The 111,659-nt window shown below is 66.1% G+C and carries 105 protein-coding genes, 4 tRNA genes and 1 pseudogene (2 of these 110 running past the window's edge); 63 read left to right on the forward strand and 47 right to left on the reverse strand.

Features of this window, described 5'->3' with window-relative positions:
• Positions 1-256 carry the 5' portion of a DUF2000 family protein gene (locus tag AB4Z16_RS11055; protein WP_441511394.1) on the reverse strand. It extends 155 nt beyond the left edge of the window, so only the first 256 of its 411 coding nucleotides appear in the window; the start codon lies at positions 254-256; its stop codon lies beyond the left edge, outside the window.
• Positions 257-326: 70 nt separating this feature from the next.
• Here AB4Z16_RS11055 and AB4Z16_RS11060 point away from each other — a divergent pair, with 70 nt between their 5' ends.
• From AB4Z16_RS11060 to AB4Z16_RS11070, 3 genes are all read left to right on the forward strand, one after another.
• On the forward strand, positions 327-1,127 hold the full coding sequence (locus AB4Z16_RS11060; RefSeq protein WP_441511395.1) for an AraC family transcriptional regulator: 801 nt from the start codon (positions 327-329) through the stop codon (positions 1,125-1,127).
• Between the two features lie 82 nt (positions 1,128-1,209).
• Positions 1,210-2,196, forward strand: coding sequence for a phosphogluconate dehydrogenase (NAD(+)-dependent, decarboxylating) (gene gnd, locus AB4Z16_RS11065; RefSeq protein ID WP_441511396.1), 987 nt, complete (start codon positions 1,210-1,212; stop codon positions 2,194-2,196).
• A 31-nt stretch (positions 2,197-2,227) separates the two neighbouring features.
• Positions 2,228-2,848, forward strand: coding sequence for a gluconokinase (locus AB4Z16_RS11070; RefSeq protein ID WP_441511397.1), 621 nt, complete (start codon positions 2,228-2,230; stop codon positions 2,846-2,848).
• A gap of 9 nt (positions 2,849-2,857) precedes the next feature.
• Here the strand turns inward: AB4Z16_RS11070 and AB4Z16_RS11075 are convergent, their stop codons facing one another.
• Positions 2,858-4,294, reverse strand: a complete 1,437-nt coding sequence (locus tag AB4Z16_RS11075) for a multicopper oxidase family protein (protein ID WP_441511398.1) — start codon at positions 4,292-4,294, stop codon at positions 2,858-2,860.
• A 189-nt stretch (positions 4,295-4,483) separates the two neighbouring features.
• Here AB4Z16_RS11075 and AB4Z16_RS11080 point away from each other — a divergent pair.
• From AB4Z16_RS11080 to lon, 5 genes are all read left to right on the forward strand, one after another.
• Positions 4,484-4,568: transfer RNA gene (locus AB4Z16_RS11080), tRNA-Leu, on the forward strand.
• Positions 4,569-4,759: 191 nt separating this feature from the next.
• Entirely contained in the window at positions 4,760-6,196 is a 1,437-nt protein-coding gene (tig, locus tag AB4Z16_RS11085) for a trigger factor (RefSeq protein WP_441511399.1), read from the forward strand.
• A 161-nt stretch (positions 6,197-6,357) separates the two neighbouring features.
• The gene (locus AB4Z16_RS11090; RefSeq protein ID WP_441511400.1) at positions 6,358-6,981 is read left to right on the forward strand and encodes an ATP-dependent Clp protease proteolytic subunit; all 624 of its coding nucleotides are present in this window, start codon (positions 6,358-6,360) and stop codon (positions 6,979-6,981) included.
• Positions 6,982-7,254: 273 nt separating this feature from the next.
• Positions 7,255-8,523, forward strand: coding sequence for an ATP-dependent Clp protease ATP-binding subunit ClpX (gene clpX, locus AB4Z16_RS11095; protein WP_441511401.1), 1,269 nt, complete (start codon positions 7,255-7,257; stop codon positions 8,521-8,523).
• Positions 8,524-8,871: 348 nt separating this feature from the next.
• Positions 8,872-11,298, forward strand: a complete 2,427-nt coding sequence (gene lon / locus AB4Z16_RS11100) for an endopeptidase La (protein ID WP_441511402.1) — start codon at positions 8,872-8,874, stop codon at positions 11,296-11,298.
• Positions 11,299-11,408: 110 nt separating this feature from the next.
• On the opposite strand, the gene AB4Z16_RS11105 is transcribed toward lon, so the two are convergent.
• Together AB4Z16_RS11105 and AB4Z16_RS11110 are read right to left on the reverse strand one after the other, a co-directional pair.
• A tRNA-Asp gene (locus AB4Z16_RS11105) sits at positions 11,409-11,485 on the reverse strand.
• A 68-nt stretch (positions 11,486-11,553) separates the two neighbouring features.
• Positions 11,554-11,629: transfer RNA gene (locus AB4Z16_RS11110), tRNA-Val, on the reverse strand.
• 97 nt (positions 11,630-11,726) lie between these two features.
• On the opposite strand from AB4Z16_RS11110, the gene AB4Z16_RS11115 reads away from it, so the two are divergent.
• A complete protein-coding gene (locus tag AB4Z16_RS11115) occupies positions 11,727-12,215 on the forward strand; it encodes a hypothetical protein (RefSeq protein ID WP_441511403.1) in 489 nt (162 codons plus the stop codon).
• A gap of 116 nt (positions 12,216-12,331) precedes the next feature.
• Positions 12,332-12,408 (forward strand) — tRNA-Asp (locus AB4Z16_RS11120).
• 14 nt (positions 12,409-12,422) lie between these two features.
• On the opposite strand, the gene AB4Z16_RS11125 is transcribed toward AB4Z16_RS11120, so the two are convergent.
• Entirely contained in the window at positions 12,423-12,797 is a 375-nt protein-coding gene (locus AB4Z16_RS11125) for a hypothetical protein (protein ID WP_441511404.1), read from the reverse strand.
• Positions 12,798-13,088: 291 nt separating this feature from the next.
• Here AB4Z16_RS11125 and AB4Z16_RS11130 point away from each other — a divergent pair, with 291 nt between their 5' ends.
• Together AB4Z16_RS11130 and lhpI are read left to right on the forward strand one after the other, a co-directional pair.
• Positions 13,089-13,370 carry a DUF1488 family protein gene (locus AB4Z16_RS11130; RefSeq protein ID WP_441511405.1) on the forward strand — a complete coding sequence of 94 codons (282 nt, stop codon included), beginning with the start codon at positions 13,089-13,091 and terminating at the stop codon, positions 13,368-13,370.
• A 450-nt stretch (positions 13,371-13,820) separates the two neighbouring features.
• The gene (gene lhpI / locus AB4Z16_RS11135) at positions 13,821-15,539 is read left to right on the forward strand and encodes a cis-3-hydroxy-L-proline dehydratase (RefSeq protein ID WP_441511406.1); all 1,719 of its coding nucleotides are present in this window, start codon (positions 13,821-13,823) and stop codon (positions 15,537-15,539) included.
• 89 nt (positions 15,540-15,628) lie between these two features.
• Here lhpI and AB4Z16_RS11140 read toward each other — a convergent pair whose 3' ends face one another.
• The 3 genes from AB4Z16_RS11140 to AB4Z16_RS11150 are packed head-to-tail and all read right to left on the reverse strand — an operon-like array spanning position 15,629 to position 18,357.
• Complete coding sequence (locus AB4Z16_RS11140) at positions 15,629-16,645, reverse strand: ABC transporter substrate-binding protein (protein ID WP_441511407.1); 1,017 nt, start codon at positions 16,643-16,645, stop codon at positions 15,629-15,631.
• Between the two features lie 49 nt (positions 16,646-16,694).
• Positions 16,695-17,561 (reverse strand): ABC transporter permease, encoded by an 867-nt coding sequence (locus tag AB4Z16_RS11145; protein WP_441511408.1) that lies wholly within the window; start codon positions 17,559-17,561, stop codon positions 16,695-16,697.
• A gap of 16 nt (positions 17,562-17,577) precedes the next feature.
• The gene (locus tag AB4Z16_RS11150; protein ID WP_441511409.1) at positions 17,578-18,357 is read right to left on the reverse strand and encodes an ABC transporter ATP-binding protein; all 780 of its coding nucleotides are present in this window, start codon (positions 18,355-18,357) and stop codon (positions 17,578-17,580) included.
• A 128-nt stretch (positions 18,358-18,485) separates the two neighbouring features.
• Here AB4Z16_RS11150 and AB4Z16_RS11155 point away from each other — a divergent pair, with 128 nt between their 5' ends.
• Both AB4Z16_RS11155 and AB4Z16_RS11160 read left to right on the forward strand, forming a co-directional pair.
• Positions 18,486-19,151 (forward strand): response regulator, encoded by a 666-nt coding sequence (locus AB4Z16_RS11155; RefSeq protein WP_441511410.1) that lies wholly within the window; start codon positions 18,486-18,488, stop codon positions 19,149-19,151.
• Positions 19,138-20,502: a sensor histidine kinase gene (locus AB4Z16_RS11160; protein ID WP_441511411.1), complete on the forward strand. Its 1,365-nt coding sequence runs from the start codon at positions 19,138-19,140 to the stop codon at positions 20,500-20,502. The genes AB4Z16_RS11155 and AB4Z16_RS11160 overlap by 14 nt, the downstream gene beginning before the upstream one ends.
• A 35-nt stretch (positions 20,503-20,537) precedes the next feature.
• Here the strand turns inward: AB4Z16_RS11160 and AB4Z16_RS11165 are convergent, their stop codons facing one another.
• From AB4Z16_RS11165 to AB4Z16_RS11180, 4 genes are all read right to left on the reverse strand, one after another.
• Positions 20,538-21,692: an NAD(P)/FAD-dependent oxidoreductase gene (locus AB4Z16_RS11165; RefSeq protein WP_441511412.1), complete on the reverse strand. Its 1,155-nt coding sequence runs from the start codon at positions 21,690-21,692 to the stop codon at positions 20,538-20,540.
• Positions 21,689-23,053, reverse strand: a complete 1,365-nt coding sequence (locus tag AB4Z16_RS11170; RefSeq protein ID WP_441511413.1) for an FAD/NAD(P)-dependent oxidoreductase — start codon at positions 23,051-23,053, stop codon at positions 21,689-21,691. Before AB4Z16_RS11170 ends, AB4Z16_RS11165 begins: the two co-directional genes overlap by 4 nt.
• Positions 23,046-23,360 carry a (2Fe-2S)-binding protein gene (locus AB4Z16_RS11175; RefSeq protein ID WP_441511414.1) on the reverse strand — a complete coding sequence of 105 codons (315 nt, stop codon included), beginning with the start codon at positions 23,358-23,360 and terminating at the stop codon, positions 23,046-23,048. The genes AB4Z16_RS11170 and AB4Z16_RS11175 overlap by 8 nt, the downstream gene beginning before the upstream one ends.
• A gap of 90 nt (positions 23,361-23,450) precedes the next feature.
• On the reverse strand, positions 23,451-24,275 hold the full coding sequence (locus tag AB4Z16_RS11180) for an IclR family transcriptional regulator (RefSeq protein WP_441511415.1): 825 nt from the start codon (positions 24,273-24,275) through the stop codon (positions 23,451-23,453).
• A gap of 121 nt (positions 24,276-24,396) precedes the next feature.
• On the opposite strand from AB4Z16_RS11180, the gene AB4Z16_RS11185 reads away from it, so the two are divergent.
• The 6 genes from AB4Z16_RS11185 (at position 24,397) to AB4Z16_RS11210 (ending at position 31,775) form a co-directional block, all read left to right on the forward strand.
• Complete coding sequence (locus AB4Z16_RS11185; protein WP_441511416.1) at positions 24,397-25,170, forward strand: enoyl-CoA hydratase/isomerase family protein; 774 nt, start codon at positions 24,397-24,399, stop codon at positions 25,168-25,170.
• Positions 25,171-25,239: 69 nt separating this feature from the next.
• The gene (locus AB4Z16_RS11190) at positions 25,240-26,304 is read left to right on the forward strand and encodes an ABC transporter substrate-binding protein (RefSeq protein ID WP_441511417.1); all 1,065 of its coding nucleotides are present in this window, start codon (positions 25,240-25,242) and stop codon (positions 26,302-26,304) included.
• A 23-nt stretch (positions 26,305-26,327) separates the two neighbouring features.
• The gene (locus AB4Z16_RS11195; RefSeq protein WP_441511418.1) at positions 26,328-27,386 is read left to right on the forward strand and encodes an ABC transporter ATP-binding protein; all 1,059 of its coding nucleotides are present in this window, start codon (positions 26,328-26,330) and stop codon (positions 27,384-27,386) included.
• A complete protein-coding gene (locus AB4Z16_RS11200) occupies positions 27,383-29,146 on the forward strand; it encodes an ABC transporter permease subunit (RefSeq protein WP_441511419.1) in 1,764 nt (587 codons plus the stop codon). The genes AB4Z16_RS11195 and AB4Z16_RS11200 overlap by 4 nt, the downstream gene beginning before the upstream one ends.
• A gap of 36 nt (positions 29,147-29,182) precedes the next feature.
• On the forward strand, positions 29,183-30,691 hold the full coding sequence (locus tag AB4Z16_RS11205) for a class I adenylate-forming enzyme family protein (RefSeq protein WP_441511420.1): 1,509 nt from the start codon (positions 29,183-29,185) through the stop codon (positions 30,689-30,691).
• 1 nt (position 30,692) lies between these two features.
• Positions 30,693-31,775 (forward strand): hypothetical protein, encoded by a 1,083-nt coding sequence (locus AB4Z16_RS11210; RefSeq protein ID WP_441511421.1) that lies wholly within the window; start codon positions 30,693-30,695, stop codon positions 31,773-31,775.
• A gap of 6 nt (positions 31,776-31,781) precedes the next feature.
• On the opposite strand, the gene AB4Z16_RS11215 is transcribed toward AB4Z16_RS11210, so the two are convergent.
• The gene (locus AB4Z16_RS11215) at positions 31,782-32,408 is read right to left on the reverse strand and encodes a LysE/ArgO family amino acid transporter (RefSeq protein ID WP_441511422.1); all 627 of its coding nucleotides are present in this window, start codon (positions 32,406-32,408) and stop codon (positions 31,782-31,784) included.
• A 68-nt stretch (positions 32,409-32,476) separates the two neighbouring features.
• On the opposite strand from AB4Z16_RS11215, the gene AB4Z16_RS11220 reads away from it, so the two are divergent.
• Positions 32,477-33,421: a LysR family transcriptional regulator ArgP gene (locus AB4Z16_RS11220; protein WP_441511423.1), complete on the forward strand. Its 945-nt coding sequence runs from the start codon at positions 32,477-32,479 to the stop codon at positions 33,419-33,421.
• A gap of 243 nt (positions 33,422-33,664) precedes the next feature.
• Positions 33,665-35,008: an oxygen-independent coproporphyrinogen III oxidase gene (gene hemN, locus AB4Z16_RS11225; protein ID WP_441511424.1), complete on the forward strand. Its 1,344-nt coding sequence runs from the start codon at positions 33,665-33,667 to the stop codon at positions 35,006-35,008.
• Positions 35,009-35,122: 114 nt separating this feature from the next.
• Here the strand turns inward: hemN and AB4Z16_RS11230 are convergent, their stop codons facing one another.
• Complete coding sequence (locus AB4Z16_RS11230; protein WP_441511425.1) at positions 35,123-36,382, reverse strand: ROK family transcriptional regulator; 1,260 nt, start codon at positions 36,380-36,382, stop codon at positions 35,123-35,125.
• A 163-nt stretch (positions 36,383-36,545) separates the two neighbouring features.
• Here AB4Z16_RS11230 and AB4Z16_RS11235 point away from each other — a divergent pair, with 163 nt between their 5' ends.
• The 11 genes from AB4Z16_RS11235 (at position 36,546) to AB4Z16_RS11285 (ending at position 48,751) form a co-directional block, all read left to right on the forward strand.
• Positions 36,546-37,805: an extracellular solute-binding protein gene (locus tag AB4Z16_RS11235; protein WP_441511426.1), complete on the forward strand. Its 1,260-nt coding sequence runs from the start codon at positions 36,546-36,548 to the stop codon at positions 37,803-37,805.
• A gap of 38 nt (positions 37,806-37,843) precedes the next feature.
• Entirely contained in the window at positions 37,844-38,779 is a 936-nt protein-coding gene (locus AB4Z16_RS11240; protein ID WP_441511427.1) for a carbohydrate ABC transporter permease, read from the forward strand.
• On the forward strand, positions 38,779-39,621 hold the full coding sequence (locus AB4Z16_RS11245; RefSeq protein WP_441511428.1) for a carbohydrate ABC transporter permease: 843 nt from the start codon (positions 38,779-38,781) through the stop codon (positions 39,619-39,621). The genes AB4Z16_RS11240 and AB4Z16_RS11245 overlap by 1 nt, the downstream gene beginning before the upstream one ends.
• A gap of 6 nt (positions 39,622-39,627) precedes the next feature.
• Positions 39,628-41,145 carry an argininosuccinate lyase gene (argH, locus tag AB4Z16_RS11250; RefSeq protein WP_441511429.1) on the forward strand — a complete coding sequence of 506 codons (1,518 nt, stop codon included), beginning with the start codon at positions 39,628-39,630 and terminating at the stop codon, positions 41,143-41,145.
• Positions 41,145-42,212, forward strand: a complete 1,068-nt coding sequence (locus AB4Z16_RS11255; RefSeq protein ID WP_441511430.1) for an ABC transporter ATP-binding protein — start codon at positions 41,145-41,147, stop codon at positions 42,210-42,212. The genes argH and AB4Z16_RS11255 overlap by 1 nt, the downstream gene beginning before the upstream one ends.
• Complete coding sequence (locus tag AB4Z16_RS11260) at positions 42,212-43,168, forward strand: carbohydrate kinase family protein (RefSeq protein WP_441511431.1); 957 nt, start codon at positions 42,212-42,214, stop codon at positions 43,166-43,168. Before AB4Z16_RS11255 ends, AB4Z16_RS11260 begins: the two co-directional genes overlap by 1 nt.
• The gene (locus AB4Z16_RS11265) at positions 43,161-44,195 is read left to right on the forward strand and encodes an SIS domain-containing protein (RefSeq protein WP_441511432.1); all 1,035 of its coding nucleotides are present in this window, start codon (positions 43,161-43,163) and stop codon (positions 44,193-44,195) included. The genes AB4Z16_RS11260 and AB4Z16_RS11265 overlap by 8 nt, the downstream gene beginning before the upstream one ends.
• 274 nt (positions 44,196-44,469) lie before the next feature.
• A complete protein-coding gene (locus tag AB4Z16_RS11270; RefSeq protein ID WP_441511433.1) occupies positions 44,470-45,477 on the forward strand; it encodes an iron ABC transporter substrate-binding protein in 1,008 nt (335 codons plus the stop codon).
• A gap of 55 nt (positions 45,478-45,532) precedes the next feature.
• Complete coding sequence (locus AB4Z16_RS11275) at positions 45,533-47,113, forward strand: ABC transporter permease (protein ID WP_441511434.1); 1,581 nt, start codon at positions 45,533-45,535, stop codon at positions 47,111-47,113.
• Positions 47,110-48,153, forward strand: coding sequence for an ABC transporter ATP-binding protein (locus tag AB4Z16_RS11280; protein ID WP_441511435.1), 1,044 nt, complete (start codon positions 47,110-47,112; stop codon positions 48,151-48,153). Before AB4Z16_RS11275 ends, AB4Z16_RS11280 begins: the two co-directional genes overlap by 4 nt.
• Before the next feature lie 292 nt (positions 48,154-48,445).
• Positions 48,446-48,751 (forward strand): hypothetical protein, encoded by a 306-nt coding sequence (locus AB4Z16_RS11285; RefSeq protein ID WP_441511436.1) that lies wholly within the window; start codon positions 48,446-48,448, stop codon positions 48,749-48,751.
• A gap of 227 nt (positions 48,752-48,978) precedes the next feature.
• Here the strand turns inward: AB4Z16_RS11285 and AB4Z16_RS11290 are convergent, their stop codons facing one another.
• The 3 genes from AB4Z16_RS11290 to AB4Z16_RS11300 are packed head-to-tail and all read right to left on the reverse strand — an operon-like array spanning position 48,979 to position 53,814.
• On the reverse strand, positions 48,979-50,526 hold the full coding sequence (locus tag AB4Z16_RS11290) for a SpoVR family protein (RefSeq protein ID WP_441511437.1): 1,548 nt from the start codon (positions 50,524-50,526) through the stop codon (positions 48,979-48,981).
• 11 nt (positions 50,527-50,537) lie between these two features.
• Positions 50,538-51,845, reverse strand: coding sequence for a YeaH/YhbH family protein (locus AB4Z16_RS11295; protein ID WP_441511438.1), 1,308 nt, complete (start codon positions 51,843-51,845; stop codon positions 50,538-50,540).
• Between the two features lie 19 nt (positions 51,846-51,864).
• A complete protein-coding gene (locus AB4Z16_RS11300) occupies positions 51,865-53,814 on the reverse strand; it encodes a PrkA family serine protein kinase (protein WP_441511439.1) in 1,950 nt (649 codons plus the stop codon).
• 495 nt (positions 53,815-54,309) lie between these two features.
• On the opposite strand from AB4Z16_RS11300, the gene AB4Z16_RS11305 reads away from it, so the two are divergent.
• From AB4Z16_RS11305 to sorB, 6 genes are all read left to right on the forward strand, one after another.
• Positions 54,310-55,212, forward strand: coding sequence for a GNAT family N-acetyltransferase (locus AB4Z16_RS11305; RefSeq protein ID WP_441511440.1), 903 nt, complete (start codon positions 54,310-54,312; stop codon positions 55,210-55,212).
• 228 nt (positions 55,213-55,440) lie between these two features.
• Positions 55,441-56,478, forward strand: a complete 1,038-nt coding sequence (locus tag AB4Z16_RS11310) for a YeiH family protein (protein ID WP_441511536.1) — start codon at positions 55,441-55,443, stop codon at positions 56,476-56,478.
• A gap of 81 nt (positions 56,479-56,559) precedes the next feature.
• The gene (locus AB4Z16_RS11315) at positions 56,560-57,081 is read left to right on the forward strand and encodes an RNA polymerase sigma factor (protein WP_441511441.1); all 522 of its coding nucleotides are present in this window, start codon (positions 56,560-56,562) and stop codon (positions 57,079-57,081) included.
• The gene (locus tag AB4Z16_RS11320; RefSeq protein ID WP_441511442.1) at positions 57,071-57,868 is read left to right on the forward strand and encodes an anti-sigma factor family protein; all 798 of its coding nucleotides are present in this window, start codon (positions 57,071-57,073) and stop codon (positions 57,866-57,868) included. The genes AB4Z16_RS11315 and AB4Z16_RS11320 overlap by 11 nt, the downstream gene beginning before the upstream one ends.
• A gap of 83 nt (positions 57,869-57,951) precedes the next feature.
• Positions 57,952-59,169 (forward strand): SorA family sulfite dehydrogenase catalytic subunit, encoded by a 1,218-nt coding sequence (gene sorA / locus AB4Z16_RS11325; protein WP_441511443.1) that lies wholly within the window; start codon positions 57,952-57,954, stop codon positions 59,167-59,169.
• Between the two features lie 11 nt (positions 59,170-59,180).
• A complete protein-coding gene (gene sorB, locus AB4Z16_RS11330) occupies positions 59,181-59,504 on the forward strand; it encodes a SorB family sulfite dehydrogenase c-type cytochrome subunit (protein WP_441511444.1) in 324 nt (107 codons plus the stop codon).
• Between the two features lie 98 nt (positions 59,505-59,602).
• Here sorB and AB4Z16_RS11335 read toward each other — a convergent pair whose 3' ends face one another.
• Positions 59,603-59,983: a methylglyoxal synthase gene (locus tag AB4Z16_RS11335; RefSeq protein ID WP_441511445.1), complete on the reverse strand. Its 381-nt coding sequence runs from the start codon at positions 59,981-59,983 to the stop codon at positions 59,603-59,605.
• An 86-nt stretch (positions 59,984-60,069) separates the two neighbouring features.
• Here AB4Z16_RS11335 and AB4Z16_RS11340 point away from each other — a divergent pair.
• A pseudogene (locus AB4Z16_RS11340) lies at positions 60,070-60,277 on the forward strand (ATP-binding cassette domain-containing protein); the annotation flags it as partial.
• A gap of 18 nt (positions 60,278-60,295) precedes the next feature.
• Here AB4Z16_RS11340 and AB4Z16_RS11345 read toward each other — a convergent pair.
• The 6 genes from AB4Z16_RS11345 to AB4Z16_RS11370 all read right to left on the reverse strand — a co-directional run bounded on the left by AB4Z16_RS11345 (position 60,296) and on the right by AB4Z16_RS11370 (position 65,732).
• Entirely contained in the window at positions 60,296-60,937 is a 642-nt protein-coding gene (locus tag AB4Z16_RS11345) for a CDP-alcohol phosphatidyltransferase family protein (RefSeq protein ID WP_441511446.1), read from the reverse strand.
• A gap of 3 nt (positions 60,938-60,940) precedes the next feature.
• Positions 60,941-61,342, reverse strand: a complete 402-nt coding sequence (locus AB4Z16_RS11350; RefSeq protein ID WP_441511447.1) for a hypothetical protein — start codon at positions 61,340-61,342, stop codon at positions 60,941-60,943.
• Positions 61,327-62,277: a phosphatidate cytidylyltransferase gene (locus AB4Z16_RS11355; protein ID WP_441511448.1), complete on the reverse strand. Its 951-nt coding sequence runs from the start codon at positions 62,275-62,277 to the stop codon at positions 61,327-61,329. The genes AB4Z16_RS11350 and AB4Z16_RS11355 overlap by 16 nt, the downstream gene beginning before the upstream one ends.
• Positions 62,274-62,912, reverse strand: coding sequence for a lysophospholipid acyltransferase family protein (locus tag AB4Z16_RS11360; RefSeq protein ID WP_441511449.1), 639 nt, complete (start codon positions 62,910-62,912; stop codon positions 62,274-62,276). The genes AB4Z16_RS11355 and AB4Z16_RS11360 overlap by 4 nt, the downstream gene beginning before the upstream one ends.
• Before the next feature lie 136 nt (positions 62,913-63,048).
• Entirely contained in the window at positions 63,049-64,224 is a 1,176-nt protein-coding gene (locus AB4Z16_RS11365; protein ID WP_441511450.1) for an OmpA family protein, read from the reverse strand.
• 53 nt (positions 64,225-64,277) lie between these two features.
• Entirely contained in the window at positions 64,278-65,732 is a 1,455-nt protein-coding gene (locus AB4Z16_RS11370) for a caspase family protein (protein ID WP_441511451.1), read from the reverse strand.
• 209 nt (positions 65,733-65,941) lie between these two features.
• Here AB4Z16_RS11370 and AB4Z16_RS11375 point away from each other — a divergent pair, with 209 nt between their 5' ends.
• Genes AB4Z16_RS11375 through AB4Z16_RS11385 form a run of 3 tightly spaced genes read left to right on the forward strand, consistent with a single transcriptional unit; the run spans position 65,942 to position 69,377 of the window.
• On the forward strand, positions 65,942-67,162 hold the full coding sequence (locus AB4Z16_RS11375; RefSeq protein WP_441511452.1) for a DUF4399 domain-containing protein: 1,221 nt from the start codon (positions 65,942-65,944) through the stop codon (positions 67,160-67,162).
• Positions 67,159-67,614, forward strand: coding sequence for a DUF4399 domain-containing protein (locus AB4Z16_RS11380; RefSeq protein WP_441511453.1), 456 nt, complete (start codon positions 67,159-67,161; stop codon positions 67,612-67,614). The genes AB4Z16_RS11375 and AB4Z16_RS11380 overlap by 4 nt, the downstream gene beginning before the upstream one ends.
• A 47-nt stretch (positions 67,615-67,661) precedes the next feature.
• Positions 67,662-69,377, forward strand: coding sequence for an SUMF1/EgtB/PvdO family nonheme iron enzyme (locus AB4Z16_RS11385; protein ID WP_441511454.1), 1,716 nt, complete (start codon positions 67,662-67,664; stop codon positions 69,375-69,377).
• Between the two features lie 75 nt (positions 69,378-69,452).
• On the opposite strand, the gene AB4Z16_RS11390 is transcribed toward AB4Z16_RS11385, so the two are convergent.
• Genes AB4Z16_RS11390 through AB4Z16_RS11415 form a run of 6 tightly spaced genes read right to left on the reverse strand, consistent with a single transcriptional unit; the run spans position 69,453 to position 75,269 of the window.
• Entirely contained in the window at positions 69,453-70,277 is an 825-nt protein-coding gene (locus tag AB4Z16_RS11390) for an inositol monophosphatase family protein (RefSeq protein ID WP_441511455.1), read from the reverse strand.
• On the reverse strand, positions 70,274-71,116 hold the full coding sequence (locus AB4Z16_RS11395; RefSeq protein WP_441511456.1) for an endonuclease/exonuclease/phosphatase family protein: 843 nt from the start codon (positions 71,114-71,116) through the stop codon (positions 70,274-70,276). Before AB4Z16_RS11395 ends, AB4Z16_RS11390 begins: the two co-directional genes overlap by 4 nt.
• 16 nt (positions 71,117-71,132) lie before the next feature.
• Complete coding sequence (locus tag AB4Z16_RS11400; RefSeq protein ID WP_441511457.1) at positions 71,133-71,975, reverse strand: carbohydrate ABC transporter permease; 843 nt, start codon at positions 71,973-71,975, stop codon at positions 71,133-71,135.
• The gene (locus tag AB4Z16_RS11405; protein ID WP_441511458.1) at positions 71,972-72,850 is read right to left on the reverse strand and encodes a carbohydrate ABC transporter permease; all 879 of its coding nucleotides are present in this window, start codon (positions 72,848-72,850) and stop codon (positions 71,972-71,974) included. The genes AB4Z16_RS11400 and AB4Z16_RS11405 overlap by 4 nt, the downstream gene beginning before the upstream one ends.
• 19 nt (positions 72,851-72,869) lie before the next feature.
• Positions 72,870-74,177: an ABC transporter substrate-binding protein gene (locus tag AB4Z16_RS11410; protein WP_441511459.1), complete on the reverse strand. Its 1,308-nt coding sequence runs from the start codon at positions 74,175-74,177 to the stop codon at positions 72,870-72,872.
• A 54-nt stretch (positions 74,178-74,231) separates the two neighbouring features.
• A complete protein-coding gene (locus AB4Z16_RS11415) occupies positions 74,232-75,269 on the reverse strand; it encodes an ABC transporter ATP-binding protein (protein WP_441511460.1) in 1,038 nt (345 codons plus the stop codon).
• Positions 75,270-75,611: 342 nt separating this feature from the next.
• Between AB4Z16_RS11415 and AB4Z16_RS11420 the strand changes: the two genes are divergently transcribed.
• Positions 75,612-76,835, forward strand: a complete 1,224-nt coding sequence (locus AB4Z16_RS11420; protein ID WP_441511461.1) for an MFS transporter — start codon at positions 75,612-75,614, stop codon at positions 76,833-76,835.
• Between the two features lie 76 nt (positions 76,836-76,911).
• Here AB4Z16_RS11420 and AB4Z16_RS11425 read toward each other — a convergent pair whose 3' ends face one another.
• The 9 genes from AB4Z16_RS11425 to AB4Z16_RS11465 form a co-directional block, all read right to left on the reverse strand.
• Positions 76,912-77,880, reverse strand: a complete 969-nt coding sequence (locus AB4Z16_RS11425; RefSeq protein WP_441511462.1) for an ABC transporter ATP-binding protein — start codon at positions 77,878-77,880, stop codon at positions 76,912-76,914.
• On the reverse strand, positions 77,877-78,512 hold the full coding sequence (locus tag AB4Z16_RS11430) for an ABC transporter permease (protein WP_441511463.1): 636 nt from the start codon (positions 78,510-78,512) through the stop codon (positions 77,877-77,879). Before AB4Z16_RS11430 ends, AB4Z16_RS11425 begins: the two co-directional genes overlap by 4 nt.
• Positions 78,512-79,141: an ABC transporter permease gene (locus tag AB4Z16_RS11435; protein ID WP_441511464.1), complete on the reverse strand. Its 630-nt coding sequence runs from the start codon at positions 79,139-79,141 to the stop codon at positions 78,512-78,514. The genes AB4Z16_RS11430 and AB4Z16_RS11435 overlap by 1 nt, the downstream gene beginning before the upstream one ends.
• A 24-nt stretch (positions 79,142-79,165) precedes the next feature.
• Complete coding sequence (locus AB4Z16_RS11440; RefSeq protein WP_441511465.1) at positions 79,166-80,041, reverse strand: glycine betaine ABC transporter substrate-binding protein; 876 nt, start codon at positions 80,039-80,041, stop codon at positions 79,166-79,168.
• Positions 80,042-80,160: 119 nt separating this feature from the next.
• Complete coding sequence (locus AB4Z16_RS11445) at positions 80,161-80,826, reverse strand: DUF1684 domain-containing protein (RefSeq protein WP_441511466.1); 666 nt, start codon at positions 80,824-80,826, stop codon at positions 80,161-80,163.
• Between the two features lie 126 nt (positions 80,827-80,952).
• On the reverse strand, positions 80,953-82,332 hold the full coding sequence (locus AB4Z16_RS11450) for an FAD-containing oxidoreductase (protein WP_441511467.1): 1,380 nt from the start codon (positions 82,330-82,332) through the stop codon (positions 80,953-80,955).
• A gap of 81 nt (positions 82,333-82,413) precedes the next feature.
• Positions 82,414-83,070 (reverse strand): VOC family protein, encoded by a 657-nt coding sequence (locus AB4Z16_RS11455; protein ID WP_441511468.1) that lies wholly within the window; start codon positions 83,068-83,070, stop codon positions 82,414-82,416.
• A gap of 107 nt (positions 83,071-83,177) precedes the next feature.
• Positions 83,178-83,345, reverse strand: a complete 168-nt coding sequence (locus AB4Z16_RS11460; RefSeq protein WP_441511469.1) for a hypothetical protein — start codon at positions 83,343-83,345, stop codon at positions 83,178-83,180.
• A 129-nt stretch (positions 83,346-83,474) separates the two neighbouring features.
• Positions 83,475-84,530 (reverse strand): NAD(P)H-dependent flavin oxidoreductase, encoded by a 1,056-nt coding sequence (locus tag AB4Z16_RS11465; RefSeq protein ID WP_441511470.1) that lies wholly within the window; start codon positions 84,528-84,530, stop codon positions 83,475-83,477.
• A 336-nt stretch (positions 84,531-84,866) separates the two neighbouring features.
• Here AB4Z16_RS11465 and AB4Z16_RS11470 point away from each other — a divergent pair, with 336 nt between their 5' ends.
• The 4 genes from AB4Z16_RS11470 to AB4Z16_RS11485 all read left to right on the forward strand — a co-directional run bounded on the left by AB4Z16_RS11470 (position 84,867) and on the right by AB4Z16_RS11485 (position 87,975).
• Entirely contained in the window at positions 84,867-85,802 is a 936-nt protein-coding gene (locus tag AB4Z16_RS11470) for a LysR family transcriptional regulator (protein ID WP_441511471.1), read from the forward strand.
• A 146-nt stretch (positions 85,803-85,948) separates the two neighbouring features.
• Positions 85,949-86,659 (forward strand): SDR family NAD(P)-dependent oxidoreductase, encoded by a 711-nt coding sequence (locus tag AB4Z16_RS11475; RefSeq protein ID WP_441511472.1) that lies wholly within the window; start codon positions 85,949-85,951, stop codon positions 86,657-86,659.
• A 29-nt stretch (positions 86,660-86,688) separates the two neighbouring features.
• Positions 86,689-86,919 carry a tautomerase family protein gene (locus AB4Z16_RS11480; RefSeq protein WP_441511473.1) on the forward strand — a complete coding sequence of 77 codons (231 nt, stop codon included), beginning with the start codon at positions 86,689-86,691 and terminating at the stop codon, positions 86,917-86,919.
• Between the two features lie 306 nt (positions 86,920-87,225).
• Complete coding sequence (locus tag AB4Z16_RS11485) at positions 87,226-87,975, forward strand: SDR family NAD(P)-dependent oxidoreductase (RefSeq protein WP_441511474.1); 750 nt, start codon at positions 87,226-87,228, stop codon at positions 87,973-87,975.
• 109 nt (positions 87,976-88,084) lie between these two features.
• Here AB4Z16_RS11485 and AB4Z16_RS11490 read toward each other — a convergent pair whose 3' ends face one another.
• The 7 genes from AB4Z16_RS11490 to AB4Z16_RS11520 form a co-directional block, all read right to left on the reverse strand.
• Positions 88,085-88,927 carry an amino acid ABC transporter substrate-binding protein gene (locus tag AB4Z16_RS11490; protein ID WP_441511475.1) on the reverse strand — a complete coding sequence of 281 codons (843 nt, stop codon included), beginning with the start codon at positions 88,925-88,927 and terminating at the stop codon, positions 88,085-88,087.
• Between the two features lie 334 nt (positions 88,928-89,261).
• Positions 89,262-90,701, reverse strand: a complete 1,440-nt coding sequence (locus AB4Z16_RS11495) for an FAD-binding oxidoreductase (RefSeq protein WP_441511476.1) — start codon at positions 90,699-90,701, stop codon at positions 89,262-89,264.
• Positions 90,702-90,876: 175 nt separating this feature from the next.
• Positions 90,877-91,923 carry a low-specificity L-threonine aldolase gene (gene ltaE, locus AB4Z16_RS11500; protein WP_441511477.1) on the reverse strand — a complete coding sequence of 349 codons (1,047 nt, stop codon included), beginning with the start codon at positions 91,921-91,923 and terminating at the stop codon, positions 90,877-90,879.
• Positions 91,924-92,259: 336 nt separating this feature from the next.
• Positions 92,260-93,963, reverse strand: coding sequence for an urease subunit alpha (gene ureC / locus AB4Z16_RS11505; protein WP_441511478.1), 1,704 nt, complete (start codon positions 93,961-93,963; stop codon positions 92,260-92,262).
• Position 93,964: 1 nt separating this feature from the next.
• The gene (locus AB4Z16_RS11510) at positions 93,965-94,276 is read right to left on the reverse strand and encodes an urease subunit beta (protein ID WP_441511479.1); all 312 of its coding nucleotides are present in this window, start codon (positions 94,274-94,276) and stop codon (positions 93,965-93,967) included.
• A 9-nt stretch (positions 94,277-94,285) separates the two neighbouring features.
• Complete coding sequence (gene ureA / locus AB4Z16_RS11515) at positions 94,286-94,588, reverse strand: urease subunit gamma (RefSeq protein ID WP_441511480.1); 303 nt, start codon at positions 94,586-94,588, stop codon at positions 94,286-94,288.
• 62 nt (positions 94,589-94,650) lie between these two features.
• Positions 94,651-95,556 carry an urease accessory protein UreD gene (locus tag AB4Z16_RS11520; RefSeq protein ID WP_441511481.1) on the reverse strand — a complete coding sequence of 302 codons (906 nt, stop codon included), beginning with the start codon at positions 95,554-95,556 and terminating at the stop codon, positions 94,651-94,653.
• Between the two features lie 326 nt (positions 95,557-95,882).
• Here AB4Z16_RS11520 and AB4Z16_RS11525 point away from each other — a divergent pair, with 326 nt between their 5' ends.
• The 14 genes from AB4Z16_RS11525 (at position 95,883) to AB4Z16_RS11590 (ending at position 109,362) form a co-directional block, all read left to right on the forward strand.
• Positions 95,883-96,380, forward strand: coding sequence for an urease accessory protein UreE (locus AB4Z16_RS11525; RefSeq protein WP_441511482.1), 498 nt, complete (start codon positions 95,883-95,885; stop codon positions 96,378-96,380).
• A gap of 63 nt (positions 96,381-96,443) precedes the next feature.
• Complete coding sequence (gene ureG, locus AB4Z16_RS11530; protein ID WP_441511483.1) at positions 96,444-97,094, forward strand: urease accessory protein UreG; 651 nt, start codon at positions 96,444-96,446, stop codon at positions 97,092-97,094.
• Between the two features lie 42 nt (positions 97,095-97,136).
• On the forward strand, positions 97,137-97,793 hold the full coding sequence (locus AB4Z16_RS11535) for an urease accessory protein UreF (protein WP_441511484.1): 657 nt from the start codon (positions 97,137-97,139) through the stop codon (positions 97,791-97,793).
• Positions 97,794-97,895: 102 nt separating this feature from the next.
• Positions 97,896-98,333 (forward strand): nickel-responsive transcriptional regulator NikR, encoded by a 438-nt coding sequence (gene nikR / locus AB4Z16_RS11540; RefSeq protein ID WP_441511485.1) that lies wholly within the window; start codon positions 97,896-97,898, stop codon positions 98,331-98,333.
• 95 nt (positions 98,334-98,428) lie between these two features.
• Positions 98,429-99,955 carry an ABC transporter substrate-binding protein gene (locus tag AB4Z16_RS11545; protein ID WP_441511486.1) on the forward strand — a complete coding sequence of 509 codons (1,527 nt, stop codon included), beginning with the start codon at positions 98,429-98,431 and terminating at the stop codon, positions 99,953-99,955.
• On the forward strand, positions 99,956-100,909 hold the full coding sequence (locus tag AB4Z16_RS11550) for an ABC transporter permease (RefSeq protein WP_441511487.1): 954 nt from the start codon (positions 99,956-99,958) through the stop codon (positions 100,907-100,909).
• A gap of 56 nt (positions 100,910-100,965) precedes the next feature.
• Entirely contained in the window at positions 100,966-101,733 is a 768-nt protein-coding gene (locus AB4Z16_RS11555) for an ABC transporter permease (RefSeq protein ID WP_441511488.1), read from the forward strand.
• Between the two features lie 348 nt (positions 101,734-102,081).
• Positions 102,082-103,716, forward strand: a complete 1,635-nt coding sequence (locus AB4Z16_RS11560) for an ABC transporter substrate-binding protein (protein WP_441511489.1) — start codon at positions 102,082-102,084, stop codon at positions 103,714-103,716.
• 82 nt (positions 103,717-103,798) lie between these two features.
• Positions 103,799-104,809 (forward strand): ABC transporter ATP-binding protein, encoded by a 1,011-nt coding sequence (locus tag AB4Z16_RS11565; protein WP_441511490.1) that lies wholly within the window; start codon positions 103,799-103,801, stop codon positions 104,807-104,809.
• Positions 104,806-105,789, forward strand: a complete 984-nt coding sequence (locus tag AB4Z16_RS11570; protein ID WP_441511491.1) for an ABC transporter ATP-binding protein — start codon at positions 104,806-104,808, stop codon at positions 105,787-105,789. The genes AB4Z16_RS11565 and AB4Z16_RS11570 overlap by 4 nt, the downstream gene beginning before the upstream one ends.
• Positions 105,790-105,800: 11 nt before the next feature.
• A complete protein-coding gene (locus tag AB4Z16_RS11575) occupies positions 105,801-106,730 on the forward strand; it encodes an ABC transporter permease (protein ID WP_441511492.1) in 930 nt (309 codons plus the stop codon).
• An 11-nt stretch (positions 106,731-106,741) separates the two neighbouring features.
• On the forward strand, positions 106,742-107,620 hold the full coding sequence (locus tag AB4Z16_RS11580) for an ABC transporter permease (protein ID WP_441511493.1): 879 nt from the start codon (positions 106,742-106,744) through the stop codon (positions 107,618-107,620).
• A 26-nt stretch (positions 107,621-107,646) separates the two neighbouring features.
• Positions 107,647-108,390 carry a glycerophosphodiester phosphodiesterase family protein gene (locus AB4Z16_RS11585; RefSeq protein WP_441511494.1) on the forward strand — a complete coding sequence of 248 codons (744 nt, stop codon included), beginning with the start codon at positions 107,647-107,649 and terminating at the stop codon, positions 108,388-108,390.
• Between the two features lie 30 nt (positions 108,391-108,420).
• A complete protein-coding gene (locus tag AB4Z16_RS11590; RefSeq protein WP_441511495.1) occupies positions 108,421-109,362 on the forward strand; it encodes a TIM barrel protein in 942 nt (313 codons plus the stop codon).
• Here the strand turns inward: AB4Z16_RS11590 and AB4Z16_RS11595 are convergent.
• Positions 109,359-111,092 (reverse strand): SulP family inorganic anion transporter, encoded by a 1,734-nt coding sequence (locus AB4Z16_RS11595; RefSeq protein WP_441511496.1) that lies wholly within the window; start codon positions 111,090-111,092, stop codon positions 109,359-109,361. The genes AB4Z16_RS11590 and AB4Z16_RS11595 overlap by 4 nt on opposite strands.
• 179 nt (positions 111,093-111,271) lie before the next feature.
• On the opposite strand from AB4Z16_RS11595, the gene AB4Z16_RS11600 reads away from it, so the two are divergent.
• Positions 111,272-111,659: the start of an MdtA/MuxA family multidrug efflux RND transporter periplasmic adaptor subunit gene (locus AB4Z16_RS11600; protein ID WP_441511497.1), read on the forward strand. The gene runs 869 nt beyond the window's last position; the window shows 388 of its 1,257 coding nt (coding positions 1-388); its start codon is at positions 111,272-111,274; its stop codon lies off the right edge, out of view.

Consider the following 111,659-nt stretch of genomic DNA (forward strand, 5'->3'; position numbering starts at 1 on the left):
AGAGATGAGCCCGCACGCCGCGGCCCTGCGCGCGCTGCATCACCTGTTTCAGATCCTCAGCCGTGGCGGCGAAGATCAGCACGGGCTGGCGGATCAGCGGGCCATAGAAGCGGCCCGAACCGTCCTGATACGGTTCTCCCGCAATTTCGGGGGCAGCGCCGACAAGCCCTCCCGACAGGAAGCTGGCGACGTTGAGTTTCTGCCAGGTCGCGAGATTCTCGCGCACCACGATGGCGATCTTGGTATCGTAACGCATGGATCGAGCGATAGCCGAAGCGGGAAGGGCGCGTCTTGAACGATCGTGCAGATCGGGGGGCGAGGATTGGGTGCGGCTCGGCAGCGGGACTGATGGCATCGAGCGGATCGAGGCCTTCTTTCGCGGCTACGCCTATGACCCGCACCGCCACGACACCTACGCTTTCGGCCTGACGCTCTCGGGCGTGCAATCCTTCGATTATCGCGGCGCACGCTGTGACAGCCTCAGCGGCCAAGCCATCGTCATCCATCCGGACGAAGTCCATAACGGGCGTTCCGGCATCGCTGAGGGCTTCCGCTACCGCATGCTCTATGTCGAGCCGCGGTTGATCCGCGACGCGATGGGCGAGCATGGCAAGGCCTTGCCCTTCGTTTCCTCCGCTGTCTCGCAGGACCGGCGCCTGGTCGCCGCCATCGCACGCGCGTTGCGAGATTTCGATGCGCCGCTCGACTCGATGGCCGTCGACGATCTGATGCAGCGGCTTGCGGATGCCTTGCTCGCCCTCGATCCCTCGGCAGCCAGCCCCAGACCAATGCGCTCCGATGTCGCGGCACTGGAGAAGGCGCGCGACTATCTCGACGCCCATACCGCCGAGGGGGTCGATTCGGTGCGGCTCGAGGCCGTCTCCGGTCTCGATCGCTTCGCGCTGGCGCGTCAGTTTCGCGCGGCCTTCGGCACCAGCCCCTATAATTATCTGATAATGCGCCGCCTTGACCGCGCCCGGCGCCTGCTGGCGCAGGACCTGTCGCTGGCGGATGCCGCCTTGGCCTGCGGCTTCGCCGATCAGAGCCATCTGACCCGCCAGTTCCGCCGCGCCTATGGCGTCACACCGGGGCGTTGGCGAGCCTTGCAGAGCCGGGCCCGGACATGACGCCGGAACTGCGCCGGCTTGCCCCGCCCGCCGCCTCCATGCTTGAAGCAGCGACAAAGGCGGGCTTCGCGGAGTGTCGGATATGCAGCTTGGAGTGATTGGCCTCGGCCGCATGGGGGCCAACATCGTGCGCCGCCTGATGCGCGCCGGCCATGAATGCGTGGTTTATGACCGCGATCCGAAGCCGGGCCAGGCGCTGGCCGCCGACGGCGCGACCCTTGCGGCCGATCTCACGGACATGGTCGCCAAGCTCAAGGCGCCGCGCGCCATCTGGGTGATGCTGCCGGCCGGCAAGATCACCGAGGCGACATTGGCCGAGCTGGCCGGCCTTGTTGCCGGCGGCGATACGCTGATCGACGGAGGCAACGCTTTCTGGAAGGACGATGTCCGCCGCGGCAAGGAGCTCGCGGCCAAGGGCATCCACTACATGGATATCGGCACCTCCGGCGGCGTCCACGGCCTCGACCGCGGCTACTGCCTGATGATCGGCGGCGACAAACCGGCTTTCGACCGGCTGGAGCCGATCTTCGAGGCGCTGGCGCCGGGCAAGGGCGATATCGAACCCACCAGGCATCGCGAGGGCCGCAATCCGACGAGCGAACAGGGCTATCTGCATTGCGGCCCGACCGGCGCCGGCCATTTCGTCAAAATGATCCATAACGGCATCGAATACGGCATGATGCAGGCCTTCGCGGAGGGCTTCGACCTGCTGCGCAATGCCTCCGCCAAGGAAGGCCTTCCGGCCGAATACGGCTTCGATTTCGACGTGGCGGAGATCGCCGAGGTCTGGCGCCGCGGCTCGGTCGTCACTTCCTGGCTGCTCGACCTCACGGCAGAGGCGCTGGCGGCTGACGAGGAGCTGTCCTCCTACACCGGCAACGTCTCGGATTCCGGCGAGGGCCGGTGGACGGTCGATGCCGCCGTCGAGACCGCGACGCCCGCGGAGGTGCTGACCTCGGCGCTGTTCGCGCGCTTCCGCTCGAGGGTGGATCACACCTTCGGCGAAAAGATCCTCTCCGCCATGCGCGCCGGCTTCGGTGGCCATGTCGAGCCGAAGAAGCAGGGGTGAGGCCGTGAGCTCACAAAAGCTGGCAGGTTCCTTGAGCCTTCATCCTGAGGAGGCCGCGGCAGCGGCCGTCTCGAAGGATGCTCCAGAGCGCTCTGAAACATCCTTCGAGGCGCAGCCTGCGGCTGCTCCTCAAGATGAGGGCTCGCCCATCAGGCCCGCCGTCATCGTCGTCATGGGCGTCGCCAGCTCCGGCAAGACCTCGCTGGGCGAGCGGCTGGCCGCGCGGCTCGGCTGGCCTTTCCGGGACGCCGATTCCTTCCATCCGCCCGAGAACGTCGCCAAGATGGCCGGCGGCACGCCGCTGACCGACGAGGATCGCAAGCCCTGGCTCGCCGCGATCGCCGCCTGGATCGACGATCTGCGGACGAAGGGCGAGCACGGCATCGTCACCTGCTCGGCGCTGAAGAGGGCCTATCGCGAGGTGATCGTCGGCGATCGGCCGGACGTCGCGCTGGTCTATCTCAAGGGCTCGCGCGAGCTGATCGGCCGGCGCATGGCCGCCCGGCAGCATCATTTCATGCCGCCGGCGCTGCTCGACAGCCAGTTCGCGACGCTGGAAGAGCCCGGGCCGGACGAGCGGCCGCTCGTCGTCTCCGTGGAGGACAGCAAGGACGCGATCGTGCAGGACGTGGTTGACCGGCTGGGGCTGTGAGGCTCAGCCTCACGTCACCTCGAACCACGCCCACACGCCGAGGTCGAAGCGTTCCAGCACGGTCGATGAGATCAGCCAGCGGCCGGGATTGTCGGCGATGAAGGCGATGTGCAGCCTCTTGCGCTCCGGGATCTGCACCGTGTCGAGGAAGTAGTTCTCCCAGCCATCGTCGAGCGGGTGCAACAGCCGGAAGCTGTGGCCATGGACGTGCAGCGGCTGGATGAAGGCGGTGCGGTTGTCGATGGCGATCACCATCGGCGTGCCGCGCTTCACGCTGAACAGCGGCTTGGCGTCGAGGCTGCCGACGCCGCCATTGACCAGCCAGGGCCGGGCGAGATCGAGGCCGGAGAAGTCGAGCTTCTGGTCGTCGCCGAGCTTCGCGCCCCCCTCGATCACGATCTCCGGACGCGTCGCATCCTGCATGCGGACGGCGGCGGGCAGCGACGGGTTGAGCTTGAGCGCGGGAACCGCCGCGGGCGGGACCTTCGGCTCGCCCGCGGTCACGATTCGCACCAGCGGCAGGCCCGGCCCGATCAGGGCGGTGACGTTGACCGAGGCGCCGACTTCTATCGGCAGATCGAGGACCACATCGTAGCGCGTCCCGGGCGCGAAGGGCAGTTGCGAGCGAACCGGCTCGAAGCTCTCCGTCGGCTGGCTGTCGACCGCGATCACGGTCGGTTTGCCGCCATCGAAGCGCAGCCGCATGATCCGGGCGTTGCAGGCATTGGCGAGGCGCAAGCGGATCCGCGCGCCCGGCCTTGCGGTCACCGGCAGCGGCGGGGAGCGGCCGCTCACGGTGAGCCAGCTGCCAAGCCGGCCGGCGGAGGCTGCGGGGTTGCCTTGCAGGACGAAGGGCTGGAGCGATTGGTCGTCGCCCAGGAGCCAGTCCGTCACCAGCACGGGCAGGTCGAGCTCGACCGCAGGCGGCTCCGGCTCCTCGACGATCAGCAGGCCGCTCAGACCGCGGCCACAGGGCTCCGAGGAGCCGCCGAGGACCAGGGGCCGGTAGAGCAGGGTGCCGCTGTCCGGCGGGGTCAGGCGGATTTCGCCGGTCTCGCCCGGAGGGATCGGCGGCTGGCTGAAGCCGCCGACGCCGTCGCGTGCTGCTTGGCCGCGCAGACCGTAGCAATGCAGCCCGAGCGGGGTCGTCGTCCGGTTCTCCAGCTTCAGGCTCAGCGTTTCCCCCTGCTTGATTCGCAGCGTCGGGCCCGGCGTCACCCCGTCGAAGGCCCAGATCTCCGTCTCGGCGGCGGGCGTGGGGCGCAGCCGGGCCTTGGCCGGGGCAGCCGTGAGCATGCGGGGCTGCGCGACATCCGGCGCTTTCGCTGGCGCGGCCTGCGCCTGCGCGAAGCCCGTCGACGGCGCCAGCAATCCGGCGCTGCCGAACCCGGCGAGCAGATGCCGGCGGGACAACAGGGCGGGGCGGGCAAGGCGTGGTTTCGTCATGACATATCGCATAATCCGCGTGGGCTGCTCTGGCGAGAGGCGCCACGCGGCGCGCCGTGGAAACACGCGCCGGAAGGGTTCTTTGCAGAACCGTCATTTTTTTGCTGCAAGCGCCGGCCGAAATGCGTATAGCACCGCGGCTTAACGATGGCCGCGCTGCGTTTGCTCGCACGCAGCGCTATCGGGCCGGCGGGCGTGGCGGAACTGGTAGACGCACTGGATTTAGGTTCCAGCGGCGAAAGTCGTGGGGGTTCGAGTCCCTCCGCCCGCACCATCGGCCTAGATCGCCGCGCGCCCTTGCGGGTGCGGAACGGCGGTCTATGTGTTTGTTGCCGCATCGGATTTTCCGAGGAGTGGGTTCCACTTTTTGGTCCGATGCGAGAGTTTTTCGCGAGCGCGGCGGCGGTCGGAACCGGCGTCGCGCTTTGGACATTGAGACGTAAACGAGCTGTTGGCGGTAAAAAAATGAACGTGACCGAAACCCTGTCCCAGGGCCTCAAGCGCGAATTCCAGGTGGTGCTGAACGCCGCCGACCTGAAGACGAGGCTCGACGACAGCCTGCAGGACCTTCAGGGCAAGGCCAAGATCAACGGCTTCCGTCCGGGCAAGGTGCCGGTCGCCCATCTGCGCCGCCTCTATGGCCGTTCGGTGATGTCCGACGTGCTGCAGAACGCCGTCAACGAAGCCAACCAGAAGATCGTCGCCGACAACAACCTGAAGCTCGCCTTCGAGCCGCAGATCCGCTTCCCCGAGAACAAGGACGAGATCGAGGCCGCGATGGAGGCCAAGGGCGATCTCGCCTTCACCGTCGCGCTCGAGGTTCTGCCGAAGATCGAGCTGGCCGACATCTCCGACGTTTCGCTGACCAAGCCCGTCGCCGAGGTTCCAGACGCCGATGTCGACGCCGCCCTGCTGCGCATGGCGTCCGGCAACCGCACCTATTCGCCGAAGGGCGAGAAGGCCAAGGCCGAGAGCGGCGACCGCCTGATCATCTCCTATGTCGGCACCATCGACGGCAACGCCTTCGAGGGCGGCACCGGCGAGGGCATCCCGCTCGATCTCGGCTCCGGCCAGTTCATCCCCGGCTTCGAGGAGCAGCTCGAAGGCGCCAAGCAGGGCGAGACCCGCACGATCAAGGTCACCTTCCCGGAGAACTACGGCGCGGCCCATCTCGCCGGCCAGGCGGCCGAGTTCGTGGTCACCGTCACCGAAGTCCAGGGCCCGGATGCCGTCAAGATCGACGATGAGCTCGCCAAGGCCTTCGGCATGGAGTCGCTGGATGCCCTGCGGGCCGCCGTGAGCGAGCAGATCGGCCGTGATTTCCAGGCCCAGTCCCGCCGTAAGCTGAAGAAGGGCCTGCTCGACGCGCTCGACGGCAAGTACACCTTCGAGCTGCCGCCGACGCTGGTCGAGCAGGAGTTCAACAGCGTCTGGAGTCAGGTCGAGGCCGACATGAAGGCCGCCAACAAGACCTTCGCCGACGAGGACACCACCGAGGACGCAGCCCGCGCCGACTACCGCAAGATCGCCGAGCGCCGCGTGCGCCTCGGCCTCGTGCTGGCCGAGATCGGCGAGCAGGCCAAGGTCCAGATCTCGGATGACGAGGTCACCCAGGCCCTGATCGAGCGCGCCCGCCAGTTCCCGGGCCAGGAGAAGCAGGTCTGGGAGTTCTATCGCAAGAACCCGCAGGCGCTGGCCGAGATCCGTGCCCCCATCTTCGAGGAGAAGGTCGTCGACCACCTCCTCGGCCAGGTGAAGGTCGAGGATCAGACCGTCTCTCGCGAGACGCTCTATGCCGACGACGAGGCCGAGGAGACTGCCGAGGCCAAGCCGAAGAAGGCCGCCGCCAAGAAGGCCAAGAAGGCCGAGGCCAGCGAGAAGGCTGACGACGCCTCCGCCTGAGGCCGCCGGCAACCTTAATGCCAACATTCGCGCCGCCGGCCTTCAAGACCGGCGGCGCTTCCCTTTTCAGCCGCGTTCGCCGTGCTTATGTGGTTGTCTTCCTAGCAGCCGTTGATTCGATAAACCGCCGCAATCCGGCGCTATCACCCGAGGACTGAGCCATGCTTCGCGATCCGATCGAGACCTACAACAATCTCGTCCCGATGGTGGTCGAGCAGTCGAGCCGTGGCGAGCGCGCCTTCGACATCTATTCGCGCCTGCTGCGCGAGCGCATCATCTTCCTGACCGGCCCGGTCGAGGATTTCTCCGCGTCGCTGATCGTGGCGCAGCTTCTCTTCCTCGAGGCCGAGAACCCCAAGAAGGAAATCTCCTTCTACATCAATTCGCCCGGCGGCGTGGTCACCTCCGGCCTGTCGATCTACGACACGATGCAGTTCATCCGCTGCCCGGTCACGACGCTCTGCGTGGGCCAGGCCGCCTCGATGGGCTCGCTGCTGCTGACGGCCGGCGCCAAGGACATGCGCTTCGCCCTGCCGAACGCCCGCATCATGGTCCACCAGCCTTCCGGCGGCTTTCAGGGCCAGGTCACCGACATCCTGATCCACGCCAAGGAAGTCGAAAGCCTGAAGAAGCGGCTCAATGAAATCTACGTGAAGCACACCGGCCGCAGCTACGAGGAAGTCCACGCCGCGCTGGAGCGCGACAACTTCATGACCGCCGAGCAGGCCAAGGAGTTCGGCCTGATCGATCAGGTCATCGAGAAGCGGCCGGAAGAGGCGGCCTGAGCCCCGCGACGCGGGGTGTCGAACCTGTGGGTTGGCGTGCCGGCTCACAGGGGCCATATTGAAAGAAGATCGGCCCCGTGTTTGCATGGGGTCGGGGGTGAGCGGACGAGCGCTCCACTATGATCCGGTTTGGATTGGCCCTGCGTTTCCGGATGTATCGGAACGGGTCGTTAACCTAATCATCGTGATCTGAGCGCTTATTTATGACGGAGAGACGACGGTTGCATCCGCCTCGGCTGATGTGGTCCCGGTCTCCGGAACTGGAGATGGACAATGGCTAATAAGCCCGGCGGCGACTCTAAGAGCACGCTGTACTGCTCTTTCTGCGGCAAGAGCCAACACGAGGTCCGCAAGCTCATCGCGGGCCCGACCGTGTTCATCTGCGATGAATGCGTCGAGCTCTGCATGGACATCATCCGCGAGGAATCGAAATCCGCGCTGGTGAAGTCGAAGGACGGCGTGCCGACTCCCAAGGAGATCCGCAAGGTTCTGGACGACTACGTCATCGGCCAGGATCATGCCAAGAAGGTGCTCTCGGTGGCGGTCCACAACCACTACAAGCGCCTCAGCCACGCGACGAAGCACAACGACGTCGAGCTGGCGAAATCCAACATTCTGCTGATCGGGCCGACCGGCTCGGGCAAGACCCTGCTTGCGCAGACGCTCGCCCGCATCCTCGACGTGCCCTTCACCATGGCGGATGCGACGACGCTGACCGAGGCCGGCTATGTCGGCGAAGACGTCGAGAACATCATCCTCAAGCTGCTCCAGGCCTCCGACTACAATGTCGAGCGGGCGCAGCGCGGCATCGTCTATATCGACGAGATCGACAAGATCAGCCGCAAGTCGGACAATCCCTCGATCACCCGCGACGTCTCGGGCGAGGGCGTCCAGCAGGCGCTGCTGAAGATCATGGAGGGCACGGTCGCTTCGGTTCCGCCGCAGGGCGGGCGCAAGCATCCGCAGCAGGAATTCCTGCAGGTCGATACCACCAACATCCTCTTCATCTGCGGCGGTGCCTTCGCCGGTCTCGACAAGATCATATCGAGCCGCGGCAAGGGCACCTCGATCGGCTTCGGCGCGACCGTCAAGGCGCCCGACGAGCGCCGCACCGGCGCGATCTTCCGCGAGGTCGAGCCCGAGGATCTGTTGAAGTTCGGCCTGATCCCGGAGTTCGTCGGCCGCCTTCCGGTTCTGGCGACGCTGGAGGATCTCGACGAGGCCGCGCTGAAGACGATTTTGACCGAGCCGAAGAACGCGCTGGTCAAGCAGTATCAGCGCCTCTTCGAGATGGAAGACACGCAGCTGACCTTCACCGACGAGGCCGTCAGCCTGATCGCCCGCAAGGCGATCGAGCGGAAGACCGGCGCGCGCGGCCTGCGTTCGATCATGGAGGGCATTTTGCTCGAAACCATGTACGAGCTGCCCGGCCTCGAGGGCGTCGAGCAGATCGTGATCGGCCCGGAAGCGGTGGAGAACAAGGCGCGGCCGCTGTTCATCTACGCGGAGCGCGAGGACGAGACCAAAACCGCCTCGGCCTGAGATTTTTCAAGCCTTGTGACAACGCGACGCGCGCCATTGGCGCGCGTTTTGCGTTGTGATGGGCATTGGCTCGTCGCAGTGCCGTACTGCGACAGCTTCGTGGGAGATTGAACCGTCGCAGGTCTTGGTTTCCGTCCTTCGCCTGCTGCAGGACAGCGGTGCATGGCCCGGATACCTCGCTTGAAAGCCGGCGAGGAAGTCTCCACCTTAGGTGCACTTGCGAGAGTCGCATGCCTAGCTAGGGTGCGATGCGCGGGGGCGGAGGAGCGAATGGTCGCTCTGGCCGCATACGTCCGATCGCTCAGCCCATCTTGGGGGGGTGCCGGGCGCAACTGCAAAGGAACTGCCATGACTGGCTCGACGCCACGCGCTCCCTTCGTCCCAGGCGAGACCGGCACCTACCCGGTTCTGCCTTTGCGCGACATCGTCGTCTTCCCGCATATGATCGTCCCGCTCTTCGTCGGGCGCGAGAAGTCGATCCGCGCGCTCGAGGAAGTGGTGAAGACGGACGGGCTCATCCTGCTGGCGACCCAGAAGAACGCCGGCGATGACGACCCGCAGACCAAGGATATCTATGAAATCGGCACGCTCGCCCGCGTGCTGCAGCTTCTCAAGCTGCCCGACTCCACCGTGAAGGTGCTGGTCGAGGGCGTCGGCCGCGCCAAGGCGCTGTCCTATTCCGCGACCGAGTCCTACTACGAGGCGGAGGCCACCGGCCAGGCCGAGGAGGAAGGCAAGAAGGTCGAGGTCGAGGCGCTGGCCCGTTCGGTCGTCAGCGAGTTCGAGAGCTATGTGAAGCTCAACAAGAAGATCTCGGGTGAGATCGTCGCTGCGGTCTCGCAGATCGACGAGCCCGCCAAGCTCGCCGACACGGTCGCCTCGCATCTGGCGGTGAAGATCGCCGATCGCCAGGGCGTGCTGGAGATCACCAACGTTGCCCATCGTCTGGAGAAGGTGCTCTCGCTCATGGAAAGCGAGATGTCCGTGCTCCAGGTCGAGAAGCGCATCCGCTCGCGCGTCAAGCGCCAGATGGAGAAGACCCAGCGCGAGTACTACCTCAACGAGCAGATGAAGGCGATCCAGAAGGAGCTGGGCGACGGCGAGGAAGGCCGTGACGAGCTGGCCGAGCTGGAGGAGCGCATCGCCCAGACGAAGCTGACCAAGGAAGCCCGCGACAAGGCGACGGCCGAGCTGAAGAAGCTGCGCCAGATGTCGCCGATGTCGGCGGAGGCGACCGTCGTGCGCAACTACCTCGACTGGATGCTCGGCATCCCGTGGGGCAAGCGCTCGAAGATCAAGAAGGACCTCAACGCCGCCCAGCTGGTGCTGGACGACGATCACTTCGGCCTGGACAAGGTCAAGGACCGCATCGTCGAGTACCTCGCCGTGCAGCAGCGCGCCAACAAGCTCGCTGGCCCGATCCTGTGCCTTGTCGGCCCTCCCGGCGTCGGCAAGACCTCGCTCGGCAAGTCGATCGCCAAGGCGACGGGGCGCGAGTTCGTCCGCATGTCGCTCGGCGGTGTGCGTGACGAGGCCGAGATCCGCGGTCACCGGCGCACATATATCGGCTCGATGCCCGGCAAGATCATCCAGTCGATGAAGAAGGCCAAGACCTCCAACCCGCTCATCCTGCTCGACGAGATCGACAAGATGGGCCAGGACTTTCGTGGCGATCCCTCGGCGGCCCTGCTAGAGGTGCTCGACCCCGAGCAGAACTCGACCTTCAACGACCATTACCTCGAGGTCGACTACGACCTGTCGAATGTGATGTTCGTGACGACGGCGAACACGCTGAACATCCCGCCGGCCCTGCTGGACCGGATGGAGGTGATCCGCATCGCCGGCTACACCGAGGAAGAGAAGACCGAGATTGCGCGCAAGCACCTGATCGCGAACGCGATCAAGAAGCACGGGCTGACCGGCAAGGAGTGGTCGATCACCGACGAGGCTCTGCAGACCCTGGTGCGGCGTTACACCCGCGAGGCCGGCGTCCGTAACCTCGAGCGCGAGATCTCCAACACCGTCCGCAAGGGCGTGAAGGACATCGTGCTCGGCAAGAAGGACAAGGTCGTCGTCGACGAGAAGCTGCTCGAGGAATATCTCGGCCCGCCGCGCTATCGCTACGGCATGGCGGAGACGGAGAATCAGGTCGGTGTCGTCACCGGCCTGGCCTGGACCGAGGTCGGCGGCGAATTGCTGACGATCGAGGGCGTCATGGTGCCCGGCAAGGGCCGCATGACCGTCACCGGCAACCTGCGCGACGTGATGAAGGAATCGATCTCGGCGGCGGCGTCCTATGTCCGCTCGCGGGCCGTCGATTTCGGCATCGAGCCGCCGCTCTTCGACCGGCGCGACATCCACGTGCACGTCCCGGAAGGGGCGACCCCGAAGGACGGGCCTTCGGCAGGCATCGCGATGGCGACCGCCATCGTCTCGATCCTGACCGGCATCCCGACCAACCGTGACGTCGCCATGACCGGCGAGATCACGCTGCGGGGCAGGGTGCTGCCGATCGGCGGGTTAAAGGAGAAGCTCCTGGCGGCGCTTCGCGGCGGCATCAAGAAGGTGCTGATCCCGGAGGAGAACGCCAAGGATCTGATCGATCTTCCCAAGTCGGTGAAGGACGGCATGGAGATCGTCCCGGTCTCGCGCATGGAGCAGGTGCTGCAGCATGCGCTGACCCGCCAGCCGGTTCCTATCGTCTGGGAAGAGGATCTGAAGGCCGTGCCCGCTCCGGGGGCGGACGACGAGGCGGCGGGCGTCGTCGCCCACTGACTTTCGGCCTGAGGAATGAGAGCCGCCGGTGCGCAAGCGCCGGCGGTTTTCTTTTGGGTGCCGGCAGGATGATCCATCCGGGTAGGACTGGCCGGCATGTCCGGGGAAACTGGCGCGGGCGACGGGGCTCGAACCCGCGACCTCCGGCGTGACAGGCCGGCACTCTAACCGACTGAGCTACGCCCGCGTTTTGCTGCGACGCGCGGTCGTCAGCAGGGTCTGGACCATGGCTAGGCCACGATGTCCGGGAAGGGCTGGTGGGCAGTGACGGGCTCGAACCGCCGACATCCTCGGTGTAAACGAGGCGCTCTACCAACTGAGCTAACCGCCCCCGGTGCTTGCCGTTTAAGGCCTGAAGCGTCGCATCGCAAGCGCCCCCCGTCGCTCGTGTGTGGACGAATCGCGGCTTCCGGCCGAATTCCGCCATCTTGATCGGCAGGCTGGCCGGGGTGAACGCATCTTTGCAGAATCGCTTCCGCTCGCGCTGCCGGCGGCCCCTTGCCGTCGCGGCTCTCGCAGCCGCTCTGGGGCTGGAGCCGGCATTGGCGCAAACGCTGCTCCCGGATTCCTTTTTTGCTGGCCGCCCGGCCTTCTCGCAACCCGAGCAACCGGGCCAACCGGCAAGTTGCGAAGACGTCGCCGGACAATTGCCCGGTTCGATCCCGCCAGATTCGCGTGTGGATATGGCGATCACCGGCACCGTGTCCTTGATTCAGACCGATGGGACGCTCTGGTATGTCGCTGTCTGCGCTGAACCCGGCATCCGCGTGCTGTGCGTGACCTACAGCGCCAACGATCTCAAATTGGGCGACAAAGCCCTCCTGCGAGGCGGATATAACCGTCAGGACCGCCGACACGTGCTGCTCGATCCCTGCCTCGCATCGCCTGACATGGGAGGGGGCACGCCTGAACCGTGAATGCCGGCGAAGGGATTTTTCCCCAGATGTGAATTTGCCGGCATCACGCGCTTGACACTTCCAGCCGGGGGCAATACTCACCACGTCGCTGACGGCGAATGCCTCAGCCGCCCAGCGCGGGCGTAGCTCAGTTGGTTAGAGTGCCGGCCTGTCACGCCGGAGGTCGCGGGTTCGAGCCCCGTCGCCCGCGCCATATAAATCAAGAGGTTAGTCGCTAATCTCTTGCTTCCGGTAGAAATTCCGGCCGACTCGGTTATAATTTTCGTCGCGTTTTGTTCTCGCGACGTTTGGCTCGGCCCCTCTCCTTATCGCATCCACTTCCCGCACTGTCGCCAGGTCGACCGGATTCTTCCGCAGTCGGGTGGAGGCAGCAAGGGTACTGGCGATCTTGGCCGACACCGCCTGAGGGTCGGCACCGCCCGCCGTCCCTCCGACAGGGCCCGACTGTCGCATGTCAGAAAACGCCCGATCGAGCGCCGCCGAACGCTCACGGGTCCGCGCCTGAACGCGCCCCGGTTGTTCGATCTCCGCCAGCTCCTCCGAGCAGACCATCTTGAAGCCCTCCTCGAACTCGAGCCCCACGGAATTCCCATGGTGCCGCGCGCGAAGACGCGGCACCACCGGCCTTTCCGGCTGCAACGGGCCCAGCTGTAGATGTCGTTGGAAAGTGCTCGTCCGCGCCTGCTGGACAAGTCTCCGTGAGCGGGGCTGACAGCCAGCGCCAGCGTCACGTTTGGGTCAGCTTTCGACAATAGCGCTGCCGGGTGGAACTCGCCCATTCTGGCGATGTTGGGCTTGGGGCGCCGGCCCGAGAAACTCCTGCTCCGGCGCATTTTTGAGGAATATCCCGCATTCGAGTTGATGAGGCAGACCATGGCTTTCGTTTTCGACGAGAAAACCGCACCCGATCTTGCGAACTGGCGGCAGAGCGTCAGGTTCTGGATGGTGGATGGGCCCAGGCGAGCGCCTTGCCAGATCGGGTTTTCCACGCTGCGCGAGCTCGGGCCTGAGAACCTCGAAAACGACAGGCAATGCCTCGCTCAATTTTATCTGCACTGTGCAATGATCGCGGCAGCGGCTGCGCGCCTGCTTTCCGCGGGGGCATCCGACGGCAGCTCGATCGTCCAGGTCATGCTCGCGAACTTGATCACCTGATCTCAGGGGCTAGGGCGACGGGCATTCGCCAGCAATTGCCGCTTGCGGCTTGCTCCTCCAGCGTTTGGTGGATTTCCGGCGGCCGGTCGTAGGGTTCGGTGCCGATGAACCTCGCCACGAGGCGGGGGCGGAAATCCCCGTCCATGCGGCTGCGACTACGCGCGTGCCTCAGCAAAAACGCGAGGGGCTAACCGCGCCATTCTTATAGCATTCCCAGAATTTTACGGTCCTTTCCTCGACAAGGGTTTGGGCTCGTCGGAACGGAACCCTCGGCAAATTCTGGAGGGATGCGCCGCTCTCGTTCGGCACCAGCTCGTCCGGCGCGGCTGCGAGACGATGAATGGTCCGCGGCGAAGGGGGCTTCAATAAGTCCCGCTGATCAGGTGAGATGGCTTCGTGCCGGCGAGGGTGCTGCTACGCGCCTTCGCGGTACCTTTTCCGCTCCACCCGATGACCAGCGAGAGGGATTTATCTTTGCGCCGCGACGTTGGAATCTCGCTCCTTCCCGGCACGGCCTCCGGGCCGGTCGTCGTGATGGGGGAGCCGTTGAGTTTCTGGGGCGGGGTCGATGCGGCCACGGGAACGGTGATCGACGTGCACCACCCGTCGCACGGCGTCTCGCTCGCCGGAGCCGTGGTGCTGATGCCGACCAGCCGCGGCTCCTGCTCGGGCTCGGGCGTGCTGCTGGAACTCGCGCTTTCCGGGCGCAGCCCCGCGGCTCTGGTCTTTGCCGGCCCCGAGGATACGCTGACGCTGGGCGCCATCGTCGCCGCGGAAATGTTCGGACATCCCATTCCGGTTATTCGCCTGCCGACAGAAGCGTTCGACGCGCTCTCTTCCGCGTCCGAGGCGCAGGTTATGTCGGACGCGGTCCTGGCCGATGGCGGGCGGCTCCATATCCCGCTTTCCGCCGCTGCGCATGGCGACCTGGAGCTGTCAGCCAGCGATCGCCGCTTGCTCACGGGCGGCGAAGGAGTGGCCGCACAGCAGGCCATGCGTATCGTCTGCGCCATGGCCCAACAGCAGGGCGCGACCGCGCTCGTCGATGTCACGCGGGCTCATGTCGATGGCTGCATCTATGCCGGACCGGCCAATCTGATCTTCGCCGAGAAGATGGAGGAGTTGGCAGCCCGCGTTCGCGTCCCGACGACCATGAACGCGATTTCGGTGGATCACGCCAACTGGCGCCGACAGGGCGTGGCGCCGGCGTTCGGCGAGCCTGCCGCGCACTTGGCCGATGCCTATGTCCGCATGGGCTGCCGGCCGAGCTTCACCTGCGCTCCCTATTCCCTGCCGGAGCCGCCCGGGCTGGGCGAGGCGATCGGCTGGTCGGAATCGAATGCGGTGATCTTCGCCAATTCGGTCTTGGGAGCCCGGACGGCGAAGCACCCCGATTTCCTGGACTTCTGCATCGCGGTCACCGGCCGCGCGCCACTTGCCGGGGCGTTCCTCGACGAAGGCCGGCGCGCCCGCCGTGCGGTTCGGGTGGATTTGCCGGAGGGGGCGGACAGCGCGGCCTGGCCGTTGATCGGCTATCTCGCCGGACTGGCCGCGCCGGATCGGGTCCCGTTGATCAAAGGGCTCGCGCAGGCGCGCCCGACGCGGGACGATCTCAAGGCGCTCTGCGCCGCGTTCGGTACGACCTCGGCGGCGGCCATGCTGCATATCGAGGGTATCACGCCGGAAGCGGACAGCCTCGGCAGCAGCCCCGAAGACGAGGTCGTCATCACGCGTGCTGCGCTGGCAGCCGGCTGGCGCCAGCTGAACGACGGGCCGGCAGGCATCGATCTCGTCGCGATCGGCAGCCCTCACGCCTCACCGGAAGAGTGCAGGGCCGTCGCCGAGCGGCTTGGCGGACACCGCCTTGCAGGCAATCTCTCCGTCATCATCACGACGGGCCGGGACGTCCTCGCCGCTGCCAAGGCCGAGGGGACCCTGGCAAGTCTTCGAGAGAGCGGCGTCGAGGTCATCCCCGATCTCTGCTGGTGCTCGATCACGCGCCCGGTCTTTCCGGAGAGGGCGAAGGTGGTCCTCACCAACTCCGGAAAATATGCGCATTACGGACCCGGGCTCTCGGGCTGCACCGTCAGGCTCGGAACATTCGAGGACTGCATCGAAGCGGCTCTCTCCGGCGCCGCGCCAGCGCGTTTGCCGCGCTGGCTGTCCTGAGCCGGTCCGCGTGCCGCTGCTCGCCAGTCCTGCGCCGCGGGACGCGTGGTCGCGTCCCGCCACATAGCTAGGTTCGATCCGCGTTCCGCTCAGCTGCCCTGGCGGCCGGCGATCTGCGGCACGAACATGTCGCTCCACTTGGCGGGCTTCACCTTGATCGAGCCGGCCTTGTGCATGAACTCGGCGAATTTCATCACGCCCTCGGGCGTCGCGGTGAAGCGCGAATCCTTGTCTTCGATCATCTGCTGCACCTCGGCGGCGTCGACCTTGACCTTCGAGCTCTTGGCGAAGATCTCGGCGGCAAGCTTCTTGTCCTTGGCGATGAGGTCGTTGGCGTCGTCCATCGCGTCGATGAAGGCCTGGGTCATCTTAGGGTTGGCATCGACGAACTTCTTCGGCGCGAACGTGACGTCGAGCGTCAGATTGCCGAGATAATCGACCGAGTTGAGTACGCGGTGGATGCCGGGGCTCTTGGCCTCGATGTACTGGAAGGGCGGCGAGGTGAAATGCGCCTTGATCTCGGTCTTGCCGCCGATCAGGGCCGCGAGCGCCTCCGGATGCGGCAGGCTCACCGTCATCGGGTCCATCTTGGCGTAGTTGGCGTCGCCGAATTCCTTGGCCGCGATCATCTGCAGCACGACGGCGGCGAGCGAGGTCTTGATGCCGGGCAGGGCGATCTTGTCAGTCCCGGTGAAGTCCTTGAGCGACTTCAGCTCAGGCTTGTTCGACATCAGCCAGAGCGAGGTCGAACTCATGCCGGAGACGCCGACAACCTCGACGCCCGGGATGCCCTTGGCCTTGGCCCAGAGCGTGACGAAGCCCGGTGCGCCGGTGCCGGCGAAATCGAGCGTGCCGGCCATCATCGCGTCGTTGATGACGTTGCCGCCGTCGAGCATCAGCCAGGTCACCTTGACGTCGCCGAGGCCCGCGGCCTTGGCGCGCTTCTCCAGGAACTGCTGGTCCTGCATCACGATGAGCGGCAGGTAGAGGATGCCGAAGCCCTTGGAGACGCGGACCTCGCTCACCTCGGCGCGGGCCGGGGCGGTGAGTGCCGCGCCGAGCGCTGCGACGGTGAAGGCGCTGCGCAGGAATGTCTTGAATGCCATAGGTGTTTCCCTCCGAGTGACGGCCGTTCGGCCTTGTGGATATGAACAGTCAGTGCTGCATGCCCCAGCGCCGGATCGTCTTGCGCTCGATGGTGGCGAAAATGACGTTCTCGACGAAGAGGCCGATCAGGATCACCGTGAACAGGCCGGCGAAGACATTCGCCGTCTCCAGCTGGTTGCGGTTCTCGAAGATGAACCAGCCGAGGCCGCCGGAGCCCGACGAGACGCCGAAGACCAGCTCGGCTGCGATCAGCGTGCGCCAGGCGAAGGCCCAGCCAACCTTGAGGCCGGTCAGGATCGCCGGGAAGGCGGCCGGGATCAGGATGAGCCGCACCAGCTTCAGGCCCCGCAATCCGTAATTCTGCCCGACCATGCGCAGCGTGTTCGAGACCGAGCGGAAGCCGGCATGGGTATTGAGCGCGATCGCCCAGAGCACGGAATGGACGAGCACGAAGATCACGCTGCCGGTGCCCAGCCCGAACCAGATCAGCGCCAGCGGCAAAAGCGCGATCGCCGGCAGCGGGTTGAACATCGATGTCAGGGTTTCCAGCAGGTCCGCGCCGATGCGCGATCCGATGGCCAGCGTCGTCAGCAGGGCGGCGAGTACGATGCCGATGCTGTAGCCGATGATCAGCGTCTGCAGCGACACCAGCATGCGCTGCGGGATGACGCCGTTGACGATGTTCTCGACGAAGGCCGTGACGGTCTGGCCGAAGGTCGGGAACAGCAGGGGATTGCCGAGCCAGCGGCCATAGGCCTCCCAGGCGATGGCGAGGACGGCGAGGATAAGGCCCTTGCGGACGAAGCCGAGGCGGTAGATCCGCTCGGCCCAGCCGATGGTCTTGGCGACGACGGGGGCGTCGCTGGAATTGACGTCGCGGATGATTTCCGGGCGGAAGCTGACGAGGTCGGTCATGTCGGTCTCCTCCGGTTCAATGATGCGCGAAGAGCATGTCGTTGATGCGGGTTTCGAGCGCGGCCTGCTTGCCGGTGCCCATCTCCTCGGGCGGCACGCTGTTGAGCTCGGCCTTGACCTCGCCGGGATGTGGCGAGAGCAGCAGGATGCGGGTGCCGATCTTGATCGCCTCCTCGATCGAGTGGGTGACGAAGAGCACGGTGAACTTGGTGTCGTCCCAGAGCCGCAGGAGTTCGTCCTGCATCTTGCGGCGGGTGAGGGCGTCGAGCGCTGCGAAGGGCTCGTCCATCAGCAGGACGTCGGGCTCCATCGCCATGCCGCGCGCGATGGCGACGCGCTGCTTCATGCCCCCGGACAGCATATGCGGATAGCTGTCGATGAACTTGGAGAGGCCGACCTTGTCGATATAGGAGCGGGCGCGCTCCTCGGCCTCGGCCTGGGTGGCGCGGCCGGAAGCCGTCAGCGCGAAGACGACGTTCTCGCGTACCGTCTTCCAGGGCAGGAGCTGGTCGAATTCCTGGAAGACCATCATGCGGTCGGGACCGGGGCCGGAAACCTTGCGGCCCTTCAGGCTGATCTCGCCCTCGACCGGCGTGAGATAGCCGCCGATCGCCTTGAGCAGGGTCGACTTGCCGCAACCGGACGGGCCGAGCAGGACGAAACGGTCGGACGGATAGACGTCGAAGGAGACGCGGCGCGTCGCGGTCACCACCACGTCGGGCGTCTTGTATTGCAGCGTCACGCCCTCGACCGAGAGGAGCGGAGTCGCAGAAGCGGCGTCGAACGGGGCTAGCATGCACCCTCCCATGTCTCGTTTCCATGCGCACTTATGGGCGCTTGCGAGATGGGATAGCCTAGTAAGCTGACGTGAACCTGACTGGCGCCGCCCGGCGGGTCGGAGCGCGTCCAGGGAGGTCAATCCGCTTGCGCGTGCTCGTCGTCGAAGACACCGCCGATATCGCCGAGGCCGTGGTGATGCGGCTCGAGAAGATTGGCCACGCCGTCGATTGGGAGCAGGACGGCGTTACGGCGGCCGAACTGCTGGCGGTGCAGGCCTATGACCTCGTCATCCTCGACCTCAGCCTGCCCGGACAGGATGGGCTCGCGGTTCTCCGTCAGATGCGGGCGCGGCGGCTGGCAACGCCGGTGCTGGTGCTCACAGCGCGCTCGGCTGTGGACGAGCGCATCGGGGCGCTCGATCTCGGCGCCGACGACTATCTGGTCAAGCCCTTCGATTATGGCGAGCTCGAAGCGCGGGCGCGAGCACTGCTGCGGCGCAGCGCCGGGCAACCCGACAATCTGCTGCGAGTCGGGCCGCTCGCGATCGACCGGGCGGGGCGGGTCGCGACCATCGCCGACCGGCCGCTCAACCTGACGCGCCGCGAGCTGACCGTGCTCGAAATCCTCGCCGCCCGGCCCGAACGGATCGTGCCGAAAGAGGAGCTCGTCGAGCAGCTCTTCAATTTCGACCAGGAGCCGAGCCCCAACGCGGTCGAGCAATTCGTCGCGCGGCTGCGCCGCAAGCTTGCCGACACGCCGGTCGAGATCCGGACCCTGCGCGGATTGGGCTACCAGCTTGCGGTGGTCTGAGCTTCGCCTTTCGCTGCGCTTCCGCATCATCGCCGTCCTCACGGCGGTGCTGGCGGCGGGAGCGGTCGTGCTCGGCCTTGCGGCCTGGCATTCGGCCTCTCTGGCGGCGCGTCAGGCCTATGACCGGCTGCTCGCCGGCGGGGCAGTGCAGATCGCCGAGAACGTCTACGTCCAGGGCGGGGTAGTGACGCTCGATCCGCCCGTTTCCGCGATCGCGACGCTCGCGGCCTATGACCTCGTCTTCTACAAGATCGTCGATCCCCGTGGCGTCGTGGTCGCGGGCTACGACGATCTCGCTTCGGAGGCCGATCCCGCGGATATCCGCGCCGGTGTGGTCCTTGAGGACGGCCTCTATCAGGGCCAGCCGGTACGCATCGCCACCCTGGCCCGGCAGATCGATCTTCCCGGAACCAACAACTGGGCGACCATCGTCGTCGCGCAGACGACCGAGGCGCGGCGCGCGCTTGCCCGCGACCTGACGCTCAAGGCGCTCGGCGTCATCACCGTTATGAGCCTGCTCGCCCTTCTCGCGACGGGCTATGCCGTGACACTGGCGCTGAAGCCGCTGACGCGCATCGAGCGCGAGATCGCAAACCGCCGGCCCGACGATCTCAGGCCGATCGCGGCCGAGCCTCCGGCGGAAATCCGGAATCTCGTCGAGGCGATAGACGACTTCATGCGCCGCCTGTCCGAGCGCATGGCGATCATGCAGCGCTTCATCGCCGACGCCGCCCATCAGATCCGCACGCCGCTGGCGGCGCTCGATGCCCAGGTCGAAATCCTGCTCGCGACGCCCGCATCACGGCGCAAGGCCGACACCGTCAAGCGAATCCATGAACGCACGGCAGAGCTCGGCCGCCTCACCGGGCAGTTGCTCGACCATGCGATGGTGATTCACCGCAAGGATGCCGCCGCCGCGGCAGCGGTCGATCTCAACCAGCTGGCCAAAGCCGTTTTGGCCAAGACGGTGCCGCTCTCGCTGCCCCGCGAGGTCGACATCGCCTTCATCCCGGCCGAGCCGCCGCCAATCGTGAATGGCGATGCGGTGAGCCTGCGCGAAGCTCTGGGGAACCTGATCGACAATGCATTGAAGCACGGTGCCGACAGCCGGCTTGTCGTGACCGTGGGCGAAGACGCAGAGCACCTCTGGGTCGACGTCGCCGATGATGGCGACGGATTTCCGGAGCCGTCCGCGGAGCTGTTCCGCCCTTTCGCGAAGGGCGCTGCCTCCAGCGGTTCGGGGCTGGGGCTGTCCATCGCGCTGGAGGTCGCGAAGGCTCATGGCGGAGAACTTGCGGTGCGACGCGAGGGCGGGATGACGCGGGCGCGCCTCATCCTTGCGCGGACATGACCGGCGCTCGAACGGCCGCGCGTTGATCGGCCGGTTCAGTCGAATTCTTTGCGGAACTTCTCGCTCACTGTTGTTGCCGAGCGGAAGCGCCCGATCGAGAACGGCTCCAGAGGGGTCGGCGTCCCACCGTCGAGGATCATCTCGCTCAGGCAGAGCCCCACGCCGGGGCCGATCTGGAAGCCATGGCCGCAGAAGCCGAAGGCGTGGAACAGCCCAGGCGTCGTCTCGCTCGGGCCGATCACCGGGATCATGTCGGGCAGATAGGCCTCGATCCCCGACCAGACGCGGATGACATGGCATTGCGCGAGCATGGGCGCGACGCGCGCCAGCGCCTTCATCGCGGCGAGCGTCTTGAGCGGCGGCACGGGCGCGCGGTTCGCCAGCGGGTCGGCGGCCGTGCGCGGATAGCCGGCGAGAATGATGTTGCCGCGCGGAATCTGGCGGAAGATGACCGAGCCGTCGATCGCCTGGACGGAAGGCTCGATCAGATAGGGGAAGGGTTCCGTCACGAACTGAGGCGGGCCGGCGGGAAACAGCGGCGCCGTTTCGCCGAAGCGCTCCGCGATCTCCAGCGCCCAGGCACCGGCGCTGTTGACGAGCGCGCCGCAGCTCAGAGTCCCGCCATCCGCGAGCGCCAGCACGAAGCCATCGCCCGAACGATCGATCGAGGCGACGCGCGTGTTCTCGCGAATGACGGCCCCATGCCGCGCTGCGGCGCGCACGACGGCGGGCGTGGCAAGGCGCGGATTGGCGGTGGCGTCACGGGCCGAGTAGGTGGCGGCGACGGCACGCTCGGTCAGCCAGGGCCAGCGCCTCCTCAGATCGGCGGGGCCGACGCGCTCGATGGCGAGGCCATAGGATTCGGAGATTTTGGCGTAGCCTTCGAGCCTGGCGTGCTCCTCCTCGTCATAGGCGAGGTAGAGGTGCCCGGTCTGCTCGAACTCGCAGTCTTCGCCGATCAACGCTTCAAAATCCTCCCACAGCGCCTGGGAGCGGAGCGAGAGGGGGTACTGGCCGGGAAATCGTCCCTGGAGGCGCAGATTGCCGAAGTTGACGCCGCTCGACTGGGCGCCGACGACGCCCTTCTCGATCAGGGTCACGCGCTGGCCGCACCGTGCCAGGAAGTAGGCGGTCCAGGCGCCGATGAGCCCGCCGCCGACGATGGCGACATCCGTCGTGGGCCCGTTCATGCCGCATCTCCGGCTGCCGCGAGCGCGATCGGCTTGACCGGCGCCTGGCCACGCAGCCGCCCGGCTGCGACGCCGTCGCCACCGGCACCGGCCGCGACGATCTCCTGCAGGGCCGGGCCGCAGACGCGGCCTTGGCAGCGCCCCATTCCGCAACGTGTCATCGCCTTCACCCGGTTGACCTCGATCGGGCCGAGCTCCTTCGCCATAGCCGAGCGGACCTCGCCGATGGTCACGTTCTCGCAGCGGCAGAGGGTCACGGAATCGGGCAGGCCTGCGATTTGTGCCTTCGGCCAGGCGAAGGCGCGCGCAAGCCCGCGCTGGAAGTCGCGCAGGCGCTCGACCCGTCGTGCCAGTGCGCGTGCGGCGTCGATTTCTTGGGCCTGCCCGAGATCGGACAGGATCGCATGGGCGGCCAGAGCCCCGCTTGCCTCAGCGGCATCGGCGCCGCCGATCCGCACGCCGTCGCCGGCCAGATAAAGGCCCGGCCGCGACCGGCCCATTCCGTCGATCACCGGCAGGAACAGCCTAAAATCGGCGTCGTAAGCGAATTGCGCCCCGGCCAGGTCGGCAAGCTGCGTTTCGGGCTTCAGGCCATAGCCAAGCGCCACCGCGTCGCAGGCGAAGCGGCGCTCGCGTCCGCCGGTGTCGCGCAGCACGAGCGCCTCGACACGGTTCCGGCCCTCGATTGCGATCGGCGTCACCCCATGCAGCATGGCGGTTCCTGCTTGCAGCGACGCTGCCATATACCAAAGCCCGCGGAGCAGGGTGCGCGGCGCTCTCAGCAATGCCGGAAAGGCGGCGAGCTTGGCCGCAAACGGGGTGGTGTCCGCGATGACGGCGATCTCAGCGCCCATGTCGCGATACTGCTTGGCCGCCAGCGCCAGCAGCGGCGAGGCGCCGAGGAAAGCGACGCGGCTCCCGATCAGACAACCCTGATCCTTGAGCGCCACCTGTGCGCCGCCGAGGGTGAAGACACCCGGCAGCGTCCAGCCGGGCAGGGGAGCGATACGGTCCATCGCGCCGCTCGCGATCAGAAGCTTGTCGAAGGACAGCGCCTCGGCCTTGCCCTCGTGCAGGAGATGCAGCTGGTTGCCGTCGATGGCCCATACCAGCGTGCGCGGGCGATAGTCGATTGCGGGGAGGAGCGCTTCGAAACGGCTGTGCAGCGCGGTGTAGCGCTGCGCTTCCGAGCCCATCAGGCGGTTCATGTCCAAGGCGAGGTCTTCGGACGGGCGGCGATAGCCTTGCCCACCCGCCCTGGCCCCCTCATCGATCAGAATGGGCCTCAGCCCTTTCGCGCACAGCACCTCGGCAGCGCCGATGCCGGCCGGGCCGGCGCCGATGATGACGATCTCAGCCATGAATGGCGGCCATCGGCTGCGGCTCGGCGAACAGGATCATGCCGTCGGAGACCGGCGTGGTGCAGGCCCTGATCCGTCCGCCTTCCGCGCTCCAGACCCAGCAGTCCTGGCAGGCGCCCATGAGGCAGAAGCCGGCGCGCGGCTCGCCGCCGAACTCGAGCCGGCGGATCAGTGCGCCGCTTTCGAGCAGCGCTGCAAGAACGCTGTCGCCCGCCGTCGCCGTTATGGTCGTGCCTTCGAAGCTGAGCGTCGCCTGCTGTCCGGCGCGCACCGCCACGCGGCGGAACTGGGGCTTCGGAGCGTCCATGCGAATCCTGATAGATTATTTCAATGCAATAAATTCTCTTGAATAATGATAAGTCGGCAGTCGGGCTGTCAAGCGCTTCCTCGGCGCTGCTCAGACGCGGGAAATGGCGTGGGCGGTTGCGATGACGAGCGAGGAGAAGCGCGCAACGACCTCGGCATGGCTGTAACGCGACGTCGAAGTGGCGATATTGACGGCGGCCTCCGGGTGACCGTAATGATCGACGATCACGGCCGCTATCGAGGCATCACCGAGATAGACCTCTTCAAAGGCGGTGGCGTAGCCCTGGGCCGCCGACTGGCGCAGCTTCTCGCGCAGCGCCTCGCGCTGCCAGGTGGTCGAAGGGGTGTGTTGCTTGAGGTCGGACGCATCGATGATCGCCATCGCCTCCTCCTCGGGCAGGCGCGACAGCATGGCGATGCCCGGCGCCGTCGCATAGGCCGGCATCCGTGTGCCGATGATGACGTCGGTATTCAGCACGTGCCGGCTGAGGAAGCGTGAGACGAAGATGATCTCGGTCCCGTCCCGCACGGTCAGGTTGATGGTCTCCTCCGTCTCCTTGCTGAGATGCATGAGATAGGGCATCGCCCGGTCGAGCAGGCGGCTGCTGCGCACGAAATGGTAGCCGAGATCGAGCGTCTTGGCGGTCAGTTCGAAGCGCTTGGTCTGCGCATCCTTCCTGAGATAGCCGAGCTTGGTCAGCGTATGCGTAAAGCGCTGCGCGGCGCTGAGGTCCATGCCGGTTTCGGACGCGACCTGCGACAGGTTCAGTGTCTGGTGCTGGCGTCCGAAGGCGGAGAGCACCCGGAACGCCTTCTCGACCGAATTGACCATCAGCACGTCGTCCTTGCGGCCGGCTCCTTCGCCTGCCGCGGCTGCGCGCTTGCGGCCGTTCTGTCTCGCTTCGGGCATCGTCATCGGGGCCAGCTCTCCTGAATCGATCAATGGCTGTGACCGACGGCCTTGACAAGGTGGCGCAACTTCGTCGACTATTCAATAGAAGTTATCGTATAGAAATAAACATTCATCGGAGAGCGTCATGAAGGATTCCGTTCTGGTCGAGGTGCGCGGCGCGGTCGGCATCCTGACCCTCAACCGCCCGCAGGTCCTCAACGCCTGGAATGCGCCGATGCGCGCCCGCCTCGTCGAGGGGCTGGAGGAGCTGGAGGCGAACCAGGCGGTGCGCGCCATCATCCTCACCGGTGCGGGCGATCGCGCCTTCGGCGCCGGCCAGGACCTGAACGAGACCAAGACTTTCGATGCCGACCGGGCCGAAGTCTGGATGGGCGAATGGGAGCGCCTCTACGACCGGATTCGTTCGCTCTCGAAGCCGATCATTGCGGCGCTGAACGGCGTTGCAGCCGGCTCTGCCTTCCAGGTCGCGCTGCTCTGCGACCTGCGTATCGGCCATGACGGCGTCACCATGGGCCAGCCCGAGATCAATTCCGGCATCGCCTCGGTCACCGGTCCCTGGATCATGAAGGAGATGATCGGGCTTGCCCGGACGATCGACCTGACCCTGACCGGCCGCATGATGGATGCCGACGAGTGCTTCCGCATCGGCCTGATCAACCGGATCGTGCCGAAGGAGAAGGTCATGGAGGCAACGCTTGCCCTGGCCGATGAACTCGCGGCGAAGGCGCCGGTCGCCATGCGGCTCAACAAGGCCCGCTTCCGCGAGGTGACCGAGGAGAGCTTCCGCGAGTGTCTCGCCGCCGGCATCCGCACGCAGCGCGAGGCCTACGCCTCCGGCGAACCGGCGCGGATGATGGAAGAGTTCCTCGCCAAGCGCGCTGCGCGCAAGAGCGCCTGAAGGCCAGAGCGCCTGCTGATCTGACCACCCATGGGGAAATGCGGAAAACCGCTTGAAGGGGAGAAGACGATGAACAAAACCACGAATCCGACGAGGCGTACCCTGCTGCAGCTCGCTGGCGGCGCTGCCGCCGGCGCGCTCGCGGCGCCCTATCTCATCGGCACGGCCAGGGCGGCGACCCAGATCACCGTCGCCGATCCCGGCGGCCCGTTCGGCCTGGCCTTCCGCAAGGCTTTCTACGATCCCTTCGAGAAGGCGACCGGCAACAAGGTGGTCAACGTCGCCCGCGAAGCCGAGCCGACCGCCCAGTTCAAGGCGATGGTCGAAACCAAATCCTATACCTGGGACGTCTGCACGCTGACGCTCTCGGCCCGCGATATCCTGAAGGCGCAAGGGTTGCTCGATCCGATCGGCTTCGCCCATGCCGACGTGCCGAAGCTGATGCCGCAGGCGATCTCGCCCGAATTCATGGGCACCGACGTCTATTCGACGATCTTCGCCTACCGGACCGACAAGGTGAAGAACGCGCCGGCGAGCTGGACCGACTTCTTCAATGTCGAGAAGTTCCCGGGCCGGCGCTCGATGCGCAAGAACCCGATCGACAGCCTCGAGCAGGCCCTGCTCGCCGACGGCGTGCCGCTCGACAAGCTCTACCCGCTCGATGTCGAACGCGCCTTCAAGGTGCTCGACAAGATCAAGCCGCATATCGCGGTCTGGTGGACCGGCGGCGCCCAGTCGACGCAGCTCCTGCAGAGTGGCGAGGTCGACATGACCACGGGCTGGAACGCCCGCCTTCAGGCGGCGATTGATGGCGGCGCTCCGGCCAAGATCATCTGGAACCAGGGCCTCTATTCGATCGAGGGCTGGGGTCTGCCGAAGGGGGGGCCGAAGGCGGATGTCGCCCGCCAGTTCGTCCGCTTCTGCTCGGACCCGAAGGCGCAGGCGGTCTTCACCGACGCCCTGGCCTATGGCCCGACCAACCTCGACGCCTATCAGACGATCCCCGCCGAGCGCGCCAAGGTCCTGCCGACCTCGCCGGAGAACCTGAAACTGATGGCCATCGCCAATGAGGATTGGTGGAGCGCCAACCGCGCCAAGGTGAGCGAGCGGTTCAACTCCTGGCTCCTGACCTGATGGCGATGGCGACGAGCGCCGCGATGACCATGACCCAAACAAGAACCGCCAAGCTCGTCGTCGAGGGCCTGTGCAAGCGCTACGGCGCGACCACGGCCCTCGAGCCCAGCTCGCTCAGTGTCGCCGAGGGCGAGTTCCTGACTTTGCTGGGGCCTTCGGGCTCCGGCAAGACGACGCTGCTGCAGCTCATCTGCGGGCTGGTCGAGGCGAGCGAGGGCAGGGTCGTCATCGATGGCCGGGACCAGTCGGCCATGCCGGTGCATCAGCGCGATATCGGCCTCGTCTTCCAGCATTATGCGCTGTTTCCGCATCTGACGGTGGCGGAGAACATCGCCTTTCCGCTCAAGATGCGTGGGCGCCCGGGCGCGGAGATCGCGAAGCGTGTCTCGGAAACCTTGGAGATGGTGCATCTCGGGCATCTCGCGGGGCGCTTCCCGCGCGAATTGTCCGGTGGCCAGCAGCAGCGCGTCGCGCTGGCACGCTGCTTCGTCTACCAGCCCTCGATCATCCTGATGGACGAGCCGCTCGGCGCACTCGACAAGAAGCTGCGCGAGCACATGCAGATCGAGATCAAGCGCCTGCACCGCGAGAGCGGCGCCACCATTGTCTATGTCACGCATGATCAGGAGGAGGCGCTCGCGATGTCTGACCGCATTTGCCTGATGAACCATGCCAAGATCGAGCAGCTCGGCACACCGCGCGAGATCTACGAGCGACCGCGCACCGCTTTCGCCGCCGATTTTATCGGCATTTCCAACATCTTCCGCGGCCGCTGGGACGGCAACGGCTCGCTTGAAACGGCGCATGGCCGCTTCGCCTTGCCGCGCGGGGCGCATTGCGAGAGCCAGGATGCGGCGCTGGTGATCCGGCCCGAGAACCTGCGCCTCGGCGCGCTGGACGAAAACGCTGTGAACGGGCGGGTCTGCGAGATCGTCTATGCCGGCTCCGAGACGCGCGTCATCGCCACGCTCAAGGATGGCGGTCAGCTCGTGTTGCGCCTCGGCCCCGACGATGCGGTGCCGACGATCGACGAGGTCATTGTCGCCGGCTGGCCACGCGACAAGGCGGTGCTGGTCGCATGAGCGCCGTGAGCATCAGCAGCGCGCCGGCGCGCACGAGCAGGCTGCGCCCCAATGCCCTCTGGCTGGCGGTGCCCGGCATCCTGTTCCTCGCGGTCTTCTTCGTCTGGCCGGTCGCGCAGCTCCTCGGCCTGAGCATCGTCGACCCGGAGAGCGGAGCTTTCTCGGCGGGCTCCTATCAGCGCATCGCCGCGACCGACGTCTATCTGCGCGTGCTCGGCATCACCTTCCGCATCGCCGGCTGGACGGCGCTGTGGTCGCTGCTGATCAGCTATCCGCTCGCTTACTGGCTGGCGCGCCTGCCCGATATGTTCCGGGGGCGGATGCTGCTTTTCGTCATGGTGCCGTTCTGGACGAGCTATCTCGTCAAGACCTTCGCCTGGATGCTGATCCTGGGCCGCAGCGGCGTGATCAACTCCCTGCTGACCGGCTCGCATGTGGTCGACCAGCCGCTGTCGCTGATCAACAACCAGTTCGGCGTCATGGTCGGCATGGTCCACGCCATGGTTCCGTTGGCGGTGCTGACCATGCTGCCGGTGATGGCCGGCATCGACCGGCGCCTCGTTCAGGCGGCGCAGACGCTGGGGGCCGCCCCGGTGCGCGCCTTCTGGCTGGTCTATTTCAAGCTCTCGCTGCCCGGCGTGGCGGCGGCGGGGCTGCTCGTCTTCATCTCCTCGCTCGGTTTCTTCATCGTCCCGGCCTTCCTCGGCGGGCGCCAGGAGACGATGCTCGCGCAGCTCATCATTACGCAGGTGCAGGAGCTGCTGAACTGGTCCTTCGCCGGGGCGCTCTCCGCGATGATGCTGGCGGCGGCTCTGATTTCCTGCGTTGTCTACGACCGGATCTTCGGGCTCTCGACCATCGCCGGCGGCTCGGCTCAGGTCGGCACCGGCCGTATTCGCGACCTCGGCCTGGCGATTCTCTCCGCCATCGCGGCGGTGGTGGGGCGGCTCGCGGAGTTCGCACGCTCGCTGCTCGGCAAACGCGTCTGCGCGATGCTGCTGCCCGGCTTCTGCTGGCTCGTCATCGCCTTCCTGGTGTTGCCTACGCTGCTCGTCATCCCGCTGGCCTTCACCTCCTCGCAGTTCCTGGAGTTCCCGCCGCCCGGCTATGGGTTGAGCTGGTTCCAGACCTATTTCAGCTCGCCTTTGTGGATTCAGGCGACGATCCGCTCTTTCGCGGTTGCCTTCGTCACGGCCCTCGCGGCGACAGCGATCGGCGGCTTCACGGCGCTGGCTCTGGCGAACAGCCGCACCCGCTGGGCCGGGCTGATCTTCGCCTTCTTCCTCGCGCCGATGATCGTGCCGCGCATCGTCATCGCCGTCGGGTTGTTCTACCTTTTCGCGCGGCTGGGGCTGATCGCGACCGATCTCGGCCTCGTCATCGGTCACACGGTGCTGGCGATTCCCTTCACGCTCGTCACCACCGCCGCCGTGCTGAAGACCTATGACCAGCGCCTCGATCAGGCGGCGGCGACGCTCGGCGCCAACCGGGTGCGGACGCTGACGGGCGTCACCATCCCGTTGGTCAAGGGCGGCCTCGTCGCCGCCTTCCTCTTCGCCTTCATCACCTCCTTCGACGAACTGACCATCGCGATCTTCGTCTCGGGCGGCATCAAGACGACGCTGCCCAAGCAGATGTGGGACGACATGATCCTGCAGCTCAACCCGACGCTCGCGGCGGTGTCCGTCGTGGTCTTCGTCGTGGTGACGGCGATGCTGCTCATCGCGGAACGCTTCCGCTCCTCTTCCCGACACGACTGACCGACGAACATGACGCCCCCCGACGAAAACGGCTTCGTGAGCCTTCTGACAGCGCATGCCAAGGCGCAGCCGGAGCGCGTCTATGCGCGCTTCTGCGGCGAGCCCGTGACTTATGCCGAGATCGAGCGGCGCTCGGCCGCCTTCGCCGGACATCTGCGAGCGCGCGGCATCGTGGCCGGCGATCGGGTCGCCGTGATGATGCGCAATTCGATCGCGGCCATCGCAGTGGTCTTCGGCCTCGCCCGGGCCGGCGTCGCCTGGGTGCCGGTCAACGCCCAGCAGCGCGGCGAGGGGCTGCGCTATCTTCTGACCCATTCGCAACCACGCCTCGTCGTCGCCGATGCCGAGCTCGTGCCGGAGATCGCCGAGGCGATGGCGTCGGAAGCGGAGCTGCCGCGGCTCGCGCATGCGCCGGGCGGCGAGCTCGATGCGGTTCTGACCGGCACCGACGTCTTCGAGGATCCCGCGCCGCCGGCCGATGCGGTTTTCGCGATCATGTACACCTCCGGGACGACCGGGCGGCCGAAGGGCGTGATCGTCTCGCACCGCATGCTGCGGCTCGCGGCGGAGAGCGTCGCGCTGCTGTCCGACGCGAAGCAGGATGACGTCTTCTTCGTCTGGGAGCCGCTCTACCATATCGGCGGCGCGCAGCTCCTGCCCCTGCCGATGATCCGAGGCATCACGCTCGCCATGGTCGAGCGATTCAGCGCCAGCCGCTTCTGGGATCAGGTCAGGGCGGAGGGTGCGAGCCATATCCACTACCTCGGCGGCATCCTGCAAATCCTGCTCAAGCAGCCGGCTTCGCCGCGCGATCGCGAACATGGCGTGCGCATCGCCTGGGGCGGCGGCTGTCCCGCCGACATCTGGCCTGCGTTCCGCGATCGCTTCGGCATCGATATCCGCGAATGCTACGGCATGACCGAAGCTTCCAGCCTCACGACCTGCAATGTGACCGGTGCCGTGGGATCGGTCGGAACGCCGATGCCGTGGTTCACGGTGAAGCTGCAGGATGCCGAGGGCAGGGCGGTCACCACCGGCGAGCGCGGTGAGATCGTGATCGAGACCAGCATCCCCGGCGCGATCTTCCCCGGCTATCTCGACAATCCGGAGGCGACGGCGAAGGCCCTGCGCGCGGACGGCTTCCACACCGGCGATCTCGGCTCCTTCGATGCCGACGGCAATCTCTATTTCCATGGCCGGATGACCGACAGCGTGCGCTGCAGGGGCGAGAACGTCTCGGCCTGGGAGGTCGAGCATGTCGCGGCCGAGCATGAGGCGGTCGAGGATTGCGCGATGATCGGCGTCGCCGCCGATGTCGGCGAGCAGGACATCAAGCTCTTCATCAAGCCGCGCGGCGGCGCCGTCATCGATCCGCAAGCGCTGTCCGGCTGGCTCGGCCAACGCCTCGCGCCCTACCAGAACCCGCGCTACATCGCCGTCGTCGACGAGTTCGAACGCACGGCGAGCCAGCGCATCATGAAGCATAAGCTCTCACCTCGGCTCGATGATTGCTGGGACAGGGCGGCGATGGCAATCGGGCGCTGAGATGGCTGGCTGCGATATCCTTGTTTCCGGAACCGGCGGCTTTGCTGCGCGCATCGCCTTCGACATCGCCGCGACGGCCGACGAGCCTGTCGAGGTTGTTATCGCCGGCCGCAATCGCGAGCGCCTGAACTGGCTGCGGACCGCTGCGAATGCCCGCGCGGCGCTGTTCGGCAAGAAGGCGCGCTTTACCACCCATGCGGTGGACCTGCTTGCTCCGAACGCCTCGGACGAGATGCTCGCGGAGACCGGCCCGCGAATCGTCGTCCAGGCTGCCTCGATCCAGACCTCGCAGGTGATCGCCCAGAGCGGCAATGCCTGGACGCAGCTCGTGGCCGAGGGCGGCCTGAGCGCCACGGCGGTGTTCCAGGCGCTGCTCTCGTCGCGCGTCGCTGCGGCGATCACGCGCGCCGGCAAGCCGGTGACACTGGTCAATTGCGGCTTTCCCGACGTGGTCAACGGCATGATCCGCGCGATGGGCCATGACGTCGCCTGCGGCATGGGCAATGTCGCGATCCTGTCCAACGTCTTCGCCGGTTCGGCCGCCACGCCAGCGGGAAGCGAGGTCGAGGTTCTCGCCCACTACCAGAACCTCGCTGCCTGGCGCCGCCGGCCGGAAGATCGGGGTGGGCGGCCGCCGCGCGTCTGGCTGGACGGTGCTGAGGTTGCGGACGTCTACGCGCGCTTCGCAGACATCCAGCTCACGCCCGAACCGGTCATCGAGATCTCCGGCGCGAGTGGCGTCCCGATGCTGCTCGCCATGGCCGCTGGCCGCTCCTGGCGCGGGCATGTGCCGGGGCCGAACGGCCTGCCCGGCGGCTATCCGGTCCGGCTCGTCGATGGCGCGCTCGAACTCGACCTTCCGGCGGGCATCACAGAAGCCGAAGCCGTCGCCTGGAATGCGTCGTTCGAGCAGGAAAACGGTCTCGTCGTCTCGCCTGAAGGCAAGGTCGTCTTCACCGGCATTCTCGGCGGCAGGCTCGCCGAACACTGCCCCGCTCTTCGCGACGGCTTCGCGGTGCAGGAGCTCGAGGCGGTGTGCGAGGAACTGCTTGAGCTGCGTTCGGCCCTGATGCAGAGGGCTTAGCGCGCGTCAACTCGCCAGCGCGCCGCGAAGCAGGCTCGCGGCGAGCGCCAGCATCATGACGCCGATCGCGAGATCCAGGATGCGCCACGCTGCCGGCTTGGCGAAGAGCGGCGCCAGGAAGCGAGCGCCGAAGCCCAGCGAAGCGAACCAGGCGAAGCTCGCGCTCGCCGCTCCGGCCATGAACGGCGCGCGCTCGACAGGAGGCAGGCTCGTCCCGACGGCGCCCATCAGCATGACCGTGTCGATATAGACATGCGGGTTGAGGAAGGTGAAGGCCGCGGTGCCCGCAAGTGCGGCACCGAGACTGACACCCACCTGCTGATCGACGATGAGTGCGGTTGGGCTGGCTGCCCGACGCAGCGCCGAGACACCGTACCAGGCGAGGAAGGCAGCGCCGCCAAGGCCGAGAGCCAGCGACAATCCCGGAACGACCGCCAGCACGCTGCCGAGGCCGCTCACCCCCGCGACGATCAGGCAGGCATCGGCCGCTGCGCAGAAGAGGACGATGGGCCAGACATGCTCGCGCTTCAGCCCCTGTCGGAGCACGAACATGTTCTGGGCGCCGATGGCGATGATGAGGCCGGCGGAGAGGGCAAAGCCCTTGGCGAAGGCTGGCAGGAGAGCGCTGGTCATGCGGGCTTGATGCGCCCGGCCACCAATGTAGTCTAACTAAATTCTCTTACGACGATTTAGGAAGACTAATGCTCGACTATCAGGCGCTGGCAGCAGTCGCCGCCGTCGCGCGCGAAGGCAGTTTCGAGAAGGCGGCGGCGGCGCTGGGCGTTACGCCGTCGGCCGTCTCCCAGCGCGTAAAAGGACTCGAGGAAAGGCTCGGAGCGATCCTCCTGACGAGAGGCACGCCTTGCCGCCCCACGGAGATCGGCGCCAGGCTGTGTGCCCATGTCGAGCAGGTCCGGCTCATCGAGACCGAAGTCGTCGGCGCTCTGCCCGGGCTGACGGCCGGTCCGGAAACCGGCTCCTATGCGATGCGTGTCGCGGTCAACGCCGACAGCGTCAGCACATGGTTTCCCCGGGCAGCAGCTCAATTTGCGGCTGAAACAGGTGGCTTGCTCGATCTTGTTCTGGACGACGAGGCCCATACTGCCGAGCGGCTTCGCACTGGCGATGTCCTGGCGGCGGTGACGGCGGACCCGGCCCCCGTCGTCGGCTGCAGAATTCATCCGCTCGGCATCGTCGAATACCTGGCCGTGGCCAGTCCGGTATTTGCGAGCAGGCATTTTCCGGCGGGCGTCGATGCATCGAGCTTGCAGCGCGCGCCGATGATGCGCTTCGACCGTCGCGATGAACTGCAGTCTCGATGGGCGCGGGAGGCATGGGGAGCGACGATCTCGCCGCCCATTCACTGGACGCCATCGACCCAGGGCATGCTGGACATGACGCTTGCCGGGCTTGGATGGTCGATGGCCCCTGTGTCTCTCGCGAGCCCGCTGGTTGCCGCCGGCCGCCTCATCGAGCTGCCGCCTCAGAGGCGGATCGAGGTTGCGCTTTACTGGCAGCGCACACGATTGGCGGCCCGGCTGCTCGACCAGCTCACACTGGCGGTCCGAACCGTTGCGGCGCAGGAGCTTGGACCCGCTGACAGAGCCCAAGAGCCCGCTAGAAAATTCACTGAGCCCTCATCCTGAGGAGCCATTCCCTTGGGAATGGCGTCTCGAAGGATGCTCCAGGAGGCTCCTGAACCCTCTCGACTATCCTTCGAGACGCGCCTTACGGCGCTCCTCGGGATGAGGGCTGGAGTTTCCAGACGGTCTCTAACTGACGCGCGCATGGAAGCCGGCTGACACATCGCTGTTTGCCGCATGTCAAAGACGACGATTGGGCCTGACAACTAAACAAGGGCTCAATTGAACGTCGACTGGAGCCGCGCCATGCAGGCCACGCCATATCGAGACGAGCGGCTGCCGCGTTACACCAGCTACCCGACAGCCCCTCACTTCCACGCGGAAGTGGACGGGCCATCCTATGCGAAGTGGCTGAAGACGCTTGCGGCCGGGACGACCACGTCGCTCTACCTGCACGTCCCGTTCTGCCGCTCGATGTGCTGGTATTGCGGTTGCCACACCACGGTGGCGCTGCGCAACGGCCCGATCATCGACTATCTCGCAGCGCTGCGCGGCGAAATCGCTTTGGTGGCCGAGCACCTTTCCTCTCCCGTCGACGTGCGTCACATCCATTTCGGCGGCGGCACCCCGACGATCCTCGAGCCGGCGGATTTCGTCGCGCTGGTCGGATTGCTGCGCCGGCATTTCACCGTCCACCCCGACGCCGAGATCGCGGTGGAGATCGATCCGCGCCGCCTCGAACCGCCCATGGCTGCCGCCTTGGCCGCTGCCGGCGTGAACCGCGCGAGCCTCGGAGTGCAGAGCTTCGACCCTGCCGTGCAGAAGGCGATCAACCGCATCCAGAGCGTCGAGCAGACCGCCGCCGTGGTCGCGGGGCTTCGCGAGGCGGGAATCGGCGCCATCAGCTTCGACCTGATCTACGGCCTGCCGCAGCAGACGCTGCAATCCTGCCTCGACACGGTCGAGCAATGCCTGGCGATGCCGCCCGACCGCTTCTCGATTTTCGGCTACGCCCATGTGCCGGAATTCAAGAAGCGCCAGCGCCGGATCGCCACCGAGGACCTGCCCGGCGGACCTGCGCGGCACGAGCAGGCGGAGGCAATGGCGCGCAGCCTCGCCGCGGCCGGCTATGTCCGCATCGGGCTCGATCATTTCGCCCGGCCGGACGATGCGATGGCCCGGGCGCTGCCGGAAGGCCGGCTCCGCCGCAACTTCCAGGGCTACACAACCGATCCCTGCGAGGCGCTGATCGGCTTCGGGGCATCGGCGATCGGGCACCTGCCGCAGGGCTATGTCCAGAACGAGGTGGTCACCGGCCGCTATGCGGAGCGCATCGCCGAGAGCGTGCTGCCCACAGCCAGGGGCTACCGCTTGAGCGCCGAGGACCGTCTGCGGGCGGAACTGATCGAGCGCGTGATGTGCGATCTCGCAGTGGATATCGACGCGGTCTGCGCGCGGCACCCTGTCGATCCCCAGGTGCTGACCCCTGCGCTGCGCGCCCTCGATCAATTGGCGTCGGAGGGGGTGGTCGACTTCGACGGCAGCCGCGTGCTGCTCCCGGAGAATGCGCGCCTGTTCGTGCGCAAGGTCGCGTCGGTTTTCGATGCCCATGTCGAACAGTCGCCGCGCCGCTACAGCCGGGCCGTCTAGGCGTTCTCCGCCATCGCCATCACGCTATTCGGGGGGGCCCGCCGCGGTCATCGCGCGCATCTGGCTGCCGAGCTTGGCTGCTCTGGGCGCGTGTGCTCGTCGGCATGTCCGCGCTCAGGATGGCGAAGCGCCGTCGGCCGCCGCTGGCTCGCCTTCGTCGGCATTTGTCGGGTTGCGCACCAGCCGCGGCGCCGTCGCGTCAAGGAGCGGCAGCGCTGCCGCGCCGAGCGCTGCGGTGAATTGGCCGGTGGCGCCGCGCTGGACACGCGGGACAGAGCGATCGCCACGCCTCGCCACCGAGAGCGGCAACGGCCCGGCTGCCGCGATCAGTGCATCGATGATGCTGTCCGGCATCGCGCCGCCAAGCACAATGGTCTCCGGATCGAACAGATTCTCCAGCAACCCCAGCACTGGAGCGAGCAACGACCCCGCCTGCGCGATCCAGCCCGTCACGACGGGATGCCCCTCGGCATGGAGGCGCGCGATTCCGTCGGCATCGATCTGGTCGATGCCGGCGCGGCGCAAAGCGTCCCGCAGCGCCGCCGGCGAAACATAGCGTTCCAGGCAGCCCTGGCGGCCGCAGATGCAGGCCTCGCCATGCGGCACCACCGGAATATGGCCGATCTCGCCGGCATTGCCGAAGGCGCCGCGATAGGGCTCGCCGTCGAACATCAACCCAAGGCCGAGACCGAGGCCGAAATAGACCAGGCAGAAATGCCGCAGATTGCGGCCGATCCCGTAGAGATGTTCTCCGACGGCGGCAGCGGTAGCGTCGTTTTCGATGGTGACCGGGGTGCCGAGCGCCGCGCTCATCAGCGCCGTGACATCATGACCGGTCCAACCCGGCAGCGCCGTCGAGCCGACGGTGAGCGTGCCCTCGAAATCGAAGGGGCCGGGCATCACGACCCCGCAGCCGAGCAGTCGCTCCGGCAGCCCTGGCGTCGCCCGCGCCCGCGCCAGCTCCGCCGCAGCAAGTGCCTGCACCGCCTCCACCGCGAGGTCGGGGAGGGGGGCGACGCGCTGCGCCCTGACGTCCCCGGACAGGTCGACCAGCACCGTGGTGATGTGGTCCGCGGCGATTTCCATGCCGGCGGTCAGGCCACCATCGGCATTGATCGCGAACTCGACCGGCGGCTGGCCCCGCGCCGTGCGCCGGCGGCCCAGCTCGATCAGATATCCCTCGTCCAGCAACTCGGCGACGATGTTCGAGACGGTCTGGGCGGTCAGCCGGGTCAAGTGGGCGATGTCCGAGCGGCCGAGCCGGCCATGCTGTCGCAAGGTCTCGAGCACAACGCGGCGGTTGTGGTGGCGCGCCCGCTCGGGGTTGGCGCCGAGGGCGGCACTATGCGCTGGGGAAGGCTTGCGGTGAGGCATCGGGAACCAAGCTTCTTCGTCTGGCCAAGCTGCGACGGCTATTAATTCAATTCAAGTGAATTAATAGGTTGACAGCGATCCGGTGCCGGGAAAAGCATGGCGCCAGACAGCCCAGCCGCCGGAGAGCGGAGCAACCGGGCGTCGTAACCAGAGGGGAGAGGCCATGCGCGGCTTTCGCGGATTGTTCCTGGGCATGTTGATGTCGGTCGGCGCCATCGCCGGCGCCCGCGCCCAGGCGGTCGAGATCGAATATTGGCAGTATGTGTTCGACGCTCGCGTCAAGGCGATGAACGAGCTGATCAAGCGCTTCGAGGCCGCCAATCCGAACATCAAGGTCAAGCACACGACCTTCCCCTATGCCGACTACCAGACCAAGATCGTCGCGGCGGCGCCCGCCGGCCAGGGGCCGGACGTGGTCCAGCTCTTCTACGGTTGGGTCGACAACTTCATCGCCGGCAAGGTCATCCGGCCGCTGCCGCGCGACGCCTTCCCGCCGGAGATGATCGAGAAGGAATTCTATCCGATCGTCTCGGCGATGAAGCGCGATGGCGAGTATTACGGCCTGCCAACGGCGGTGCGCTCGCTGGCGCTGTTCTACAACAAGAAGATTTTCCAGGAGGCGGGTCTCGATCCGGCCAAGCCGCCGAAGACGCTCGACGAATTCCTCGACGTCGCCAAGAAGACCACCAAGCGCGACGGCGCCGGCAACATGCTGCAAGCCGGCGTGACGCTCGACATCCCCGGCCAGGACTATCACTGGTGGCGCGAGGTGCTGCTGCGCCAGATGGGCGGCAAACCCTATTCCGACGACAACAAGACCGTCACCTATGACAGCGAGGCCGGCGCCAAGTCGCTGGCTTGGTATGCCGATCTCCAGCGCGTCCACAAGGTCGGGCTCGCCGGCTTCATGGACGAAGGGCAGGCTGCCTTCCGCGCCGGCCGTGCGGCGATGACGATCGACGGCTCGTTCCGCCTCGGCGCATTCGGGGGCATCAAGAACTTCGAATGGGGCGTCGCAGAGCTGCCGGCCGGCCCGGACGGGACGAAGTCGAACTTCGCCAGCTATTGGGTCAACGCCATCACCACGAAGCCGACCGGCGAGAAGCTCGAGGCTGCCAAGAAGTTCATGGCCTTCGTGACCACGCCTGAATCGATGCAGCTCTGGCTGGAGACGGTCGGCGAGCTGCCGGCGCGCAAGTCAGCCGCCGAGACCGAGAAGAACCTCGCCCATCCCGTTTACGGGCCGTTCCTGAAGGCGCTGAACTATTCGCAGGCGACGGTGTTCGTCGACGAGATGCCGCAGCGCCAGGTGATCCTCGACATGGCCAACCGCGTTCTGCTCCAGGACCAGGAGCCCAAGGCGGCGCTTGCCGAGGCCGCCAAGGCCGAGCAGGCGATCCTCGACCGCTTCTACAAGAAGTGACCGCGGCGGTCTGAGCAGCCCATCGGGACAGGACGCATATGACGATCGACACCGGCGTCGCCCGCTCCGGCGGGCGCCTTTGGCAAGGCCTCAGCCTGCGGCAGAAGCAGGTCGCCTGGGCCTGGACCTTCCTGGCCGTGCCGATCCTGTTCTACGGGCTGGTCCGCTTCTATCCGACGCTCGAGGCCTTCGTGATCTCGACCACGAAGTGGAACCTGATGACGCCGCCGACCTTCGTCGGCCTCGCCAATTTCGAGCGCCTGCTGACCGATCCCGTGTTCTGGAAAGTGTTCGCGAACACCTTCCTCTACCTCGTCATCGGCACGCCGCTGAGCCTGATCCTGTCCTTCGTGATCGCCTATCACCTCGACCGGGTCCGCTTCATGCACGGCTTCATCCGGGCGCTCTACTTCCTGCCCTTCCTCACTACGGCGGCGGCGATGGCCTGGGTCTGGCGCTGGTTCTACCAGCCGGTGCCGATCGGCCTGTTCAACAATTTGCTCGCCGGGCTCGGCATCGCACAGCAGCCCTTCCTGCGCTCCACGACGCAGGCGCTGCCTGCCGTGCTCGCTCCGGCGATCTGGGCGGGGCTGGGCTTCCAGGTCGTGATCTTCCTCGCCGGCCTGCGCGCGATCCCGACCACATATTACGAGGCGGCGCGCATCGACGGGCTTCCCGATTTCGCCATCCTCAGGCGGATCACCCTGCCGCTGCTCAAGCCGACGATCATCTTCCTCGTCGTCTTCTCCTCGATCGGATTCCTGCGGATCTTCGATCAGGTCTACAACATGACGAGCCAGACGAGCAGCGATCCCGGCGGTCCCCTGAACGCCACCAAGCCGCTCGTGCTGATGATCTACCAGACTGCATTTTCCTCGTTCGACATGGGCTATGCCGCCGCCCAGACCGTCGTGCTCTTCCTCGTCCTGCTCTGCGTCTCGCTGCTGCAGCTCCGCCTGCTGAGGGATCGCTGATGAGCGCCATCGCCTCGTCTCCTGCCGGCCGCGCCACGCCGGGTCGCATCCTCGTCTGGCTGCTGCTCTTCGGCGGGGGCCTCATCATGGTGACGCCGCTTGCCTTCATGTTCGCGACCTCGCTGAAGGATTCCTCCGAGATCTACGATCTCGCCTTCTTCCCGGCCCATCCGACGCTCGAGAACTACGTCACGGTTCTCTCTGACGGCCGTTTCCTGCGCTGGTTCGCGAATTCCTTCGGCATCGCGGCCGTCGTGACGCTCTCCAACGTCTTCTTCGACAGCCTTGTCGGCTACACGCTGGCGAAGTTCCGGTTCCGCGGTCGCTATCTCGTCTTCATCGCCATCCTCTCGACCCTGATGATTCCGACGGAGATGCTGGTCATCCCCTGGTACGTCATGGCCAAGAACTTCGGCTGGCTCGACAGCTACTGGGGCATCATGTTCCCGGGGATGATGACCGCCTTCGGCACCTTCCTGATGAAGCAGTTCTTCGAGACGGTGCCCAACGACTTCCTCGAGGCAGCGCGCGTCGACGGCCTCAACGAGTTCGCAATCTTCTGGCGTATCGCCATGCCGCTGGTGACGCCGGCACTCTCGGCGCTCGCGATCTTCACCTTCCTGAGCAACTGGACGGCCTTCATCTGGCCGCTGATCGTGACGACCAGCAAGGAACTCTACACGCTCCCTGTCGGCCTCACGAGCTTCGCCGTCGAGGCGCAGGTGCAGTGGGAGCTGATCATGACGGGGGCGGCGCTTGCGACCCTGCCGACGCTCACCGTCTTCCTGGTGCTGCAGCGCTACATCGTCCGCGGTGTCGTGCTCGCCGGGTTGAAGGGATAAGGTCCGATGAAAGACAACACCGACCCACGCCTGCGCGACAACTCCGTTTTTCCCGACCCGGTCTACAAGGAGACGGTGCTGCGCCCGCTCTTCGACGGGGCGAGGACCCATCACGTCGAGGGCTTCCGCGCCATCGACCGCGCACATCTCCTCATGCTGGCCGAGACAGGCATTCTCCCCTGTGAGGCGGCTGCGGAGATCGCCCGAGCCCTCATTGCGATCGAGCAGGAAATCGATCCCGCGACTCTCAGCTACACCGGCGAGGTCGAGGATTATTTCTTCCTGGTCGAGGCCGAGCTGCGCAAGCGCCTGAAACCGGAGGATGACGGCCGGCTGCACACCGGCCGGTCCCGCAACGACATTGACCACACCTTGTTCAAGCTGGCGCTGAAGCCACGGCTCGACCGGCTAAGCCAACGTCTGCGCGCCGTCATTGCCGCTGCGCTGACGCTGGCCGAGCGCGAAAAGGCGACGCTGATCGTCGCCTATACCCACGGTCAGCCGGCCCAGCCCTCGACGCTGGGACACTATCTCGCCGCCGCCATCGAGGTGATGCTGCGCGACCATCAGCGGCTGATGCAGGCGCGCGAACTCCTCGATCGCTGCCCGATGGGTGCCGCAGCGATCACCACATCCGGCTTCCCGCTCGATCGTCACCGTGTCGCGCATCTGCTCGGCTTCAAGGCGCCGCTGCAGAACTCCTATGGCTGCATTGCCGCGGTCGATTACGTGACCAGCGTCTTCAGCGCGGTCGAACTCGTCTTTCTGCATCTCGGTCGCGTGATCCAGGACCTGCAGTTCTGGACCGCCTTCGAGGTCGGGCAGATCTATGTTCCCAATGCCTTCGTGCAGATCTCCTCGATCATGCCGCAGAAGCGCAATCCGGTGCCGATCGAGCATCTGCGCCACCTCTCCTCGCAGACGATGAGCCGCGCCCGCATGGCCCGCGACATCGTCCACAACACGCCCTTCACCGACATGAACGACAGCGAGGGCGAGACCCAGGAAGCGGGCTATCAGGCCTTCGAGACGGGTGAGCGCGTGCTTGATCTGCTCGCCGCGCTGCTGCCGACGCTTACGGTCGACAGCCGCCGTGTCGCCGAGACGATCCGCCGGTCCTGCATCACGATCACCGAGCTTGCCGACACGCTGGTGCGCCGTGAGGGGGTGCCGTTCCGCGTCGCGCACGAGATCGCCTCGGCGGTCGCGCGCGCCGTGGTCGCGAAGGATGGCGACCTGCAGCGGGATGGCTACGAGGCCTTTGCGAATGCCTTCCGCCATGCCGCCGGTCGCGAGCCTGCGCTGAGCCGCGAGGATTTCGCGCTCGCCGTCTCGCCGGAGAACTTCGTCGCCCTGCGCGAGCGTTTCGGCGGGCCGGGCCCGAAGGCCTTGGGCGCAGCGCTGGCCGGCTATCGCACCGGGCTTGCTGCAGCCGAGGACGCCGCCACCGCGATGGCGCAGCGCGAGGAGGCCGCGCGGCAGGAATTGAACGGCGCATTCGCCGCCTTGGCAGGAGCCGTCTGATGGCCGGGATTGCGATCGAGAAGCTGGTCAAGCGCTATGGCCCGACGCAGGTCGTGCACGGCATCGACCTCGACATCCGCGATGGCGAGTTCGTCGTCTTCGTCGGCCCCTCCGGCTGCGGCAAGTCGACGACGCTGCGCATGATCGCCGGTCTCGAAGAGATCGACGGCGGTTCCATCGCGATCGGGGGGCGCGTCGTCAACCAGCTGGAGCCCAAGCAGCGGAACATCGCCATGGTGTTCCAGAACTATGCGATCTACCCGCATATGAGCGTGGCCGAGAACATTGCCTTCGGCCTCTACACCTCCGGGCTCGACAAGGCGCAGAAGCGCAAGCGCGTCGAGGAGGTCGGCGAAGTGCTCGGCCTGACCGCGTTGCTGGAACGCCGGCCTTCGGCCCTGTCCGGCGGCCAGCGTCAGCGCGTCGCGATCGGGCGCGCCATGGTGCGCGATCCGGCCGTCTTCCTGTTCGACGAGCCGCTCTCCAATCTCGACGCACAGCTGCGCGGGCAGATGCGGCTCGAGATCAAGCGGCTGCATCAGCGGCTTGGCACCACCATCGTCTTCGTCACCCACGACCAGGTCGAGGCGATGACGCTGGCCGACCGGATCGTGGTGATGCGCGACGGGCGCATCCTGCAGGTCGGTGCGCCGATGGAACTTTACGAGAAGCCGGCGGATGTCTTCACGGCCCGTTTCATCGGCTCGCCGACGATGAACATCGTGCCGGCGAAAGCGACCTCCGAAGCCGGTCGGAGCATCCTCCAGCTCGGCGAGGCCCCGCTCTCCTGGTCCGGCCCGCTTCCGGCCGACCTGCTGGTCGGCGTCCGCCCGCAGGAGTTGCGCGTGCTGGAGCCGGGCGAGGGCGCTGACCTCGTTCTCTGCGGGCCGGTCGCAGTGGTCGAGCCGCTCGGGCCAGAGACCTTCGTGCATGTCGAGGCCGAGGGCGGCCTCCTGCTTGCCTCGGCGCCGGCCAAGCGGCCGCCTGCCATCGGCGCCGCAGTCAGGCTCGGCGCACCGGCATCGGCGCTGCGTCTGTTCGACGCCAAAAGCGAGCAGGCCCTGTGATGGCCGATCGACCACAGTCGGACGGTCTGGTGCTGAGCATTGGCCGGCTCTATTGCGATCTCGTTTTCCGGGGATTGGCGGCCATGCCGCGGCTTGGCGAGGAGCGTTTCGCCGACGAGGTCGCCGTCGTGCCCGGTGGCGGCGGCTTCATTACCGCTGCGCATCTGATCGGGCTCGGCCGGGCGGCCGGCCTGCTCGCGCGCCTCGGCGAGGACCCGATCTCGCAGGCGCTGCGGCCCGCACTGGAAGACAGCGGCGTCGATCTCGCCTTTCTCGAATGTGCGGCCGATGCCGGTCCGCAGCTCACCGTCGCGATGATCAAGGATGGCGAGCGCGCCTTTCTCTCGCGCCGTGCCGGCCCGGCACGCCCGGCGACACTGGAGGCAGCACTCGCCGATACCCGTGCCTGCCATCTCCACATCGCCGAATTCGCGACGCTGGCCGAGATTCCCGATCTGACGAGCGAAGCCCGCCGGCACAACCTCACGGTCTCGCTCGATCCGAGCTGGGACGACGCGCTCATCCGCTGGCCCGATCTCATCGCGCGATGCAGCGGCATCGATATCTTCCTGCCCAACGCCGCCGAAGCCTGCGTGATCGCCGGCTGCGACGATCTCGACCTCGCGGGGCAGCGCCTCGCCGAGCACTTCGCCTTGGTGGCGATCAAGGATGGCGGCGCCGGTGCCCGGCTCTACCACGGCGGCGAGCAGATCATCCTGCCCGCTGCGCCTTGCCGTGAGGTGCTCGATACCACCGGCGCCGGCGACGCCTTCAATGCCGGCTTCCTTGCAGCCTGGCTTGCGGGAAGCTCGCCCGCGCGTGCGCTCGCCGAGGGCATCGTCAGCGGCACGCTTTCGGTGCAGAGTGTCGGGGGGGCAGGCAGCAGGCTCGACCCGCGGCAGGTGGGTCACCTCGCCGACCAACTGCTCGAAACACCTTTGCGCCGTCATGGTTGAAGCACTGCTTACCCTGGAAGCGGCCGAGTCCGCAGCGGTCGCGCTCCGCCAACGGGCGGAGAACGCGGCCATCATGGTCGATCTGGCCGAGCGCCTGCGCATCAAGCGGCCGGCCTTCGTCACGACCTGCGCGCGCGGCTCGTCGGACCATGCCGCAACATACGGCAAATATCTGATCGAGCTGGCTCTCGGTCTGCCGGTCGCCTCGCTCGGACCCAGCCTCGCTTCGGTCTATGGCGGCGAGCTCGACCTCTCCCGAGCCTTGTTCATCGCCGTGTCGCAGTCGGGCCGCAGCCCCGACGCCCTGCGCCTGACCGAAGCCGCAAAACGCGCCGACGCGCTCGTGGTCGGCTTCGTCAATGACGAGGCCTCGCCGCTCGCCGGGATGGTGGACGTGCTCGTGCCGTTGCGGGCCGGGCCGGAGCACAGCGTCGCAGCGACCAAGAGCTTTCTCGCCACCTGTCTCGCCTTCCTGCATCTCACGGCTGAATGGACACGGGACGATGCCCTGTCCGCCGCGCTGGCGCAGGCGCCCGAAGCGCTCGGCGCTGCCGGGCACTGCGACTGGGGACCGGCTCTCTCGACCTGGCGCGAGGCGCGTAGCCTCTATGTGATCGGGCGAGGCCTGAGCTTCGGCATCGCGCAGGAGATCGCGCTCAAGTTCAAGGAGACTTGCCGGATCCACGCGGAGGCCTTCAGCGCCGCCGAGGTGCGGCACGGCCCGCTGGCTCTGGTCGAGCCGGGCTTCCCGGCGCTGGCTCTGGACCCCGGCGACGAAGGTAGCGCGAGCGTCGCCGCCGCCGCATCTGCCCTGGCGCAGCTCGGCGCGGACCTGCGCTATGCCGGTGCGAGCGAGGAGAGGGGCGACAAGAGCCTGCCCCTGCCGCTGCCGCCTGCGCTGCCCGCTCCGTTGCTACCCTTGGCACAGGTTCGCGCGTTTTACGGTGCGGTCGCAACGCTGGCGAAAAGCCGCGGCCTCGATCCCGATCGGCCGCCCCATTTGGCCAAGGTAACGCGGACGGTGTGAGCGGGCGTCGTCGGCGGTCCGGCGCGGCCGAACAGCTTGTCCGCGACAATCGCGACGCTGAGCGTGCCGGGGTCGAGGCATCCCGCGAGACATAGCCGGCTCGTCGAAGATCTTGCCGGGGAGGGCGGTGAAACGAACCCCGAAAGTAGTGCCTGTCGGCGGATTCGTATTGTTTCGAAAGATTATAAACTAGACAATAATAATTGACAGCTTTGACGCTTGGGAATCTAACGCCGGCCCAGTTCACGAACTGCGTTGGCAGGAGAAGGTCACCATGGCGTCGTACTCGTCCCTTGCTCTCCGTATCGGCGTTCTCGCCGTCACCCTCGCCGCGGCGAACGCGGTTCGGGCTCAGGACGGAATCACGGTCTACAACGCCCAGCATGCCAGCCTGACGCAGGCCTGGGCCGACGGCTTCACCAAGGAGACCGGCATCAAGGTGACGATCCGCAAGGGGTCGGATACCGAACTCGCGAACCAGATCGTCCAGGAGGGCGCGTCCTCTCCAGCGGACGTCTTCGTCACCGAGAATTCCCCGGCCATGGTGCTGGTCGAGAAGGCCGGGTTGTTCGAGACGCTGCCCAAGGACGTTCTCGATCAGGTTCCGGCGCAGTTTCGTCCGGCGAGCGGGCGCTGGACGGGCGTTGCCGCGCGCAGCACCGTCTTCGTCTACGACAAGCGCAAGCTGAAGGAAGCCGACCTGCCGAAGTCGATGCTGGACCTCGCCGACGCCAAGTGGAAGGGCCGCTGGGCCGCCTCGCCGTCGGGCGCCGACTTCCAGGCGATCGTCGGCGCGCTCCTCGTTCTCAAGGGCGAGAAGGCCACGGGCGACTGGCTCAAGGCGATGAAGGACAACTCCAGCGCCTACCGCGGCAACAGCGTCGCCATGAAGGCGGTCAATGCCGGCGAGGTCGAGGGCGCGCTGATCTACCATTATTATTACTTCGGCGATCAGGCGAAGACGGGCGAAAACAGTGGCAATGTCGGGCTGCACTATTTCCGCGGCCAGGACCCCGGCGCCTTCCTGAGCACTTCGGGCGCGGGCGTGCTCGAATCCAGCAAGCACAAGAAGGAGGCGGAGGCCTTCGTGAAGTGGATGACCGGCAAGCACGGCCAGGCCGTGCTGCGCGAGGGCGATTCCTTCGAATACGCCATCGGCAATGGCGAGGCTTCGAACCCGAAGCTGGAGCCGATCGCCAAGCTCGACGCACCGAAGGTCGAGCCCTCGCAGCTCGACAGCAAGAAGGTCACCGAGTTGATGACCGCCGCCGGCCTGCTCTGACCCGGTTGCGTCGATCGAATGCGCGTGCGAGATGCCCTCGCACGCGCATTGTCCCATGACCGTTTCTCTGTCCGTCGATACGCCGGCTCTGCCGGTTTTGCCGCTCAGACGGCAACGCAATCTCGCTGGCCGGGCAATGCTGCTGCTCGCCGGGGGCGTCTCCGTCTGCGCCCTGCTGCCGTTGGGATTCATCGTCTGGATTGCGATCGAAACCGGCTGGCAGACGGCCTTCTCGCTGATCTGGCGGCCGCGCGTCGGCGAACTGCTCGTCAACACGCTGCTGCTGGAACTGTGCACGCTGCCGCCCGCGATCCTGCTGGCGGTGGCGCTGGCCTGGCTCACCGAGCGCAGCGACATGCCCGGCGCGAAATTCCTTTCCTGGCTCGCGGTCGCACCGCTCGCAGTGCCAGCCTTCGTCCAGTCCTACGCCTGGGTCAGCCTCCTGCCGCGCTTCCACGGGCTTGCGGCGGCGGTGCTGGTTTCGGTCCTCGCCTATCTACCATTCCTTTATCTGCCCGTGGCCGCGCAGATTCGCCGGCTCGACCCTGAACTCGAGCATGTCGCGGCCTCGCTCGGGCAGTCTCCGCCGCGCGTGCTCCTGCGGGTGGTTCTGCCGCAGCTGCGGCTGGCGATCTGTGGCGGCAGCCTGCTGGTCGGGCTGCATCTGCTCGCGGAATACGGGCTCTACGCCATGATCCGCTTCGACACCTTCACCACCGCGATCATCGACCAGTTCCAGTCGAGCTATAACGGCCCGGCGGCGAACATGCTCGCGGGCGTGCTGGTGCTGAGCTGCTGCGGCCTCATCGGGCTCGAATGGCTGCTGCGCGGCGGCGCACGCTACGCCCGGCTCGGCTCCGGCGCCCCGCGCCCGGCGCCGCGCCAGCGGCTGGGGCGCTGGCGGCTGCCGGCCCTGGCGCTGCCGCTTGCCTTCGCCGCCCTCAGTCTCGGCGTGCCCATCCTGACACTCACGCGCTGGCTCATGGCCGCGGGCGAGGATGTCTGGCGGCAGAACGCGCTGGCCGCATCCCTTGCCGAGACGCTGGGCTATGCCGCTGCCGGCGCCTGCGTCGCGGCGGCGGCAGCGCTGCCGATGGCTTGGCTGTCGGTGCGCGCGCCCGGCCGGGTCACCCGCTTCCTGGAGAGCTGCCACAGTTATCTGGGCGCGCTGCCGGGCGTCGTGGTAGCGCTGGCCCTCGTCACCGTGACCGTGCGCATCGCCTTGCCGCTCTACCAGACCGTCGCGACCGTGGTCTTCGCTTATGTCCTGATGTTCCTGCCGCGCGCGTTGGTCGGGCTGCGTGCAGGCATCGCGCAGGTTCCGGTCGAACTGGAGCGCGCCGCGGCGGCGCTCGGCCGCAACCCGGCCCACGCGCTTCTGACGGTGACGCTGCCGCTCGCGGCGCCCGGCGTCGCCGCTGCGATGGCGCTGGTCGCGATGGGCGTGGCGACCGAGCTGACCGCGACATTGCTGCTTGCTCCCAACGGCACCCGGACGCTGGCGACCGAGTTCTGGGCGCTCACCAGCGAGCTCGACTATGCGAATGCTGCGCCCTATGCCGTGCTGATGATCCTTCTCTCGTTGCCGATGACCGCGCTGCTGCACGCTCAGGCACGCAAATCCCTCGGCGCATGACCCAGCTCGTCATCTCGGATGTCTCGAAGCGCTATGGCGCCATCGCGGCGCTGGATCGCGTATCCCTTGCCGTCGAGGCGGGCCGCCGCGTCGCCATCGTCGGCCCTTCCGGGTCGGGAAAGACGACGCTGCTGCGCGTCATCGCCGGCTTCGAAGCGCCCGATGCGGGAACGGTGGTGCTCGACGGGCAGGTGCTGGCCGACGGGCCGGCGATCGCCCCCGCGCATCGGCGCCGGATCGGTTATGTCGCCCAGGACGGGGCCTTGTTCCCGCATCTCGACGTGGCCGGCAATGTGGGCTTCGGCATCCCGCGAAACGAGCCTGACCGGGCGGCCCGCTTGCGCGAGCTGATGGAGCTGGTCGAGCTTGATCCAGCGATGCTGGAGCGCCGGCCGCACGAACTCTCGGGAGGGCAGCAGCAGCGCGTTGCGCTTGCCCGCGCACTGGCCCGGAAGCCGGCGCTGATGCTGCTCGACGAGCCGTTCTCGGCGCTCGATACCGGGCTGCGCGAGAGTGTTCGGCAAGCTGTTGCGCGCGTGCTGGCCAAGGCTGGCATCACCACAATCCTTGTCACCCACGATCAGGGCGAGGCGCTGTCCTTTGCCGATCAACTCGCGGTGATGCGGGAGGGCCGGTTGGTGCAAACGGGACGACCAGCCGAGCTTTACTGGCGGCCGGCGGATGTCGAAACAGCCCTGTTCCTTGGTAATGCCGTCCTGTTCGAGGCCGAAATCGCGGAGGGGAGTGTCTCCTGCGGGCTGGGCGAGTTCGAAGCCGAGACCGGCGGCCGCCGCGGGGCAGGCACGATCATGCTCCGGCCGGAGCAGTTCCTGCTGTCGCCAGTCGGTCCAGGTCACGAAGCCTTCATCGAGAACGTCGCATTCCGGGGCGCACAATGCACTGTGACGCTGCGGACGAACCACGGCGGAGGGGGCATCCGTTTCACTGCGCAGGTTTCGAGCATGGACCGGCCGCAGATTGGACAGACCGTTTTCGTGTCGGTGAAGGGCGAGCCGTTCCTGCTGCCCGGTTCCCGATAGACGCCGAACCGCGGCCCACCGTTTGGCATTCGATCGGCCGGTGTATGGCTGCTCCTTGATCGCCCACGCGAAGAGGAACCGCCGCCCGAGACCTCCTTCCAGCGTGCGCCTTCATGCGCGCTTCATTCGGCGTTTTCGCTTCCCTAAGCGCGTGCTGCCGCCAGCCGTCCTTTTCTGAGGGAACGCCGAGCCGGAGTGGCTGCTTGGAAGATGAACGTACGCGAACAATCCCGTTCAGGCCGCGTTCCACAACCGACTGCTCTACTTGGCTGGAGCAAAAAGGGAGATTCCCATGCGTCGGTTAGCAATCACAGCATTTGTTGGCTTCGGTATTGCCGCTTCGTTGACGTCGGTGCATGCCGGCGAGGCACTGCCCAGAGACGTTGCTCGGCGCCTCGACAAGCAGGCGGCCGAATTCACGATGAGCGAAGCCAAGCGCGAGCGCCTGATGATCATTCAGGAGAATATGGGGCGCCAGCGCTACTATGAACGCCGTCACGGCTATGGTGGCGGATACGGCTACGGACGCCGATATGGCGGTCCGCCGCCCTGGGCGCCGGCATATGGCTATCGCCGCGACTACGATGACCGTTGGTGATCGGGCGCGGGGACAGCAATGACGGACGCCTGCGATAGGTTGGCTGGGCTTCTCTCCGTTTCGCGGGATCAAGACACCAGGCGCCGCTCTGCAGCCCATTCCGCCGAACCGGGTGCCCGGTTAATGTCCGTTTTCGAGGTTCAGGTGAAAGGTGGCCGCGAATTGCCGGCCATCCGGCGCCGGCGCGCCTGAAAAACGCAGTTCAGGGGCCGGTCCTCTCGGAGGCGTTACGCTAGCTGACGGCTGGACCGTTCGTAGATCCTGGCTCCCGTCTGCGCATCCACGCCCTCCAGAACGACGTCATAGCCCCAGAGCTGGTGGATACGGCGCAGCGTCGCATCGCAGCTCGCGCTTTCCAGCAGAATGCCGCCATTGACTCGGTGTTGCAGGCGCAGATGCCTCTGGCCGAGCAGATCCACATCCACGACCTGGATATCCGAATAGCTCGTTCCGATGTCGTATTTCTGGGCGAGAGCGGCGCGTATCCGTTCGTAGCCGCGTTCGTTATGGATCGACGCTACGGTGTAGAAGCGCTCATCGGCCGCGTCAGACAGCACGAACATCCGCCATTTTCGGATCAGAGCCGGACTCAGATACTGGCGCATGAAGGATTCGTCGCGGTGATTGGCCCAGGCGTCGAGCAGGATTGCGCGCCAATCGCCTTTGCCCGCGATTTCGGGAAACCAGTCACGATCCTCAGCAGTGGGCTCGGTGGCGATGCGTTGGATGTCCTGCATCATGTCCAGGCCGAGCGCATAAGGATTGATGCCGGAAAAGCGGGGATCGTCGAAGGCAGGCTGGAAGATGACATTCGAGTGGTTCCGCAGGATTTCCAGCATGGCGCCTTCGCTGATCCGGCCCTGGTCGAACAACGCATTCATGACCGTATAGTGCACGAAGGTCGCGCAGCCTTCGTTCATCACCTGCGTCTGCCGCTGGGGGTAGAAGTACTGCGCGATGACGCGGACGATTCTGAGGATCTCGCGCTGCCAGGGCTCGAGGATCAGGCTGTTCTTTTCGAGGAAATAGAGGAGGTTCTCTTCCGGGAGATTGAGCGCCTTCTTCCGCTCGGCGACGCTGGCTTCCGCCTCGTCGGCCTTGCTGCCATCGGCCGGGCGCGGGACGGTGCGCCAGAGATCGTTATAGGAGCGCTCTTCGTACTCCAGCCGCTCGCGCAGTCCTTCGCGCTGCTTGTCGGATGAGAGCTTGGGAGGGCGGCGATAGCGAAACACGCCCTGGTCCATCAGCGCGTGCGCAGCATCCAGAATCGCTTCCACCGCCGCGACGCCGTGTCTTTCCTCGCAGCGGGCCATGAAGCCCTTGGCGAAATCGAGATAGCCCAGGATGGCGCTGGCATCCGTCCATTGCTGGAACAGATAGTTGTTCTTGAAAAAGTGGTTGTGGCCCAATGCCGCGTGAGCGGTCACCAGGGCCTGCAAGGCCATGGTGTTCTCTTCCATCAGATAGACGATGCAGGGATTGGAGTTGATCACCAGCTCATAGGCGAGGCCGCGCCCGCCCTTGCGATAGAGCAGTTCGTGATGGAGGAAATGCTTGCCGAAGGACCAGTGGCGATACATCAGCGGCATGCCGATGGAAGAGTAGGCATCGAGCATCTGCTCGGAAGAAATGACTTCCATCTGAACCGGATAGATATCGAGATGGAGTTCTTCCTTCGCGACGGCCTCGATGACGTCGTAAGCATGCGAGAGGGTCTGGAAGTTCCAGTCGGAGCCGGAAAACAGCAAGTCGGATCTGTGCGCGTACCTGGGCATCGGCGCTCCTTTCAGTCGCGCTGCAGTGCCGGTTGCTTCGTGAAGAGCTGGCGAAAGACCGGGTAGATGTCGGCCGCCTTGGCGATGCGGCTCATGTCGAAGTTCGGCCATCTGTCCCTGACCGTCCGATAAGCACGCCAGAGCGATGTCCCGTTGTCCGTGGAGCCGAATATCTCGCTCTCGCGCTCGTCGATGATCTCGACATAGGCGAAATACTGACACAGGCGCATGATCTCGCCGTCCATCAGGCTGAGGCAGCGATCGGAATCCGTCGCGAGGTTGTCGCCGTCCGACGCCTGGGCGGCATAGATGTTCCATTCCCGGCTGGGATAGCGCTGCGTGATGATGCGCTGCATCTCCTCCAGCGCAGTCGAGACGACGGTGCCGCCGCTCTGCGTGCTGTAGAAGAAGGTCTCCTCATCCACCTCCTTGGCCTCATGGGTATGGCGGATGAAGACGATGTCGGTGCGGTCGTAGCGGCGCTTCAGGAACAGATGCAGCAGGACGAAGAAGCGCTTGGCGAGGTCCTTTTCGCGTTCGCCCATGGAGCCGGAGACGTCCATGAGGCAGAACATCACCGCCTTCGCGTTCGGAAGGGGCTGCGGGTCAAAACGGTTGAAGCGGATATCGACCGGGTCGACGAAGGCGATAACGCGACGACGGCGTTCCAGCCGGTCGAGTTCCTCGCGCAAGGCGGCGATACGCTGGCGGGTCTCGGGATCGGTCCGGCCGGAATCGAGGCTGGCCAGCTCGCGCAGGATCGCCTCGAGCTCCTCGCGTTTGGGTCGCCGGAGCGCAATCCGGCGGCCGTGACTGTTCCGCATGGTGCGCGCGACGCTGATGTTGGTCGGCGACCCGCTCACCGAAAAGCCGGCCCGTCGCGGCTTGAAGGCGAGAATTTCCTGGAGATTGAGCTTGACCATGTCGGGAAGCTCGAGATCCTCGAAGAACAGGTCGAGCACCTCCTCGCGCGACAGAACGAAACGAAAATCATCCTCGGATGACTGCGAGCCCGGTGCCGATCCGGCTCCGCCGCCTTGGCCCGGCTTCGGCATCCGGTCGCCCGCGGAGAAATGCTTGTTGCCAGGCAGGACGTACTGGCGATGTCCGCTATCCTTCGCAACGCGGAAGTTCGGCTCGCTCGTCTCGTTCGCCGGCACCGAGACGACATGCTCACCATCCGCGTCGGCGATCTTCCCGGCTCGGATCTGTTCCTGGATGTTTCGCTTCAGCTCCGTGCGCACGCGGCGCAGGAAGCGCTGGCGATTGCCAAGGCTTTTGTCCTTCGGGTTCAATCGACGGTCGATGAAGATGGGCATGGGACCGCTCGGGCCGACGTTAACCCGCCTTGTTCACGCGCATGTACCAATCCACGAGGCGCCGGACCTGGCGCTCGGTATAGCCCCGCTCCACCATGCGCTCGACGAAACCCAGGTGCCGCTTCTCAGTCACGCTGTCCTGCTTCGAGCCGAAACTGATGACGGGCAGCAGGTCCTCGACCTGTCCGAACATCCGCTTCTCGATGACTTCGCGCAGCTTTTCGTAGCTGGTCCATGACGGGTTGCGGCCGTTGTTGCGGGCCCGCGCACGCAGCGTGAACTTCACGACCTCGTTACGGAAATCCTTGGGATTGGCGATGCCGGCCGGCTTCTCGATCTGGGACAGTTCATTGTCCAGAACCTGCCGGTTGAGGATCTGGCCGGTATCGGGGTCCTTGTAATCCTGATCTTCCACCCATGCATCGGCATAGGCGATGTAGCGGTCGAACAGGTTCTGCCCGTACTCCCCGTAGGATTCGAGATAGGCCTTCTGGATCTCGTGGCCGATGAATTCGGCGTAGCGCGTCGCGAGTTCCGACTTGATGAAGTCGAGATAGGCCGCTTCCGTTTCCTTGGGGAACTGCTCGCGCTTGATGGCTCCCTCCAGGATGTACATCAGGTGCACGGGATCGGCAGCGAGCTCCTGCGTGTCGTAGTTGAATGTCTGCGAAAGGATCTTGAAGGCGAAGCGCGTGCTCACGCCGGTCATGCCTTCGTCGACTCCGGCGGCGTCGCGGTATTCCTGGATCGCCTTCGCCTTCGGCTCCAGCTCCTTGAGGTTCTCGCCGTCATAGACGCGCATCTTGGTATAGAGGGGCGAATTCTCGAATTCGGTCAGCCGTGTCGAGACCGAGAAGCGGCTGAGAATATCGAGCACTTCGGGTGCGCAGGGGCTGTCGGCAAGCTCGCTTTCGCGCAGCAGCTTCTCGTAGATCTCCCGCTCTTCGGTGACGCGCAGGCAATAGGGTACCTTGACCACCATAATGCGGTCGAGGAAGGCCTCGTTGTTCTTGTTGCTCTTGAACTGCAGCCATTCGGACTCGTTGGAGTGAGCCAGCACGATGCCCTGATAGGGGAATGCGCCGAAGTTCTCGGTGCCGTTGTAGCTGCCCTCCTGGGTCGCGGTGAGCAGGGGATGCAAAACCTTGATCGGTGCCTTGAACATCTCGACGAATTCGAGCAGGCCCTGCGTCGTACGGTTCAGCCCGCCGCTATAGGAATAGGCGTCCGGGTCCGACTGGCTGAAATTTTCGAGCTGGCGGATATCCACCTTGCCGACCAGTGTCGAGACATCCTGGTTGTTCTCGTCCCCCGGCTCGGTCTTGGCGATGCCGATCTGGCGCAGCCGCGACGGCATCAGCCTGACCACGCTGAACTTGGAGATGTCGCCGGATAATTCGTCCAGTCGCTTCGCTGCCCAGGGCGAAATGAGGCCGTTCAGCCTGCGCCGCGCGATGCCGTATTTGTCCTCGAAGAGGCCGCCCATGCGCTCCGGATGGAACAGGCCCAGCGGCGATTCGAAAACAGGGCTGATCTTGCCGCCCACCTTGAGCGTGTAGAACGGCCGCTCCTCCATGAGCTTCTTCAGCCGCTCTGCCAGCGAGGACTTCCCGCCGCCGACGGGCCCGAGCAGGTAGAGGATCTGCTTGCGCTCCTCCAGCCCTTGCGAAGCATAGCGGAAATAACCCGCGATCCGCTCGATCGTATCCTCCATGCCGTAGAAATCGGCGAAGGAAGGATAGATCTTGATGGTCCGATTGGCGAAAATCCGACCAAGCCGCTCATCCTTGCTGGTATCGAGAAGTTTCGGTGCGCCGATCGCATCGACCATCCGCTCGGCCGCGGACGCGTACATCGACTTATCTTCGCGACATGCCAGCAGGTATTCCTGCAGGCTCATCTCCTCCTGTGAGTAGCTCCGGTAATCCTCGGAGAATAAGCGGAATACCTCGCTGTCTCTCTCGATCATGGCAGCCATCCACCGATTGGTGGTCTCCTCGACGACGGCCCTCAACATCCAACAGATGATAGTCGTGCAAGTTCCTGTCCAGTGCCTGAACGGCTGCTGCGACAACGGCGCTGCGCCGTCGGGGCAGTCAAGCGTTCGGGCGGCCGACATCTCTGCTGCAGGCGGCGGCCTAGCGCCCTGACGATATGATGCATCACGCGTGCCATCGTGGCGGTGGTGCCATCATTGCCTTGCTGCGGCTGCCGTGCACGGGCTGCGATTCGCAAGACCTGCAGCAAGCATGGTCGCAAATGACCCTGCATTCAACTGAATTCGGCCCGCGCGATGAGGCAGCCGGGCGGCGCCGGGCACCACTTATGCGGTTTGCCGCGCCGATCTCGCGATCCGGGATGCGGCAGGCGGGTTTCGCGGTGCGCGAGACCGCAATCGTGAAGACTGCTATGGTCGATATGGTTGCTCGCTCTCAATCTTGGAAATCTGTGCCGGAGTGACACGATGTCGCTTGTTTATAGGCCAGCTCGAGCGAACGATCTGGCAGCTGCCGATGCTCTGGTGGTGGCCAGCATCAACGAACTCACTATTCGTCATGGCTTCGGCCCCATGGCGTCGGCCAGCCCCCCGAGCTTTCAGCTGTTTTCGCTCGAAGACGACCCCGATGGCCTGTGGGTCGCTGAGGATAGCCGCGCGATGCTGGGCTTTGCCTGGAGCTGGGTTTGTGGGGATGTCTGGTTCCTGGCCCAGCTCTTCGTCGATCCGGCCCGACAGGGCGAGGGCATCGGAAACGAGCTGTTGGAACGAACCATGGAGCATGCCCGGAAATCAGGGGCGGCTCACAAGGCGTTGATTACCTTCACCTTCAATCGCGTCTCGCAGGGCCTGTATATGCGGCACGGGCTCTTTCCCAGGATGCCGGTCTACTTGTTCAACGCCGCGCGCGATCGGGTGGCGCAGGCGTTGCCGGAGCCGCGATTGCGAGCCGCGGCGATCGACGACAGCGCTGCTACCATGGAGAAGCTCGCCGCGATCGATTCAAGCGCCATCGGCATCTCGCGGGAAAAGCATCATCGCCACCTGCTCAATGACGCGGCGGTCGGGGGTGTCTTGCTCCACGCCGGCAGCGAATGCGTCGGCTACGCCTATATCAGCGCCAGCGGGCATATCGGGCCGCTCGCCGTCACGAGGTCTGGCATTCTTCGCGATGCCTTCTCGACGGCGTTGCGATTGGCGGCAGATAGCTCTGTCGAGAAGATTTCCGCTTTTCTGCCAGGTACCTGCGACAGCGTCTTAAGCCTTGCAGTGAAACAAGGCATGCGTATCAGCTTTCCCATGCTGCTGATAGCGTCGCCCGGCTATGGCGGCTGGACGCAGTATCTGCCGCGAAACCCAGGCTTCATGTGATTGCCAGGGCCTCGGTGCGACCTGTGTCATCGCGGCAGACGGATGGTCGTTCGGGGTCGCTCACCGCAGCGGGGGCCAGCGCAAATGTTCGGCGATGTAGATCATAACGTTCGATTGAATGCGTTTGCTTGGATCGTTTTTCTAAAAGATGGTGCCACAGAGAAAGAGTTTTTCTAATCCTTGGCGCCCCCATCCATGAATGACGTTTCCGGACCCTTCCGTTCGCCGATGCTGCGAGCCGGGCAACTTCTGCCTGGCTTCGGGCTTTGCGTGCTCATCAGTGCTGCGGCCTACGGCCTTGAAGTGCTGGAAGCGCATTTTACGGGGCGTGCGTGGCTGGAAGCTCTCGTGCTGGCCATCCTGCTCGGAACCACGGTGAGGACCCTTTGGACCCCGTCGAAGTTCTGGCTGCCGGGAATCGCGTTCTCGTCAAAGACGGTTCTGGAAATCGCGATCGTGCTCCTCGGCGCGTCGCTCAATGCCGAGGCCATCATCGCAGCCGGCCCGAGCCTGATCGTCGGCATCGCCGCAGTCGTCGCCGTCGCGCTTGCCGTCAGCTTTCTGATCGGACGCATGCTCGGCCTGCCCAAGCGCATGGCGGTCCTGGTCGCCTGCGGCAATTCGATCTGCGGCAACTCGGCCATCGCGGCGGTGGCGCCCGTGATCGGCGCAAGCGGTCACGACGTTGCATCGTCCATTGCATTCACAGCTGTGCTGGGCGTCCTGGTGGTGCTGGGCCTGCCGCTGCTGGTGCCGCTGCTGCATCTGTCGGACATCCAATACGGGGTGCTGGCTGGCCTCACCGTCTACGCCGTCCCGCAGGTTCTCGCGGCAACGGCGCCGGTAGCGGCCGCAAGCGTCCAGATCGGCACGCTCGTCAAGCTCGTGCGCGTGCTGATGCTTGGACCGGTCGTCGTCGTCCTTTCAATTCTGAGCAGCCGAGCGCAGGCCAAGGCGAATAACCTCACCGCAGAGAACCAGCCCCGTCGCGGCGTGCCCGTGCACAAGCTCGTCCCTTGGTTCATCATCGCCTTCCTGGCGATGGCGGCGCTCCGTTCGCACGGCGGTATCCCGCAGGCCGCACTTGGCCCTATCGCTCAAACTGCGACCATCCTCACCATCATCTCGATGGCCGCATTGGGCCTAGGCGTCGACATCCGCGCGGTTGCCAGGGCCGGCCGCAGCGTAACAGCTGCGGTTTCGCTCTCTCTGCTCGCGCTTGCCGCGGTCAGCGTCGGTCTGATCCGGCTGCTGGGCATCTCGTAGGTCTGCATCGAGGCTCCCGGCGGCGTCACTGCCAGCGGGAGCGACACGGCATCAGGTTCGGGAGGTGTCACCCTGCGAGCGATGATCGAAGAAGCGTTGCGCAGCAACTGGAAGAGCCTTTTTTCCTATGCGCTCCGCCTGACCGACAATCCCGACGCTGCCGCGGATCTGGTGCAGTCCTGCGCTCTCAAGGCACTCGGGAGCTCGGGTGCTCAGCCTCGCCCTGAAGCCGTTCGCGCCTGGTTGTTCAAGATCGTCCGCAATGCCTGGATCGACAATTATCGCCGCGCGCGCCACATCCCTGATGTGCCCGAAAGCGGAGCGCTGGAGGAGGGCCCTGGCTTCGACCATCGCTATGATGACAGCCTTATCGCCGAAATCACCGTTCGGCAGGCCTTGAAGCGGATACCGCCCGACCACCGCGAGATCGTCGAACTGGTCGATCTGGCGGGCTTCAGCTATGGCGAGGTCGCGTCTATTCTCGGGGTGCCGCAAGGGACGATCATGAGCCGGTTGAGCCGGGCGAGGCAGGCATTGCTGGCCGTCATCGAGCGCGAGAATCTGCGCCCCCTCCAGTCGAGGCGCCGCCGTCATGCACGGTGAGGAATCGGCCGGGGACGGCGGAGTTTCCCTCGATAGGCTGAATGCCTATGTCGACGACGAGCTTTCTGCGGAGGAAGCGGCCGAGGTTGCGGCGGCGATCGCCTGTGACCCACGGCTGGCCGAGCGTGTGGCAACGCTGTCGCGGCTGCGCGCCGTCGCACGCCGCTTGCCTCCCGAAATGGCGCCGCCCGCATTCATGCTGCCGCCCCGGCGCCGTTCGCGAGCGGTCCTGCCTGTCGCCGCCGCTCTGGCGCTCGCGGCCTGCATCGGTTTCCTCGCCCTGCTCTCCGGCTCGGCGAAAGCTCCTGACGGAGGGCTCGCAGCCGCGATGTCAGCTCATCGCCACTGGATAGCAGAAGGTCAGCCGGAAATGCCGGAGCGACGCGTGCGAGTGGATCTCGCCGCAGCGCAGAGCGGACACCTTCCGGATTTGCGGGCCTCCGGCTTGGAGCTCAGCTATCTTTCGCTCGATCCGACCTCCGGCAATGGCGGCCTGCTCGCGGGCTATCGCGGCCCCCATGGCTGCCGGCTCGGGCTCTGGATGGCGCCGCATTCCGGACGCTGGGGTGCGACGCCGGTGAAAAGCGATCGCGATGAATTGCGCATACGCGCCTGGAGCACGGTCGGCGCCGACTACGCGCTGATGAGCAGCGGCATGGATCCCGCGCGGCTCGATCGCCTCGCCGATGTCATCGCCAATCTGATCCGTCAGAAGCTGGAGCCGACGGACGAGCAGGTCGCGGCTCTCAGGGACGTGCCGAATATCGGTCAGCCCTGCGGCGCCTGACCGTTTTCTTTCCTTGATATGGAATAGATCGACGCTCTGATGCGTCTCAATCTCCAGAGGAGTGTGTCCTCGGGAGAAACGCCATGTTGAACAGACGACAGATGCTCACATCTGCCGGCCGTGCGGCTTTGGGGCTGGGAGCCGCCGCGATCGCTGGATCGCGCTTCTCGGCCCTGGCCGCCGAAACCGTCAAATTGCCCTTCCAGAATGGCGAGCGCGAACTCGTCAAAGTGCCGGGCAAACGCCCGCTGATTCAGCAGACAGCCCGCCCGCCGCAGCTCGAGACGCCATTCTCGGTCTTCAATGACGGCGTGGTCACGCCGAACGACGCCTTCTTCGTTCGCTACCATCTCGCCGACATTCCGCTGGAGATCGACCCGGAAACGTTTCGGCTCGAGGTGAAGGGCAAGGTGTCCAAACCGCTCTCGCTGTCGCTGCGCGAGTTGAAGAGCGGCTTCCCTGCGGTCGAGGTCGTCGCGGTCAACCAGTGCTCCGGCAACAGCCGCGGCTTCGTCGAGCCCCGGGTCGCCGGCGGCCAGCTCGGAAACGGCGCCATGGGCAACGCGCGCTGGCGCGGCGTCTCGCTCAAGGCCGTCCTGGAGCGAGCCGGTGTCCAACCAGGGGCGGTGCAGGTCTCCTTCGACGGCCTCGACGGTCCGGTTGCGCCCGATACGCCCGATTTCACGAAGGCGCTCGCGCTCGACCATGCCCGCGACGGCGAAGTCATGCTGGCCTATGCCATGAATGGAACCGACCTGCCTTGGCTCAACGGCTATCCGCTGCGCCTGGTCGTGCCGGGCTATTACGGGACCTATTGGGTCAAGCACCTGAACGAGATCACCGTGCTGGACAAGGAGCTCGACAGCTTCTGGATGAAAACGGCCTACCGGATCCCCGACAATGACTGCGCCTGCGTCGAGCCTGGAAAGGCGCCCGTGGCGACGATTCCAATCAACCGATTCACCGTCCGCTCGTTCATCACTAATGTGCTGGATGGGGCCAAGGTCAAGGCTGGTAGACTTGCGCTGCGCGGCATCGCTTTCGATGGCGGTTCCGGCATCGCCGAAGTCCAGGTTTCCGGCGATGGCGGCCAGACCTGGGTCAAGGCTGGCCTCGGGCACGATCTCGGCAAGTACTCCTTCCGCGAATGGAAGGCGGACGTCTCCGTCGCATCCGGCGAGCAGAAGTTGATGGTCAAGGCGACCAACGCCAAGGGGCAGACCCAGCCGATGCAGCCGCTCTGGAACCCGTCCGGCTATCTGCGCAACGTCGTCGAAACGACGCGCGTCATGGCCGCGTGAGGGAGAATGTCATGACGACGATCACTCGCCCGCGCGCGTTCGGCGCCGCATTCATCCTCGCATGCACTCTTGCCGGAACCGCGCTCGCGGCTCCGAAGACCTATAAGCTGCCGGAAGAGACGGCCGCGCTCAAACCCGGCGCCGAGCCGGGCTTCGAGGCCGCCAAAAACAACTGCATGGCTTGCCACTCGGCCGACTACGTCAATTATCAGCCGAGCAAGAAGGGGCAGGCCTTCTGGGACGCCGAGGTCCAGAAGATGATCAAGGTCTACAAGGCTCCCATCGACGACAAGGATGCCAAGGCCATCGCAGAATATCTGGGCCAGACCTACTGACCGACGCGGAGCTGCGCCGGGGTCTGCTTCCAGCCACGGATTGTCCCTATCGAACTGGCGGCCCTTTGCGGGGCCGCCATTTCTGCGCCTGGTCGTCGTTACCGATCGAAAAGCCCGGATCGTGCGAGGGCGCTCGCCGTGCTGGGGCTGAAGGCGGCCGGGATATCGTACACCAGGACCAGCCTCAGCAATGCCTTCACGTCGACGTCGTGAGGTTGGGCGGCGAGGGGATCCGGAAAGAACAGAAGGACGTCCAATTCGCCTTGCGCAATCATCGCCCCAACCTGCTGATCGCCGCCAAGCGGGCCGCTTTTGACGAGGCGGATAGTGAGATCGGGAAGCGAGGACTTCAACACGCCACCAGTCGTCGCGGTCGCGACCACGGTATGGCGCGCGATCAAGCCGGCATGCTGTACGGCCCAGGCCGCAAGATCCGGCTTCTTGCTGTCATGGGCCACCATACCGATCGTGAGAGACATGGCGCTCAGCCCCCGAAGACGCGCTTGAGTTCCTCGACTTCGGTTTCAACACGAAGCTTGTCGCTGCGGCCGGAGCGGAGGATCAGAAGCTTCGCAGTCTCGTCGAGCTCGTCCGCCGCGTAAACAGCGCTTTGGAAATCCTTCCCAGGAGATATGGCGCACTTCGGGCTCTTGCCGCACGCTATCCCGACCCGTTGTCCGGTGGCCAGCAGCAGCGCGTCGCGATCTGCCGTGCCCTCGTCTACGAGCGGAAGGGTCCTGCTCCTCGACGAACCTCTCTCGAATCTCGACGCCGCGCCGGGTCACGAGCTTTCAGCGTGCGCGCAAACCTCGTGCGACACTCATGGCTCGCCTGATTGCGGTTATGGCGGCCCCGGCGGCTATGAGCCAGAGAGCGATAATCAGCACCTCGTTGTGGCCGCGCCAGAGCGGTTCCAGCAGTGACAGCAGGGCCGCCGCGGTGATCGTCGCCATGCGGTGCTGCTTGGCCATCGGGCCCGAGAAATCGGCCGGCAGCCCGCAGGCGCGGCCGAGTTCGCGCGTATACGCGGTCAGCACGGCAAAACCGGCAGCCGCCCAGCCCAGGGCCGGCACGCCAGCCCCGCAACCGGCGCCGACGAGAATGAGGATATCGGCAACGCGATCCGGGAATTCGTTCCAGAACGGCCCATCGGGCTCCTGCTTGCTGCCTTCGATGGCCACCATTCCGTCGAACAGGTTGCACAGCAATCTGAGCTGACAGAACAGGGCGGCGGCCAGGAGCAGGGCGGCGCGTGGGCCGGCCTCCGCCGCGCCCGCCTGCCAGAAGGTGATGCCGGCGAAAGCCGCCATCACCATGCTCGCCATCGAAATCTGGTTCGGCGTGATAGCGGCAGCGCTCAGCCGTCGGGCGATGGAGCGGGCCCAGCCGGAATCGCGGCTGGCGAGCGGGCGTCGATTCTCGTCCTGCGCCATCGTTCAGGCCTTCCCGATACGCCAGAGCGAATAATTGTAGAGCGCGGCGTAGCTCGTCGCGACGGTGAGGGGCACGGCGATCGTCCTTGCGATCTCGGGCGTGCCGCCGATCGTGTGGATGACGGTCAGCACGCTTGCGGAGACGAGCCCGGCGATCAAGGGCGGCGCCAGAAGCGCGGCGAGGCCGGTGAAGCGGCCGGCGAGATATTCGATGCATCGCTTCAGGACGAGCGTGATCGAGGCCGAGAGCGCACCCTGGATCAGCCCCGCTTGGAGCGGAGCCGGCATCGCATGGCCGCGGTTGGCGAAGGCCGCCCAACTCCCCATGGCGAGGAAGGCAAAGGCGACATGGACGATGCTGCTGCGCATCAGGCGTGCGATCGGCCGGGTCATACGGCCGACCATCCGTAGCGGACCAGATGGAAGAAGATCGGGGCTGAGAACACGACCGAGTCGAGCCGGTCGATGAAGCCGCCATGGCCGGCGATCAGATGGCCCCAATCCTTGACGCCGCGGTCGCGCTTGATCGCGGACATGACGAGCCCGCCGAAGAAGCCCATCAGAACGATCACCAGCGACAGGAAGGCGGCTTGGAGCGGCGTGAAGGGCGTCATCCAGGAGAGACCGGCGCCGACGGCGGTCGCGCTAAGCGCGCCGCCGACGAAGCCCTCGACGGTTTTCGAGGGCGAGAGCTTCGGCGCGATCTTGGTGCGGCCCAAAAGCTTGCCCCAGACATATTGCAGGACGTCGCTGATCTGCACGACGATGACCAGAAAGGCGATCAGCAGGACATTGCGTCCCTGATAGCCGGCGATGTCGAGGTTCAGCAGCGCCGGCACATGCGAGGTGCTGAACACGCAGATCATCAGCGCCCACTGCACTTCGGCGATGCGCACGAGGAAATGGTCGGTGTCGCCGCGCAAAGCCGCGATGATCGGCATCAGCAGGAAGGCGTAGACCGGGATGAAGATCGAGTAGAGCCCGTACCATTCGATCCAGATCAGGTAGTATTGCACCGGCAGCACGACGAAGAAGGCGGCCGCCAGCGCCCAGTGGTCGGCCCGGCGCGTATCGATCAGCGTGATGAACTCGCGCAGGGCTGCGAAGGAGCAGAAAGTAAAGAGCAGCGTCACGCCGGTCTTGCCGCCGATCAGCGCCAGCGCCATCAGCACGACCATGACCCACCAGGCCCGGATGCGGTCGTTGAGGTTCTCGACCACGGCGTTAGAGCCGTCCGGCGAGAATCTGCGCTGCAGCACGAAGCCGATAGCGGAGGCGAGGACGAGGACGCCGAGGATGCCGGCGAGCACGGCCACCAGATCGGGATGCGGCATCGTCATGACGCGTTCGCCTTGGGGGACAGGGCGAGCAACGCGGCTTCGGCTCTTGCCAGGAAATCCTGCTTCGTTTCCGCATCGGCAAGACGGAGCGGCGCGCCGAAGGTGACGGTGCAGATCAGCGGGATCGGCACGAACTCGCCCTTGGGCATGACGCGGTTGAGGTTGTCGATCCAGGCCGGCACGAGGACGACGTCCGGCCGCGCCTTTGCCAGGTGGAACAGCCCGCTCTTGAACGGCAGGAGCGGGGCCTCCGTGGTGTTGCGCGTGCCTTCCGGGAAGACGATGAGGGACGAGCCGGCATTCAACGCTTCTGTCATCTGGGCGATCGGATCACATGTGCGGCTCGCGCGGTCGCGATCGATCAGAACGGCGTTGAAGACATCGCAACCGATGAAGCGCCTCATGCGGCTCTTCAGCCAGTAATCGCTCCCGGCGACCGGCCGCGTCTCAAATCGCATGCGGCGCGGCAAAACGGTCCAGATCAGGACGAAATCGCCATGGCTCGCATGATTGGCATAATAGATCCGCTGCTCGGCGGCCGGGGCCACACCTACCCACCGTCCGCGGACGGCGGTCAGGAAGCGGGCGAAGAACAGGATCAGCGTGCCCGCCAATCTGATCCATGCTTCATGCATGTCTTAGCCCCGATTGCCGCCCCACCGCTGAGGTAGCGTTCAATTCCGGCGCTGTCGATATTGTTCGAAGTCGGAAAATGGCCTCGCAGCAGCGCACGGATCAATGTCGCGAATATCCGGCGCTGCAAGGACGTCGTCAGCAGCCGATCACCTTGAATTCCACCCGCCGGTCGAGCGCGTCGCTGCTGTCGTCCTTGCCGGTTCCGATGAGGTTTTCCTTGAAGCCGCGCCCGGTCGCGATCATGCGGTTGCGGTTATCCGGGGCGCCGGTCAGCAGCAGATCCATGACGAACTGGGCGCGCAGCGTCGAAAGGCGCTCGTTCACCTGCGGTAGCCCGGTGTGCGAGGTGTGCCCGACGATCTCCAGGCAGGCTCCTTTCTGACGGGCATGCGTCGCGATCTGGCTCAGCCACATCGGATAGGGTTCGGTGATCCGCGGATCGTCGATGAACTGGGTGGTGCCGGGCTTGAACAGCAGCTTCACCATCAACTGGTTGGTCCCCAGCCCGTAATCGACGAGGTCGCCGAAGGCATCGACCATGTCGTCGCGCCGCGCGAGCTTTGTGGCGGCGAGGTAGGTCCCGATCCTGACCCGGTGCTGCTCGCCTCCAGGCAGTTTGCGCGCGGCCCGATAATAGGCCAGCGCCTCGCGGAAATGCTGCGCTTCATAGGCAAGGATGCCGTCATTGACCAAGGCATTCGCCGTCAACCGTTCGACATAGGCCGGATCGATCGCCTCGCCGAGCTTCGTGCCCTGACAGGTCTTGATATAGGCGTTGGTGGCCTGGTCCTGCGCCCAGAGCGGCGAGTCGCGGTAGAATGGGGTCGGCGTCACGTCGACGCCCTCGATCTGGGCACGCGCCACGCCCTTCGAGACGACGCTGTTCGTTTTCAGATCCGCCAGCGTCAGGCAGATCCGATAGGCGTCCCGCGGGCCGTCCGCCGCACCCTGGTTGTTGACGGCGGTGAAGGTGCCGACCAGCACGACAGGCTTGCGCGCCAGCGCCTCGCTATCGAAGGCGCGGACAGTGAAGCGCGGATAGGATTTGCCGATGATCTCGATCAGCGTCTGCTGCATCGTGCGCGTGGCGCTGGATTGCGAGCCGGAGGCAGCGTCGATCAGCGGGTCGATGACGAGATCGATCTGCTGTTCAGTGAGCGCGGCCTTGCCGAAGAGGTCGTCGGCAGCCTTCTGAAGCGCTTGCTGGAAAGGCGCCGGCGTGGGCGGCGGCGGCGATTGTGCCCAGGCGGCCGCGCTCGCCAGAAGCGTCAGCGGAGTCAAAATTCGGCCGAGGCGCGCGGCGATCGACATGCTCCATTCCTCCCTGTGCGTGCCGGCTTTCGCCTCACCTGGTCCCACGCCGCTCAGCGGCATTGCTGAAGCTGCTCGCGCGCCGCCGGCGTGAGATCGCCGAGCTGGGCGCGGAGCAGGAGTTCGCCGCAATTCGTCTTGGCCGGCGCGCCGGCTGCCGGATCGGCACGGCGCTCGGCCGGGCGCGGCGCACTTGCCGGCACGGCCTGCGGCTGCGCCGACCGGTCGGCCGGCGAGGGCGTCAGAGTGCCGAGCCGCGCCGCCAGCGCCTGCTCGACATTGCGGCGCTCTTCAGCCAGGCGCCGCTTCTCGGTTTCGAGCGCAGCCAGTTCCTTCTCGCGCCGGGCCAGTTCGTCGGCGAGACGGGAGCGTTCGGCAGCGTCCCCGGTCGGTGGCTTGGGCTGGATAGGAGCCGGCCTCGCCCGCGTGCTGTCCCCGCTCGCAGGTGGCGGCGGCGGGACCGCTTCGTCGGGCTCCTGCCGGGCAAGATCGGTCGCGGCCTGCTGGCGCCCCTGTTCGGCTCGCTCGACACGCTCCAGCAGCGCGCGCTCGCGCTCTGCGAACTCGCGCACCAGCCGGTCGCGTTCATTCGTCGCGAGCGAGCGGCGCTCGATCAGGTCGAGACGCGTGCGCGCATCGATGGCGAAGAAGCTCGCCGGATAGCGCTGGATGAAATCCCGGAGCACGCCGGGCTCGTCGCTGGAGCGGATGCGCTGCCAGATATCGGCATCGGTCTCCTCACGGTTGAGGTAGAAATCGCCGAGCAGCGACAGCGAGAGCTCAGGGGTCTGCCGGCCGGAGGTCGCATCGTAGACGCTCTTCTGGACGCGGCGGAACAGCGTCGCCACCTCCAGGCCTGGCTGGTCGATCTCGCGCACCAGCGCGGCCGTGAACGGGCTGTTGCGGCCGGCGCCGTCGGCGGCGACGTCGTTGGCCTGCGTCGCATAGGCGATGACCATGCCCTGCGCCCGCGCCACGGGCGCCAGGCCCGAGCTGACAGAGAAGCCGCGCGTCGCCTGCCTCTTGGCGAGCTGGTTGACGAAGGGGTTGTTGCGGCAGGCGTCCAGCACCATGATCTTGACGCCCTTGGCGAAGTTCAGCGCCGTGACGACGTCGTTCAGCCGCGTCGTCTCATATTGGACGCCGACCTCGTCCTCTATCTTGGCTTCGACCGGCACGAGGTAGTTCTCGCCGTTGAACTGGAAGCCGTGGCCGGCGAAATAAAACATCGCGGCATCGGCGTCCTGCGCCAGCCGGGCGAAGCGCGTGAGCGCCGCATCCATGCCGCGCTTGTCGAGATCGATGCCGTCGATCACCTCGAAGCCGACCTTGCGCAGTGCCCCGGCCATGTCGCGGGCGTCGTTGACCGTATTCGGCAGGGCGGGGGCGTTGCGATAGCTGGAATTGCCGATGACGAGCGCGACACGGCGCTCCGGAACCGGCGCCGCCATGGCCAGCCCCGTCAGCATGAGCATGACCAGCCCGCAAAGTCTGGCGATGAGGATCATGACCGCCTTCCCCGCGTGAGGCTAACGCATGACTTCGCCGGACTCCAGAACAAAGCCGCTCCAGCTACGTAAGCGCCGAGTGTTCCGCTTGCTGGGGCGCAGCCGCGCTGGTAGCCTCGCAGTGTTCGTCTCGTGGATGGGAGACGTCGATGCCATCGAGGGCGCCGCGCCTTATACCCGCCCTGGTACCGGCGGCTCTGGCATGGGCGTTGGCCGTTGCTCTTCCGATCGGCGGGGCGATGGCGCAGGCGCGTGCGATGCAGCGCAGCCCGGCGCCGGCAACTGCGAGGCTGAGCTTCGTGGGGCTCGCCAATAACGACCGCGTCCCCGGCAAGTTCACGGTCCGCTTTGCGATCAGCGGCATGGAGGTCGCGCCCGCCGGGCAGCCCAGACGCAATGCCGGGCACCATCACCTGCTGATCGACACCGAACTTCCTCCGCTCGACCAGCCGATCCCGAGCGACTTCAACCATATCCATTTCGGCGGTGGGCAGACCGAGGCCGAGATCGCGCTGACGCCCGGCCGGCACACGCTCCAGCTTCTCTTCGCCGACCATAATCATGTGCCGCACGACCCTCCGGTCGTGTCCGAGCGGATCACCGTCGAGGTCGCGGCCGATCCGGCCGAGAAGCCGCGTTCCGCCGCTGCGCCCGGTGCCCGTGTCTTCTTCATCGACCTCAAGGACGGCGCCACGATTCCGGCGCATGCAAAGATCCGCTTCGGCGTCGAGGGCATCGCCATCACGCCGGCCGGCACGATGAGCCCCAATGGTGGCCATCACCACCTGCTCGTCGATACGGAGGTTCCGCCGCTCGATCGCGAGATTCCCAGCGATTTCAATCACCTGCATTTCGGGCGTGGCCAGACCGAGGTGGAGCTCTCGCTTCCACCTGGCGAGCATACGCTGCAGCTCCTCCTGGGCGATCACGAGCATGTCCCGCATGACCCTCCGGTGATGTCCGAGCGGATCCGGGTGCGCGTTGTCGACACCGCGCAGGTCGGCCCCGCGGCGCCCGCTGCCCCGGCGGCCGGAGGCGGGCGTCCGCGCACAGCTTCGCCCAACGACGCGGCGGTTTACTTCATCTATCCGAAGGATGGCGAGACGATCTTCCCGACCTCGACGATCCGCTTTGGCTTGCGCAACATGGGTGTGGCGCCTGCCGGCGTCGCCAGGCCGAACACCGGGCACCACCACCTGTTGGTCGATGTCGCGACCCCGGCGCTCGACGAGCCCATCCCCTCGGACCTCAACCATATCCATCTCGGCGGCGGCCAGACGGAGCGGCGCATCACCCTGTTGCCGGGCAAGCACACGCTGCAGCTCCTGCTCGCGGACGAGAACCATGTGCCGCACGATCCGCCGGTCATGTCGGAGCGCATCACCGTGATCGTGATGCCCGGCGGCGGCAAACCCGCGAGGCGTCGATGACAAGTTCGCGCCCTGGCATCGCTGTGCTCCTGGCAGTCTGGTCTTATGCGATGGCCGGCCTCTTCCAGCCGACAGACGCGCTGGCACAGGCCGCAACGCGGCAGAAGGCGCCCCCCGGCGCGGAGGTCTACTTCCACTACCCGCTCGACGGATTGCGCGTGCCTGAGCGCTTCACGGTCCGCATCGGCTTGCGGAACATGGGCGTCGCGCCTGCCGGCGTCGAGCACGCGGCGACAGGCCATCATCATCTGCTGATCGACACCGATCCCGGCCCGCCGGACCAGCCGATTCCGTCCGACTACAACAATATCCATCTTGGCAACGGTCAAACGGAGGTTGTCGTCACCTTGCCGAAAGGGCCTCATACGCTGCAATTATTGGTCGGAGATCACACCCATACGCCGCATGATCCGCCCGTGATGTCGAAGAAAATCACGATCTATGTTCGCTGAGCCCGCGGCGGCCCCAGCCAGCCGCCGATGACGAATGGTCGCCAAGCATGGACTGGTTGCGCTTCTTCCTTCTCGCCGTGCCGCTCATCGCGCTTGCGGCCAGTCCCGCCCTGCCGCAGGAGGCTGCGCCGCCCGCCCGCATCGCGCTGGTGATCGCCAACGGCACCTACCCCGACGCCGCCGTCGCGCAGGCGCCGGCAGAGGGGCGGGCGGTCGCTGCGGCCCTGCGCGACGGCGGCTTCGAGGTGATCGCGATCGAGAACGGCGCCCGTGCGGAGACGCGGCAGGCCATCGCCGAATTTGCCGGCAAGCTGCGGCCCGGTGCGCAGGCCGTCGTCTTCTATTCCGGCCATGCCGTGCAGCAGCGCGACCGCAATTTCATCGTGCCGATGTCGCCTAACCCTGTGCAGGACGCGGTCGATCTCGACGAGGTGATCGACCCGCTGATCATCGCCAAGCCGTCAAGCGCCCTCGTGCTGATCGACGCCAGCCGCGACAATCCCTGGCAGGCGCGGGGCAGGGGCCTTCGCGCGACCGAGCCGCTCGAGACCGTCGCGGTGATGTTCACGGCCTCGCCGGGAAAGACGGTCGCGGATTCCGGGCCCCGCGGGAACCACGCGGTCGAGGAATGGCTGAAGGCGATCCGCACGCCCGGTCTCGACATGGCGGCGGCTGTCGTCCGCGTGCGCGACGCGGTGGCGCGGGCGAGCCGGCGCAGCCAGCAGATCTGGCTTTCATCCGAACCGCCGAAGGGGCTGGTGGTGACACCTGTCGGCCAGCCCGTTGCGGTGGCGCAGGCGAGCCGCGCCGTCATCCTGCCACCGACCGGACCCGACGCCTCGCCGGACGCCTTCGAACTCGCCTTCTGGGAATCGATCCGCAACAGCGAGAATGCCAGCGAGTACCGCGCCTATCTCGACGCCTATCCGAATGGCCGCTTTTCGACGCTGGCGCGCACCCGCGAGCAACTCTACCGGGGCAAGCCCGGGGTGTCTGCAGCCTCGGTCGCTCCGCCCCCGGCTGCGGCAACGCCTGCCGCACCGGCGCCGAAGACCGGACCGATCCGCGATTGCAGCGACTGCCCCGAGCTGACGGCGATACCGCCCGGCTCCTTCCAGATGGGCTCGAACGATCTCTATGAGTTCGAGAAGCCGGTTCACCCCGTCACCATTCGCGGCTTCTATCTCGGCACGCGCGAGATCAGCCTGGATGAATGGGACCGCTGCGTCAGCGAGGGCGGCTGCAACTACCGGCCCGACGATCGCGGCCTTGGGCGCGGCAAGCGCCCCGTCACGGATATTCACTGGAACGACGCCAACGCCTATCTCGCTTGGCTCTCGGCCAAGACCGGCAAGCGCTACCGGCTGCCCAGCGAGAGCGAATGGGAATATGCGGCTCGCGCCGGCACGACGACGACCTATCCATGGGGCCAGACCGTGGAAAAGGACCGCGCGAATTGCCTGGGCTGCAATGATCGGCCACTCCGGAGCGCCGTCCCTTCAGGCCAGTATCCGCCCAATGCCCTCGGCCTCTACGACATGGCCGGCAATGCGGCCGAATGGGTCGCGGATTGCTGGAGCGAAAGTTATCGCAATGCACCGCGCGACGGCAGCGCCTATGTGGTGCCCGGCTGCCGCGAGCGCGTGCTGCGCGGAGGCTCCTTCAACAACGATCCACGCTATCTGCGCTCGGCCGCCCGCTTCAAATACGAGGCCGATGTGCGCTTCTATACAAACGGCTTCCGCGTGGCGCGCGATCTCTGACCAGCGGCGAAATCGCGGATGGGATGGCTCGTTCGGAAAGTGCCTGTAGGCCCGCTGATCATGGGCGGGCGCTGTTCAGTCGAGCAGAATCCGGCGGATTTCCTTCCAGCTTTCCGCGTCGGGCGCGCAGAGCAGCCCGGCCGGGCGCTCGGTTGCGGAATAGCGCCGGCCATCGAGCAGTCGTGCATGGCCACCGGCTTCGCCGTAGAGCAGCACGCCCGGCGCGTGGTCCCAGGGGTTGAGGACGCCGTAGAGCAGGAACTGGCAGCGTCCCGCAGCGGCCAGCCGGTACTCCTGGCCGCAGCAGCGCAGCGACCCGACTTCGAGGAAGGCCGGGAAGCGGCCCGGAAGCGTGCCGCGCATCGGCTCCGGGAAATACTGCCAGCTCGCCATGCCGTTCATGTGCCGCGTCGGGACGGCCGGGGCGACGCGTAGGTCGCGGCTGAAGCCATCCGCACGCCTTAGCCATGCACCTTCGCCGCGCAGCGCCATGGCGCTGTCATCCGCGACCGGATCATGGATCACGGCGGCGGCGATCTCGCCCTTGACGATGACGGCTGCCATCACCGCGAAGAGCGAGAGATCGCTGGCATAATTGAGCGTGCCGTCGATCGGATCGATGACGAAGGCGAGATCGGCATCGGCCAATTGCCCGAGTAGGGCGGGGTCCTTGGTCACCGCCTCCTCGCCGACAAGCGCCGCGCCCGGAAAGGCCTTCGCCAGCTCGGCGCAGATGAAGCGCTCGGCCGCCTCGTCGGCCTCCGTCACCAGATCGCCGGGTGCCTGCTTGGCGCGGATGTCGCCATCAGCCAACCGGCGAAAGCGCGGCATCACCTCGCGGCGAGCCGCCTCGCTCAGGATCGCATGGAGCCGGTCGTGGTCCTGCCGGGTGAAGATCATCCGAGGTCGAACTCGACCAGGATCGGCTGGTGGTCCGAGGCCCGCGTCTCGACGTCGTAGACGATGGAGCGCGCCCGTGCGGCGAGATCCGGCGTCGCCAGCACATAATCGAGGCAACCGGGCGGGCCGTAGGTCTGGTCGCAGATGAAGGCCGATGGCGGATGCGGCGCGTCGCCGCGCAGAACCGGCCAGAGATCGACCAGCGGCGGCACATCGCCCTCGAACGGCGCGAGCAACTGCGCCAGCCCGGCATCATCCGGGCGCATGTTGAAATCGCCGGTCAGGATCGCGCTCGCGGCGTTAGGCGTCGGAGCATAGGTGTGCGGACCGGGCGCTCGCGGCGTCGCCTGTCGCGCAGCGGCCATGCGGTGAACCTGCCGGATGCCCTCGACCTGCGCGGTGCGCAGCATGGAAGAGGAATATTCAAGATGCGTCGTCATCACCCGGATCGGCCCAAAGGGTGTCTCGACCATCGCCTCGACCAGCACGCGCGGCATGTTGCGCGTCGCCGCCGCTTCCCAGGGCAACAGGTGGCGCAGCGCCTGCGCTACCGGCAACCGCGTCAGCAGAAGGTTGCCGAAGCGCTTGCGCCCGCCCTCGCCATCCGGGACATCGACGCCAACAGCCTCGATCGCGGTGAAGCCGGGAAGGAGCTCGCTGAACAGGGCGAACTGGTCGGTGCGGTCGTTGCCGTCGAGGTCGGGGAAGTTGGCCGCGACCTCCTGCAGGCAGAGCACGTCGAAATCGGCCATCTGCCGGGCGTGGTCGATGATGCGGCGTGGATCGACGCGCTCGTCGACGCCGCGTGCCCACTGAATGTTCCAGGTGATCAGCTTCAACGGATCAGCCTCGATGTCACTTGATGCCCGCGCGCATAAAACTCTGCACGAACTGGCGCTGGAACAGCAGGAAACCGACGAGCAGCGGCGCCGAGGTCATCAGTGTCGCCGCGCAGATGATCGCCCAGTCGATGCCTTGGTCTGCCGAGGAGAAGACCTGCAGGCCGACAGTCAGCGGCCGTGACTCCACCGAATTGGTGACGAGCAGCGGCCAGAGGAAGTTGTTCCAGTGATAGCTGACCGAAACGAGGCCGTAGGCGATGTAGGTCGGCTTCGCGAGCGGGACATAGACCCTCATCAGCACCTGCAGCGGGTTCGCACCCTCGACGCGCGCCGCGTCGTCCAGTTCCTTCGGCACGGTCTTGAAGGTCTGCCGCAGCAGGAAGATGCCGAAGGCCGAGGCGATGTAGGGCAGGGCGATCGCCGGGATCGTGTCGATCAGGTTGACCTTGGCCAGCGTGCGGTAGTTCTCGACGATCAGCGCGTCCGGCATGATCATCAGCTGCGCCAGGATCAGCACGAAGGCGACGTCGCGGCCCCAGAAATCCTGCCGCGCCAGCGCATAGGCTGCGAGCGTCCCCAGCACGAGCTGGAAGGCGAGGATCATGGTGACCAGGATGAAGGTGTTGAGGAAATAGCGGGCGAAGGGCGCCGCGGCCCAGGCGCGGGTGAAATTGTCCAGCGTCAGCGGCGCAGTCAGTACGAAGCGCGTGGTGTATTCGGCCGGGTGGAACGCGGCCCAGACGGCATAGGCCAGCGGCAGCACCCAGATGAGTGCGAGCAGGATCGCGCCGGTGGATTCCAGCGTGAGCGAGAAGCCTTTGGGCGCGTAAGGGTCTGTGCGCGTCGGGGCGCTCATCGATAGTGCGTCCTGCGTTCGAGCCAGCCATACTGGACGAACGCGACCAGCGCGAGCAGCACCAGCAGCACGCAGGTCAGCGTCGCCGCGTAGGCCGTGTCCCAGAAGCCGAAGCCGACCTGATAGATGTAGTAGAGCAGCAGCGTGGTGGCGTTGTCCGGCCCGCCGCGCGTCATCACCACGATATGGTCGACCATGCGGAAGGCGTTGATCACTGCGTTGATCAGCACGAACAGCGTCGTCGGCATCAGCAGCGGGAACTGGATGCGCCGGAAGAAAGTCCAGCGCGAGGCGCCTTCGATCGCAGCCGCTTCGCCGAGGCTGGGCGGGATCGCCTGCAGCGCCGCGAGGTAGAAGATCATGAAGAAGCCGGCTTCTTTCCAGATCGCGACGACGGTGATGGCGTAGAGCGCGGTGTCCTGCGATCCCAGCCAGTTGGTCGAGCGGCCGCCGAACAGGCCGATGATCTGTTCCAGAAGCCCGTATTGCGGCGTGTAGAAGAACAGCCAGATATTGGCGACCGCGATCATCGGCAGGATCGTCGGCGTGAAAAAGGCCATGCGGACCAGCGTCCGCCCCGCGATCTTGTCGTTGACCCAGACCGCCATCAGCAGCGCCAGCGCGATCGAGGTCGGGATGGTGCCGAGCGCGAACCAGAAATTGTTGCTCAGCGCCTTCCAGAAGATCGGGTCGGCCAGCATCTGCTGATAGTTGTCGAGCCCGACAAAGCGCGCCGGGCGGCGCGCTTTCGGGGTCGAATAGAAGCTCTCGATGAAGCTCGCGACCGCGGGCCAGTGCGTGAACAGGGCCAGGCACGCCATGGCGGGCAGCAGGAGCAGCCAGCCATGAATGGTCGCGGTCGCGCGGTTCGTCATCGAGAGTTCGGTGTCCGGGTCAGCGGTACGGCTTCAGGATGCGTTCGGCCTCGGCCTGGGCATCCTCCATCGCCTTCTGCGGCGTCTTGGTGCCGGTCAGCGCGGCCTGCAGCCCGTCGTTCAGCGCCTTGGTGACGCGCTGGTTCTCATGGGTCGAGAGCTCGGCGACCGCGCTCGGCAACTGGTCGCGCGCGACCAGCGCCTGCGGGAAATCGGCGACGTATTTCTTCATCGCCTCGGTCTCGTAGGAGGCCGGTGTCACCGCGACATAGCCGGTATCTGCGCTCCACTGGGCGGCGCGCTCGGGCGTGGTGATCCAGCGCACGAACCTGAAGGCGGCTTCCTGCTCGGCCTTGGTCGCCTTCTTCGACAGGTAGAAATTGCCGCCGCCGGTCGGGCTGCCCGGCTTCTTGCCGGCCGGCAGAACCGCGACGCCGAAGGGGAACTTGGCATTGGCGCGGACATTGGTGAGGTTGCCGGTGGTGGTCCACATCATCGCGACCTTCTTCTCGAAGAAGTCGCGCGGCGTGGTGCCCCATTCGACGATGCCGGGCGGGTGAACCTTATACTTCTGCGCGAGGTCGACCCAGTACTGAAGGGCCTCGACGACGCCTGGATTGGCATAGTCGGTCTTGTCGCCCGCGGCGTTGGCGAGGATTGCGCCGGCCTGGGTCGAAAGGCCCTGGAACAGCCAATAAGGGAAGCCGGAGGATGGGATCTGGATGCCCCATTGCGTGACGTTGCCGGCGGCGTCGCGCTTGGTCAGCTTCTGCGCGAACTCGAGCTGTTCGGCCCAGGTCTTCGGCGGCTTCTCGGGGTCGAGCCCGGCTTCCTTGAAAAGCTCCTTGTTCCAGTAGAGCACCACCGTGGAACGCTGGAACGGGATGCCCCAGGTCTTCTTTTCGTTAGGGTCCTTGCCGCCGGTCTGGCTGTTCTCCATGAAGCCGGGGAAGAAGCTGGCCAGCCACTTCTTGTCCTCGTCGGTCTTGACGAAGTCGTCGAAGGGAACGATCGCCTCTTCGTCGATCAGCGTGAACATGTCGGTCGAGAGCAGCACCGAGAGCACCGGCGGATTACCGCTCTTGTGCGCGGTCAGCGCCTTGACGATGGTCTCCTGATAGGTGCCGGCATAGATCGGCTTCAGTTTGACCGAGGGATTCTCCTTCTCGAAGCCGGCGGCATAGGCGTCGATGAGCTTGGTGATCGGCCCGCCCACGGCGACCGGGTAGAAGAAGGAAAGCTCGGTGCTCTGCGCGCGGGCGATGCCGGGCAGGGCGGTCGCGCCCGCGAGAGCGGCGGTGCCGCCAAGGAATTCACGCCTGTCCATAATGTCCTCTCTCCCTTGCTGGGATGGTTCGAGCGTCCGACTCGCGCGGCCGGTTCAGTCCCGAACCACCTTTCGTTCCGACGCCAGATCGAACCAGTGCAGCGCCGATTGTGACAACGTGATGTAGATCTGTTCGCCGGCTGTGACACGCACTTTGCCGGGGCGCTTGACGATGAAGGAATGGCCGTCGACGCGGGTCTCGATCAGCGTGTCCGAGCCGAGATATTCGACCGCGACGACTTCTGCCGCGACGCCGCTGTCGCCGATCTCGATCATCTCCGGGCGGATGCCGACCGCAAGCCCCGCCGGATCGAGGCCAACAGGCTGGGTCAGCGCGCCGCCGCGCCCCTGCACGGCGGTGAGCGGCAGCACGTTCATCGGCGGCGTACCGACGAAGCGGGCCGCGAAGATCGTCTCGGGGTTCTCGTAGAGCACATCGGGCGGGGCGTCCTGCTCGATCTTGCCGTTGCGCATCAGTACGACCTGATCGGCCATCGTCATCGCCTCGATCTGATCATGCGTGACATAGACCATGGTCATGCCGAGGCGTTGCTGCAGCTCCCGGATTTCACGGCGCATCTCGACGCGCAACTGGGCATCGAGATTGGAGAGCGGCTCGTCCATCAGGCAGACCGGGGCCTCGGCGACGATGGCGCGGCCCAGTGCGACGCGCTGCTGCTGGCCGCCGGAGAGCTGGGAGGGCTTGCGTTCGAGTAGGGCGGAGAGCCCGAGGATCGAGGCGGCGCGGGCCAGGCGCTCGTCACGCTCGGCGCGGGAGACCTTGCGGACCTTGAGCCCGAACAGGATGTTCTCGGCCACGCTCAGATGCGGAAACAGCGCGTAGTTCTGGAACACCATGGCGATGCCGCGTCGCGAGGGCGAGGCATGCGTGACGTCGCGGCCACCGATCGAGATCGTGCCGCTGCTGGTGTCCTCAAGCCCGGCGATCAGCCTGAGGGTTGTCGACTTGCCGCAGCCGGAAGGGCCGAGCAGCGCGACGAGGTTGCCGCCTGCGACGGTGAAGCTGATGGCATCGACGGCCGCGGCTCCGCCCCAGCTCTTCGAAACGGTCTTGAGCTCTACCGAAACCATTCGCAACCCGCCGTCCCAGCAATCCATATCGTGCCGACGCTGGACGTTGCGACTGTCGGCTAGGTGACGGGCCGAACTTGAAGATAAAATTCATGCGGAGACAAGAGCGGCGCCAAGCCTGACCACACGTTCCTGCGCGGGGGAAACGGGAGGCTCGCGCTGCGCGCGCAGCGTTGGAGGTCCAGGGTCCGCTCCATGCGGCCGCTTTGTGGCTGGCGCATGCATTATTTGCATCGCCGTGACGCCGGCTTACGAAATTGTTTGCGTCCCGGAGATCGTCTAGAGCGCATTCTGCATGCCGGTTAGGAATCGTTCCGGCCGCGCGTGCTGGAAGGCTCCGCGATGACCACCAGCGCACAGACCGCCTCCTTGCCTCAGCGTGCCATGATGCCGGTGCTGATCGCGCTCAGCGTGACGCATCTGCTCAACGATATGATCCAGTCGCTGATCCCAGCGATTTATCCGATCATCAAGGAGGCCTATCGCCTCGACTTCGGCCAGATCGGCCTGATCACGCTGACCTTCCAGGTCTCTGCTTCGCTGCTGCAGCCGGCCGTCGGCCTCTATACCGACAAGCACCCGATGCCCTATTCGATGGTTGCGGGCATGGGCTTCACGCTGGCCGGGCTGATCGGCCTCTCCTATGCCGGCAGCTACGGGCTTCTGCTCCTGTCGGCAGCCTGCGTCGGCATCGGCTCGTCGATCTTTCACCCGGAGGCGACCCGGATGGCGCGCAACGCCTCCGGTGGGCAGCACGGCTTTGCGCAAGGCATCTTCCAGGTCGGCGGGCAGACAGGCGGCGCGCTCGGACCGCTGCTTGCTGCCTTCATCATCGTGCCGCGCGGGCAGGGGAGCCTCGCCTGGTTCTCGGTTGCGGCGCTCGTCGCGATGATGCTGATGATCTGGACGGCGTCGAGCTATGCCCGGCTGGACCGTGCGCGTCCGTCCAAGCCCGCTGCAACATCAGGCGCCCGGCCCGCCCGGCCCGGCCGCCGCTCGGTCGCCTTCGCCATCACGATCCTGATCGTGCTGCTCTTCTCGAAGAACGCCTATACCGCGAGCTTCACCTCGTTCTACACCTTCTACCTGATCGGCAAGTTCGGCATCTCCGTGCAGAATTCGCAGGTCATGCTGTTCCTGTTCCTCGCCTCCTCGGCTGTGGGCGCTCTGGGCGGCGGCATGCTGGGCGACCGCATCGGCCGCAACAAGATCATCTGGTTCTCGATCCTGGGCGCGCTGCCCTTCACCTTGATCCTGCCCTATGCCGATCTGTTCTGGACGGGCGTTCTGACCGTCGTGATCAACCTGATCATGTCGAGCGCCTTCGCCGCGATCCTGATCTACGCGCTCGAATTGCTTCCCGGCCGCGTCGGGCTCGTCGGGGGCTTCTTCTATGGGCTCTCTTTCGGGCTCGGCGGCTTGGCGGCGGCGTTGCTAGGCGGATTCGCGGATATCCTCGGCATCGAGACGGTCTACAGGATCTGTTCCTTCATCCCGCTGGTCGGCCTCCTCGCCTGGTTCCTGCCGCGTCTCCACGACACCGCCGGGGCGCGGCCGGCGCATTGATGCAGGCTGCGCTGAGCTCGTCCGGCATTGACCTCCGCAACGGTCGGCTCCCGACCGATCCCTGCGCCGCACTCATTCAGGTCATTTCGCTCGCGGCAATGGGGTGACCGGCACAGCGCGCCCGCAGCGCCGCCAGCGTGACCTGACCAATGGGCCGACCGTGCTCGTCGACAATGGTCGCGGCGTCGCGGCCTTCCGCGAGCAGCGCCGACAGCACTCCCCGGAGCGGAAGGGAGCCGGGAAGCTCGAAACCATCGGAAGCATAGCCCGGCTCGACGGCGTCGGCGGCGTTGACCAGTGAGAGCCGGCGCAGCGCCCGGTCGGCGCCAACGAAATCGGCGACGAAATCGTCGGCCGGTGCGGCGAGCAGACGATCGGGCGTGTCGTATTGGACGAGCTTGCCGTCGCGCATGATCGCGACGACGTCGCCCATGCGGATGGCTTCGTCGATGTCGTGGGTGACGAAGATCACGGTCTTCTTCAGCCGCTTCTGGATCGCCAGGAACTCATCCTGGAGGTGGCTGCGGGCGATCGGATCGACCGCGCCGAAGGGCTCGTCCATCAGCATCACCGGCGGGTCGGCGGCCAGAGCCCGCGCCACGCCGACGCGCTGGCGCTGCCCGCCCGAGAGATGGCGCGGGTAGCGCGGCAGATACTGCGCCGGGTCGAGGCCGACGAGCGCCAGCATCTCCTCGCTGCGAGCCCTGATGCGGGAGGTGTCCCAGCCGAGCAGCTTCGGCACGGTCGCCACGTTCTCGGCGATCGTCATATGCGGGAACAGCCCGACCTGTTGGATGACGTAGCCGATATGGCGCCTGAGCTCGACCGGGTCTGCCTGGGTGACGTCGCGGTCGCCGACGAAGATGTGGCCTGAACTCGGCTCGATCAGCCGGTTGATCATCCGCATCGTCGTGGTCTTGCCGCAGCCGGACGGGCCGATCAGGACGCAAAGCTTGCCGGTTTCGACGGTGAGATCGAGCCCGTCTATGGCCGGGCGCGCTGCGCCGGAAAAGTGCTTGCTGATCTGTTCGAGCCGGATTGTCATGCGCTTTCCGTTTGCAGGCGGCGGGTTGTCAGCCGCTCGAGGCCCGCAAAGAAAATCTCCGTCCCGAAGGCCAGGGCTGCGACCGCGACGGCCCCGGCGATCAGCTGCGGGAAATTGAAGTTGGCCATGCCGCTGGTGATCAGCTCGCCCAGCCCGCCGCCCCCGATGAACGCGGCCAGCGTCGCAGCCGAGACGATCTGGACGGCCGCGGTGCGGATGCCGGCGAAGATCACGGGCAGAGCGAGGGGGATCTCGATCCGCCTCAGCAACTGGGCATCGGACAGCCCCTGGCCGCGCGCCGCGTCGACGATGTCGGCATCGACCCCGGTCACTCCGGTATAGGTATTGAGCAGCAGGGCCGGCAGGCCATAGAGCGTCAGCGCCACGACCGAGGGCGGGAAACCCGTTCCCAGGACGGGCAGCATGAGGACGAGCAGCGCCAGCGAAGGCACGGTCCTCAGGATGTTGGCGAGCGCGATGGCGGGCTGAGCCCAGCTGCGATGACGGGTCAGGGCAAGGCCGCCGGGCAGGGCGATCAGCAGCACGGCGGCGAGGGATGTCGCGCTCAGCCAGAGATGGTCCTGGATCGCGGAGACGAAGCTCTGCGGATGTGCCGAGATCCAGCCGAACATCAGGCTTGCTCCGCCTGATGGGCGCGCACCCAAACCTCGAACCTGCGCAGGCTCTCGTCGCAGAAGATCGCCAGCGCCGAGGTGACGACGGCGCCGATCACGACCTTTTCGCCGAAGTCCTGGGTGATGCCCTGGAAGATGATGTCGCCGAGCCCGCCGGCATTGACGAAGGCGGCGACGGTGGCGACCGAGACCTGAGTCACCACGGTGATGCGGATGCCGGCGATGATCACCGGCAGCGCCAGCGGCAATTCGATGGCGAAGAGGCGGCGCCATTTGCCGTAGCCCATGCCATCCGCCGCATCGAGGATGTCCGGTGGGATTTCGCGCAAGCCCGTCGCGGTGTTGCGGATGATGATCAGGAGCGCATAGGCGACGAGCGCCACGATGGCCGGCCAGAAGCCGAGGCCGAGATAGGGAATGAGCAGCGCGAAGATCGCCAGGGCCGGCACGGTGTAGAGCCCGCCGGCGACCAGGAGGACGCCGAGCGCCAGACGCGGGCGCCGCGCGGACAAGACGCCGAGCGGCAGGCCGATCGCCAGCGCGATCAGGAGGCCGGTTCCCACGAGCTGGATATGTTCCCAGAGCGCGAGAAGCAGGCGGTCGTAGTTCTCGATCGTCCAGGTCATGAGAGGACCGCCGGGGCCGAACGCTTACAGACCCTTGGCTTTCAGGAAGTTCGCCGCGACGGTGCGCGGCTCCTTCTTGTCGACCTCGACCTGCCGGTTGAGCTCCTGCATCACGGCGTTGTCGAGCAGCGCGTTCACCTGCTCCAGGGTCGCGACCACCTTCTCGTTCTTCGCGATGTCCAGGCGAACGACAGGCGCCAGGAAATAGGGCGGGAACAGGCCCTTGTCGTCGTCGAGCGCGACGAACTTTTCGGCCGCGATCTGCCAGTCGGTCGAGAAGCCGTTGGCGATGTCGACCTGCTTCTGCGTCAGCGCGTCGTAGCGCAGGCGCAACGCTGCGAACTGCTTGAACTCGCGGAACTCGGCGCCATAAACCTCCTTCAGCCCGGCGAGGCCGTCGCGCCGGTCCACGAATTCGGTGCCGGCGCCGAGACTGAGCTTGTTCGCGACCTTGCCGAGATCGCTGAGGGTCTTGAGGTTGTATTCCCTGGCCGTCTCCGGCCGGACCACGATCGCATAGCCGTTGTTGATGTTCGACGGCTTCAGCCAGGTCAGGTTGAACTCCTTTTCGTAGTAGGCCTTGACGATCTGACGGACCTTCTCGGGATCCGTCTCGGTCGTCGTCGCCTTCATCACCGCGTTGAAGCCGGTGCCGGTATATTCCGGATAGAGATCGATCGCGCCGCTCTTCAGAGCCTCATGCGCGACCAGCGTGCCGCCGAGATTGATCTTGCGCTCGACCTTGAAGCCGGCCTTCTCCAGCGCGGCGGCATAAAGCTCCGCCACGATGAACTGCTCGGTGAAGTTCTTCGAGCCGATCTTGATGGTCTGGGCCGTGACGGCCGTCACGGATGAGACGATGAGCGCGGCAGCGGCGAAGAGCATGGAGATGGGACGCATGGCGGTAAGCTCCTGAGCGTCGGTGGATGACAGGCTAGCAAGCGGGGCGGCCGGTGCAAGCGATAGCGCAGGAAATTGCCCTGCCGTGGTGGCTGGTGACCGATAGGCTCATGCGCGAACTATCCGGTGGGCGGCGGGTTCCGTTCCCCGCCTCGGACGGCTGCCGGCAAACTATTCTCAATCGGCGCGAGCGGGCACACCCAGGCGTCGGAATGGGCGCAGGATGGAAAGTAGGCGAAGTTGAAATCGAGGATCAGCCGGCCGTCATCGGTCTTGCCGAGGTCGGCGCTCTTGATCGTGTCGAGGAGATAGCGCCCGGCGGGATAGGTTTCGTCGCGGTTCGTCAGGTCGCCGAAGGGCAGGAAGAGGCCGCCGCCATAGCCGGTCATCCAGTAGAGTGTGAGCTCCTTGCCGAGCGCGGCACTTAATCCGTCGGTAAGCGCGAACGGGACGAGCCGGACCGCCTCGTCCTCGCCGAGCCGGATGTCGATCGCCTCGCGATCGCCGGTGCTCTGCAGGCCGACATCGAAGCGCAGTGCGGGGTCGTAAGGGAAGCAGTCGATGCCGCGGAAGCCGGCGCGCCGTTCCGGCGGGAGCGGCGACTGGGCGTGTTCGCGAAAGAGCCGGTCGCGCGTGCTGCGCCAGTGCTCCCAGCCCTCGCGTCCCGGCATGGAGCGGACGGTCGCATAGAGATCGGCAACCTGCCGCCGCCAATCGTGCAGGCTCGAGAACTGCCGGAGTGTGCCGGCCGTTGACCTGAGCGGTTCCGGCAATGCGTCGGCCATCGAGATACCTCCGCGTTCGGACAGTTGCGGTCGCCCCGGCGGTCAGCTGCCATGGACGGATCACACAGAAGCGATGACTCGGTGTCACCTCATGTCAGTGGGCCCCCTTTGCACCAAGGCCATGGTTCAAGTGATCGGCCGCAGATCGCCGAGCACGGTCGGGATCAGCTCCGAGACGGTCGGGTGGATCGGCACGGCCCATTGCAGGGTCGGGTAGGGGGCGCCGGCGTTCATCATGTCCAGGACGCCGTGGATCGCCTCGTCGCCGCTGATGCCGAGGATCGCGGCGCCGAGAATCCGCTTCGTGTCGGCGTCGGCAACGACCTTCATGAACCCCTTGGTCTCGGCCCGTTCTACCGCGCGGCCCACCCGCGTCATCGGCCGCTTGGAGACCAGCAGGGGGCGCCCGGTCTTGCGGGCCTCGGTCTCGGTCATCCCGACACGGCCGAGCGGCGGGTCGATATAGAGCGCATAGGCGGGGATGCGGTCGCTGACGCGGCGGCTCGCGCCGTCGAGGAGATTGGCCGCGACGATCTCGAAGTCGTTATAGGCGGTGTGGGTGAAGGCACCCCTGCCGTTGCAGTCGCCCAGCGCCCAGATACCGGGAACGGAGGTGGCGAGGCCGTCGTCCACGGTGACGTAGCCCCGGGCATCCGTCGTCACGCCGGCCCTGTCGAGGCTGAGATCGTCGGTGTTCGGCCGGCGGCCCACCGCCAGCAGGACGTGCGAGCCGACGACCTCGGGGGCGCCGGCGGTACAATCGACGCCAACAGCCACGCCGTCCGGGTGCGGCTTGAATGCGATGCAGGTCGCGTTCGTGCGAACCGCGATCCCTTCGTCCGTCAGGATCTCCCGGATGGCATCGGAGACGTCCTCATCTTCACGCGCGATCAGCCGCGGCCCCTTCTCGACGACCGTGACCTCCGCGCCGAAGCGCCGATACATCTGCGCGAATTCAAGGCCGATATAACTCCCGCCCACGACGACCAGATGCTTCGGGACGGTGCCGAGCCGGAGAATGGAGGTGTTGGTGAGGTAGTCGACCGCTTCGACGCCCGGCATGTCCGGCACGCTCGCACGCCCGCCGACATTGATGAAAATGCGAGGCGCTCGCAGAAGGGCCTCGTCGACGCGGACGCGGTCAGGGCCTTCGAAACGCGCATGCCCCAGGAAGACTGTCACCCCGTCCATGCCGCGCAGCCAGGTCTCGACGCCCGTGCGGGCATTGATCGTGACGGTGTTGGCGCGGGCCCGAACCCGCTCCATGTCGATCCGGATCGGGCAGTCGATCGTGAGCCCGTACTCGGCGCCGCGGTTGGCCTGATGCGCGGCATAGGCGCTTGCCACGAGTGTCTTGGTCGGCATGCAGCCGGTATTGACGCAGGTGCCGCCGAACAGGTGGCGCTCGGCGAAGGCCACCTTCATCCCCGAAGCGGTCAGCCGTGCCGCGAGGGAAGGGCCAGCCTGCCCGGCCCCGATGATGATGGCGTCGAAGCTTTGCTCCATGGCGTGAGCCTCCATCCTTGCTGCGAGAGCAAACGCGGGCGCATTCATGTGGGCCGCCGGCCTCGTGCCAGGCGGCGCGGCTCAGCTCGGCAATGGCGCGCCGTTCTGCTCGGCCACCATGAAGTCGGCGTACCACTCCGGCCAGTTCTCGTCGTGCTCGCCGGTACGCTTTTCGTGCTCGCCATGAGCGGCCGCAGCGCGCTTGAGCGCAGCAGCGAGATCGCCTGGCGAGGCGAACACGGTGTTGCCGCTATCCAGGCGCCCGGCCAAGCGCTGGGTGATCTCCTGCAGCAGCCAGCCATTGCCGTCCGGGTCGGTGAAGGTTGCGTATGAGCGATAGCTGCGCCTCTCTGGATCCCGGCCGCTGAGTGCCGGCTGGCCCGGCCCCGTCCGGTAGAAGACCTCACTGACCTTGGCGCCGCCCTTGACGAGTTCGGCGCGCGCGATCTCGATGTCCGAGACGACGAGATAGAGACCGCTGGCCGAGCCGGGCGCAGCCGCAGTAATGCCGGTGCCGAAGTGGATCGAGGCAGGCGAGCCCGGCGGCGTGAACTGCACAACGCGGAAACTGTCACCGACCCGGAAGTCGGCATCCAGCCGCCAGCCCAACCCGCCGTAGAAGCGCTTCGCACGATCGACATCCGCGACGGGGATGGCGACGACCTCGAGCTTCAGGTCAACACCGGGCACCTTGGCCGCTCCACCCGCAGGTTCGCTGTGTTGCAGAGTGTCGCTCATATCGGACTCCTCCCTTTGCGAATGTCTTGAGTGTGTTTACGCGCTCATGTCCGCCAGGGCCTGATCGCCCCCGGCGTCATCTATCGCTGCCTTGGCGAACTTGTGTGTCACCTCCTGCGCCGAGTTGTGCCGATGCAGCGCTTGGATGGCGGGTGCGCGTACTGGCCGGTGAAGCGCTTGGCATAGGCCGTCGGCTCCGGATGCGGGCGCCATTGGCATCGCCATTGCTGGTATGGGCCGGCGCGCCGATGCTGACGATCGTCGATGATGCGCATGGCATGCGCCGCTATTCAAGGGCGACCTGCGGCGACATCGTTGCAGGCGGACCTCCGCGCATCCGGCCTTCGGTTGCAACGCGCCGATCCCGCAGCGCGCAATGGTTGTCCACGAGCCTTCCGATACCGTCATGCGCCCAGGCCCGCCAGCGTCCGTGTCAGAGCTGCCGCCGACATTGGTCTTGCAAGCGGGAAGGCCTGGCCGGCCCAAAGCAGGGTAAAGTCGTCGCGCCCCGCCGCCTCGGCTGCACTGCGCAGCGGCCCCAGCGCCGTGCCGGCAGTCGGAAAGGCCGGCGCAAGCCCCGACAGCGGTCCGAGTTCCGCCATCAGGCGGTTGACGATGCCGCGCGCCGGCCGGCCGGTGAACAGGTTGGTGATCGCGGTCGGCCGTTCGCTCATGCCGAGGGCCTTGCGGTAGATCGGCGAGATGCTCGCTTCCGGCGTGAACAGATAGGCGGTGCCGACCTGGACGGCGGCGGCGCCGAGCGCGAAGGCGGCGCTGACGCCGCGCCGGTCCGTGATGCCGCCCGCCGCGACGACAGGCACGGAGACGGCATCGACGACCTGCGGCACCAGCGCGAAGGTGCCGACCTGCTCGGAGATCCGGTCGGTCAGGAAAGTGCCGCGATGGCCGCCAGCCTCGGCGCCCATGGCGATGACGGCGTCGACGCCGTGCTCGGCGAGCCAGCGCGCCTCTGGCACCGTGGTGGCGGAGGCGATGACCTTGGCGCCGGTGCGCTTCACCCGCTCGAGCAATTCGGGTGCGGGCAGGCCGAAATGAAAGCTGACCACCTCGGGCCGATATTCTTCGATGACAGTCGCGAGCGAGGCGTCGAAGGGCGTGCGTCCGCCCGGCGTCTTCGGCATGTCCGGATCGAGCCCGGCCTCGGCATAATAGCCGGACAGCCTTGCGAGCCAGGCCGCCTGGCGCGCCAGATCGTCGGCCGGCGGCGTATGGCAGAAGAAATTGACGTTGATCGGCCGCCGCGTGCCGGCCCGCACCTTGTCGAGCGCTGCGCGCAGTCCCGCCTCGTTGTATTGGGCACCCGCCAGCGAGCCGAGCCCGCCGGCCTCGCTCACGGCGATCACCATCTCCGGTGTCGTCGCGAGGGCCATGGGCCCCTGGATGATCGGCAGCTCGATGCCCAGGAGATCCAGAAGTCTCGTATTTCCTGTCGCGCTCACGATGAACCTCTTCGATTGGTGCCCGGTTGTCGGCGGGCGGAACGGAGCTTAGCCGCGATGCGCGTCCGCCGGGAGCCACTTGCGGATCAGTTCTCAGCGAGTCGATGGCCGAGGCCAGAATCGTCGCTGCGGCGCCGATCACAAACAGCAGCCGGTGGTTTCCGCCGCTGGACGGAAAGAGGAACGAAAGCCCGTACGGCACGGCCCTGACGTCGCGCCGGGCCGGCCCCGGCGGCGCGCGTCAATGGGGCAAGCCTGCTGTCCGTCGCCGGCCCTCCGCGCTTGACAAGCTGCTGAAACCGCGAAGGCTGGACGCTACGAGGCTATTGGCACTGCATGGATCGCATCGACGCGATGAAGGTCTTCATAGCCGCCTTGGACGAGGGGAGCCTCGCCGGGGCGGGGCGCCAGCTTGGGCGCTCCCCGGCAGCGGTGAGCCGGGCGATCGCCTTCCTCGAGCAGCAGGTCGGCGCGACGCTGCTCCACCGCACAACCCGGGCGATCAGGCTGAGCGAGATCGGCGAGCGCTATGCCGCCGCGTGCCGCCGCGTCCTTGCCGAGCTGCAGGAGGCCGAGGCCGTGGCGGCCGGCGAGCGTGTCGCGCCGCGCGGCACCCTGACCATCACGGCGCCGCCAATCAGCGGCGAGGAGATCCTGCGGCCTATTATCGACGCCTTCGTCGAGGCCTTCCCGGCTGTCTCGGTCAATCTCGTCCTGCTCGTGCGGGGCGCGAACCTGATCGAGGAGCGGATCGACATCGCCCTGCGCATCCTGGAGCTACCCGATTCCGCGATGACAGCGATCCGCATCGGCGGGGACGTCAGGCCGGTGATCGTGGCCGCACCGCGCTATCTCAGCCAGCACCCGCGCATTGAAGAGCCGGGCGACCTCAGCAGGCACAGCATTGTCGCCTGCACGGATTTCGGGCGCGATGCCTGGGTCTTCCCGCCCGCGAAGGGCGGCTCGGTTCCCCGCGCGGTCCAGTTCAAGCCGCGGCTCATCGTCAACAGCGTGCGGGCGGCGCTGGGTGCGGCCGTCGGTGGGCTGGGCGTCACCCGCCTCCTCACCTACCACGTCGCCGAGCGCGTGCAGGATGGATCGCTCCAGCTCCTGCTGCGGGACGCCGAGCCACCGGCTCGCCCTGTCAATCTCGTGCTGCCGCAGGGGCGTTCGAGCCTCCCGAAGGTTAGGGCGTTCCTCGACTTCGCCGTGCCCCGGCTGCGCGCGGACTTCGCTCGGCTGTCGGCGGAGTCGGTGGCGATGCATGGCTGAGACAGTAACTCTTCCGATTTATGGAAGAATGACTGCCGAACGTCGCGCATTCAGTCGAAGGGTGAAATTTCCGAAAATCGTTCTCGTCAGGCCGAACCGGCCGGGCGGCGCGCGTCCCGCGAGCTGTCGCAAAGACGAGGATCATCATGAGCAACGAACGGAAGGTGGCGATCATCACCGGTGCCTCGCAGGGCATCGGCGCCGCTCTGGTCAAGGGGTTCCGCGACCGCAACTATCGCGTCGTCGCGACGTCGCGCTCCATCAAGCAGGGCGCTGACCCGGACATTCTCGCGGTTCCCGGCGATATCGCCGATCCCGCGACGGCCGAGGCGGTCGTCCGTGAGGCGCTGGCCCGCTTCGGACGGGTGGACACGCTGGTGAACAATGCCGGCATCTTCATCGCCAAGCCCTTCACCGATTACACGGCCGAAGACTTCGCCAGCAAGATCGCGACCAATCTCACCGGTTTCTTCCACATCACCCAGAAGACCGCGGGCGCGATGCTGAAGCAGGGCTCGGGCCACATCGTCAGCATCACCACAAGCCTGTCCGACCACGCGATCGCCGGCGTCCCGACCGTGCTCGCCAATCTGACCAAGGGCGGCATCAATTCGGCGACCAAGGCGCTTGCGATCGAATACGCTCAGAGCGGCATCCGTGTGAACGCGGTCTCGCCCGGCGTGATCAAGACGCCGATGCACGCCCCCCAGACGCACGAGTTCCTGGCCAATCTCCACCCGGTCAAGCGGATGGGCGAGATCAAGGACATCGTCGACGCCGTGCTGTTCCTCGAGAGCGCTCCGTTCGTCACGGGCGAGATCCTGCATGTCGACGGCGGACAGAGCGCCGGCCACTGAAGCGCAAGCCAAACCAGAAGGAGGCTTTCATGCCGATCGTCACCATCCAGGTCACGCGGGAGGGCTCTGGCCCTGGCCGTACCTCGGTAACCGCCGAGGAGAAGGCCAGGCTCATCGCCAGCGACAGTCAGCTCCTGTTCGATGTCCTAAACAAGCCGCTCGACTCCACCTTCGTGGTGATCGAGGAAGTCGATCTCGACAACTGGGGGTGGGGCGGCCTGCCAGTCCCGGAATACCGCCGGCGACGTGCGGCAAGTTAGTCCACGGCAACACGCTCGGGCCGGCAATCCGCCGGATATCCGAAAAGATATGCCATGACTGCGGCTGACCAGTCGCGGTCGTTCGATCTGCCTGGCGTCGAGTTGGCGATTGCGAAGGCGAAGCCGCAGCGGACCTTCTTGAGGGGCCAGCGTTTGGTCCGGCTGTCTCGCCTAACGTCAAACCGGCGGGAGCCCTGACATCCGCGCCCGCCCGCCGCGCAACCCTGCCCGCGCGCTGGCGGGCCTTGAAGCCACCCCCTTCACCGCGGCTATAAGGCGCTGCACAAGCGGAGGGGGAGTGCCCGCATGACCAAGGAATTCACCGGCAAACGCGTGATCGTGATGGGCGGCAGCCGTGGCATCGGGCGTTCCATCGCGCTCGGCTTCGCGGCGGGCGGCGCATCTGTCTCGATCTGTGCCCGGGGCGCTGGCCCGCTCGAGGCGACGCGCCGGGAGATCGAGGCGCTCGGCGTCACCGCTCATGCGGCCAGCGTCGACCTCGCCGACGCGGATGCGATTGCGGCCTATGTGCCCGCGGCGGCGAAGGCCCTCGGCGGGCTGGACATCCTCGTCAACAACGCCTCCGGTTTCGGCCAATCGGACGACGAGGACGGTTGGGCCGCCTCGCTGAGCGTCGACATGATGGCTGTCGTTCGCGGCAGCCACGCGGCTATCCCGCACATGGAACCGGGCTCGTCGATCGTGAACATCTCGTCGATCTCGGCCCTGCGCGCCTCCTCGCGTTCGGCGCCCTACGGCGCCATCAAGGCGGCCGTAATGCACTATACGGCGAGCCAGGCGAAGATGCTGTCGCGCAAGGGGATCCGGGTGAATTGCGTCGCGCCCGGTTCGATCGAGTTCCCGGGCGGTTCCTGGGAGGATCGAAAGACCTCGAACCCCGCGCTCTATCAGGCGACGCTGGCCACCATCCCGTTTGGCCGGATGGGCAAGCCCGAGGAAGTCGCCGAGGTCGTGCTCTTCCTCGCCTCCGCCAAGGCGAGCTGGGTCACCGGCCAAAGCATCGTGGTGGACGGCGGGCAACTCGTCGGGCCCTGACCCTCGCCATTGCGCTTGGCGCGTCGTAACCGCGCCAAGCGCAGGCTTGCATAATTGCCCGCTGGCGGGGCTCGTCGTCCGCAGGGTATCGCGCGCTCTGGCCCGCGCCTTATTTCGGCACGCCGTTGATGACGAAGAGGGCGCGCGTGAACTGATCGGGCGGGAAGCTGCCGAAGCTGCGGGCGTAGATCTCCTTCACACGATCGGTGCGATAGAGCTCCGCCAGCGTGGCGTCGACGAGCAAGCGCAGCTTTTCGTCGCCGCGCGGCAGAGCCAGCGCGTAGGTCTCGAACGTGAAATACTGGTCGGAAAGCTTCATGCCCGAGCGGTTCGGGCTGTTCAGCAGATGATAGCTGAGGATCCCGCGATCCGCGAAATAGGCGTCGATCTTGCCGGCGGAGAGGCTCCGGACACCGTCGGGATGAGTTGCCATCGGGATGATCTCGGCCTGGATTCCGAGTTGCCCCAACGTCGCCTTCAGGACTTCTTCGGTCGTCGTGCCCCGCAGGACGCCGATCCTTTTGCCGCGAAGATCCTCAAGGCGGACGACCTCGTTGCTCCGGTGCAGCACGCCGGCGCCGTCGATGAAGGTCGGGAGCGAAAAATCGACGATGGCGCGGCGCGACATCGTCATCGAAGTCGGGTCGCAAAGAAGATCGATCTTGCCATCGCGCAGGGCTTCGAGACGATTCGCGGATGAGACCTCGAAATATTCGAGCTTGAGCGCCGGGATGGCTTGCGCGTTCTTCACGCTGGCAGCAACTTCGCGGCAGAGGTCGACGATGTATCCGGAAGGATCGCCCCTGGACGTGCGATAGGAGTACGGTGGCGCATCGGCCCGGAAGCCAAGCCGCAACGTGCCGGTCTCGCGAGCCCGTGCCAGCGTGTCGGCCGCCGCGCTCGCCGTCGATATCGCCGTGCACAGAAACGCGATCAAGAAAGCCCGCATCATCTGCCCCCCTCCATCCGGCAAGTATGCGCACACTAGGCCGGCAGGATAAATCGAAGAACGCCGTTTCCGGCGGCTGAGGCTTGCGGCGCTTGCGTATCGGCCCGATCGCAACTTCCGGCTCGCGGCGCTGCAGCAATCGCCGATCTCGGCGCTGCCACCGACATTCGTCGATCTCGGCCGCCGGGGCGTTTGCCGCCCTGCGACTGCCGGAAACCGCTTCCGCCGGACGAGGGCGCTTCCAGGCGAGCGGGCGCCCGATAGCGCAAAGAAAGCGCGCCAAAACAAGCGATAGGGCATCTCCACGGTTCGGGAATGCGTGGAAATGCCCCTGTGCTTATGCCGCCATTGTATTCGTCATCGGCGTCACGTTCTGATTCATGCGAAACAGGTTGGATGGATCGTAGCGTAACTTCAGCATGGCGAGGCGCTGATAACTGGCACCGTAGGCCTCCTGGACGCGATCTGCCTCGTCGGCCGGCATGAAATTGATATAGGCCGTGCCGGCGGAAAGCGGTCTCGCGGTTTCGAAGAGCTCTCGTGCCCAGCCAATGAAGGCCGGATCCATGCCTTGTTCACGCCAGCGCGCATGAACGTTCATCACGAAATGGGAGCTGCGCTGGGGAAATGCCGTGGAGGCGGCGGCCACGCGGCCTGCGGCACCGCCGACATGCGCGATGAAAATCTCGCATTCCGGCCCCGGCAGCCGGCGCGCCGCACGGAGCAGGATATCGATGGCAGCATCCGAGAGCTCGGTGAAATCGTGGCTCTTCCAGTAGTTGCGGGCGCCCGGCGTGAGCAGGGGATCGAATGCCTGTTGCCACGCGGTGAACGGGGCGGGACCGACGACATCGGCGATCGGCCTCCCGATCGAACGCAGCATCGCAGTGGCCTTTTCGCCCTCGGCGATGTCGCCGCAGTAGCACATTGCGAGGATCAGCACCTCCTTGCCGTGCCACTCCGCCGGTAGAAACGGAAGAGGCGGCGCCTTTCGCATCACGGCCCAGCATGTCAGCTCGTCGGGGGCGGCTTCGAGCGCCGCGCGATAGTTCTTCAGGATGAGCTCGGCATCGTCGAGCGGATGGACGACGAGGCCCGAGAAGACCTGAGGGCCAAACCGATGCAGCCGGAACTCGAACGCCGTCACGACGCCGAAATTCCCGCCGCCGCCGCGCAGGGCCCAGAACAGGTCGGGCTCTTCCGTCTCGCTGGCCCGCCGGAGTTCGCCATCGGCGGTGACGATCTCGACCGATATGAGGTTGTCCAGGGTCAGGCCGAACTTCCGTGTGATCCAGCCAAAGCCCCCGCCCAGCGTCAACCCGGCGATGCCTGTGGTCGAATTGATGCCCGTCGGCACGATCAGCCCGGCGGCTTGCGTCTCCCTGTCGACATCGGCGAGGGTTGCTCCCGGTTCGACCCGGGCGCGCTGCGCTGCCGCGTCGACGCGGATTGATTTCATCGGCGAAAGATCGATCATCAGGCCGCCGTCGCAAACGGCGTTCCCGGCGATGCCGTGGCCGCCCCCGCGCACCGAGACGAGCAACCCGTTGTCGCGCGCGAACCGCACCGCGCTGACGACATCGGCGGCGGACATGCAGCGTATGATCAGCCCGGGCTTGCGGTCGATCATTCCGTTCCAGATGGCGCGCGCGTCGTCATAGCCTGCATCATGCGGGGCGAGGAGGCTGCCGCTCAGCTGTGCGGCAAATGCTTCGACGGCCGAGCTCGCGATGCTCGTCTTTCCGGCCGTCAGCGTCGTAAGGCTGTGTGCAGGCATGATGGCTCCTCCGGAACGGGTGCACTGGCTTTCGCCCCCCGGCGACCGGGAATGTGCGTCCATTCGTGGCGCCACGCAGTGATGCAGGTCACACAGCGCGAGCTGCAACGCTTCAGCGGAGAAGCGCCGCACGCCCGGCTTTCGCAATCCGGAAAAACGGTGACTGGCCCGCGCTTTAGGCGTTGGATCTCAACTCTGTTGAGAGCTTCTGCTTGTCGAAGAAGGCCTCGCAGGCTTCGGCAACCCGCTCGACGGACGCGTCATCCACATCCAGATGGGTAACCCAGCGCAGCGTCCCGTAGCGGCCGCTGACGCCGATGCCGCGCTCGCGCAGAAATGCGGCGAGGGTGGCTGTGTCGAGCCCCTTCGGCGTCATGAACACCATGTTCGTCCGCGCCGGTCCCGCGCCGAGGTCCGGAAAACACGCGAGCACAGCCGCGAGATCCGCAGCGCGCCGGTGATCCTCGCTGAGCCGCGCGACGTTGTGCTCCAGGGCGTAGATGGCGGCCGCAGCGATCACGCCGGTCTGGCGCATGCCGCCGCCCAGCATCTTCCGGATCCGGCGGGCCTTCTCGATGAAGTCCTTCGGGCCGACGAGGATCGATCCGATCGGCGCGCCCAGCCCCTTCGAGAGGCACATCGACACCGTGTCGAACTGCCCGGCGATCCAGGCCGCGTCGCGGTTGCTCGCCGCGGCTGCGTTCATTAGCCGGGCGCCATCGAGATGGGTGGCAAGGCCGCGCGAGCGGGCAAGCCCGGTCGCAGCCTCCAAATAGGCATCGGGCAGGACGAGGCCGTTGAAGGTGTTCTCCAGCGCCAGCAGCCGCGTCATCGCGAAATGGAAGTCGTTGGGCTTGATTGCATTGGCGATGGCGTCGAGCGCGATCGTGCCGTCCGGCTCATTGGGCAAGGGCTGCGGCTGGATCGAGCCCAGCACGGCCGCGCCGCCGCCTTCGAGCCGATAGGTGTGAGCCATCTGGCCGACGAGATATTCGTCGCCGCGGCCACAATGGGCCATCAGAGCGGCGAGATTGGCCTGCGTGCCAGTGGGGAAGAAGAGGGCGGCTTCCTTTCCCAGCCTCTCGGCGGTCATCGCTTCCAGGCGCTTGGTGGTCGGGCAATCGTCGTAGACGGCATCGCCCACCTCGGCGCCAGCCATCGCGGCCCGCATGCCCTGGTCGGGGCGCGTGACCGTATCCGAACGGAAGTCATCCACCAGCATCGATCAGATCCTTATTCAGCGTGAGTCTGCTCGGGCGAGAGCCCCACCGGAGCGGTATAGGATAAAGCGGCGGTTCAACGCTCGGGCAAATTGACCGCGAAGCCGCGAAGGCTGGATTTCTTGAACCGGTTCTTCATGGCCACGCCGGTCTGCCGCATCGCCTCGACGCGGTTGTCCAGCGGCCTGTTACGCGCGTCTCGCTGCCGACAATGAGCGCGGACGGCGGTCCACCTGATTGCACCGCCGCGCGCTGAACGATCCTGCCGACGAGGAACGCTCAACCCGGCGGAGCGGGCAGGGGGCACGGCGAGGCGGCCGTGCCGAACCCCTCGGACGTCAGAACAGGAAGTATCGCTGCGCCATGGGAAGCGAGGTCGCCGGCTCGCAGGTGATGAGTTCGCCGTCGACACGCACCTGATAGTTCTGCGGATCGACCTCGATCTTCGGCGTCAGCGCATTGTGGATCATGTCCTTCTTGCGGATGCCGCGCGTGCCTTTCACCGCCACCAGCTGTTTTTGCAGCTGCAGCTTGTCGCCGATTCCATCATCGAGCGCCGCCTGCGAGACGAAGGTGACGCCGGTCTTGGCCCGCGCACGCCCCATGATGCCGAACATCGGCCGGTAATGCACCGGCTGCGGCGTCGAGATCGAGGCGTTCGGGTCGCCCATCGGCGCGGTGGCAATCATGCCGCCGATCAGGACCAGCGACGGCTTGACGCCGAAGAAGGCCGTTTTCCAGAGCACCAGATCGGCGCGCTTGCCGATTTCGATCGAGCCGAGCTCATGGGAGAAGCCATGGGTGATCGCGGGATTGATCGTGTATTTCGCGACATAGCGCTTGCAGCGGAAATTGTCGTTGCGTTCGCTGTCCTCGGGCAGCGGACCGCGCTGCACCTTCATTTTATGCGCGGTCTGCCAGCAGCGCAGGATCGTCTCGCCGACACGGCCCATCGCTTGCGAATCCGACGACATCATCGAGAAGGCGCCGAGATCGTGCAGGATGTCTTCCGCCGCGATCGTCTCCTTGCGGATGCGCGACTCCGCAAAGGCGACGTCCTCGGGAATCCGCGGGCTGAGGTGGTGGCACACCATCAGCATGTCCAGATGCTCGTCGATGGTGTTGACCGTGTAGGGCCGGGTCGGATTGGTCGAGGAGGGCAGGATGTTCTCCTGGCCGGCAGCCGTGATGATGTCCGGGGCATGGCCGCCCCCGGCACCTTCCGTATGGAAGGAATGGATCGCGCGGCCCTTCGTCGCCGCGAAGGTGTCACCGACGAAGCCGCTCTCGTTCAGCGTGTCGGAATGCAGCCCGACCTGGACGTCCATTTCGTCGGCGACGGAGAGGCAACAGTCGATCGCGGCCGGGGTCGTGCCCCAGTCCTCATGCAGCTTGAGGCCGATGGCGCCGGCCCGGATTTGCTCGCGCAGCGGCTCGGGCAGGCTCGCATTGCCCTTGCCGAGGAGGCCGACATTGAGCGGCAGCTCCTCGATCGCCTCGAGCATGCGGTGAATATACCAGGGACCCGGCGTCACGGTGGTGGCGAGCGTGCCGACGGAAGGCCCAGTGCCGCCGGCGACGAAGGTCGTCGTGCCGCTGGCAAGCGCCATCTCCGCCTGCTGCGGCGCGATGAGATGGATATGGGCATCGACGCCGCCGGCAGTCAGGATCTTGCCTTCGCCGGCAATGACATCCGTGCCCGGGCCGATGACGATGTCGACGCCGGGTTGGATATCGGGATTGCCGGCCTTGCCGATCGCGGCGATGCGCCCATCCTTGATGCCGACATCGGCCTTCACGATCCCCCAATGGTCGAGAATGACCGCATTGGTGATGACGAGATCCACCACGTCGGCGGCATTGCGCTGGCTCTGGCCCATACCGTCGCGGATGACCTTGCCGCCGCCGAAGGTGACCTCGTCGCCATAGACGGTGTGGTCTTCCTCGATCTCGATGACGAGTTCCGTGTCGGCGAGGCGGATGCGGTCGCCCTTGGTCGGGCCATAGAGCGACGCGTAGTTCTCGCGGGTGATGCGCGCCATCTCAGCTCTCCAACTTGCCCATGACCTTGGCGTTGAAGCCGTAGACTGCCCGGTCGCCGGCGAGCGCCACGAGACGGACGGTGCGCGACTGGCCGGGTTCGAAGCGCACGGCCGTCCCGGCCGGAATGTCGAGCCGGAAGCCCCGCGCCGCCGCGCGATCGAAATGCAGCGCCGCATTGGTCTCGTAGAAATGATAATGCGAGCCGACCTGGATCGGCCGGTCGCCGGAATTGGCGACCTCGACCGAGCGCGTCTCGCGCCCGGCATTGAGCTCGATCTCGCCATCCTCGATGAAGAACTCACCCGGAATCATCGCGGCACCTCACGGAATCGGGCTGTGGACGGTGACCAGCTTGGTCCCGTCGGGAAAGGTGGCCTCGACCTGGACGTCGTGGATCATCTCCGGCACGCCTTCCATGACGTCGTCACGGCCAAGCAGGGTCGCGCCATAGGACATCAGCTCGGCGACCGTGCGCCCGTCCCGTGCGCCTTCGAGGATGGCCGCGGAGATATAGGCGACCGCCTCGGGGTAATTGAGCTTGACCCCGCGCGCCTTGCGCCGTTCCGCCAGCAGGGCTGCCGTGAAGAGGAGGAGTTTGTCTTTCTCACGTGGAAGAAGTTCCATGGCCTTCTCTCGTTCCTGCCTTTGACCGTGCTGCCGCTGTTCCGGGGTGCAAGCGACCTTCTTCAGGTCGCCCAGATGCGCGGCGGGCTGGCGGGCTTGCCCTGGCCGGCCGCCCGCAGCAAATCCCATGCACGGAGGAAGAACGATTTGCCTTCCGATACCCGCGCCCCGAGATAACGGCAGACCACGACATCCTCGAGCTGGCTGACTGAAAACACGCCTTCGCCGCTCGCGCCGCTGGCGGCGCGCACGCGTTCCGCCGCATCCTCGCCGATCGCGCCGGCATAGACCATCGTCCCGAAGATGGGCTGCCCGGCGAGCGCGAAGGCCGCGCTGAGAAGGGGAGATCCACCGGCGATCTCGACCCGCTCGAACCAGATCGGCCTGCCGTCTCGCGTGATCTCTACGCGCTGGCTCAGCTTGCCTGTCGTGAAGCGTTCATGGGCGGCCGGACGGCCGAGGCAGAGAAAATCCCACCCGACATAGGTCGCGTCGGGCGCGAGCGACACCTGCGTTTCGAGACGAGCATCGGCACCGTCGAACAAGATGGTTTCCTGCGGCAGGTATTCGCAGACCGCTCCTGGCCCGACTGCGACCCGGCTCGATTGCACGGACAAGCCGTGCTCGCTGCGATAGAACTTGGTCGCGCCGGGCGTCGTCAGCACGGCGCGGGCCCCGGCTTCGAGATGGAAGCTCAGCTCTAGCCGATCGCCGCCCGCCACGCCGCCGGGCGGATGCAGCAGATAGACATGGCAGGTCCCGTCCTTCTCGGGATGAAAGGGCTGCTGGACGACGAGCGGCCCGAGATGGCGCCGGCGCATAAGCCGGGTCTTGCCGGCTGCAACCGCGAACCACAGCTCCAGCTCCGCCAGCCAATCGCTCGGCTGGACGGTATAGTGGGCGCGCTCGGCAGAGCCCGCGGGCGGTCGTGCGGCTTCGACGGAGGGAACTGGCGCGAGAGCATCCATGGATGAGGTTTTGATCAGGGATTCCAGCTCGCGGTTCGAATGCGAGACTATGTCGGGACCTCGTCTGCTGTCATCCTGGCCATCGGGCGCGGCGGTCTACAAAAACGGCAGAATTGGCTGAAACTGCCTCAATCGGCGCCATATGCCCGCCGTTTCGGCGTTGCCGGTCCACCATGACTCTTGCCTGGCCAGGGATGAAGAGCCACCAAATGCGGCAGGGAACGTCGTTTCGGGACATTGGCCCTCCGCTTGCCTTGGCGGCGGAAAGCCCGTCCGGCTCGGAACGGGTCCCAGCGCCGCGAGGGGCACAGGCTGCGAGAGGCGATATGTTGAAGGCGATTGCGGTCAGGCGAGCTTCGCAGAGCGGTCCAAGCCACGAACCGGTGCTCGGCAGGGCAGTTCTCCCGCACGATGAGCGCCACCTGCGCCGACGAGCGATCGGGCTCGAGGACGGACGGAAGATTCTGATCGATCTCCCCGACACGGTCGTGCTCGCGGATGGGGACGAGTTGCTGTTGGAAGGCAGCGGCGTCGTCGAGATCGCCGCCGCGGAAGAGCCGCTCTATGCGGTCCGCGGCCGCGATGCCCTGCATGTCGCCGAGCTGGCCTGGCATATCGGCAACCGTCACCTGGCCGCGGCGATCGAGGCCGACCGGATACTGATCCTGCGCGATCACGTCATCAAGGCGATGCTCGAAGGGCTGGGCGCCGCCGTAGAGGAGATCACCTCGGCGTTCACCCCTGTGCGCGGCGCCTATTCCGGCCATGGCCACGCGCATGGGCATTCCCACGGCCATGGGGATCATGATCATCACCATGGCTGAAGCCGGCGGAGCGAAGCTTGCATGCAAGCTCGCCCGGTTTCCAACCCGAGGGCATTTGCACCGATGATATCAAAGAACGGTCCTCTCCGCGTCGGCATCGGCGGTCCCGTCGGCTCGGGCAAGACCACGCTGACCGAGAAGCTGTGCAAGGCGATGCGGGATAAGTTCTCGATCGCCGTCATCACCAACGACATCTACACCAAGGAGGACGCCATGATCCTGGCACGCCTCCAGGCACTGCCCGAGGATCGCATCGTCGGCGTCGAAACCGGCGGCTGCCCGCATACGGCGATCCGCGAGGACGCCTCGATCAACCTGCAGGCCATCGCCGAGCTCAATCGCCGGATTCCCGATCTCGACATCGTCTTCATCGAATCCGGTGGCGACAATCTGGCGGCGACCTTTTCGCCCGACCTTGCCGACCTGACGCTCTACGTCATCTCCGTCTGCCAGGGCGAAGAAATCCCTCGCAAGGGCGGGCCGGGGATCACCCGCTCCGACTTCCTCGTCATCAACAAAAGCGACCTCGCGCCCTATGTGAATGTCGACCTCGACGTGATGCTGCGGGATGCGGCGCGGATGCGCGGAGCTCGGCCCTTCGGCTTCACCGATCTTTCGCGCGGCCATGGCGTCGACGGCATCGTCGACTTCATCGTCGAGCAGGGCGGGCTGTTCGAGGGCCGTCCGGCTGAGGCCGCCCCGGCGGGAGCGTGAGCGATGGGCGCTGCGCCGGATCAGCCGCCGAGACCGGAAACCATGCCGCTGCATCTGCTGCGCCTGGTCAGCCAGGGCTTGCCGGTGGGTGGATTCTCCTATTCTCGCGGCCTCGAAGCAGCCGTTACGGCCGGCTGGGTTCGTGACGAGAGGACCGCCGGCGACTGGATACTGGGCACGCTCCGGACGAATGTGGCGCAGTTGGACGGCGCGCTGTTCTGGCGCATGGCGAACGCTCTGGCCGCCGGCGACGTTGAGCGCTTCCGCGCGGCCAACGCCTGGCTCGCGGCGGGGCGCGAAAGCCGCGAATTCCAGCTCGAGGACAGGCGTCTGGGCGAGGCGCTTCTGCGTCTCCTCGCCGATCTCGCAGTTCCCGCGGCCGCGGGCCACTGTGCCGGCGAGCTGTCGTTCGCGGGGGCTTTTGCCCTGGCCGCACATCATTGGTGCATTGCGCCGACGGCGGCGCTGAGCGGCCTGCTGTGGATCTATGTCGAAGGACAGGTGAACGCGGCGATCCGGCTGGTCCCCCTCGGCCATACCGCCGGTCAGCGCATCCTCATCGAGGCCGCGGGCGCAATCGAGGAAGCGGCTGAATGCGCTCGCTCGATCGGCGACGACGAGATCGGCAGCCTGTCCCCGGCCTTGGCCATGGCGAGCGCCTGGCACGAAACGCAATACAGCCGTCTCTTTCAATCCTAGAGGCGGCAACACCGGCGCCTGACGCGAGCGATCTGCGTCTCGCAAATGTCGGGTGCTCGCTCAATTTTCCAGCCGGGCCGTGGGGTCGGAATAGGGGTGCAAGTGGAACGGGTCACGATCACCATCGATGCAGAACTTCTCGCATTCGTCGATACGCTCAGCGTATCGAAAGGCTATGGCAGCCGTTCCGAGGCGATCCGGGACATTCTGCGCCATGCCGCCCGGACGGAGACCGCCACCGACCCCGCCGCTCCCTGCTTTGCGACGCTGGCATATGTCTTCGATCACGAGACGCGGGATCTCGCGCGCAGGTTGACCAATCGGCAGCATGACCATCACGACCTCTCGGTCGCCACCCTCCATGTCCATCTCGATCGACATGAATGCCTGGAGGTCTCGGTGCTGCGTGGAGCGAGCGGTGAAGTCCGCGCCTTTGCCGACGGCGTCATCAGCCAGCGCGGCGTCCGGCACGGTCATCTTCAGATCCTGCCCGACGCGACCGCAACCGAGGATCGGCATCCTCACGAGCACGATCACTGAGCATTTTCGGCTCCGTGCTGCTCAACATTTCAGCGATACAGCCCGCCGCCGCTGCCGTATGAATTTTGGACGAAAACGTCATACGGTGGCACCTCATGCCTCGCGCCCATCTGCGCAAGCTGGTTCTGATTGGGGCGCTGTTCGTCGCTTCCGTCGCAGCCGCACAGGAGCGGCCGCTGCGCGTGGCCGAGATCTGGGAGATTCCCACGCTCGACCCTTCTCAGGACGGCACCCTGATGAAGGAAAAGGCGATGGTCACCGAGACATTGGTGGCCGGCAACCCGGATTTCACGCTCGGGCCGGGGCTCGCCATATCGTGGACGCGCGAAAGCGACACGGTCTGGCTCTTCAAGCTGCGGCAGGGCGTCAGATTCCATGACGGTTCGGCGCTGACGGCCGAGGCGGTGGTCGCGAGCCTGTCCGACACGCTGAAGCGAAGCGGCACCGTCAGAAGCTACACCAGGATCGCCGATCTCGCGGCGCGCGATACCAATACGGTTGCGATCACCACTTCCGAGCCGTTCCCGGCGCTACCCGCGGCCCTGGTCTATTCGAGCGCGGCGATCGTGTCGCCGGCTTCGCCACGGTTGGACGATGGCGCGATCGAGCGCCCGATCGGCACCGGCCCCTTCCGGATTTCGGCCTGGCAGCCGGCCGCACAGAGCTTCGCCACCGAGCGCTTCGATGGTTATTGGGGTGAGAAGCCTGCGATCCCCGCGATCAGTTTCCGCGGAATTCCCGATCCGACCACACGTTCGCTCGAACTGCAGAAGGGGAGCGTCGATTTCGCCTCGGAGGTCCCTTATGGCGACCTCGACATGCTCGCGGGAAAGGGCTTCACCGTCTCGCGCAACGTCACCGCCCGCAACTACGTGCTGAGCTTCGGCAGTCTCAAGGATACGCCCTTCGCCGACGCCCGCATCCGCAAGGCGCTCTCGCTCGCCATCGATCGGGAAGAGATCGTGCAATACGTGTTGTTCGGCATGGGCCGCGCGGGCATCGGGGCCTTTCCCGACACGATGGCCTTCGCCGACAGATCGATCGTCCTGCCCAAGCCTGATCTCGCGGCCGCTCGGAAGCTGCTGGCCGAAGCCGGATATGCGCCGGGCCCGGGCGGCGTCATGGCGAAGGACGGCAAGCCGCTCGGCTTCACCCTATACACCTATGCGCAGCGACCAGGGCTCGTGCCGATCGCCGGGGCACTCCAGAACCAGCTCCGCAAGCTGGGGGTGCCCGTCGAGATAAAGGTCACGACCTTCGCCGCCATCGCCAGGGAGATGAAGCCCGGCGATGCCAGGCTCGCCGCATTGGCGACGGCCATGTATCCGCATCCGGATTTCTACCTGCGCCAGACCTATCACTCGAAGGGGGTGATCAATAGCTGGGGCTACGCCAATGCCGAGGTCGACCAGGCTCTCGCGACGGTGCTGACGACGCGCGACGAAGCCGAACGCACTGCCGCCTACAACCTCGTCCAGCGCATCGTCGCCGCGGACGAGCCCTGCCTGACCATCGCGCATTACGGCGTCAACGTCGTGATGAAGCCTGGCATCGCCAATTACGCCTTCAATCCGATCGCCCATGACTACATGCTCGATCCGCGCATGACGGTCGCTCCCTAGATGACGGCCTATGTCGTCAGGAGGCTGGCGCTGGCGGTCACGATCGTCCTGGCCGCCACCTTTCTGACCTATGTGCTTCTGCGACTGGTTCCGGGAGAGCCGGCAGCGGTGATCCTCACGCGGGTCTTCGTCCGGGACCAGACAGCGGCCGTCTCGCGGGCGGATGTCGCGGCCATCGCCGGGCGCTTCGGCCTCGATGCCCCTCTGGTCGTGCAATATGGCCGCTGGCTTCTCGGCGCCTTGGGGGGAGATCTCGGCCACTCGATCCGGACCGGTCGGCCGGTCGCGACCGAGCTCGGCTGGCGTCTCTCCGCGACCGGCCTCCTCGCCATCTTGGCGACGCTTTCGTCGCTCGTCCTGACTTTCGGGCTCGTCGCCTTGAAGCGCTCGGTCGCGACGCCGCTCGCCGCCCGGGGGCTCGAGCTTCTCGCCGTCTGTTCGGTGGCGCTGCCCGCCTTCTTTCTCGGCGCGCTTCTGATCATACTCTTCGCGATCGGTCTGGATTGGCTGCCGGTCAGCGGCTTCGCGGGCTGGGCGCATCTGGTCTTGCCGGTCGCCGTCCTGGCTCTGGGCCAGTTCGGCTTCAACGCCATTCTGCTGGACGATGCCCTGAGCGAGGCTTTCGACGCCCCTCACATAGCAACGGCGCGAGCTAAGGGGCTGGGCGAGGGCAGGGTCCTGCTCGTCCACGCCCTGCCCAACGCGCTCGTGCCGCTGATTCCCTATCTCGCGCTGCAATTCGCCTTCCTGATCGGCGGCGTGGTGGTGGTCGAGCGGCTATTCTCGATCCCCGGCCTGGGCGGCTACCTGACCGAGGCGCTCGACAGCCATGATGGCCCAGCCTTTCTCGGCGCGATCGGCGCGATCGCGCTGGCCGTGTCCACGGTCAATCTCGCCGCCGATCTGGCCGTCGCGCGGATCGATCCGCGCATCGAGCTCGACGGGAGGGCATGATGACGCGGCATTGGAGGGCAGCCTGGCCGCTCATCCTGCTGGCGGCGCTTCTGCTGGTGCCGATCGGCTGCGGGTTGCTGCGCGATCCCCTCGACGGCTCGCTTCGCGACAGCCTGCGGCCGCCCGGAGCGGAATTCCCCCTCGGGACCGACCATCTCGGCCGCGACGTGCTCGCCCGGATTGCACACGGCTTCGTGTTCGATATCGGCCTTTCGTTGGCAATCGTGGCGTTGTCCCTCGCGATCGGCCTGGGCATCGGCACGCTGGCCGCCGCGATCGGCGGGACGCTCGACCGCTCCCTGACCTTCGCGATGGACGTGCTGACGGCGCTGCCGCAGATCGTGATCGCCCTGATCCTGTCGGTCTATCTCGGCGGTGGCGGGCTCTCGCTCGTCCTCGCCCTGTCCACGGCAGGCTGGGTGAAATATGCCCGGATCGCACGGGCCACGACGTTTTCGCTGCGGGAACGCGATTTCGTCACCGCCGCCCGGGCCGCAGGAGGGCGGCGGCTGTACCTGGTCAGGAGGCACATCCTGCCCCAGCTCCTGCCTGTCTTCTCCGGGCTGCTGGCCCTTCAGTTCGGACACAACATCCTGAACATTGCCGCCCTCGGATTTCTGGGAATCGGTGTTGCGCCACCGACGCCGGAATGGGGAACGATGATCGCCGAAGCACGGCCCTATTTCTCGCGGGCGCCGTGGCTCGTGATCGCGCCAGGTGTTTTTCTCTTCTTGCTGACGGCATGCGCGCTCTGGATGGCACGCGGCTTCGGCCGGCGGGAGGCAGACGACGTTCGCGGTGGACGATATCAATCGCCTCGCTGAAGAGGATGGCGCACGCGCGATAGCCGGCGTTCTGCGGAATATGAGGCGTTGTCCCGCGCTGGGCGCCTTCGAGCCATGTTTCCCGGCCTTGCGGAAATGCACTCGCGGCCATGGCCCGGCCGACAAGCGAAATTTTTCTCGTCAGTTTTGGCCGGTTCGGAAGGCCGATCGAGATCATCCCCGCCGGCTTGCGCGAAGCCGATCCGGCGGGTTCATGCGGGACGTCGACGGAGCCCGGCCCCGCACCCGTCCGAACCTTCATGCGAATGTTAAATCGCGGACCTAGAGCCCTCCTGCAAATTCAACCGTGACCCCTTCCAGGCCGGTTGCGACCGAAGGAGACTCCCTGTGCTTCCTATCAATCGACGCGGCGCGCTCGGCCTGTTCGGGGCGGCTGCCGGCTCCCTGATTCTGCCGCGCCCGGTCCTTGCCCAGGGCAAGCGGCGTTCCATCACCATTGCAGTGCAGAAGATCACCATCAACGGCACGCTCGACGTCTGGAACGAGCAGTCCAATGTCGGCGAACGCGTCTTCTTTCCGAACCTGTGGGAAGGCCTGATCCTGCGCGACTGGATGGGCAACCAGGGCCCGCTCCCCGGTCTCGCCACCGAGTGGAAGCGCATCGACGACAAGACGCTGGAGCTGAAGCTGCGCCAGGGCGTGAAGTTCCACAATGGCGACGAGCTGACCGCTGCCGACGTCGTGTTCACCTTCTCCAAGGAGCGCCTGTTCGGCAACACCGAGCCGAAGGGCGGCAAGACCATCTTCGCCGACGATCACAAGCCGACCACGGTCAAGGAATTGCCGGCTTCCGTGCCGGGCATCGCGCGCCGCCTCTGGCCGGCGCTCGCCGGCGTCGAGGCCGTCGACAAGTATACCGTGCGCTTCCACAACGCGACGCCCGACGTGACGCTTGAAGGTCGCCTCTACTCGGCCGGCAGCCAGATCACCAATCGCCGCGCCTGGGACGAGGCGAAGAGCTACACCGATTGGGCGCGCAAGCCGGTCACCACGGGCCCCTATATGGTTGCGGAGTTCAGGCCGGACGTCTCGCTGACGCTGGTTGCCTTCGACCAGTATTGGGGCGGCCGCCCGCCGCTGGAGCAGATCCGCTTCGTCGAGGTCCCGGAAGTCGCGTCGCGCGTCAACGGTCTGCTCTCGGGCGAGTACGACTTCGCCTGCGACCTGCCGCCTGACCAGATCGCGACCATCCAGAAAGCGCCGGGCTTCGAGGTGCAGAGCTCGACCATCTGGAACCATCGCGTCTCGGTCTTCAACATCGAGAACCCGGTCCTGGCGAACCCGCTGGTGCGCCGCGCCATGACGCATTCGATCGACCGTCAGGCGATCGTCGATGCGCTCTGGGCCGGCAAGACCGTCGTCCCCGCCGGCCTGCAGTTCGAGTCCTTCCGGGCCACGGACATGTTCATCGAAGGCTGGAAGGCGCCGGAATTCAACCCCGCGCTCGCCCGCGACCTGCTGAAACAGGCCGGCTACAAGGGGGACCGCATCCCCTTCCGCCTGCTCAACAATTACTACACGAACCAGACCGCCAACGGGCAGATCATGGTCGAGATGTGGAAGCAGGTCGGCCTAAACGTCGAGATCGAGATGAAGGAGAACTGGGGCCAGATCCATGATCGCAACGGCGTCAAGGGCGTGCGCGACTGGTCAGCCTCGAACAACATCAACGATCCGATCACGCCGATGGTCGTCCAGTACGGCCCGAACGGCGAGCTCCAGCAGATGAAGGACTGGACCAACGCGGAGATGAACCAGCTCTCCGTGGTCATGGAAACCTCGACCGACCGGGCGCTGCGCAAGAAGGCCATCGCTCGCATGCTCGAGATCTGCGAGCGCGAGGACCCGGCCTATCAGGTCCTGCACCAGAACGCGGTCTTCACCGGCATGAAATCCTCGCTGAAGTGGAAGGCTGCACCGGCCTTCGCCATGGACTTCCGCGCGGCGAACTGGGCCATCTGATCGGCCCTCGGTGATGATCTCCGGCGGCCGGAAGGCCGCCGGAGACTTCGACATTCTCTGAAACGACGGAATGGCTATGGGCATGTTCGGCACAGCCGACTCCAGACTCGTCGAACTGCGCGGCCTCACGGTCGCCTTCGACGGCGTGCAGGTTCTCCATGGCATCGATCTGGACGTCGGCAGGGGAGAAGCGCTTGGCCTGGTCGGCGAGTCCGGCTGCGGCAAGTCGGTCACCTGGCTGGCGGCGCTGGGCCTCTTGCCCGGCAAGGCCGCGGTCTCCGGTTCGGTGAAGCTGGAGGGACAGGAGCTGATCGGCGGGGCACGCTCTGTCCTCGAAGGCGTGCGCGGCGGACGGATCGCCATGATCTTCCAGGACCCGTCGAGTTCGCTCAACCCGGTGCTGCGCATCGGCCGGCAGATCGTCGAGGCGCTTGCCGTCCATCGCGGTCTTCGCGGCGAGGCGGCCCGCGCCGAGGCGCTGCGGCTGATGGAGATGGTCGGCATCCCCGACGCCCGCCGCCGCTTCGACCTCTACCCACATGAGTTTTCGGGCGGCCAGTGCCAGCGCCTGATGATCGCGATGGCGCTGGCCGGGGAGCCGGACGTCCTCGTGGCCGACGAACCCACAACGGCGCTGGACGCCACGATCCAGGCCCAGATTCTCGATCTGCTGGCCCGGCTGAGACGCGAGACGGGCATGGCGACAGTCTTCATCAGCCATGATCTCGGCGCCGTCAGCCAGGTCTGCGAGCGCGTCTGCGTCATGTATGCCGGGCGCATCGTCGAGGAGGGGCGCGTCGCCGGTCTCTTCGCGGAGCCGCGCCATCCCTACACACGTGGTCTGTTCGACGCGATCCCGCGCCTCGATGGCGGGCGCGAGCGGCTGCGCCCTATCCCGGGCACGGTGCCCCATCCGCAGCATCTGCCGAAGGGTTGCTCGTTCTCGCCGCGCTGCCCGCGCGTCGCGGACGCCTGCCACGAGGCGCGCCCGCCGCTGCTGGCTCTCGACAATGGGCGCAAGCTCGCCTGCATCCGCCCGGTTCCCCCCGCCGCGCCGGTTCCGGCCCGAATTGCCGAGGGGGTGCCGGCATGACGCCGCTCGTCGAAGCGCGCGGGCTTGTGCGCGTTTATCAGATCCGACGCGGCCTCTTTGGTCGCTCGGTGCCGGTGCGCGCGGTGGACGGCGTCTCGCTCACCGTTATGCCCGGCGAAACGCTGGGCATCGTCGGAGAATCCGGCTCCGGCAAGTCCACCCTCGGCCGCATGCTGCTTGGTATCGATGACGCGCAGGAGGGAAGGGTGCTCTACGACGGGCAGCCGATGCCGGCGCTCCATACGGGCGCATGGCGGGCGCTCAGAGCCAGTATGCAGTTCGTCTATCAAGACCCGCTCGCGGCGCTCGACCGTCGCCTGACGATCGCCGCGCAGATCGGCGAACCGCTGGAGATCCACGATCTGCTGCCGAGAGAACAACGCGGGGCCCGAGTGGCGGAGCTGATGGCCGCTGTGGGCCTGAGGCCGGATCAGGCCGGGCGCTATCCGCACGAGCTCTCCGGCGGCCAGCGGCAGCGTGCCGTCATCGCCCGCGCGCTCGCCTCAAAACCCAGGCTCCTGGTTTGCGACGAGCCGGTCTCGGCGCTGGACGTCTCGATCCAGGCGCAGGTCGTCAACATGCTGCGCGACCTGCAGGATCAGACCCGCATCGCCATGGTCTTCATCAGCCATGACCTGAAGGTGGTGCGCAACATCGCCGACCGGGTCGCCGTGATGTATCTGGGCCGCATCGTCGAGGGGGCCTCCTCCGATGTGCTTTTCCGGTCGCCGCAGCACCCTTACACAAGAGCGCTCGTTTCCAGTGTGCCGGAGCCTGGCAAGCAGCTGCAGGGGCGCGTCATTCTGCAGGGGGAGCCGCCGAACCCGGCCAACAGGCCCTCCGGCTGTGCCTTCCATCCACGGTGCCCGCTGGCGCGCGACGTCTGCCGGGCGGAAGTGCCGGAGTTGCGCCGGATCGGCGAGGGGCGGACAGCAGCCTGCCACGTCCTGACGGGCGAACCCGCACTTGCAGCCGCATAGGGTAGGGCGCCATGTTCCGCTTCGCTCTCGTCCGCCTGTTCCGCGCCTTTGTCACTATCTTGGCGGTGGTGACGTTCGCTTTCGTCGTGCTGCGTATGTCGGGCGATCCGGCGCAGGTTATGCTCGGCCCCGACGTGCCGCTGGAATCCCTCGCCGCCTTCCGCAAGGCCTGGGGCCTCGATCAGCCGCTCTGGGTGCAATACGTCGCCTATCTGAAAGCGATCTTCTCGGGCGATTTCGGCATGTCGATGCGCGACAAGGCCTCCGCCCTGAATCTGGTGCTGGAGCGCGTGCCGGCGACCCTGCAGCTGACCCTGCCGGCGCTGATCCTGAAGCTGATCATCGGCATCCCTGCGGGCGTCTATGCCGCGCTGCACCGCCAGAGCTTCACCGATCGCGGCGTCATGCTCGCCGCCGTATTCGGCTTCACCATCCCGTCCTTCGTGATGGGCCTGGTGCTGGTGCTGATCTTTTCGATCACATTGCGCTGGCTGCCCTCCGGCGGACAGGACACCTGGGTGCACGGCATATTGCCGACCCTGACAATGAGCATCGGCGGCATCGGCATCCTCGCCCGCTTCTCGCGCAGCGCGATGATCGAGGTGATGGGCCAGCCCTATATTCGCACGGCTTCCGCAAAGGGGCTGAAATGGCGCGAGGTGGTCCTGGGGCACGCATTGCCGAACGCGGCGGTGCCGATCGTCACCATCGTCGGCTTCATGGTCGGCTCGCTGATCGCCGGTGCCGTGGTGGTGGAGTCGATCTTCTCCTGGCCGGGGATCGGGCGGCTCTTGGTCGTCTCGGTCGGGAACCGCGATCTCGCCGTGGTGCAGTGCATCCTGCTGATCGTCGCCGCGGCCATGGTCGTCTCCAACCTCGTCGTCGACCTGCTCTATGGCTGGCTCGACCCGCGCTTGCGCGCGCAGGCCTCCGGTCATTGAGGAAAAACCCCATGGCTGCCATCGATCTCCACGAAGCACCATCCTCTGAACCGAGGGGTGGTTTTGTCGCGCTTCTGCGGCTGAAGCTTCCCCTGACAGTCGGCCTTGGCGTGATCTGGCTGCTGGCGATGATCATCGTTGCCGCCTTCGCTGATCAGATTCGCCCCTACAACATCACCTCCATGGACCTGGCCAGCCGACTCGCGGCGCCGGGCGGTCTCAGGCATCTGCTCGGCACCGATGAACTCGGCCGCGATGTGCTCTCGCGGCTCATCCAGTCCATCCGCATTTCGCTGGTGATCGCGTTTGGAGCGACATTGCTCTCGGCGTTTTTCGGCACGCTGCTCGGCTTCCTGGCGGCGCAGTTTCGCGGAACGGTCGAGCATGTCGTGCTGGCTCTGGCCGATTTCCAGGCGGCGTTGCCATTCCTCATCATGTCGCTGGCGGTGCTCGCCTTCTTCGGTTCGTCGATGGTGCTCCTGGTCTGCCTGATGGGCTTCTATGGCTGGGAGCGCTATGCGCGCATCGCGCGCGGCCTTGCGATCTCCGCCGGCGCGCAGGGCTATGCTGCGGCTGTTGTCCAGCTCGGAGCTACGCCGACGCGGGTCTATCTGCGCCATATCCTGCCCAATGTCGCCTCGACGCTGATCGTGTCGATGACGCTGACTTTCCCCGAGATCATCCTGATGGAATCCGGCCTCTCGTTTCTGGGGCTCGGCGTGCAGCCACCCGAAACGAGCCTTGGCAACATGGTCGGCTTCGGGCGGGAATATCTCACGCGCGCGCCCTGGATCATGCTCGCCCCCGCCATCGTCATCATGCTGACGACGCTCTCCATCTCGCTGGTCGGCGACTGGCTGCGCGACAAGCTCGACCCGACCATCCGCTAGAGACGCCGCTTTCCGAGGGAATTGGCATGACCCTGATCAAAGGCCATCGTGGCGCCCGCAATCTCTGGCCGGAGAATTCGCTCACCGGTTTCCGAAACGCGCTGATGCTCGGCGTCGACGGCATCGAGTTCGACGTGCATCTGACGAAGGCCGGCGAACTCGTCGTCATCCACGACGCGACGCTGGACCGCACCGCTGAGGGGGCGGGGCCGGTGCGCGAGTTATCGGCCGAAGCGCGCAAGGCCATGAAGCTTAAGGACACCGACGAGACCATCCCGACCTTGGCGGAAGTGCTCGAAATCCTGGCGCCCGCAAAGGCCATCGAGCTGCATGTCGAGATCAAGATTGACGAGACCGGAACTCCCTATCCCGGCATCGCCCCGCGCGTGGCCGCCGAGCTGGCCCGTTTCGGCATCGAGGAGCGGTCGTATCTGACGTCCTTCGACACCTCCGTGCTGGAGGAATGCCGACGCCATGCCCCGCAGGTCGCTCGCCTCGTCTCGGTCAATGCTGCCTGGGCCGCGCGACAGGGTGGGCTCCCCGCCTTCCTCGACCGCGTCGAGGATCTGGCCGAGATCGTGGCTGTTCATCATGAGCTGCTGGACGCCGAGTGGGAGCTGATCCGAAGCAGGCTCGCACTCGACCGCCTCTGCGTGTGGACGGTCAACGACGAAGCTGGAATCCGCCATTGGCTCGGGCGCAATATCGGCCGCATGACTTCGGACAGCCCCGATTTGGCGCTCGCGCTGCGCGAGACGATCACGGCCTGATCCTTGAGTTTGCTTCGACTGGAGACCTCCATGAATCACATCATCTCGACCGGCTTTGTCGCCGCCTCGACGGACGGCGAACTCGACAGCCTGGAAAGCGATCTCAAGCGTCTCGCAGATCTCGGCGTGGAGACGGTCGAGCTGACACCGACCAGCATCGATCTCATTGCGGGCGGGCGCATCATCGAGGAGCGCGCCGACAGGCTCGCAAGGCTGACAGCCCAGTTCCCGTTCAATTACTCGATGCATGGCTTGGTCTCGTCCAACTTCATGGACCCGGACACGCTGCGCTATCAGCTCGAGGCGGCGAAAGCGCTGGTCCAGCTCTGCGATCGGGTCGGCTCGCGGATCCTCGTCCATCACGGCGGCTTTCTGCGCGCTGAGCAGCTCTTCGAAAGGGCTGATGCCGACCGGCGGGAACGCGAGGCTCTGCACGAACTTGCCGAATTCGCGAAATCCTACGGCGTGCGCATCGCGCTGGAGAACATCTTCACAACGGAGGCTGGCCAATACCGTCAGACACCGGCTGGGATCGCGGAGACGGTGAGGGCCGTCGACCATCCCAATCTGGTCGCCCTGATCGACTTCAGCCACGCCTATATCGAGGCGACCTATAAGGGGCTCGACTTCCGCGAGCAGCTTCGCGCCATGGCGCCCGTCGCGGGCCATCTGCACGTCCATGATTCATTCGGGCGGCCAACCGCGTTCTACAAGGGCTATCATCTGCAGGAATACACGGCGCTCGGCATCGGCGACCTGCACATGCCGCTTGGCTGGGGCGATATCGACTGGGACGAAATCTTCTCCGAGCTGACGTTCCTGCCCGGCACCGTCCTGATGATGGAGATCGGCCGGCGCTATCGCAGCGAGCAGCCGGCCTGCCTCGAGCGCGCCAAGCATTTGATGGCTCTGAACGCGGTCAACGACGCGTCGAGGTCGACCAACGCGCCAGCGCCTTACGCCACCGTCTAGGGTTGCCGCTCACTACGCGCCGGATCGGCGGGGGTGGCGAGGTCCCAAGATTTAGGAAGGACACCGCCAAGCCGGGTAACAGCTTCGTCGACGCTGTGGAAAATCCGGTCTTCTCCGATCGCGCGGATAATGCCGAAGCGCTCCAGCGCTTCGCGGGCCCGTGCGGATTCCACCCGCGCAATCGCGAAGGCCGCTCCCTGCGCTTCGCAGGCCCGGGCTACGGCGAGCAGCGACTGCGCCGCCGTATAGTCGATGGCGGCAATGCCGCTGGCCTCCAAGACCACCAGCCTCGGCTTTTGCGCTGCGAGCCGATCGACCAGCTCCTGCTGGAAACCTGACGCATTCGCGAAGAGCAACGGCGCCGGAAAGCCGGCGACGAGGATGCCAGGCAGCGTCGTCAATGGCTGCCCCGACCCCGGTGGCCACCAGATCGTCGTGCCCGCGATCCGACCGAACTCGACCAGATGGCTGCGGGTCGTCATCCAGATGCCGTGCAACAGCGACAGGCCGATGCCGATCGCCACGCCGCTTTCGATCGGCAGCAGAGAAACGGCAAAAGCGGTCAGCAGGACGAGGGCGAATTCCTGCGGGCTCTGGCGCGCGATCTGCGCGATCAGTCCCACCCTCACAATCCGCCCGGCCACGAAGAAGAGGACGCCGGCAAAGGCCGCTTCCGGGACATTGGCGAGAACATCGCCGCCGAAGAGCGCGAGACCCAGAACCAGCGCCGCGGCGGCGAGACCGGCGACGGGATTCCGGCCCCTGCTCTCGACGACGATGGCCGTCCGCGGCGGGCTGGCGTTAACCGGGAAGGTGCCTGCCAGGCCGGCGAGCAGATTGGCACCCGCCAGTCCGAGATAATCACGCCCGACATCGGGCTCGCGCCCATCGGGATCGCGGAAGGATCGGCTGACCGTCGCCGTCTGCATCATCACGATGAGCGCGATGATCAGGGCCAGCGGAATGAGAGACCGCAAATCGGCCCAGGACAGATCGAAGCCGGGCCATGGCGGCAACCCCGTCGGCAACGAGCCGAGCACTGCGACGCCGCGGCTCTCCAGACCGAGAGCGGCGACCGCCGCCGTCGCCAAGGCGAAGGCGATCAGCGCGCCGGGCAGCCAGGCTGCGAGCTTTTCGCAGGCGACGATGACGGCCAGCACGCCGAGACCCAGCATGACCGAGAACGGATTGCTACCTGCACGCGCCGCCCAGATTTCCGCCAGCCGGGGAGGCAGACTGCTCGCCTGCACATTCAGCCCCAGCAGGCTCGGGAGCTGGGACACGACGATATGGGCTGCGATGCCGGCCAGGAAGCCGGACACGACCGGCGTCGAGAGAAGATCCGCGATCCAGCCAAAGCGCAGGAAGCCGGCCCCCAGAAGGAGGACGCCGACCAGCACGGCAAGGGTCGGCGCAGCCGTCGGTGCGATGATGCCCCCCGCCGCAAGCGCGGCGAGTGCGCCGGCAAAGATGGGGGTGATCGTCGAATCGGCGCCGACGGTGAGGACACGGCTGGCTCCCAGCAGCAGGAAACCGAGCGTCGCTGCGACGAAGGCGAATAACCCCGCCTGCACTGGAAAGCCGCCGAGGCGCGCCGTTGCCATCTGCTCCGGGATCGTGATCGCCGCGAGCGTCAAACCCGCCAGCACATTCCGCCCGAGATCCCTGGGATGCGACGGGCCTCCGGAAGAGCGCTGTTCCGATCCGGCGAGGGCTGCGTTGCTTGGCATGACCGGCCACCGTCGTTGCATGCGAAGCTGATGCGGCAGCAACCATAGCAGTTCGCCTCATGCAGGCTGAAGCGCGTCGTTCCGGGCTAGATTAACGCTGGATTACGCCTGTTTCATGTGCGGCGCCGCGCAAATGCGTATAGCATCCTGCGGGCGTTCTATGCGGCATCGGTGCAGCGATGAACCAGAAGCCCGAGTTCCCGGCCTTAGCTCCTGCCACGGATCGTTCGCCGGCGGTCTCGCGGAAGTCGCGGGCCGGCCTTCCTGGTTTGGTGCTGATCGCGCTGGTCGCGGCAGGGCTCGGATTGTGGTGGTGGGTGCGACCGGGCGGCGAGAAGCCAGCGGGGTCCAATCGCAGCGTTCCAGCGATGTCGATCGTGTCCGCGCAAGCGACGCAAGGCGATATCGCGATCAACCTCGATGCTCTCGGTACCGTGACTGCTCTCGCGACCGTTACGATCAGGTCCCAGATCGCAGGAAAGCTCCTGGCGGTGGACTTCGAGGAGGGGCAGGATCTCCGGAAGGGCGATCTGCTCGCGGAGATCGATTCACGTCCCTATGAGGCCG

The sequence above is a fragment of the Allobosea sp. TAF32 genome, from assembly GCF_052113585.1.
In the GTDB taxonomy this organism is placed as follows: domain Bacteria; phylum Pseudomonadota; class Alphaproteobacteria; order Rhizobiales; family Beijerinckiaceae; genus Allobosea.

Bases quoted from the DNA above. Each gene is read 5' to 3' on its own strand.
- gnd (WP_441511396.1), top strand. From the start codon at position 1,210: ATGCAGCTTGGAGTGATTGGCCTCGGCCGCATGGGGGCCAACATCGTG.
- AB4Z16_RS11075 (WP_441511398.1), bottom strand. From the start codon at position 4,294: ATGACGAAACCACGCCTTGCCCGCCCCGCCCTGTTGTCCCGCCGGCAT.
- tig (WP_441511399.1), top strand. From the start codon at position 4,760: ATGAACGTGACCGAAACCCTGTCCCAGGGCCTCAAGCGCGAATTCCAG.
- AB4Z16_RS11090 (WP_441511400.1), top strand. From the start codon at position 6,358: ATGCTTCGCGATCCGATCGAGACCTACAACAATCTCGTCCCGATGGTG.
- clpX (WP_441511401.1), top strand. From the start codon at position 7,255: ATGGCTAATAAGCCCGGCGGCGACTCTAAGAGCACGCTGTACTGCTCT.
- lon (WP_441511402.1), top strand. From the start codon at position 8,872: ATGACTGGCTCGACGCCACGCGCTCCCTTCGTCCCAGGCGAGACCGGC.
- AB4Z16_RS11130 (WP_441511405.1), top strand. From the start codon at position 13,089: ATGGCTTTCGTTTTCGACGAGAAAACCGCACCCGATCTTGCGAACTGG.
- lhpI (WP_441511406.1), top strand. From the start codon at position 13,821: ATGACCAGCGAGAGGGATTTATCTTTGCGCCGCGACGTTGGAATCTCG.
- AB4Z16_RS11140 (WP_441511407.1), bottom strand. From the start codon at position 16,645: ATGGCATTCAAGACATTCCTGCGCAGCGCCTTCACCGTCGCAGCGCTC.
- AB4Z16_RS11145 (WP_441511408.1), bottom strand. From the start codon at position 17,561: ATGACCGACCTCGTCAGCTTCCGCCCGGAAATCATCCGCGACGTCAAT.
- AB4Z16_RS11150 (WP_441511409.1), bottom strand. From the start codon at position 18,357: ATGCTAGCCCCGTTCGACGCCGCTTCTGCGACTCCGCTCCTCTCGGTC.
- AB4Z16_RS11165 (WP_441511412.1), bottom strand. From the start codon at position 21,692: ATGAACGGGCCCACGACGGATGTCGCCATCGTCGGCGGCGGGCTCATC.
- AB4Z16_RS11170 (WP_441511413.1), bottom strand. From the start codon at position 23,053: ATGGCTGAGATCGTCATCATCGGCGCCGGCCCGGCCGGCATCGGCGCT.
- AB4Z16_RS11175 (WP_441511414.1), bottom strand. From the start codon at position 23,360: ATGGACGCTCCGAAGCCCCAGTTCCGCCGCGTGGCGGTGCGCGCCGGA.
- AB4Z16_RS11180 (WP_441511415.1), bottom strand. From the start codon at position 24,275: ATGACGATGCCCGAAGCGAGACAGAACGGCCGCAAGCGCGCAGCCGCG.
- AB4Z16_RS11185 (WP_441511416.1), top strand. From the start codon at position 24,397: ATGAAGGATTCCGTTCTGGTCGAGGTGCGCGGCGCGGTCGGCATCCTG.
- AB4Z16_RS11190 (WP_441511417.1), top strand. From the start codon at position 25,240: ATGAACAAAACCACGAATCCGACGAGGCGTACCCTGCTGCAGCTCGCT.
- AB4Z16_RS11195 (WP_441511418.1), top strand. From the start codon at position 26,328: ATGACCATGACCCAAACAAGAACCGCCAAGCTCGTCGTCGAGGGCCTG.
- AB4Z16_RS11200 (WP_441511419.1), top strand. From the start codon at position 27,383: ATGAGCGCCGTGAGCATCAGCAGCGCGCCGGCGCGCACGAGCAGGCTG.
- AB4Z16_RS11210 (WP_441511421.1), top strand. From the start codon at position 30,693: ATGGCTGGCTGCGATATCCTTGTTTCCGGAACCGGCGGCTTTGCTGCG.
- AB4Z16_RS11215 (WP_441511422.1), bottom strand. From the start codon at position 32,408: ATGACCAGCGCTCTCCTGCCAGCCTTCGCCAAGGGCTTTGCCCTCTCC.
- AB4Z16_RS11220 (WP_441511423.1), top strand. From the start codon at position 32,477: ATGCTCGACTATCAGGCGCTGGCAGCAGTCGCCGCCGTCGCGCGCGAA.
- hemN (WP_441511424.1), top strand. From the start codon at position 33,665: ATGCAGGCCACGCCATATCGAGACGAGCGGCTGCCGCGTTACACCAGC.
- AB4Z16_RS11230 (WP_441511425.1), bottom strand. From the start codon at position 36,382: ATGCCTCACCGCAAGCCTTCCCCAGCGCATAGTGCCGCCCTCGGCGCC.
- AB4Z16_RS11235 (WP_441511426.1), top strand. From the start codon at position 36,546: ATGCGCGGCTTTCGCGGATTGTTCCTGGGCATGTTGATGTCGGTCGGC.
- AB4Z16_RS11240 (WP_441511427.1), top strand. From the start codon at position 37,844: ATGACGATCGACACCGGCGTCGCCCGCTCCGGCGGGCGCCTTTGGCAA.
- AB4Z16_RS11245 (WP_441511428.1), top strand. From the start codon at position 38,779: ATGAGCGCCATCGCCTCGTCTCCTGCCGGCCGCGCCACGCCGGGTCGC.
- argH (WP_441511429.1), top strand. From the start codon at position 39,628: ATGAAAGACAACACCGACCCACGCCTGCGCGACAACTCCGTTTTTCCC.
- AB4Z16_RS11255 (WP_441511430.1), top strand. From the start codon at position 41,145: ATGGCCGGGATTGCGATCGAGAAGCTGGTCAAGCGCTATGGCCCGACG.
- AB4Z16_RS11260 (WP_441511431.1), top strand. From the start codon at position 42,212: ATGGCCGATCGACCACAGTCGGACGGTCTGGTGCTGAGCATTGGCCGG.
- AB4Z16_RS11265 (WP_441511432.1), top strand. From the start codon at position 43,161: ATGGTTGAAGCACTGCTTACCCTGGAAGCGGCCGAGTCCGCAGCGGTC.
- AB4Z16_RS11270 (WP_441511433.1), top strand. From the start codon at position 44,470: ATGGCGTCGTACTCGTCCCTTGCTCTCCGTATCGGCGTTCTCGCCGTC.
- AB4Z16_RS11275 (WP_441511434.1), top strand. From the start codon at position 45,533: ATGACCGTTTCTCTGTCCGTCGATACGCCGGCTCTGCCGGTTTTGCCG.
- AB4Z16_RS11280 (WP_441511435.1), top strand. From the start codon at position 47,110: ATGACCCAGCTCGTCATCTCGGATGTCTCGAAGCGCTATGGCGCCATC.
- AB4Z16_RS11285 (WP_441511436.1), top strand. From the start codon at position 48,446: ATGCGTCGGTTAGCAATCACAGCATTTGTTGGCTTCGGTATTGCCGCT.
- AB4Z16_RS11290 (WP_441511437.1), bottom strand. From the start codon at position 50,526: ATGCCCAGGTACGCGCACAGATCCGACTTGCTGTTTTCCGGCTCCGAC.
- AB4Z16_RS11295 (WP_441511438.1), bottom strand. From the start codon at position 51,845: ATGCCCATCTTCATCGACCGTCGATTGAACCCGAAGGACAAAAGCCTT.
- AB4Z16_RS11300 (WP_441511439.1), bottom strand. From the start codon at position 53,814: ATGATCGAGAGAGACAGCGAGGTATTCCGCTTATTCTCCGAGGATTAC.
- AB4Z16_RS11305 (WP_441511440.1), top strand. From the start codon at position 54,310: ATGTCGCTTGTTTATAGGCCAGCTCGAGCGAACGATCTGGCAGCTGCC.
- AB4Z16_RS11310 (WP_441511536.1), top strand. From the start codon at position 55,441: ATGCTGCGAGCCGGGCAACTTCTGCCTGGCTTCGGGCTTTGCGTGCTC.
- AB4Z16_RS11315 (WP_441511441.1), top strand. From the start codon at position 56,560: ATGATCGAAGAAGCGTTGCGCAGCAACTGGAAGAGCCTTTTTTCCTAT.
- AB4Z16_RS11320 (WP_441511442.1), top strand. From the start codon at position 57,071: ATGCACGGTGAGGAATCGGCCGGGGACGGCGGAGTTTCCCTCGATAGG.
- sorA (WP_441511443.1), top strand. From the start codon at position 57,952: ATGTTGAACAGACGACAGATGCTCACATCTGCCGGCCGTGCGGCTTTG.
- sorB (WP_441511444.1), top strand. From the start codon at position 59,181: ATGACGACGATCACTCGCCCGCGCGCGTTCGGCGCCGCATTCATCCTC.
- AB4Z16_RS11335 (WP_441511445.1), bottom strand. From the start codon at position 59,983: ATGTCTCTCACGATCGGTATGGTGGCCCATGACAGCAAGAAGCCGGAT.
- AB4Z16_RS11345 (WP_441511446.1), bottom strand. From the start codon at position 60,937: ATGGCGCAGGACGAGAATCGACGCCCGCTCGCCAGCCGCGATTCCGGC.
- AB4Z16_RS11350 (WP_441511447.1), bottom strand. From the start codon at position 61,342: ATGGTCGGCCGTATGACCCGGCCGATCGCACGCCTGATGCGCAGCAGC.
- AB4Z16_RS11355 (WP_441511448.1), bottom strand. From the start codon at position 62,277: ATGACGATGCCGCATCCCGATCTGGTGGCCGTGCTCGCCGGCATCCTC.
- AB4Z16_RS11360 (WP_441511449.1), bottom strand. From the start codon at position 62,912: ATGCATGAAGCATGGATCAGATTGGCGGGCACGCTGATCCTGTTCTTC.
- AB4Z16_RS11365 (WP_441511450.1), bottom strand. From the start codon at position 64,224: ATGTCGATCGCCGCGCGCCTCGGCCGAATTTTGACTCCGCTGACGCTT.
- AB4Z16_RS11370 (WP_441511451.1), bottom strand. From the start codon at position 65,732: ATGATCCTCATCGCCAGACTTTGCGGGCTGGTCATGCTCATGCTGACG.
- AB4Z16_RS11380 (WP_441511453.1), top strand. From the start codon at position 67,159: ATGACAAGTTCGCGCCCTGGCATCGCTGTGCTCCTGGCAGTCTGGTCT.
- AB4Z16_RS11385 (WP_441511454.1), top strand. From the start codon at position 67,662: ATGGACTGGTTGCGCTTCTTCCTTCTCGCCGTGCCGCTCATCGCGCTT.
- AB4Z16_RS11390 (WP_441511455.1), bottom strand. From the start codon at position 70,277: ATGATCTTCACCCGGCAGGACCACGACCGGCTCCATGCGATCCTGAGC.
- AB4Z16_RS11400 (WP_441511457.1), bottom strand. From the start codon at position 71,975: ATGAGCGCCCCGACGCGCACAGACCCTTACGCGCCCAAAGGCTTCTCG.
- AB4Z16_RS11405 (WP_441511458.1), bottom strand. From the start codon at position 72,850: ATGACGAACCGCGCGACCGCGACCATTCATGGCTGGCTGCTCCTGCTG.
- AB4Z16_RS11410 (WP_441511459.1), bottom strand. From the start codon at position 74,177: ATGGACAGGCGTGAATTCCTTGGCGGCACCGCCGCTCTCGCGGGCGCG.
- AB4Z16_RS11415 (WP_441511460.1), bottom strand. From the start codon at position 75,269: ATGGTTTCGGTAGAGCTCAAGACCGTTTCGAAGAGCTGGGGCGGAGCC.
- AB4Z16_RS11420 (WP_441511461.1), top strand. From the start codon at position 75,612: ATGACCACCAGCGCACAGACCGCCTCCTTGCCTCAGCGTGCCATGATG.
- AB4Z16_RS11425 (WP_441511462.1), bottom strand. From the start codon at position 77,880: ATGACAATCCGGCTCGAACAGATCAGCAAGCACTTTTCCGGCGCAGCG.
- AB4Z16_RS11430 (WP_441511463.1), bottom strand. From the start codon at position 78,512: ATGTTCGGCTGGATCTCGGCACATCCGCAGAGCTTCGTCTCCGCGATC.
- AB4Z16_RS11435 (WP_441511464.1), bottom strand. From the start codon at position 79,141: ATGACCTGGACGATCGAGAACTACGACCGCCTGCTTCTCGCGCTCTGG.
- AB4Z16_RS11440 (WP_441511465.1), bottom strand. From the start codon at position 80,041: ATGCGTCCCATCTCCATGCTCTTCGCCGCTGCCGCGCTCATCGTCTCA.
- AB4Z16_RS11445 (WP_441511466.1), bottom strand. From the start codon at position 80,826: ATGGCCGACGCATTGCCGGAACCGCTCAGGTCAACGGCCGGCACACTC.
- AB4Z16_RS11450 (WP_441511467.1), bottom strand. From the start codon at position 82,332: ATGGAGCAAAGCTTCGACGCCATCATCATCGGGGCCGGGCAGGCTGGC.
- AB4Z16_RS11455 (WP_441511468.1), bottom strand. From the start codon at position 83,070: ATGAGCGACACTCTGCAACACAGCGAACCTGCGGGTGGAGCGGCCAAG.
- AB4Z16_RS11460 (WP_441511469.1), bottom strand. From the start codon at position 83,345: ATGCGCATCATCGACGATCGTCAGCATCGGCGCGCCGGCCCATACCAG.
- AB4Z16_RS11470 (WP_441511471.1), top strand. From the start codon at position 84,867: ATGGATCGCATCGACGCGATGAAGGTCTTCATAGCCGCCTTGGACGAG.
- AB4Z16_RS11475 (WP_441511472.1), top strand. From the start codon at position 85,949: ATGAGCAACGAACGGAAGGTGGCGATCATCACCGGTGCCTCGCAGGGC.
- AB4Z16_RS11480 (WP_441511473.1), top strand. From the start codon at position 86,689: ATGCCGATCGTCACCATCCAGGTCACGCGGGAGGGCTCTGGCCCTGGC.
- AB4Z16_RS11485 (WP_441511474.1), top strand. From the start codon at position 87,226: ATGACCAAGGAATTCACCGGCAAACGCGTGATCGTGATGGGCGGCAGC.
- AB4Z16_RS11490 (WP_441511475.1), bottom strand. From the start codon at position 88,927: ATGATGCGGGCTTTCTTGATCGCGTTTCTGTGCACGGCGATATCGACG.
- AB4Z16_RS11495 (WP_441511476.1), bottom strand. From the start codon at position 90,701: ATGCCTGCACACAGCCTTACGACGCTGACGGCCGGAAAGACGAGCATC.
- ltaE (WP_441511477.1), bottom strand. From the start codon at position 91,923: ATGCTGGTGGATGACTTCCGTTCGGATACGGTCACGCGCCCCGACCAG.
- ureC (WP_441511478.1), bottom strand. From the start codon at position 93,963: ATGGCGCGCATCACCCGCGAGAACTACGCGTCGCTCTATGGCCCGACC.
- AB4Z16_RS11510 (WP_441511479.1), bottom strand. From the start codon at position 94,276: ATGATTCCGGGTGAGTTCTTCATCGAGGATGGCGAGATCGAGCTCAAT.
- ureA (WP_441511480.1), bottom strand. From the start codon at position 94,588: ATGGAACTTCTTCCACGTGAGAAAGACAAACTCCTCCTCTTCACGGCA.
- AB4Z16_RS11520 (WP_441511481.1), bottom strand. From the start codon at position 95,556: ATGGATGCTCTCGCGCCAGTTCCCTCCGTCGAAGCCGCACGACCGCCC.
- AB4Z16_RS11525 (WP_441511482.1), top strand. From the start codon at position 95,883: ATGTTGAAGGCGATTGCGGTCAGGCGAGCTTCGCAGAGCGGTCCAAGC.
- ureG (WP_441511483.1), top strand. From the start codon at position 96,444: ATGATATCAAAGAACGGTCCTCTCCGCGTCGGCATCGGCGGTCCCGTC.
- AB4Z16_RS11535 (WP_441511484.1), top strand. From the start codon at position 97,137: ATGCCGCTGCATCTGCTGCGCCTGGTCAGCCAGGGCTTGCCGGTGGGT.
- AB4Z16_RS11545 (WP_441511486.1), top strand. From the start codon at position 98,429: ATGCCTCGCGCCCATCTGCGCAAGCTGGTTCTGATTGGGGCGCTGTTC.
- AB4Z16_RS11550 (WP_441511487.1), top strand. From the start codon at position 99,956: ATGACGGCCTATGTCGTCAGGAGGCTGGCGCTGGCGGTCACGATCGTC.
- AB4Z16_RS11565 (WP_441511490.1), top strand. From the start codon at position 103,799: ATGTTCGGCACAGCCGACTCCAGACTCGTCGAACTGCGCGGCCTCACG.
- AB4Z16_RS11570 (WP_441511491.1), top strand. From the start codon at position 104,806: ATGACGCCGCTCGTCGAAGCGCGCGGGCTTGTGCGCGTTTATCAGATC.
- AB4Z16_RS11575 (WP_441511492.1), top strand. From the start codon at position 105,801: ATGTTCCGCTTCGCTCTCGTCCGCCTGTTCCGCGCCTTTGTCACTATC.
- AB4Z16_RS11580 (WP_441511493.1), top strand. From the start codon at position 106,742: ATGGCTGCCATCGATCTCCACGAAGCACCATCCTCTGAACCGAGGGGT.
- AB4Z16_RS11585 (WP_441511494.1), top strand. From the start codon at position 107,647: ATGACCCTGATCAAAGGCCATCGTGGCGCCCGCAATCTCTGGCCGGAG.
- AB4Z16_RS11590 (WP_441511495.1), top strand. From the start codon at position 108,421: ATGAATCACATCATCTCGACCGGCTTTGTCGCCGCCTCGACGGACGGC.
- AB4Z16_RS11595 (WP_441511496.1), bottom strand. From the start codon at position 111,092: ATGCCAAGCAACGCAGCCCTCGCCGGATCGGAACAGCGCTCTTCCGGA.